The sequence below is a fragment of the Pseudomonas sp. DW-iso3 genome, assembly GCF_058725305.1.
The window spans coordinates 59,126-166,562 of the sequence record NZ_JBZXDZ010000005.1 but is presented as its reverse complement, the minus strand read 5'-3'; the positions used below and the strand labels follow the sequence as shown (position 1 = coordinate 166,562).

Sequence of the window (107,437 nt, the reverse complement as noted above, 5' to 3'; positions counted from 1 at the left end):
CGGCACCGGTAAACACGAAGAGATTGATCGCCGGATTGTCTTCGCAAAAAAAATCATACGGGACCAGGCCGTCGACCATTTTCCTACCGGGTACAAAGCCCTTTTTATGCACCTGAAACATTGTCACCTCCGCTCAATCACTGGCGACCAGTCTAATGAGGGGCGACGTACAGGGCGGTCAAGTCAATGTAATGTCGTGTAAAGATCGCGCACTGTGGAGGTTGATCTCCACGGTCAGCCCGCCCCCCGACTCGTTGCGCGCCTCGATATGGCCGCCATGCATCTGCACCGCCCTCGCCGCAATGGCCAAGCCCAGGCCAAAGCCGACAGTGGCATCACCCACACCGCGTTCGAACGGCTGGAAGATGGTGCTCAGTCGGTCAGGCGCCACTCCAGGCCCAAGGTCGCTGATGCGTACGCTCAAGCGATTAGCTTCGCGATTGACCTGCGCCGACACCTGCACGGTCGTTCCCGGACGGGTATAGCGTACGGCGTTGCGAATCACGTTTTCAAAACAGCGGTACAGCAACTCACCGCTGACACAGGCGATAAACGGCGGGCAAGCCTGCAGGTGAACGCGACAGTCCTTGATATCCGCTTCGAATTGCGCATCGTCGACAATCATCGCCAGCAATTCCACGATATCCACCGGCTCGCGCTCGATGCTTTCAGGGCGGCCCTGCAGGCGGGCCAGGGTCAGCAACGCCTCGATCAGCGTGTCCATGCGTTCGCACTCGCGCTCGATGCGCTCGAGCATTTCCAGGCGTGCGGCGTCCTGGCGCAACAGGCCGATGGCCGCTTGCATGCGCGTCAATGGCGAGCGCAGTTCATGGGAGATGTCGTGCAGCAGATGGTGTTGGGCTTGCACCAACACCTTCAACTGGTTGGCCATGCGGTCACAGTCTTCGGCCAGGTCGACGATTTCATCGCGGCGCTTGCCCATGGAGGGCTTGACCCGGGTTTCGAAACGCCCCTGGGCCACATCGCTCATCGCCCGGCGCAAGTGCGCCAGCGGCCAGGCCAGGTAGTACGCCATGTACCCGCTGAACAGCGCACTCATCAGCGTGCCGATGATCAGCGGGACCTGTTGCCAGGGCCTGCCGCCGTCCTCACCGGGGGCGTGACTCGAGCGCAGTGAAAGCGCCAGGCCTTCCTTGCTGGTCACCGCGCGCTCAAAGGCCGGCTCCGCAACCGCAGACCCAGCCAGTAACTGGCCGGTGCGGTCATAGATGCCGATAACTTCGTCCGGCGGACGCTCCCATACCGCCAGGAACTGGCCAGCGGCCTGGACACCAAATTGTTCCAGCAGCTTTTGCTCACTTGCGAGGATGGCGCCCACATGCGGGTCGCCCGGGCGGAAGCGGCTCAGCTCCAGCACACCGACCCCGACCAGGAACGTCAAGGTGGTCGCCAGCCAGAACGCCAGGAACAGTTTCCAGAACAGCAGGCTGGGCTTGGTCATTCGGCAATCAACAGGTAGCCCAGGCCACGCACGCTCTGGATCCAGGCCTTGGCGTCCGGGCGCGGCCCCAGCTTCTGCCGGATGCTGCTGATATGCACGTCGATGCGCCGGTCATAGCGGGTCAGCGGGCAACCCAGGGCATTGAGCGATAGATCCTTTTTGCTCACCACTTGGCCGGCGCAGCGGGCCAGTTCTTCGAGCAGGCTGAACTCGGTGCTGGTCACGCCCAGTTCTGCACCATTCCACACGGCCTGGCGCTTGCCGGGCCATAACATCAGCGAACCAGTCTTGATCACCTCGGTGGTGGGCTGACCGACTGCCTGCACCCTGCGCATGATGGCGCGCAGGCGCGCCACCAACTCGCCTGGGGAGCTGGGTTTGGGCACGTAGTCATCAGCACCGAGCTCCAGGCCAGTGATGCGGTCGATGTTGTCGCCACGGGCGGTGAGCAACACTACCGGGACTTGGCTGACGGCACGGATACGCCGCAGTACCTCAATGCCCGAACGCTGCGGCAACATCACATCCAGCACTACGATGCTGTAGCGACCCGACAGCGCCTCGGCCTCACCCGCCTCGCCCGTATGCACGGCCGTGGCCTCGAAGCCTTCGCACTCCAGGTATTGGCGCAGCATTTCAGTCAATTCCTGGTCATCGTCGACTAACAGTACGGAGATCATGACGGGCTCGTCCGGGGGTGGACGCGCATTATCAGCCTTGCTGCCGGAATCCGGGCCAACCTTTACCTAACTTGACATTCAGTTAACCGCACCAAACGCCGCGCACTCTTATGCTGGCTCTTCACCGGTCGGCGAGTGAACCAAGCGCGCCGGCGCTGCTCGTCGATGTGTTCTGGAAAAGATCTTGATGAATTTTTCGCGCCTGCTCTGCTCGGTTGCGCTGCTGCTCAATGCCTCACTGGCACTCGCCCAAGGCTTCAAAATCTCGGATATTCGAATCAATGGCCTGCAACGGGTTTCGGCAGGCAGCGTTTTCGGTGCATTGCCGCTGAACGTTGGCGATGAAGCCGATGACCGGCGCCTGGTGGATTCCACCCGAGCATTGTTCAAGACCGGTTACTTCCAGGACATCCAGTTGAGCCGCGAAGGCGACTTGCTGATTATCAACGTCGTCGAGCGCCCTTCGGTTGCCAGTATCGAGTTCGAGGGCAACAAAGCGATCGCCACCGATGACCTGATGAAAGGCATGAAGCAATCAGGTCTGAGCGAAGGCGAGATATTCCAGCGCGCCACCCTGGAGGGCTTGCGCAATGAACTGCAGCGCCAGTACGTGGCCCAGGGCCGCTATTCGGCGTCGGTCGACACCGAGGTCGTGCCCCAACCGCGCAACCGCGTGGGCCTGAAGATCAAGATCGACGAAGGCGAAGTGGCATCGATCCAGCACATCAATGTGGTCGGCAATACGGTATTCGCCGACGCCGCCTTGCTCGACCAATTCACGCTAAAGACCAGCAACTGGCTGTCCTTTTTCAGGAACGACGATAAATACGCACGGGAGAAACTCTCCGGCGACCTTGAACGCCTACGCTCCTTTTACCTGGACCGCGGCTACATCAACATGGATATCGCCTCGACGCAGGTCTCCATGACCCCGGACAAAAAGCACGTGTACATCACCGTGAATATCCAGGAAGGCCAGAAATACACGGTGCGCGACGTGAAGTTGAGTGGCGAGCTGAAAGTCCCGCAGGATCAGGTGCAGGCGTTGTTACTGGTGAAAAAAGGCCAAGTGTTTTCGCGCAAATTGATGACCACCACGTCGGACCTGATCACCCGCCGCCTGGGCAACGACGGTTACACGTTCGCCAACGTCAGCGGTACGCCGCAGGTGCATGAAGCGGATCACACGGTCGATATCACCTTCAGCGTCGAGCCCGGCAAGCGGGCTTACGTCAACCGCATCAACTTCCGGGGCAATACCAAGACCGATGATAAGGTGCTGCGTCGCGAAATGCGCCAGATGGAGGGCGGCTGGGCCTCGACCTACTTGATCGACCAGTCCAAGGTGCGCCTGGAGCGGCTGGGGTACTTCAAGGAAGTGAACGTCGAGACGCCAGCGGTGACCGGGCTGGATGACCAGCTGGATGTGAACTACGCCGTGCAAGAGCAAGCATCCGGCTCGATCACGGCCAGCGTCGGCTTCGCCCAAAGTTCTGGGCTGATCCTCGGCGGGTCAATTACCCAGAACAACTTTCTCGGCACCGGCAATTCTGCCAGCCTGGGGCTGACCCGGTCGTCCTACCAGAGCAAGTACAACATCGGCTTCACCGATCCCTACTTCACTCGTGATGGGGTGAGCCTGGGTTACAACGCGTTCTATAACAAGACCGACTACAACAAATACTACGATGACGGAGTGTCCTATTACGCCATTAACAGTTATGGCCTGGGCGCCAGCCTCGGCTACCCGATCAATGAGACGTCGCGCCTGAGTTTCGGCTTGACCGCCCAACACGACAGTATCGAACCGGGCACCTACAGCGCCGACGAGATCTACGACTTCATCGAGCGCGAAGGCAAACAGTTCACCAACTTCAAAGCCAACCTGGGCTGGTCGGAATCGACCTTGAACAAAGGCGTGCTGGCGACGCGTGGGCACGCACAAAACCTCAACCTGACGGTGACGGTGCCCGGCAGCGACCTGAGTTTCTACAAAATCGATTACACGGGGCAAACCTTCCTACCGGTCAGCAATAACACCGCCCTGCGTTTGCATACCAAGCTCGGTTACGGCAACGGCTACGGTTCCACCGACGGCTTACCCTTCTACGAAAGCTATACGGCCGGCGGTGAAGGCACAGTGCGCGGCTTTGAGAGCGGCACGCTCGGCCCACGCAGCACGCCGGCGACCGGAACGTATGCCAGTGCCGGCCAGGCGTACTATTCGGACCGGGATACAGAGGCGCTGGGCGGCAATATCCTAATTACCGGCGGCGCGGAGTACTTGTTCCCCGTGCCGTTCATCAAGGACAACAAATCCGTGCGCACTTCACTGTTCTGGGATGTGGGCTCGGTGTATTCGGACAAGTGCTACCTGAGCACGACCCAAGGCTGCGGCGGCGTGGACCTGAGCCAGATGGCCAGTTCCGTGGGGGTGGGAGTGACCTGGTACAGCCCGCTGGGGCCGTTGAGTGTCAACCTGGCTTATCCGATTCGCACACCTGAGAACGCAGACAAGCAGGTCTTCCAGTTTTCCATGGGGCAGACGTTTTAAAGGGCCTGATCGACTTTTTCCACTATCAGTGGCGACGCTGAAGCACAATAGCGCCGAATCACTCAGGAGCAATGCTTCATGACTGTCGACTGGCTCAACTTCACACCCTGGTCGTCTCTGGCAGGCGGCGCACTGATTGGCCTGGCGGCCAGCGTGTTCGTCGTCAGCAACGGCCGTATCGCCGGCATCAGCGGCCTGATCGGCCATCTTCTGCAGCGAGAGGGCAAGGGCGTGAGTGAAACAGCACTGTTTCTGCTCGGCCTGCTCGTCGCCCCGCTGCTATGGGGTGCGTTCGCCACGCTACCGTTGATTGAATTCCAGAGCGGCTGGCCCGCATTGATCCTTGCCGGTTTCCTGGTAGGGGTGGGCACGCGGTACGGTTCAGGGTGCACCAGTGGCCATGGAGTGTGCGGCTTATCGCGACTTTCGCCACGCTCAATGGTCGCCACTGCCTGCTTCATGGCCAGCGGTTTCGTTACGGTGTTTGTGCTGCGTCATCTACTGGGAAGTTGAACATGATCAAGGTCACGGCATTCATCGCCGGGTTGCTGTTCGGTTTGGGCTTGCTTCTGGCGGGCATGGCCAACCCGACAAAAGTACTGGCGTTCCTGGATATAGCCGGCGCTTGGGATCCGTCCTTGGCACTGGTTATGATTGGCGCCATTGCCGTGGCGATTGTCCCGCTGACCTGGGCCCGCCGGCACTCCCGTTCACTGCTGGGCGTGCCCATGCAGTTGCCCGCCAAGCGCGGGCTGGACCGGCGCCTGGTGGGCGGCAGCCTGTTGTTCGGCATCGGTTGGGGTATTGCCGGGGTTTGTCCGGGTCCGGCCGTGGCCATTCTGCTGACAGGGCAGTGGCAGGTCATCCTGTTCACGGTGGCCATGCTGGGCGGCATGCTGTTGTTTACGGTACTGGAGAACCGGCGCAGGGGTTAAATCCGCTGAATGGGGACACACTACGATGGCTGCGCAAGCGCCATCATCCTGCGAATACCCCCTTCTCTATCCGTGGATAGGGTAAATCAACCGGCGTGACATGACGCTCTCAGTCAACTCTGACCGCTGTGTACAAGTAACAGCAACGCTCGAGAATTAAAGTTGAAGTGCCAGGGGAAGCTACCCCAGCTCACAACTCCAATAATAGAGCGACGTCAATGAGACTGACACCATCCTTGCCAGCGTGCCTGGCCCTCAGTTGCGTATCACTTGCCGCCTTTGCTGCCGAAGGCCCCCCACCGCCCTCCGTCAGCCAACCCAGCGGTATCAACCTGGGCGGCACCAGCTTCTTCGACGGGTTCGCCGGGCCACCGGGGCTGACGCATCAGACCTATTTGAAGTTCAGTACGTCCAGCAGCATTCGTGACAATGGTGGCAAGGACAACCGCAACTTCGATAACCAGAAGATCAATGTCATTACCCTGATCAACCAGTTCAGCTATTACTCACCGGACACCATCGGCGGCGGCGCACACCTGGGCTGGAGCCTGTTGGTCCCGGTGGTTTCCCTGGACGGCGACTTCGGCGACAACGGCGTCAAACTCAAGGACAACGGGGTCGGCCTGGGCGACGTCACTGTTGGCCCGCAAATCCAGTTCGATCCGCTCCTCAACGCCGAAGGCCGGCCGGTGTTCGTGCAACGCGTGGCCTTCGATACGATCCTGCCCACAGGTAAGTACGACAAACACAAGGACTTGAACCCCGGTTCCCATTACTTTTCCGTCAACCCCTACTGGGCCGCGACCTTGATGCCGGCACCGCGCTGGGAAGTGAGCTGGCGCTTGAATTACCTGTACAACTTCAAGAACGACGATCCCGCGAGCAGCTCGGCACAGTTCTTTGAAGGGCGCCCCGTGCGCGACACCCAATCAGGGCAATCGGCCTGGGCCAACTTTACGGCCTCCTACGAGGTGTACCCGAAAATCTCGGTCGGGATCAACGGCTATTACTTCCGGCAGATTTCCGATGACCGGGTCAACGGCGACCGCCTGAGCAACTCTCGCGAGAAAGTCCTTGGCATTGGCCCCGGTTTGTTCTGGAAGATCACTGAGGACAAGGCGTTCTGGCTCAATACCTATAAAGAAACCGGCGTAGAGAATCGCAGCAAGACCGATTACGCCGTGCAAGTTCGCTACGTTCATAAGTTTTGACTGAGGTGATGTGTGATGAATGCGCTCGACTCCATCGACAGCAAGCAATCACTGGGCGCTATTTGCCTGATGATGGTCATTTCCCTGGGAACGCTGCAGATCCAGCCGATTCTGGGCGGCGCGCTGATTGACCAACTGGGGGTGCCGCTCAATGCCATCGGCGTGATCTTCGCTGCCGAGCTAATCGCGATGGCCATCGCCTGCGGCGTATGTGCCCTGCTCATGGCCCGTGTCGACCGCCGCCGCTTTGCACGGGTGGCCTTGTTGATACTGGCCGTCGGCAACCTGATCAGCACTCAGGTTCACAGCCAGACGTGGCTGGTGGTCTTGCGGATCATCTGCGGCGCCAGCGGTGGCGCGGTCATGGCGGTGGTGTATGCGACCGCGGCACTGCGCCGGTCCAAAGATGCAACGTTTGCAGTGATCAATATCGGCAACTTGTTATGGGGCATGCTGCTGGTCACCTCGATGCCTCTGCTGCTGCAGGTATTTGGCGTGCGGGGTGCCTTTGGCCTGCTGGCCATCACCAGCCTGCTTGCCGCACTGGGTTGCGGGAGAATCCCCAGGCATTACCCGGACGCCCAACGCATCGCCCATGGCGCGGCCCGACCGTTCGGGGTGACCTCACTGCTGCTGATCGCGCTGTTTGCGCTGCTATTCTTCGGGCATTCCGCTCTATGGGTGTACCAGGAACGAATCGGTAAAAGCCTGGGCCTGGAACCTCAACAGATCGGGGCTATCCTCGGCGGCAGCATCCTGGCGGGTGCCCTGGGTGCAGGCCTTTCCGGGCTCATCGGACGGCGGCTTGGCCTACTGTTCCCGCAACTGTTGAGCTTCGGTGCTGCGTTAGTGGCGACCCTGATCATGGTGTATGGCGACAGTACCGTTGCCTTTGCCACCACGGCGTGCCTGATCCATATGGTGTGGTTTTTCAGCTTGCCCTATCTGCTTTCCATGGCCGCCGAACTGGATCCCTCCGGGCGCCTGGCGGGACTGGGCAACGCCGCGATATTCGTCGGGCAAGGGCTTGGCCCCTTTGGCGCCGCGCTGGTAGTGGGCGAAGGGCATTTCCGCGCGGTGGGCTGGCTGGCCGCCTGCGCTTATGGGCTGGCCTTGATCATCTCGTGCCTGGTGGTGGCTCGCTTCCGTCGCGGCGTTAAGCCCGGTGGGCAGGCCCTGTCAGCCCAATCCGCCTGAACGACGCCACCCAAACCGATCAATGAGATAACGCGATGAATACGCCATTCCCAAACACCCCGGAATTTTCCGGAGCGCTGTATGCGCCGAGCCGCGTCGAGGGCGACGTGTATGACCTTGAAATCGAAGGCGCCCTTCCGGAGGCGATCCGTGGGGCCTTTTACCAGGTGTCACCCGACCCGCAATACCCGCCCATGCTCGGCAACGATATTTTCTTCAATGGCGATGCCTTGGTCAGCGGCTTTTATTTTGCTGATGGCAAGGTCTCGCTGCGCCGCCGCTATGTGCTGACCGATCGCCTGGTCGCTCAGCGCCGTGAAGGGCGCTCGCTCAATGGTGTGTACCGCAACGTCTACACCAACGACCCGCTGGCGGCCAAAAACAACACCACCGCCAACACGTCTGTGATCCCGCACAACAACGTCCTGCTGGCTCTCAAGGAGGATGCCATGCCCTGGGCGTTGGACCCGCAGACCCTGGAGACTCTCGGCGAGTGGAATTTCGACGGGCAGATTGACTCTGCGACGTTCACTGCCCACCCCAAGCTCGACCCCGTCACGGGAAACCTGCTGGCCTTCAGTTACGAAGCCAAAGGCGACGGTACACCGGACATGGCCTATTTCGAGATATCGCCAGAGGGGAAGCTGCTGCATGAAATCTGGTTCCAGGCGCCCTACGCCGCGATGGTCCACGACTTCGCGGTCACCGAACGGTATGTGGTGTTCCCACTGATCCCGTTGACAGTGGACGTCGAACGCATGAAAAAAGGCGGCCAGCATTTCCAGTGGCAGCCCGAGTTGCCCCAGCTGTTTGCCGTGGTGCCCCGTTACGGCCATGCGCGCGACGTGCGCTGGTTCAAAGGACCTAAGGACGGCTTCCAGGGCCATACCCTGAATGCGTTCGATGAAGACGGCAAAGTGTATCTGGACATGCCGGTCACCGGCGGCAACATCTTCTACTTCTTCCCCCAGGCGGACGGTTTCGTACCGCCGCCAGAGACCCTGGCCGCCAGTCTGATGCGCTGGATATTCGACCTGAACAGTGCGCAGGATGAACTACAACCCCAGGCGCTGACGGACTATCCCTGCGAGTTTCCCCGCTGCGATGACCGCTACATCGGCCGCAAGTATGAACATGGATTCATGCTCGCCTTCGATCCAGAGCGCCCGTACAACCCGTCGAACGGGCCGATGCCATTCCAGTTTTTCAACCTGCTGGTTCACCTCAACCTCACGACCGGTGTCACCGATGCCTGGTTTCCCGGGGACAGCGGCTGTTTCCAGGAACCCATCTTCATTCCGCGCTCCGCGCAAGCCAAGGAAGGCGACGGCTACGTAGTCTGCCTGCTCAACCTGATTGCCGAAGGCCGCAGCGAACTGGTGGTGCTGGACGCCACCGCCATGGCCGCCGGCCCCCTCGCACGCATCAAAATCCCGTTCCGCATGCGCATGTCACTGCACGGCTGCTGGGCACCGCACTAAGTCGCGCCACCGCTCCCCCTCTCTCCATGCGACACGCCCGTGGCCCTCCACTTGCTGGAAGGGCGCGGGCTGCCCGGCGTTACAGGGCTGGATCCGATGATCGAACAGAAAACTCACGTTTATTTCGTAATGCAGGATTTATACAAAAATCCCACTTTACAGGATAAATGCTCAAGACTAGATTAAACCCATTGCTGCCATCTCCCGCTTCCTTTTCGAGAGGACACTTCATGAAACTTGCAAGCTTCATTGTTCACGGTCGCACGACCTACGGTGTGGTCGAAGGTGATCAACTGATTGACCTGGAATCGGTCAAATCAACCTTTGGCGCTGACCTCAAGCAAGCCATTGCCGCCAATCGCCTGGGGGAGCTGACACCGGCCGTGCTCGCGCCACTGCCCCGCGTGCCATTGGCCGACGTCACCTTCCTGCCGGTGATCGCCAATCCCGGGAAAGTGCTGTGCATCGGCATCAACTATGCCACCCACGTGCGGGAGACCGGGCGTGACATGCCGACCTATCCGATGATTTTCACGCGTTTCGCCGACAGCCAGGTCGCGCACCTGCAGCCGATCATTCGTCCAAAGGTGTCGCACAAACTGGATTTCGAAGGCGAACTCGCAGTGGTCATCGGCAAAACCGCAAGGCACGTCAACGCAGCGGACGCGCTGGACTACGTGGCCGGTTATGCCTGCTACAACGATGGCAGTGTGCGCGACTGGCAGAAGCACACCCTCCAGTTCGTGCCCGGCAAGAACTTCCCCCAAACCGGTGGATTCGGCCCTTGGATGGTGACCCACGACGAGATCAACGACCCGCAGGAGCTGGAACTGACCACGCGCCTGAACGGCGAAGTGATGCAACACACCCGCACCAGCGACATGATTTTCGACGTGCGCCAGTTGATCGAGTACTGCTCCACGTTCACCGAACTGGCCCCCGGCGACGTGATTGTCAGCGGCACCACTGGTGGCGTCGGTGCCTTCCGTGAACCGCCGGTGTGGATGAAGCCCGGCGACACCGTCGAAGTCGAGATAACCGGCATCGGCCGCCTGCGCAACAGCATCGCCGACGAGCAGTGAGTCATGAATCTACTTGAATCAGAACGCCCGTCGGAGCTGGAAGCCGATAGCAAAGGCTCCAGCCTGGAACGCATGCTGCGGGTGCTGGACCTGTTCACCGAGGCCAGCCCGATCTGGGCGGTGGACGAAATGGGCGCCGCACTGGGTTACACCCGCTCGACCATTTACCGCTACGTACGCGAACTGGCCGAGGCGAGCCTGTTGTTTCAGGTCGAAGCCGGACGCTATGCACTGGGCGCACGGATCATCACCTGGGACCGCCAGCTGCGCCTGAGCGACCCTCTGGTGCGCGCGGCACAGTCGCTGGAACAGGCTCTGCCACGCTGGAGCGAGCAACAGGTATGGCTGATCTGTCGGCTGTTCAAGGACCAGGTGGTATGTATCCACCAGCATGGCGAGTTGTTCAGTGAGGTCAGCTACTCCCGGGGTTCGCCCAGGCCGTTGTTCCTCGGCGCGACATCGAAAGCGATCCTCGCCAACATGACCTCGCGCCAGCACCGCCAGCTGTTCCTGGAAAACCCGGATGAAGTGCGCGCCAGCCACCTGGGCCAAACCTGGGAACAGTTCCGCCGCGCGCTGCAGCAACTGCGTCGCCAGGGCTATGTCGCCAGTGCGGCGGAAATCGATCCCGGCGTCTACGGCCTCGCGGCACCGATTTTCGACAGCGACGGCAAGGTGCTGGGCAGCATCAGTTGCGTGCGTCCGATCCAGGAGCGTGACAACACCCAGGAAGCGCAACAAGGGGAACAGATGCTGACCCTCGCACAGACACTCTCGCAACGCATGGCGGCCCTGACTCAACGCCCCGCGCAGCCGGACTGAAACCTTTGGAAGGGAATAACAATGACAACCCTCAACAGCTTCAGCACTCAAGTCCTGATCATCGGCGCCGGCCCCACCGGACTGACTCTGGCCAACCTGCTTGGCCAGGGTCAGGTGGATACCCTGATCATCGACCGCAAGGCCGGCACCGTGACCGAGCCCCGCGCTGTCTCGATCGACGATGAATCCCTGCGCACCATGCAGGCGATCGGGCTGGATGCCGCCGTGCTACACGATGTGGTGCCGGGCTACGGCGTGCATTACTTCACCCGCCCGGGCGGGCGTTGCTTTGGCAAGGTCGAGCCCACCGGCAAGGTGTATGGTTTTCCCAAACGCAATGCCTTTCGCCAGCCACTGTTCGAACACACGCTGAAGACCGGCCTTGAGCGCTTTGCGAGCGTGACTGCACGCTTCAATCACGAACTGCTGGAGTTCACTCAAGACGCGCACGGTGTGCGTGCCTTGATCAAGGACACCGATGGCCAATTGCTCGACGTCAAGGCCAACTACCTGGTCGCCTGCGACGGCGGCCGCAGCCCGGTGCGCAAGCAACTGGGAATCGAGATGGTCGGGTCGAGCTTCTCCTCGCGCTGGCTGGTGGTCGATACCGACCAGGACGACGACCCGTTCTGGCAGACCCGCGTGTACTGTGACGCCTGGCGCCCGGTGGTGGAAGTACCCGGTCCGCACCGTACGCGGCGTTTCGAATTCATGCTCCGGCCGGACGAAACCGAGGAGCAGGTGCTCAGCCCGCAAAGCCTGCACGTGCTGTTGCGTCCGTTCAAGGGCGATGCACCGGTTTCGATCGTGCGCAAGACGGTCTACACCTTTCATGCCCGCGTTGCAGAGCGCTGGCAGGTGGGCCGCGTATTGCTCGCCGGTGATGCCGCGCACCTGACCCCGCCCTACGCCGGACAGGGGATGAACAGCGGCGTTCGCGATGCTCATAATCTGGGCTGGAAGTTGATCGGCGTACTCAACGGCAAATTGGCCGCGACCGCCTTGCAGTCCTACGAAAGCGAGCGGCGCGGGCATGCCTGGGCCTTGATCAAGTTGGCCCTGAACCTGGGCGTGGTCATGGCGCCGGCTACCGTGCTGCGGGCTCGCCTGATCAGTGCGGCATTCGCGTTGGTCGGCCTGGTGCCGCCGCTGCGCGACTATTTCCTGCAGATGCGCTTCAAGCCAAAACCACGCTTTACCCAAGGCCTGGTGCTGCCCGACGGCAAGGCCGGAAAGCTGGCCTGTGGGCAAATGTTTCCTCAGCCGCTGCTGACCGACGCCCAAGGCCACGCCCAGTTGCTGGACGCGAGCATCGGTGCCGGCTTTGCCCTGATTCAATATGGCGACCCTGCTCGCCAGCGTCTTGATGAACTGCGCCACGGTCTTTGGGATCACCTGGAGGCCAAGCGCATCCTGATCCTGCCTGCGCACTTCCAGGCTCTGCCATCGCTGCCTGGCTGCACCGTACTTCAAGACCATGAGGATGCGCTCAAGGACCTGCTGGGCGACAGCCACACGTTTGTGTTGCTGCGCCCCGATCGCTATGTCGCCGCCCTCTTCGACAAGACCACCCAAGACCAGGCTGCCGCCGCCTTGCAGGCGCTGTTCGGCATCCCCTCGACAAGCGCCTATGCGGATCAACCGGCCATGGCCCCCGTCTACCCCTGAACCTTCAGCCACCGAGGTGTTTATGCAAACCTTGCAGACTTCTACCCCCGCACGCCTGTGTTACCTGCACCTGGCGAGCAAAGCGCCCCAGCAACAAGTTGATTTCTATCGGCGCCTGCTGGACATGAACTGCCTGGCGCAGGCAGACGGCAGTTGGCTGCTCCAAGGCCCGCAACGGGCCATGCTAATCTCGCCCGCCGACCACAGCGGCCTGCTCGCGGCCGCGTACGACCTGGGCAGCCAAGCGCGCTTGAGTGAACTGCGCACGCGCCTGGTGAGCAAGGGCTGTAGCGTCGAAGCGCTCGACTCGCCACTGCTGGAAGCCGGCGCCTTTCAAATCCGCGACCCCCAGGGCCGGCAAACCGTGTTTGGCGTGTCTCTTGGCGCCGTCGCCACCGACCGCAAGGGCATGCCGGGCCGCCTGCAGCATGTGGTGTTCCAGACCACAGAGCTGGAAGCGATGATCGACTTCTACGTCAACACGGTGGGGTTCACGGTCTCGGACAATGTTGTCGATGAGCAGAGCAGCCAGCTCACGACCTGCTTCCTGCGTTCAGACGACGAGCACCACTCGCTGGCGTTTTTCCGCGGTTCGAAAAACGAATGGGATCATCACTGTTACGAAACCAACGAGTGGAATGACATTCGCGACTGGGGCGACCGTTTCGCCAAGGAGCGGATTACATTGTTCTTTGGCCCAGGTCGCCACGGTCCGGGCAATAACCTGTTCTTCATGGTGGTCGATGCCGATCGCAATCGCCTGGAGTTCTCGGCGGAGCTGGAAATCACCGAAGCCAGCCGCGCGCCAGGCGTCTGGCCCCAAGAGGAATACACCCTCAACTCCTGGGGACGCGCCTGGATACGCAGCTGAAAAGACACACTTCAAAGGGTCTGCCCTCACCTACCCTCAATCAACGCGGCTACCTGCCTAAGGTAAGACAATGACAATTCCAACCTTCGCGACCTACGCCATCAGAGGCGACCAATACATCAACGGCACCTGGCGCACAGGTCGTTCGACACGACGCCTGGATGACCGTAACCCGTTCAACGGCGAACGCTTGCTGGAGATGCCACTGGCCTCGGTGGCTGACCTGGATGACGCCTACCAGGCGGCCCAGCGCGCACAGACCGACTGGGCAGCGCTGCACCCGACCCAGCGCAGTGCGCAGCTGGAAAAACTCGCTCAGGTCATCCAGGACCGCAGCGAAGAAATCATCGACTGGCTGATCCGTGAGTCCGGCAGTACCCGTATCAAGGCGGGGATGGAATGGCAGTTCACCCTCAACCTGGTTCGCGAGTGCGCAACGCTGCCGATGCAGGTTGAGGGGCGAATCCTGAGCAGTTACAAGCCTGGCGAACAGAGCTTCGTGTTTCGCGAGCCGCTGGGCGTGGTCGGTGTCATCAGCCCCTGGAACTTTCCACTGTACCTGAGCATGCGCTCGGTGGTGCCGGCCCTGGCGCTGGGCAATACCGTGGTGCTCAAGCCCGCCAGTGACACGGCGGTCACCGGAGGCCTGCTGATTGCGCACCTGTTCGAAGAAGCCGGGTTCCCCGCGGGTGCGCTGAATGTGGTGGTCGGCGCGGGCTCGGAGATTGGTGATGCATTCGTCGAGCACCCGATACCAAGCCTGATCTCCTTCACCGGTTCCACCGACGTGGGCCGCAATGTCGGACGCATCGCCACCGGCGGCAAGCACATCAAGCGCGTGGCGCTGGAATTGGGCGGCAACGCACCGCTGGTGGTCCTGGACGATGCGGACATCGAGATCGCGGCGCATGCCGCCGTGGTCGGGCGCTTCCTGCATCAGGGCCAGATCTGCATGAGCGTCAACCGCGTCATTGTCGATCGTTCGCTGTATGCCGACTTCGCGGCGCTGGTGGTGGAGCGCGTGCGCAACCTCAAGACCGGTGACCCGGCCAAGCCCGATACGGTGATCGGGCCGGTGGTCAACCAGAGTCAGCTCGATGGCCTGCTGGGGAAGATCGACGCAGCCGAGCGTGCCGGTCTCAAGCAACTGTGTGGTGGCCAGGCGCAAGGGCTCGTGCTGCCAGCCCATGTCTTCGGCGAAGTGGGCCCCGAGCAGGCATTGGCCCGCGATGAAACCTTCGGCCCGTTATTGCCATTGATGATTGCACACAATCAGGCCCACGCCCTGGAGTTGGCCAATGCAAGCGAGTACGGTCTATCCAGTGCCGTGTTCACCCGGGACATGGCGCGCGGCCTGAGTTTTGCGCGTGGCATCGTGGCGGGCATGACCCATATCAACGACATCACCGTCGACGACCAACCCAATGCACCGTTCGGTGGCGAGAAGAACTCCGGCCTAGGGCGCTTCAACGGTCACTATGCCTTGGATGAGTTTACCCGGGCCCATTGGGTCACCTGGCAAGCGGGGAGCCATCGCTACCCGTTCTGATCGCATGCCAGAATCGGGCAAGGCGCCCTCCTTGCCCCTTCAGCCATAACAAAAAGACAGAAGGCGAAACCAATGAACAACCTAGCCTGTGTGTCCACCGATCAGGTCGTTCGCTCTGACCGGCTGATGAAGTGGAAAGAGTTCATGAGCGATCACCTGGGCCGCACGCCTGAGTATATAAAGCGCCTGGAAGCCACCCATATCGACCCGTTGCACAACGGTAACTTCCAGGGGCGGCTGGAATATGGCGACCTGGGCCAGCTGCGTTTCTGCCGCATGACCGCCAGTGCCCATCGCTATTCACGCCACTTGAGCAAAGCACTCGATGTCGTCGACACGCCGCGCATGTTGATCCTGCAAGTTGCCGGTGTCAGCCACTTCGAGCAAGGACAGCAAAGCAGTACCGTCGCACCGGACGAAATGCTCCTGGTCGATTGTGGCAAGCCCTTCAGCGTTACCAGTACCCAGGGTTGCGAACACTTTATCCTGCTGTTCCAAGGCGCCGCCGGCCAACTGACACAGACCGGCGACATGCACTTGAGTGGCCGCAACGGGCTGGGGCGCATGCTGATGCACCTGATCAGCGACGCTTACCATCAATACCCCTTGCTCAACAGCCAGTCGGCCGGGCTGATCGGCGACAGCATCGCCGGGTTGCTCAACAATGCCTTGAAGAACAAGCAAGATGAAAAGCAACTGGACCACGACTTCCGGTTCTTCAAACAGAATCGCCTCAAGGCCTATATTGAGCGCCACCTGGCGGACCGCGACCTCAGCATTGAGCGCATCGCCAATGCTGAACAGTGCTCGGTGCGCAGCTTGCACCGGGCCTTTCAGGATGAATTGGGCTGCAGCGTCAGCGAGTATATCTGGCAGCGTCGGTTGTCCCGATGCGCCGAGGACCTGCGCAACCGCGAACAGGCCCATCGCTCACTCACCGAGATCGCCTATGCCTGGGGCTATGGCAGCAGTTCACATTTCAGCCGGCACTTCAAATCGACATTCGGTATGTCACCACGACTGTTCCGGGAAACGGCCAGCGACAACCGCACTCAATCGCCAGCCGTTTGAGCGCAAAGCCTCTCAATTGCGGCGCAAAAGGGTATTCGGCGCAACGCCAAAGGCCTTGCGAAAGGCATGGCTGAAGTGGGAGAAGTCGGAAAACCCGAAGTCCAGCGCCGCCTGGGACACGCTGCGCACCTGACCGCGCTCGATCGCTTCACGGCTCGCATTCAGGCGCTCTTTCCAGATCTCGGCAACGGGGGTCTTCTGGTATCGCGCGAACGCGCGCGTGACAGTTCGCGTGGACACATTATGAGCCTGCGCGATGACGTCAATGGATAGGTCCGGCTCGGTCAAGTGCCGTTGGATGTACTGCATGATACGACCGTAGAGGTCGAGTTCCTGATGGGTTGTCTTCAGGTCCTGGAGTTCCAGGCTTATCACCAGCAGGTCGATCAATGCGCCGGAATAACGATTCGAGATGTGCTCATCCTGCAACGACATCGGCGAGCTCGCGGCCTGACGCAACATTTCACGCAAGGGCACGACGCCGGGGCGGCGGTCGTCGAGGACCATCGCCGTGTAATCGGCGATTCGTGGCAGACGCTCAATCAGTAAGGCTCGCGGAATACGGACCAAGTGGTTTTCGGTACCACCGAAACTGAATCGAAACGCCTGTGTTGCGTCATAAAGAAACAGATTTCCAGCTGCCAGGCTGGCTTTTCTTCCTCCTTGCTCAATTTGCCCATGGCCATTTCGGGAGAAGCCCAACCATAAATCTTCAGCCGGGCCGCTGCGCAGGTGACGCTCTGAGCGCTCCCAGTAATGCAGCGGCGAAGACAGCGAACAGATGTCCAGGTCGCCGAGCGTATTGATCGCGAGCGCGCCATCAAAACTGCTCTGGGACAAGGGTTTGCTGTCTGCTGCCAGGCAATGGCGGCACACCACTTCCTTCCAGTAATCAAAGCGACGGGGGGCCGACACTGCAAGGGTCGAATACTGCGTGCTCGGGTTCATGTCACTGACCTCGACATCAATGCAAAAGGCGCTCGATAAGGTGTAACTTGCGGTCAACTGTCCCCCATCAAAAGCAATTTGCAGGCCAAACACCGCTGCAGGCCGTCCAGTCACACTGCCGTGCGATGCCCCTCGCAACGCGCCTCAGGCCGCAGGCGGTTGCCTGTGCCGTTATCCCCATTTAGAGGCACAGCCCGTCACGCGGTCGGCCCAAGTGCACCAACGCGGACCACGGCGCAACGTCAGTTTCTGCAGTGTCTTTTCCAACCAAACGGTTGTCCCGTCGAACAAAGCGCCCCCTCGCCACCCAGCCTAATTTCCACCTCACAGCAGCTCATACCCCGCTGATGAGGCACGCCATGTATCGACACTATTCACAACGACGGGCTGATTCCTCCTGGTTTCTGCAGAGGCGCGACCTGGTCCCTGAAGAGTCGGCGTATTGGTTGATTGAATGGGGAGCCATGACGCTGCTGCACCGACGGCAAGTCGTCAAACGCGACCTGCCGCCGAAGCGCTGATGCCCACCCGTAGGCCTGAACGAAAATAACGAGGAGCTCACCATGGAATCTGCAATCGACACACATCTCAAATGCCCACGCACCCTGTCACGCCGGGTGCCCGACGAATATCAACCGCCGTTCCCGATGTGGGTCGCGCGCGCTGACGAGCAACTGGAACAAGTGGTGATGGCTTACCTCGGCGTGCAATATCGCGGCGACGCCCAGCGCGAGGCCGCGTTGCAGTCAATGCGCCACATCGTCGGCAGTTTCAGTCTGGCCGATGGCCCGCAGACCCATGACTTGACCCACCACACCGACAGCAGTGGGTTTGATAATTTGATTGTGGTCGGGTACTGGAAAGACCCTGCCGCCCACTGTCGCTGGTTGCGCTCACCCCAGGTAAATGACTGGTGGAATTCGCCGGATCGGCTCAGTGACGGCCTGGGCTATTTCCGCGAAATCACCGCCCCACGCGCCGAGCAGTTCGAAACCTTGTACGCCTTCCAGGAAAACTTGCCCGGTGTCGGCGCGGTCATGGATAGCACCAGTGGCGAGATCGAGGAACACGGTTACTGGGGCTCGATGCGCGACCGCTTCCCGATCTCTCAGACGGACTGGATGAAACCTACCAGTGAGCTGAAAGTGGTCGCGGGTGACCCTGCCAAGGGTGGGCGGGTCGTGGTCATGGGGCATGACAACCTCACGCTGATCCGTTCAGGCCAGGACTGGGCGGATGCCGAGGCGGACGAACGCTCGCTGTACCTGGATGAAATTTTGCCGACCTTGCAGGACGGCATGGACTTCCTGCGTGACAACGGCCAACCCCTGGGCTGCTACAGCAACAGGTTTGTGCGCAATATCGATATCGACGGTAACTTTCTCGACGTGAGCTACAACATCGGTCACTGGCGCTCGGTGGAAAAACTCGAACGCTGGGCAGAGTCGCACCCTACCCACCTGCGTATTTTCGTGACGTTCTTCCGTGTGGCCGCGGGTTTGAAAAAGTTACGGCTGTACCACGAAGTGTCGGTGTCAGACGCCAAGAGCCAGGTATTCGAGTACATCAACTGTCACTCGCAGACCGGCATGTTGCGCGACGCGCTGTCGCCAACCGCCTGAGTGCCGTCGGCACTTCTCCCCCATTTCCTACTTCCTTGCCACCCTCCCCGGGTGGCGTGGTTTCCTGTGCGAGGAATAAAAAAATGAACAAGATCCGCCTGCTGACACTTTCCACCCTGTTGCCCGCACTTCACGCGAACGCCGGTGAAGTAGCCCCTGGCGACTATGAGCAATACCCGGTCGGCGCGACCATCGGTGCGATTTATTACCAGCACTCCACCACGGACTCGGCTTACGCCAACGGGCACAAGGTCAGCTCCGACTACAGGTTGAGCTCAGACGTCGGCATTCTGCGTCTGCTCCACGTCTACGCACTCAGCGACACAGTCACCATCGACCCGCAATTCCTGCTGCCCTTCGGGCACGTCTCCAGTGGCGGTGACGCCTCGACGCTGGGCAGTACCCGCGGCGTCGGCGACTTGATCCTGACCGCGCCGGTCAAGTGGCGGCTCAACGAAGCCCGCGACACCCTCAGTATCGCCCCCTATCTGTATGTACCCACTGGCACTTATGACAAGGATGACGCGCTCAATATCGGTGAGAACCGCTGGAAGTTCGAACTGCAGAGCGCCTACGTCAAGCACTTCACAGAAAAATGGGCAATGGACTTGGTCGGCGGCGCAACCTGGTATGGCGACAACACCGACTATGGCGCAAATGCCGACCGTCTGAAGCAAGACGTTTCCTATGCAGCACAGATCATGGGGCGTTACATGCCTGACGCTACCACAGCGTTTGGTATCGGCTTCGGGCGCACCTGGGGAGGTGAGACCAACGTCGAGCACGTCAATCAGGATAACGAGTTGGGTACAACCAACTTCCGCCTGACAGCGACCAAATTCGTCACCCCCCAAGACCAGATCCAGCTGCAGTTGGGCAAGGATCTGTCAGTGGACAACGGCGCCAAGGAAGACTTCCGCATGAACCTGCGTTACGCCCGCGTATTTTGACGCAAGCGTCCACCGGACAGCGGCCCCAGCCCTCTGTTGCCTTGGCGCAGGGCTGTCCGGCTCAGCCAAGTCGCTGTCTTTTTCAACCAAGCCTTCGACTGGAGGCGCGGACTATCTTGAGCACCAGGCCCACTGACCTTGATGAGCATGCAGTGCTCTTCGGCCACAGACGATAAGGACAGCCCCACCATGGCAATCGTTCGCCCCACCCTTGAGCAGTTATTGGATATCGCCAGCCGCCTGCACATGCAGCTCAGCCCCGAGCATGCGCGGGAATACTTGCCGCTTATGCAGGCGAGCTTTGACGCCTACGACCTGATTGACGAGTTGCCCGATTTCATTCCACCGGTACGTTACGAACGCAGCTCGGGCTATCGTCCATCGGCTGCACACAACCCACTCAACGCCTGGTACGTGCGAACGGAAGTCAGCGGTGCCCGTGACGGCAAACTGGCGGGTAAAACGGTCGCACTCAAAGACAACATTTCACTGGCTGGCGTGCCCATGATGAATGGTGCCAAGCCACTGGAAGGCCACGTTCCATCGTTCGACGCCACTGTGGTCACTCGGTTACTGGACGCGGGCGCAACCATCCTCGGCAAGGCGACGTGCGAGCATTACTGCCTGTCAGGTGGCAGTCACACTTCCGATCCCGCACCGGTTCACAACCCTTATCGCCATGGGTTTGCCTCGGGTGGATCGTCTTCCGGCAGCGCGGCGCTGGTCGCCGCGGGCGAGGTCGACCTCGCAGTCGGCGGTGACCAGGGCGGATCGATCCGGATTCCTTCCGCATTCTGCGGCACTTACGGGATGAAACCTACGCACGGTCTGGTGCCTTACACCGGGATCATGGCCATCGAAGCGACCATCGATCATGCCGGCCCCATCACCGCCAATGTGAGAGACAACGCTTTGATGCTGGAGGTCATGGCCGGCGCGGACGGGCTTGATCCCCGGCAAGCCGCGCCCCAGGTCGACACGTACAGCGATTACCTGGCACGCGGTGTGAGCGGTCTGAAGATTGGCGTCCTGCGCGAAGGCTTCGAATTGGCCAACCAGGATCCACGCGTTGCGTCGTCGGTCCGCAATGCCATCGCACGGTTTTCGCAACTGGGCGCGCAGGTCGAGGAGGTGTCGGTGCCTGAGCACGCGATCGCCGGGGCGCTGTGGCACCCCATCGGCTGTGAGGGTCTGACGATGCAGATGATGCACGGCAATGGGGCGGGTTTTAACTGGAAAGGGCTGTATGACGTGGGCTTGCTGGACAAGCAAGCCGGATGGCGCGATCAGGCGGATGACCTGTCCGCCTCTCTCAAGCTGTGCATGTTCGTCGGCCAATACGGTGTCGAGCGCTACAACGGGCGTTTCTACGCCAAGGCGCAAAACCTCAGGCGCCTGGCTCGCTCGGCCTATGACGCGGCCTTGGCGCGCTATGACCTGCTGGTGATGCCTACCGTCCCGATCATTGCCCAGCCGCACCCGGAACCGGATTGCTCGATCACTGAGTACGTGGCGCGAGCACTGGAAATGATCGGCAATGCCTCCGCCCAGGACATCACGGGCCACCCGGCGATGTCGATCCCCTGCGGTCTGGTAGACGGTCTGCCTGTCGGGCTCATGTTGGTGGGCAAGCACTATGCCGAAGGCACGATTTATCAGGCTGCCGCAGCGTTCGAGGCGGCTGTCGACTGGAAAAACTGTTAGCCGGCCCCCCGCAGCGCAAAAAAGACCAAGCCGCCAGGCGCTGCCTAGACGCTCAATGATGAGGAATAAACCGATGACCACTCCTGAGAGAAACACATCAACCCCGGGCGAACGAGCACAAGCGTTACTGCAAGTGCTCAAGCAGAAGGACCTGATCCCCGACGGTTACATCGAGCACATGACGCAACTGATGGCCCACGAATGGAGCCCGGAAAATGGTGCGCGGGTTGTGGCCAAGGCCTGGGTAGACCCGCAGTTTCGTGAACTGTTGCTAAGGGATGGCACCGCAGCGTGTGCCCAGTTTGGCTACACCGGCCCGCAGGGTGAATACATTGTTGCCCTGGAAGACACGCCCACTCTGAAAAACGTGATTGTGTGCAGCCTCTGCTCCTGCACCAATTGGCCCGTCCTCGGCTTACCACCGGAGTGGTACAAGGGCTTCGAATTTCGTGCCCGGCTGGTGCGCGAAGGGCGCACTGTCCTGCGGGAATTGGGCACGCAACTGCCGGACGACGTCACCATCAAGGTGTGGGACACCAGCGCCGAAAGCCGCTATCTGGTGCTGCCTGTACGGCCGCAAGGGAGCGAGTCCATGGATGAAGAGGCGCTTCGAAAATTGATCACCAAGGATGTCCTTATCGGCGTGGCGCTACCGCACGTCGCGTAACCGGGGCGCTTTGTTTCTTTCACTTTTCAGAGGTATTCACAATGGATGGTTTTCACGATCTCGGTGGTTTTCAGGGCTTTGGCAAGGTCCCTCACACCATCAATAGTCTGGACTACAAACAGGTATTCAAGCAGGACTGGGAACACCTGGCCTACAGCTTGATGTTTATCGGTGCCGATCACTTGAAAAAGTTCAGCGTGGACGAAGTGCGCCACGCCGTCGAACGCCTGGATGTCCGCCAACATGTCGGCACCCAGTACTACGAACGCTATGTCATTGCGACCGCCACCCTGCTGGTCGAAACAGGCGTCATCACCCAGGCAGAACTCGATCAGGCCTTGGGCTCCCCCTTCAAGCTGGCGAACCCTGCTCATGCCGAAGGTCGCCCGGCGATCACCGGTCGACCGCATTTTGAGGTGGGCGACCGGGTCGTCGTGCGAGACGAGTACGTGGCCGGGCATACCCGCATGCCAGCCTATGTGCGTGGCAAGGCAGGCGTGGTGCTGCACCGCACATCGGAGCAGTGGCCGTTCCCGGACGCGATTGGCCATGGCGACGTGAGCGCGGCGCACCAGCCGACCTACCATGTCGAGTTTCGCGTAAAGGATCTCTGGGGTGATGCGGCAGACGATGGGCTGGTGGTGGTCGATCTTTTCGAAAGCTACCTGGACCACGCCGATGTCGCTCAAGCGGTGAAAGCATGATTGACGGCGCCCTGACAGGCCGACTGCCGGTGACGGTGCTTTCCGGCTTCCTCGGCGCCGGCAAAACCACCCTGCTCAACCATATCCTGCGCAATCGCGAAGGCCTCAGGGTGGCGGTCATCGTTAATGACATGAGCGAGGTCAACATTGATGCCCAGGAGGTGCAGCGCGATGTGTCACTGCACCGTGGCAGCGATGAGTTGATCGAGATGAGCAACGGCTGCATTTGCTGCACGCTGCGCGCCGATTTGCTTGAGCAGATCAGTGCCCTGGCGCGCCAGCAGCGTTTCGATTACCTGCTCATTGAGTCCACCGGGATCTCTGAGCCGATGCCGGTCGCGGAGACGTTCGCCTTCCTGGACGCCGAAGGCTTCAGCCTCAGCGAGTTGGCACGGCTCGATACCTTGGTGACAGTGGTCGATGGCAGCCGTTTCCAGGCGCTGCTTGAGTCACCGGACGCCGTGCCCCGCGACGACGCACAGGAGGACACGCCCCAGCGCCCTCTGGCCGACCTTCTGATCGAGCAAGTGGAGTATGCCAACGTCATTCTCGTCAACAAAATGGACTTGATCGATGAGCCTGGCTACCAGGCCTTGCACGGAATCCTCGCAGGCCTTAACCCGTCCGCGCGGATCGAGCCAATGACTCAGGGTAACGTTGAGCTATCCCACATCCTCGGCACCCATCTGTTTGATTTACCCAGCCTTGCGGCGTCGCCGGGCTGGATGAAGACAATGGAGGCCAGCGACGCACCGGCCTCCGAGTCGGATACCTATGGCGTGACGTCCTGGGTGTACCGCGAGCGCGCCCCTTTTCATCCGCAGCGATTGTTCGATTTCCTCCTGCGACCCTGGTGCAACGGGCGCCTGCTGCGCAGCAAAGGTTACTTTTGGCTGGCCAGCCGCCACCTTGAAATCGGCCTGCTGGTGCAAAGCGGCAAGCAGTTCCAGTGGGACTATGTCGGGCGCTGGTGGACCTTCATTGAGCCGTCGCAATGGCCGCGGGATGAATATCGGTTGCAAAGCATCATGGCCAAGTGGGACAGCATTGTCGGGGATTGCCGGCAGGAATGGGTCTTCATCGGCCAGGATCTGGATACCCATAGGTTGCAACACGAGCTCGACAACTGCCTGCTGAGTGCTCAGGAAATCGCCGCAGGCCCGTCGGCCTGGCAAACCCTGCCGGGAGCAACAGACTTTGACACCCGGGCCTTGTCGGCATGCCCGTCCCCCCTCTTGCAGGCGGATCCCCTTTGAACGAGGTAGAGGTGCTCCATGCTTTTTTTCAGCAGAACCACCCGTTGGGTACTGACGCCGCTCGCCGAGAGGCTGGAGCAGCCAGACCAGCCGAGCATGCCGTTATCATCGAACAACCCGTTATTGCGCCGCATTCTGTCAGGCGTCGATCAATTGCTACAGGAGCGGCGTGCCTTGGAGGAGCAAGCACGCGCACTGACATTGAAAGTCAGTCAATTGGACGAACGCCTGGCCTGCCGCGACAAGCATTTGCGTCATGTGGAGACGCGCTGGGCACTGATCACCCAGGGTGCAGATGAACTGTTCTGGACACTGGATCTGGCTGCAACCGCCGCCCCCGGGCCGGAGTGCGCAATGGAGTGGTCGGGGTCGGCGTCAATCCAGGCCCAAGGTATTGATCAGCTCGGCCGTTGGAGCGAACAGTTACACCCCGCTGACCGGCAACCGCACCTGGAAGCGCTTGCCCGGCATCTTGCCGATCGCAGTGGGCGGACGCCCTTTGCGCTTGATGTGCGCCTGAAGTCCGCATCAGGCAGTGACTATCGCTGGTGCAGGGTCAGCGGTAACGCGAGTCGTGATCCGCAAGGCGTACCTCTCGCCATCGGTGGAACCCTTCGTGACATTCACGAACAACACCTGCACAACGAGACACTTGAACTGGCGGCCACACGTTTCGACATTTCCCGGGAAATGCTGCACGACGGGCTCTGGGACATCGAGGTCGTGGCCGGCGACCCTGCGAACCCGAAAAATACCATCTGGTGGTCGTCGCAAATGCGCCGACTGCTGGGGTGCAGCACGGTTGAAGAGTTCCCCAACACCCTGGAAAGCTGGACCTCGCGCCTGCATCCCGACGACAGCGAACGGGCGATCGCAGCGTTTGTTGCCCACGTTGAAGACCGCAGCGGCAAAACACCGTTTGATGTGGATTACCGACTCAAACATAAAAGTGGCGCTTACCGCTGGTTCCGCGGCCGGGGGCAAACGCGCCGCGCATCGGACGGCTCCCCGCAGCGAGTGGTGGGTGCCATTACCGATATCCATGCCCACCATGAAGAAAGCACGATGCGTGAGGCGCAGGCGGAACAACATCGCGTGATGCAGGAAACGCTCAGCAAGTTGACGCACATTGTCGCCACCATCCAGGGCATTGCCAGCCAAACCAACCTGCTGGCCTTGAACGCCGCCATTGAGGCGGCGCGCGCAGGCGAGGCCGGGCGCGGGTTTGCCGTGGTCGCTGATGAAGTCCGCAAGCTGGCCACTCGGACCAGCCAGGCCACACAGCAAGCAGCCGAAATGATGGACAGCTAGCCACATCAAAGCGCGCGCACTGGGCGTGTGCACACCGAACATCTACCAACAATAACAATCAGGTACGTTATGCGTGATTACGACTCGGCAGTGACCTCTTTCAATTATCGACAACTGGCCGCCCAGGACTTGCACGGCGAGCTGACGGCCATGAACGCCTGCATCGAATGCTGCGACCGGCACGCCCTGGGTGATGCCGTGGCGTTGTACTGCGAAACGCCGGATGGCCGCGCCACGCACCACACGTTCAGCGAACTGCAGGCCCACGCTGCGCGCTTCGGCAACTTTTTGCGCGAGCAAGGGGTCAAGCCGGGAGAGCGTGTAGCGGGCCTGATGCCACGCACGGTTGAACTGTTGATTGCCATTTTGGGGACCTGGCGCATCGGCGCGGTCTACCAACCGCTCTTCACCGCATTCGGCCCCAAGGCAATCGAGCAGCGATTGGGTTGCTCCGAGGCGCGCTGGATTGTGACCGATGCCCATAATCGCCCCAAGTTGGACGACGTCATTGACTGCCCACGCATCATCGTGACCGGCGCAGGCCCACGCAACCCGGACGATTACGACTTCTGGACCGTTCTGGATCGCCAACAGGCCGATTGTGCACCCGAGTTGCTGGACGCCAGTGCGCCGTTCCTGCTGATGTGTACGTCAGGCACCACAGGGCCGGCCAAGCCGTTGGAGGTGCCCTTAAGCGCCATTCTGGCCTTCAAGGGCTATATGCGTGATTCGATTGACCTGCGAGAGGACGACCATTTCTGGAACCTCGCCGACCCCGGATGGGCCTATGGTTTGTATTACGCGGTGACCGGCCCGCTGGCATGTGGCCGTGCCACGCTGTTCTATGACGGCCCGTTCGCGGTGGACAGTACCTGCCGGATCATTGCCAAGTATGCGATCACCAACCTGGCCGGCTCGCCGACCGCCTACCGCCTGCTGATCGCGGCGGGGGCTGCGTTCGCCGACACCGTGCGTGGTCGCCTGCGTGTCATCAGCAGTGCCGGCGAGCCGCTGAACCCGCAGGTCATCCGTTGGTTTGCCGACGAACTCGGCGTGGTCATCCACGACCATTATGGCCAGACTGAAATCGGCATGGTGCTGTGCAACCACCACGGCCTGCGTCACCCGGTACGTGAGGGTTCAGCCGGTTATGCGGTTCCGGGGTACCGGATTGTCGTGCTGGATGATGCTCATCGGGAACTGCCACCGGGCCGGCCAGGCGTGCTGGCGGTGGATCGCGAGCGGTCGCCCCTGTGTTGGTTCGAGGGCTACTTCGGAATGCCCACCCAGGCTTTTGTCGACCGTTATTATTTGAGCGGCGATATCGTGGAGTTGAATGACGACGGCAGTATCAGCTTCGTGGGCCGTAACGACGACGTGATCACTACCTCCGGCTATCGCGTCGGACCTTTCGATGTGGAAAGTGCGCTGATCGAACACCCTGCGGTGGTTGAAGCCGCCGTGATTGGCAAACCGGACCCGCAACGCACCGAGTTGATCAAGGCGTTCGTCGTACTGAACAGTCAAAGCCTGCCAAGCACCGAGTTGGCGGAGGTCCTGCGCCTGCATGTCCGGCAACGCCTGGCCGCGCACGCGTACCCGAGGGAAATCGAGTTCGTCGAACACCTGCCCAAAACACCCAGTGGCAAATTGCAGCGGTTCATTCTGCGCAACCAGGAAATCGCGAAGCAGCAGGCGTTCGACACATGACCCAAGGCTACGGCCGTCGGGTGTGGCTGCGTGTGCGCAACACAGCGTGCGCACTGTGCTAAGCCGCTCTGAATTCCAGCGCAGAGCCCTGGAGTTGTTCCAGCAGCGCAGTTTCAGTCAGGTCAGCATGCGTGAACTGGCGGCGCATATCGGCATCACTCCGGGGGCGATTTATCACCATGTAGAAAGCAAGGAAGCACTGCTTTTCGAGTGGCTGATGGAGCTGTATCAGACGTTGTTGTCGCACGTTGAGCTGATCAAAAAACGAAGATTGACGCCCGCGCAACGTCTGACAAAACTGATCGAAGGCCACCTTCGATTGCATGAACACATGGCCGGGCAGTTTAAGTTGGCCGTCATGGACACCGGCTGCCTGAACGCGCCGATGGAAGAAAGTGTACGGCGATTGAGGGAGGCTTATGAGTCGGAAATACTGAGCTTGCTCGGGCAGCTATGCCATCAGCCTGGTGGCCCCTTGCGCGAAGGCGCACTGCAGGCAATCGTGCCCATGCTGAACAGCCTGCCTGCATGGCTGAGCCCCAGGATGGAGAAAGCCCAGCGTCGGGTCATCGCCCAGGCCATCGTCAATGCTGTCGTACAGGCGATAAAGGCCCTGCCTTGAACCAGGTAGCGCCTGGGCGCCTGATGATCAGGCCGTCGCCCTGATTCAAAGGTCCTCAGATGCTCAGGAGTTCGGCCACTGGAAACCGATGGGTGGTCTTCATTTCTCGCAGTGACAGGTTCGACCGGATACTCAATACACCCGGCAGCTTCCTCAGCACTTTTTCAACGAATCGGCTGTAGCTGTCCAAATCTCTCGCGACCACTTGAAGTAAAAAATCCGCCTCGCCCGTTGTGTTGTGACAACTGAGTACCTGCGGCGCCGACGCTATGATTTTCTCAAACTTTTCCGTGGCTTCTTCACTGTGATCACTGCAGGAAATCTGCACGAAAGCCATCACCCCCAGGCCCAGTTTTCTGCGATTCAGGATGGCTTGATACCCCTCGATCACGCCGCACTCCTCCAGGCGTTTCTGTTTACGCCAACACGATGCTTCACTGAGGGAAAGTTGCTCCGCCAACTTCACATTCGAGAGTCGCCCCTCTCGCTGCAGTCGCTCCGATATCGCAATATCCACCTTATCCAAACGCTCAAACATGGTTGATCCTTTCAATTATGTGCCGGATAACGGAGATTAATTTCATTTATCGCCCACTATCAACTGGAATCTGAAAAGCAATTTCAAGGCATTCGCACATAATGGATCAGCGTTGATTCGAGCCGCCCCGCGCAAGAAATCGAACGAATACAACGTCGTGTCTATCCGAGCAGAGGTGACTTTCATGAAAGCAGTTGTCTACGAAGCCTTTTCCCAACCGCCGCGCTTGATGAACGTCGAAGACCCGACGCCGGAGCGTCACGGCGTGGTCGTACAGGTGCGGGGCACCGGCGTCTGCCGCAGCGACTGGCACGGCTGGAAGGGGCATGATCCGGACATCCAACTGCCGCATGTTCCCGGGCATGAGCTTGCCGGCATCGTGACGGAAGTTGGCAGGGACATCACCCGGTGGAAGGTCGGCGACCGTGTAACGGTGCCCTTTGTCGGCGGGTGTGGCGCGTGTCCCGAGTGCAACAGCGGTAACCAGCAAGTCTGTAATACGCAGTTTCAACCGGGCTTCACTCATTGGGGGTCGTTTGCGGAATTCGTCGGTATACACCAGGCCGACCTGAACCTCGTCGCACTCCCGCAGAGCATGGACTTCGCCACCGCTGCGAGCCTGGGCTGCCGCTTCGCCACGTCATTCCGCGCCGTCGTTGACCAAGGCAAAGTCAGCGCCGGACAGTGGGTCGCGGTGCATGGCTGCGGAGGTGTGGGCCTGTCCGCCGTGATGATCGCCCAGGCCCTTGGCGCGAATGTCATTGCCATCGATATTTCGCCGGAAAAACTCGAACTGGCACGCGCGCTCGGCGCCGCTGCTACCGTGAACGCACACAGCGTGGCGGACGTAACAGAAGCCGTGCTGGAAATCACCCAGGGGGGCGCCCACGTATCGCTGGATGCATTGGGCCATCCCACCACCTGCTTCAACTCCATCAACAACCTGCGCCGTCGAGGCAAGCACGTCCAGGTAGGCCTGATGCTCGCCGACCACGCCCAGCCGGCGATCCCCATGAGCAAGGTCATCGCGCATGAGCTTGAGATCTACGGCAGCCACGGCATGCAAGCACATCGTTATGACGCCATGATCCAGATGATCTCCAGCGGAAAACTGGCGCCGGAAAAACTCGTGGGTAAAACCATCAGCCTGGAGCAGTCCATCGACGCGTTGATGAACATGGATCGCTTCGAGACCGCTGGCGTAACCGTCGTGACCGAATTTTAGATCGCACAGGGCGCAGCCGTACAACCGGCAGTGTTGGAGTAAGCGCAACGTTAGTGTTGCGTTCCAACTGGAGAGTGACGAACGATACTGATCTTCTGTGCCGAGCGGGTTGGGGAAGAGCACGCAGGGGCGCCGGTCAGAAGTCATCCTTTACGTTTGCGCCGTTGATCTTGAACGCTCGGTTTTGCAGATAGGCACTGCGAATAAACGTGTATTTATCGCCCGTCATGAGCTTTTCAGATGCCAGATATTGAGCACGCCCGTCGATCACGCCCACGCCGTACAGGCTATTACGCGTAGGCACGTCGCCCATGTAGCGAACCGGATTGGCGTAGGCATCGGGAGGGATGGCCGGCGCATCGCGCAGTGTGCTGGGCCCCAGGAACGGCAGTACCAGGTAAGGCCCGCTATTGACCCCCCAGTAACCGAGGGTTTGCCCGAAATCCTCGTCACTGCGCTGCAGCCCCATGGGGGTCGCGACGTCTATCAACCCCACCAGGCCAATCGTGCTGTTGAGCAAAAAGCGGCTTGTGTCGACGCCAGCGCTGTGGAACTTCACCTGGAGGACATCGTTAGCCAGGTTTTTGACCTCCCCGAGGTTGTTGAACACATTATGAATGCCGTCCTGGACAACACCGGGCGTGATGAGTTGATAGCCCTGGGCGAGGGGTTTCAGTGCATAGGTATCCAGTACGTCATTGAATGCGAAGATCGGTCGGTTAACACCTTCCCATGGGTCCGCGTCGGAATTCGCAAGACACAGCGGTGACATCATGATGAAACAGGCGCAGCCCAGCACCTGGACGCAACCGCTTAAAGTGGAACGAAAAGCACACATGTTGATTCCCCGTTGAATGAACTAGCCGATTTGATCCGCGCAAGCCGTTCCATCGCTGCGGTGATGTGTGCATGTGCCAACGCCGTTAATTCCAACCGCCACCCAGCACTTTGTACAACGTGATGCGGTTACTCTGCTCGGTCAGGCGCAGCGTGATCAGGTCCTGTTGTGCGCTGTAGAGCGAGCGTTGCGCATCCAGGGCTTCGAGGTAGCTTTGGGAGCCGCCCCGATACAAGGCATCCGAGAGTTCGAAGCTTTTGCGGCTGGCGTCGGTCAGCGCCTGTTGCGCGGCAATACGGCGATCCAGGGTGCTGCGCACCGCCAGTGCGTCGGCCACTTCGCGGAATGCGGTTTGCAGGGTTTGCTGATAGGTCTGCAACTGGATCTCGCGTTCGACCTTGGCCGAATCCAGGGTTGCGCGGTTACTGCCCCCGTCAAAAATCGGCACGCTGATGCTCGGGGCAAAGGTCCAGGCGCCGCTGCCGGACTTGAACAGGCCGGCCAATGCCGAGCTGGAAGAGCCGGCGTTGGCGGTCAGGCTGATGCTCGGGTAAAACGCCGCACGGGCCGCGCCAATATCGATGTTGGCGGACTTGAGCGTATGCTCGGCCGAGAGCACGTCCGGGCGTTGTTGCAACAGGCTGGAGGGCAGGCCTGCTGGAATATCCACCAGCACTGCCGCCGACTCCAGGCGCGTGCCCGGCAAGAGGGCCTCGGGCAGATCACTGCCCACCAACAGGCGCAAAGCATTGCGGTCCTGCAGGATCTGGCTCTCATAGGACGCTACATCGCCCCGTGCCGATTCGACGGTGGTCTGGGCTTGCGCCACCGACAACGCGGAAGAGCCACCCAAGGCGTAGCTGCGCTGGGTCAGGTCGTAGGTGGCCAACTGGCTGGTCAGGGTTTCCTGGGCCAGCAGCAGCCGTTCGTTGTCGGCGGCCAAGGTCAGCCAGGCGGTGGCAATTTCCGCCACCAGGCTGATTTGCGTGCTGCGCCGGGTTTCCGTCAACGCCAAGTAGTCTTCCAGCGCCTCATCGCGCAGGTTGCGAACCCTGCCAAACACGTCCAGTTCATAGCTGCTCAGCCCCAACTGAGCGCTGTAGTCGTGTGTGGTGACTGCCGTGCCGGTGTTGGACAACGACCCCGGCGTACGGCTATGGGTGCCGCTGACGCCCGCGTCGACGGTAGGAAACAGGTCAGCGCGCTTGATGCGGTACTGCGCCTGGGCCTTTTCAACGTTGAGGCTGGCCAGGCGCAGGTCGCGGTTATTGGCCAGCGCCAATTGCTGCAACTGCGCCAGGCGGCGGTCGGTAAAAAAATGCTGCCACTTGATATCAGCCCCAACCTTTCCTTTGGGCAGGTTGGCCGCCGGCAACCATTGCTCGGAGACGGGGGCCTCAGGGCGCTCGTACTGCGGCGCCAGGTTGACGCAGCCGCCCAGGGCCATGGCGGCCAGCAGAGGCCAGTGTGACTTGATCATGCATCACCTGTCGGGGCAGATTGATTAGCGCTGCGCACGCGGCCGAAACGACCGCGGATCAGCACGAAAAACAACGGTACAAAGAAGATCCCCAGCACTGTGGCGCTGAACATACCGCCCAGTACTCCCGTACCAATGGCCTGGCGTCCGGCGGAGCCTGCACCGGTGCTCAAGGCCAGCGGCAATACGCCGAACATGAAGGCCAGGGAGGTCATCAGGATCGGCCGCAGGCGTTGGCGCACCGCGACCAGCGTCGCGTCGATCACGCTGCTGCCCTGCTCTTGCAAGTGCTTGGCAAACTCAACGATCAGGATCGCGTTTTTTGCGGCCAGGCCCACGGTGGTCAACAGCCCGACCTGGAAATACACGTCGTTGCTCAGCCCGGCGACACGGGTCGCCAGCACTGCACCGATGACCCCCAGGGGCACGACCAGGATCACCGAAAACGGCACCGACCAACTCTCGTAGAGCGCGGCCAGGCACAGGAATACAAACAACACGGAAATGCCGTAGAGCAGCGGCGCCTGGGACCCGGACAAGCGCAGCTGATAGGACTGCCCGGTCCACTCGTAGCCAATACCCTGGGGCAACTGCCGGATAATGGCCTCCACGGCGGCCATCGCATCGCCGGAGCTCACCCCTGGCGCCGGATCGCCAACGATCTCCAGGGAGGCGTTACCGTTGTAGCGTTCCAGCAGCGGCGAGCCGTAGCCCCAGGTGCTGCTGGCAAAGGACGAGAACGGCACCATTTCATTGTTACTGTTGCGCACAAACCAATGATCAAGGTCCGCAGCCTGCATGCGCGAGGATGCCTGGCCCTGTACATAGACCTTTTTCACCCGGCCCTGGTTGAGAAAGTCGTTTACATAAGTGCCGCCTAAGGCCGTCGCAAGGGTGCTGTTGATATCGCTGGTACTCAGGCTCAGGGCCCCGGCCTTGCGGTCGTCAATGCTGACCTTGAGCTGCGGTGCATCGTCCAGGCCGTTGCTGCGCACGCCCAGCAAGCGGGCGTCTTTCCTGGCCAACTCAAGGAACTGTTCGCGGGCGGCCACCAACGCATCATGGCCCAGGCCACCGAGGTCCTTGAGCTGCAGGTCGAACCCCGAGCTCTGGCCCAGGCCACGCACGGTCGGCGGCTGCATGACGAACGCATCGGCATCGCCGATGCTGGACAGTGCCAGGGTCGCCCGCTGGGCAATCGCGGCTGCCCCCTGACCAGAGCCACCGCGTTCGGACCAATCCTTGAGGCGGATAAACGCCCGTGCGGTGTTCTGGCTGTTACCGCCCATGCCCAAGCCGCTGATGCTGATCATCGCTTCGACCTCGGGCTGTTGCAGGATGTAGTCCTCGAACTGCTTGATCACCGCCTGTGTGCGGCTGTCCGTCGCGCCGACCGGCAACTGGATCTGTGCCAGCAGAATCCCTTGGTCCTCGTCCGGCAGAAACGAAGTGGCCAGGCTGACATAACCCACCGCCATGACCACCAGCACCAGCCCATACAGCAGCAGGCTGCGCCCCCAACGCCGCAACACCACGCCCACCCAGCGCTCATAACCGGCGCTGGCGCGCTCGAAGGTGCGGTTGAACCAGCCAAAGAACCCATGCTGAGCGCCATGCCCCTTGCCATTGCGCGCTTTGAGCAACGTCGCGCACAGCGCGGGTGTCAGGGTCATCGCCACCAACACTGAGAGGACCATGGCCGAGACGATGGTCACGGAGAACTGCCGATAGATGATCCCGGTGGAACCACCGAAAAACGCCATAGGGATAAATACCGCACTCAGCACCAGGGTGATCCCGACCAGTGCGCCACTGATTTCACGCATCGATTGACGCGTAGCCGCCACGGGCGACAGCCCTTCGCCCATCAGCCGCTCCACGTTTTCCACCACCACGATGGCATCGTCTACAAGCAAGCCGATCGCCAGGACCATGGCAAACATGGTCAAGGTATTGATCGAGTAGCCGAACAGCGCCAACACGCCGAACGTGCCGAGCAGTACCACCGGCACGGTAATCGCCGGGATCAGCGTTGCACGCAGGCTCTGCAGGAACAGGAACATGATCAACACCACCAGCACGATGGCCTCGCCCAGGGCCTTGACCACCTCTTCGATGGACAGGCTGACAAAGGGCGTGGTGTCGTAGGCGATCACATTTTTCAGCTGCATTTCCGTCGGGTAGAAGGGCTCCATCTCCTTGAGCTTGGCCTTGACCGCCTTGCCGACGTTCAGCGCGTTGGCGCCGGCGGCCAACTGCACGCCCATGGCCGCCGCGGGCTTGCCGTTGAGGGCGGTGCTGATGTCGTAGCTTTCACTGCCCAGTTCCAGGGTCGCGACATCGCCCAGCAGTACCACGGCACCGTCGCTGTTGGACTTGACCACGACCTTGCGAAACTCGTCCACGGTCTGCAGTTTGCTGCGGGCGCTGATCGTAGCATTCAGTTGCTGCCCCTTGATCGCGGGCAAGGCGCCGAGCTGTCCAGCCGAGACTTCGGTGTTCTGCGCTTCCAGGGCGCTGCTGATGTCCGACGGCATCAACGCATATTTTTCCAGCAAGGCGGGGTCCAGCCAGATGCGCATGGCGTAGCCCGAGCCCAACGTCTGCACATCGCCCACGCCGTCTATTCGGCTGATGGAATCGAGCAAGGTGGTGGAAATGTAATCACCTATCTGAGTGCCGGTGACGCTGGGGTCGTCCGATGCCAGGGCGACAATCATCAAGAAGTCCGAACCGCCCTTGGTCACGGTCAGGCCTTCGCTTTGTACCGATTGCGGCAGCCTCGACTCGGCTTGTTGCAGCTTGTTCTGCACCTGCATTTGGGCGACGTCCGGGTCGGTGCCGGCAGTAAAGGTCAAACTGATGCTGGCACTGCCTGCCGAACTGCTGGTGGCTGACATATAGGTCAGGTTATCCAGGCCTTTCATTTGCTGTTCGATGACCTGGGTTACCGAGTCTTCGACGGTCTTGGCCGAGGCCCCGGTGTAGGTGGCAGAAATTTTCACCGTGGGTGGTGCAATATCCGGGTACTGCTCCAACGGCAACTGGCTGATGGACAGGCTGCCACCGAGCATGATCACGATGGCAATGACCCAGGCGAAAATCGGTCGATCAATAAAAAAGTGCGCCACGCTCAACCCTCCTTCGCGGGGGTGCGGGGTGTGGCCGCCTGAGCATTGGCGTCCTGCACTTGGACCGCGGCACCGGCACGGACTTTTTGTCCGCCTTCGACAATCAACTGGTCACCTGCCTGCAGGCCTGCCGTAACCCACCACTGATTCCCCACCGCCCGATCGATGGTCAGCTCACGTTGTTCGACCTTGCCGTCAACCACCAGCAACGCGGTGGTCACGCCACTGGCGCTGCGGTTCACAGCTTTTTGCGGAACCAGAATGGCTTGCTCGTTGCGAGCCTGTTCGAGCACCGCGCGGACATACATGCCCGGTAGCAGCAGGTGATCCGGGTTGGCGAACTCCGCACGCAGGGTGACCGTGCCCGTCCCCTCGTTGACACTGACACCACTGACCTTGAGCCGCCCCTGCTGGTTGTAGGCACTGCCATCGTCCAGCTTCAGGCTGACCCGTGCCTGGCCATCGCCGTTGGACTGCAATGCGCCGCTGGCCAGGTCACGCTTGAGCTTGAGCAATTCGGTGGTCGATTGGGTCACGTCCACATAGATCGGATCGAGTTGCTGCACCGTGGTCAAAGCGCTGTCCTGATTGGCCACCACCAGCGCCCCAGGGGTCACGGTCGAGGTTTCGATGCGCCCGCCGACCGGTGAGGTAATACGGGTGTAAGCCAGGTTGATCCGCGCGGTCTGAACGTCGGCCTCGGCGCCCTGCACGTCGGCGGCGGCCGTCAGCAAGGTCGCCTGGGCGTCTTCGTTATCTTGCTGGCTGATGGCATTGATCTTCACCAGTTCGGCGTCGCGCCTGGCGGTGGCCTGCGCCGATTTAAGCGTGGCGCGGTACTTGGCCAGGCTCGCCTCGGCCTGCGCCAGCGCGGCGGTGTAGGACGCTGCATCCAATTGGTACAACGCTTGCCCAACCTTGACATCCGCCCCCTCGACAAACAGTCGACGCTGGACGATACCGCCAACCTGAGGACGAATCTGCGCCACCATGAAGGCCTGGGTGCGCCCCGCCAGCTCAGTGGTCAGCACCTGGCTCTGGGGTTTTATGCTGATGACCGAGACTTTGGGGGTGACTGCCTCAGGAGGTGGCTCGCCACCGGAGCAGCCGCCCAGCATGGCCAGAACGATCAAGGACAGGAAAACTGCGGCGGTTACCAGGTATTTGGCGATTACTTTCGTGGACATAGCAGCCTCTGCGACACGGAATGGCTTGAGTCAGCGCCATCCTGCGAGGCAAATGTGCAGGAAAATTGAAGATTGCCCGGCCGGGTTGAATCTATCCCTCACTAGGGCCTAAATGGTCCCACCTATTTTTAACGGCCCATCTGCATGAAGTTGAGTATCTCCACCAAACTGTTTATTGCGGTACTGGCCGGTGTGTTGTTGGTCATCCTGAGCATGGGCCTGGCGACGAGCTGGAGTTTTGGACGCGGCTTTCTCGGGTACCTCAATGAGCAGGCACTGGAGCGCATGGCGCCCGTGCTGCCACGTCTGGCCAGTGCTTACGCGCGTGAGGGCAATTGGGAGTTCCTGCGTAACCAGCCGGATCGCTGGTTTGAGATCATGCGGCCCGAACTCGGCGCAGACCCGGCGAAGAACGACTTGCGCTCGCCCATGGCTTCGGACCTGACGGGCGCCCTGTTTCGGATCGCCCTGCTGGATAAATATAAAAAGCGCGTGAACGGCTACCCGGACATCGGCACGGACGCCCTGCTACGCCCGATTGTGGTGGCCGATGAAACCGTGGGCTGGCTGGCCGTGACACCGTTCCAGAGCGTGACCGAAGCCGGCGGCGAACGATTCCAGCAATACCAGTTACGCACCAGCCTGGTCATGGGCGCCTTCTCACTGCTGCTGGCGATGCTGATTGCCTGGTGGATCGCCCGCACGCTGCTGGAGCCGGTCAAGCGGGTGGCTGCGGCAACACATCGCCTGGCCAGCGGCGACTTCAGCAGCCGGGTGGCAGTGAGTTCCAATGACGAAGTCGGCCAATTGGCCCGTGACTTCAACCAACTCGCCTACACCCTGGAACGCAATGAGCAGATGCGCCGCGAATTCATGGCCGATGTGTCCCACGAACTGCGTACCCCGCTGTCGGTCTTGCGCGGCGAGCTGGAGGCTATCGAGGATGGCGTACGCACCCTCGACCCAGGCTCGATGCAGTCCTTGCAGGGCGAAGTGAGCATGCTCAGCAAGCTGGTGGATGACCTGTATGAACTGTCCCTGGCGGATGTCGGGGCGCTGACCTACCGCAAGAGCGCCTGCGCACTGGAGCCACTGCTGCGCGCCAGTGTGTCGATGTTCCAAGAGCGCTTGAATGCGCGCCACCTGCGCCTCGAACTGGATTTGCCAGCACCGCCCGTGGAACTGTTGGCCGATGCCGGTCGCTTGCAGCAACTGTTCTCCAATCTGTTGGAAAATGCGGTGCGCTACACCGACCCGAATGGGCTAATACGTATCCGCGTCGCCCTGGATCGCGCTGACGTATGCATCGACATCCTCGACTCCGGCCCTGGTGTGTCGGCCGAGCAATTGCCGCGCCTGTTCGAGCGCTTCTATCGCGGCGAATCCTCGCGCAACCGTGCCAGTGGCGGGGCCGGCCTGGGGCTCGCGATCTGCCACAGCATCGCCCTCGCCCACGGCGGCAGCCTCAGCGCCGCTCACTCCCCCCTCGGTGGCCTTTGGCTGAGCCTGCGCCTCCCACGGAATACCTGACCCATGAGCGAAGAACGCCCGATCCTGATCGTTGAAGACGAACCGAAACTGGCCGCATTGCTGCAGGATTACTTGGCCGCAGCGGGCTACCCGACCCTTTGCCTGGACAATGGCCTTCAGGTGGTACCGACCGTGCGCGCCCGCCCCCCTCGCCTGATTTTGCTCGACCTGATGCTGCCAGGGCGCGACGGCATGCAAGTGTGCCAGGACCTGCGCGGTTTCAGTGCCGTGCCGATCATCATGATCACCGCCCGCGTCGAAGAAGTGGACCGCCTGCTGGGCCTGGACCTGGGCGCCGACGACTACATCTGCAAGCCCTTCAGCCCCCGCGAGGTGGTTGCCAGGGTCAAGGCCATCCTGCGCCGTGGCCCCCAATTGCTGAGCAGCACCCCACCGCGACTGCTGATCGACGAAGCCCAGTACCGCGCATCACTCGACGGCGTCGCTTTGGACCTCACGCCTCTGGAGTTACGCCTGCTGAGCACTTTTGCACGCTCCGCCGGCCGGGTATTTTCCCGCGACCAACTGCTCGACAAGCTCTACTCCGACCACCGCGTGGTCACCGACCGTACAGTGGACAGTCATATCCGCAACCTACGGCGCAAGCTGGAGCAGGCGTGCCCAGGGGAAACACCCATCGAGTCATTGTACGGCGTGGGCTATCGGTTTCAGTTGTCCAACGCCTGAGGGCTTGAAGGGCCAAGGCTGATTCGAAGAGAAAGCCCAACCGACTGCCCCGCTGGCCGACGACAAAAAGACATGAATCGGTTGGAAATTTTCAGAGCAATTGCCAGAGCTGAAGGTGGCAACTCGACTGAGCAGAACACAGCCCTTGAGCCGAATACCAGCGACATCACCAGGCAGTTTCGCGCGGGCACAAAAAAGCCGATCTATCTGATCGGCTTAAGTGTCTGATTTTACTCAGGAATAATGGTCGGGACGGAGTGATTCGAACACTCGACCCCTAGCACCCCATGCACGCAGTACCTCTGTAAGACCTTGTTAAGTAGCTGTTTTTATTGGCGCTCGCTGCAACCGACTGCCCACAAGAGCTTACAAGTGCGTGAGAGTGTCACGCAAAAGTCACGCCCCCTCTCCGGCGTCCTGCCGACGAACACCACTCCCAAATCTGTAGAGTCTCGATTACTGTATACATATACAGCATTTGAGTTTACCCATCATGAACATCGACGAAGACACCTCTGAGTGGCTTGGCTGCCCTACGCCTCTGGAAATGTACCAACATCAATGCGCCCTGCTCGAGGATGAGCTCATCCAAACCCAAGCTTTACTGAGAAAGGCCCGGGCGAATATCGCAGGACTGGTCCAGATGAATGATCTGCTGGTCACCGGCAAGGCCGTGGCGGAGGCTGCGATCAAAAAAGCTCTCGAAAATATCGCACGGAACAACTTCGAGAACTCAGAGCTTTCCGGAAAAGTTCGAAGCCTGGAATTGGTTGCTCACCAACGCGACCAGCTGTTCAGGGAGAATCAGCGGCTTCTAGGCGAGATTCGTCAAACCCAGTCCCACAGTACCAGCTAGGCTTAGTTGACGCTTGGAGAGAAGGATCATGTGCGGACGACTGACGCAATACCGAGGGATCCATGACTTTGTTGCAGCTTTGAGCATGCCCAATGCCTTGGCGAACTCCGTGGGAGATCAACCAATTGAGCGCTACAACGTCGCACCGACTTCCGCAGTTGCGCTGTTGCACATGCAGGGCGACATGCTCCATGCGGATCCCGTTCGCTGGGGTTGGCGACCGCACTGGGCGAAAGATCGTGCGGCACCAATCAATGCACGCGTGGAGAAAGTCGCCCACGGCCCGTTCTTTCGGGCTATCTGGCCGCACCGGGCGATCACGCCAATCGATAACTGGTTTGAATGGGTGGATGAAGGCGGGGCAAAGAAGCAGCCCTACCTGATCCGCCGGCGGGATGGTGAACCTATATTCTGTGCCGCAATCGGTCAGCTACCGGATGCTGATGAAGGCCCAGGTGAGCATGACGGCTTCGTCATCATTACCGCCGACAGCGCTGGCGGCATGGTGGACATCCACGACCGGCGGCCCGTGGTGCTGACACCGGATCTTGCCCGGGAATGGTTGGACCCGGCCACGCCCAAGGAACGCGCCGAGCAGATGGTGCTGCACCAGGGCGAACCGGCCGAAGTTTTCGAATGGTTCAAGGTCGACACGGCCGTGGGCAATGTGCGTAACAAAGGCTCCGAACTAATCCGGCCCGTCAGCGCGCAATAGCCCTGACATACGCCTTGCATGCCCGCAGCGCAATCATGGCGTTATCCCCGTCGTTGGTGATGGCGATAATTCGTTGAGCATGTGCTGGAGCACATTGGCTATTGCGGGCTACGCGAGTAACGCTGACCATGCCGTGGGCAGTTTAGGCGCGCAGCTGTGAATCAATGACTCTTTCGAAGCGAGGAGCACTTGTTTTCGAAGTATCCTGCTCAACGTGATCATCTACAAATAGGATGCATGATGAAGTTCTTCGCCATATTGTTTTCGACTGCAATTGCTTTTTCAGTAACATTGTTGGCGTCAGCCGCTGAACCATCGCTGCGTCTGCAACGCGCTTCAGGTTTGTGGAAGGTTACGCCGTCCACCTCGCCATTTTCTTGGGAAATATGCGTCGACCATGAGAAAGACAGGCTTATAGATGACGACCTCTGGAGTGACTTCGAACAGGAGTGCAAAATCGAATCTAAAAGCGGTAACGTCGATAGCTACAGTTTCAAATCACGTTGCCCTGAGGCGATTATGGCCGGATCTTTCAAAGGTGACCTTGCGAAATCCTATGTACTGACGGCCGATACGTCGTTCGAGCTAAATGGAAAAATTGAAAGGCAACACACAGTGATCAATGGCAGCTTTCAGGGCGAGTGCCCGGCGGATATGGAGCCGGGCGTGAAAAAAATGCGCGGAGGAATGAAGATCAATTCTCCATACTCCAATAGATGAAAGGTTCGAAGCGTCATCGCTGACGGACATCGAATGCAACTGCCTCGATTGCCACGTATAACGCTCAATGGTGGCTGAGGTCAGTGCCCTCGCAGCTTCTAGGCGTTCGATATATCCTTCGGGATGATCTTGGGCTCGCTTTTGTGAGCGCTGGTCTGTTGGGGTGACTCCATCGTAAGCGAGTCTTCAGTCTTGGATTTTGGCGCTCTGTGTTTTCGTGGCAGTGCTTGAGTTAAGAGTACTGAACAAACTTTACGGATCGGCAAGGCAAAAGTAGTTAAAAATTTTTAGAGCCAGCCGGCGCGCGGCGCTTCGAGCTGGATAGTTAACTCAAGGAAGGAAATATGAATCGCTTATTGATCGCTACATTTTGCCTATTGCTCCTCTCTAGTTGCACAACAAGCGTCAGTTCTGGCGTGCGCGAGAAAGTGTGGTATTCCGAAGGAGAGAGACCAGCCACCGCCCCTTGGCACGTCTATTTGGTATTTACTGACGACGGTCATTTCATATATTGGCGCACTGTAGAAAAACCCGATGATGTACTCAAAAAAATTGACTCCTATATCAAAGGCACCGGTCTCGATATTGGTAGCCCGGTGCCATACACACGAACTGGAAATGACTTAAACGCGGTTTCGCGAACCCCGTTCCTAAGTAGAACGGGTGAGACGGTCTACACTGATGTCCGCACCTTTAAAGGGCGCTTTGTCGGCGACGCTTTAGAAATAGATTTCGAAAGAATCACTGTCTGGCCTCCTCGTCCTACATTTTCTGAAGGCGTCAGACGATGGTCGTTGAAAAGACTTAGCTCCTTTCAAAATAAGTGAAAAGCCGAGTGTGATGGCTTTTCTTGTCAATATTAGGACTACCAGAGAGGCATCAACGACATCCACTACTTCTATGGAATGAGTCCCACAGCGGAAGTCGTTCAAGATTATGGAAGCACTCTGGCAAAAAAGTGTAGTCCGCCCAGCCTCAGAGCTAATTGACAAGCTCTGGAGGCTGCGGACAGATGCCGCTCATAGCCCATGTGCTGCCGCCACTCAGTCGACGGAGTCCTATTCTGCTTTTCCTAAATGAACTGAGATCATGCTAATTTTCTCGACCACGAATGTAGGTCATCGATTGATAGCTCCGCTCACAGGCCAGCCCAGCTATTCGGGCTCGGTCATACGCAGCAGCCAATTCTCCCGCTCTTTTGTCAGCCCGCTGGAGCAGGTCGGAGAGCACCATTGCGGCGCGGGTGGCTGACGCGCCTCGCTGGGCAACTCCGGAATCGCCGGGGCAGGCACTGGCGGCAAGCTTGCCTGCGTCGACGTGCAACCGGTCACCAGCAGCATCAGCGGCACCAGCATCAACATCTGCAGCTTTGTTCTGTTCTCGCGCATTGCTTGCCTCCTTGTTCACGGACGCCTGGCGGCGCTGTTCTTCGGCGCGGGCATCGTTGCCCGCTTTGGTGACGGCGATAGCCTGGGCCTTGCCGATGTCTGCCAGCCTTGTGCCATAGCGCCAGTCCTGCACCTGCCAGGCAGCGCCGAAACCGATGGCCACCGCCACCAGCAGCGCGAGCAGCTTCTGCACCGGCGTCATGCCAGCACCTTTTTCGCCCGCTCCCACAACTGCAAGCGATCTTCCAGGCCGTTGAGACCACCATTAATGCGGCGGGTGATCTTCGTGAAGTCACCCTGATCCGCCAGCGTGTTCAGCCCTTTGGTGGACCAGAACCAGGCCGCAGACATCGCCGCGTGCCGGGGCAGCTCGAGCAGTTCCGGGTTGCTGATGAGGTCCAGGCCCAGCGCCTCGCCGCAGGCAGCGTAATTCGCCCGCCCGGTGATCTGGATCAGTCCGCGCCCTCGGTATTTCGAGCCGTCACCCTTGACGGTATTTCCCAGATCGGCACGGCCTTCGTACGTGAGCTGCTGCGCAGTGGGCCCCCAAATCTCGCGCACGTAGCGCAGTTGGCCGGATTCGTGCCCAACCTGGGCGATGAATGCAGCTGCGCGCGCGGTGCCCACGATGCCATAGCGGTTCATAGCCGTGTTCAGGGCAGGAACAAAAACGCCGGCTTGGTGGCCGGCGTTAGGGAGGATCTGCAGCAACTGCTGCTCAGTGATCGGCATGCTTTTCTCCAGGCACAAAAAAACCGCTCAAGGCGGCTGGTGTGTTCTTTACCGGCTCAGGCTGGCTGAACTGGTCGCTTGCTCATGTCGGGGAAGTCAGGGTTGTCCGCTGTCCACTTGCGCAGGGCGCGCCAGTACAGCTTCCAGTCTTCTATGGAGCCAACGATGTCTTCCTCGCCAAAGTCGATTGCTGTAACCGTCTGCTGGGCGATCGGCATTTGCTCTTCACGCCAAGCGTTTTCCACCACCCTCAACCTTGCGATCAGCGTCTCCTGGGTAATTGCCCATGTGCCATCGGCCTGAGCCGTGTAGTCCATGCTGTTATCGCCTTGGGGTCTCTCCCCTTCCATTTCGATCCAGCCTTCATCAGGGCCTTTGTCCGTCTCGTCGCCCTCGAAGAAGTTCGAGCCTACCCTTGCGTAAAATCGAATCATTAGATCGCCCCCTTAAGTTTCCAGACCTTTACGCGCACTGGTGCGGTGGTCAGAACTGCACCTGTATAGCCATGCCCACCTCCGGTAGAAGCGCTGGGCAATGCAACGCCACTCGCACCAGCCTGGCAGATGATCTTGTCCGCCGGCAGGATCTGCTGTGCATATGCGCCATAGGATGCGCCCCCGCTACCCGCATTACCGTCAAGCCTGGGTTCTGACCAGATGCCCCCAATTAGGACCTCCAAAATGGTCATCACATGAAACCCAGGAAATGGGTTGTCTGAGGTAAATCTAGATGCCGAAACAATGTTTCCTGGAGCAGATGCAGTGCCACCATTGGGATAGATAATTGCAAAATCGGCGGCCGCCGAGTCAAGCTTGAGATCAACCTTCCTATCAATAAACGCAACAAATCCAGAGAGGTTTCCGCCAGCCCAAATACTGGAAATAATATCCCCGGAAGTTGTTATAGAAACGCCAGCACTTAGAGTCACACCCGCACCAGTGACCAGCACGCCAGCCTTAGTGATGGTTACAGCCGGACCTGCGCCAGACTGTCCATACCCTGGGGAAAGTTTCAGAGCGCCTGACGGCTCACAATAAACCGCACCTCGATTTCCGCCCGCTTTATCACTGAACCAGAGAAACGCATTCTCTGTGTCCGCAGTAGCCCTGATATTCACTCCGCCGCCATTGGTAGTAAGAACACCACCAAAAAGAGTTCCACCAAGCGCGCCTATCTGAATTCGGGTCAAACCTTGAGCATCATCAATCAGCCGCACACTGTTATCAGCTGAGTAAACAAACCTTACATTCGCCGTAGAGTTTGGATCTGTGACATCTTCTCGGCGAAGAGTTAGGCCACCAGAAGATCCAACCTGAACAGCGCCCTTAAAGCGAGGCACCACTCCGGAAACCGAGTCAACCGCGGCGAGGAAGGCATTGGCGTTGCCAAGCTTATCGGCCTCGGTCTTCGCCCGGTCGGCTTGTGTCAGCGCATTGGCCGCAGAGGTAGCGGCATTGGTCGCAGAGGTGGCCGCTGCGTTCTTGGATACCGTTGCAGATGTCGCGGCGCCGGTGGCGGTGGTGGAAGACGTAGAGGCACTGGTTTCGGATGCTTTGGAATTGGTCTCAGATGTCTTGGCGTTGGTCTCTGAAAACTTTGCCGCAGCGGCCGAGGCCTGCGCATTGGCCACCTCCTGATCCAGGTCTTTAAACTGGTCGGTGATGGCGCGCAGCCGATCAGCTGACTCTTTGACGTAGCCCTGCATCGGGGCAATGGTGTACACCCCTGCAGCGACTGTCGCCCCTTGGTAATTCGGGGCTATGGAAATCGCCGTATTGCTCGCGATGTTGGTGATCTCGTACCACCGGCCGTCCGGCCCACGGAAAGCATCACCCACTCGCGCGTTTGCTATAAATGCCGTGCCGGTGCCAATTACCGCGTTACTGTCGGCCGCAACGGCAACAGTTCCTGTTTTATACCAGGCCATTTAAGCCTCCTAAGAAATTGGCTTTGCAAACATTAACGGCAGGAAGAAACTTGAACCGTTAAAATCCCCAATGTTTTGCAGCTGAGCAACGACACGATTGTTTGCGTAATCCCAGAAACAAGAAAGAAGCGAGAAGGTGCTTCCGCCCGGTATATTCATCGCAATATTATTGATCAGCATGTAGTTTCCGGTATTCAAAGGAACAGCGGCATAGAACGTGGAAATCCATCGCCCTACAGAAGGATTCGATGCGCCCCCATAAGCCCAGCCAGCAACTACATCCGTAAACTGTGCACAAGGCGTTCCATTGTCGAATAGTTGTTTTGCGTCTCCGCCCCACAACCTGAGACCATATTTGGCAGTTGGTGCGGACTCATAGGCCGCAACAAAAAACGACCCAGACCCTCCGCTTGCCCCGTTGATGAACCCCGTCCAGTTTCCGGGAGAGCCCTTAAGGCTCACCCATTGGAAGCCCCCGGTTGAAGGTCTGACAAAAATTAACGGTGGTTCTTGCGACGTGATCACCGATGGAAAATCACCGCCAGCCGGCCCATAGATCCCTTTGTGTATAACAACCAGCCGTGCAAACTCAGAGTCAAGCGTTACAACATCTGAGTTATTATTAAATGTTAGTCCATGTGACATTATCTATACCTGAATACTAGAAGTCGCTGAACTGATATCCCAACTCTGCCGGTTGGCATATTTCTATTTCTAAACCAAACCTGAACTCCGTCCGTAAGCATCTGTACATCGAACTGAGACAAACTTGCGTCTTGGCCGGATGGGTCCCCTGAGTACTGCCCATTAGGCAAACATATCCCGATATGAGTAGAGGGTTTCACTCCGGGGATGGATACAAAAGTACTACTGCCCACCGTGCCGATAAGGGCTGAATAAACAACCCTCACGGTGAATGAGTTCTCATCCAATTCAAGGAGGCCAGTAGGCCCCCATATCCTGATTCCTCCGATCATGCTGTCAGATCCCCCAACTGCACCCGCTTGACGTTGTTTTCGTCGTACACCTTGATTGCACGATTGGTCATCGTCAGGCGACCACCACCAGGTGCCGGGCCGTTAAACTCCAAGTTTCCGGCTTTATCGAGGCGCCACCCTTGAACACCAGCGACATAGTTGTCGGACTGCAGCGCCTCTCCGATCTTCAGCATGGTGATGCTGCCGTCCTGGATGAAGGCTGAGCGCATGAAAACCTGACCGTTCACCACCGCGAATGGCGAAGAAAGAATCCCGTTGATGTTGTTCACCACAGCGAACCTGTCAGCGCTCACCAAGAACTGGCTCTGCAACTGACCATCCACGTTCTCGATGCCAAGCCCAATCCCCGCCGCGACGTACTGCCCGTTTTGGTTGAGCTGCATCTTCACCGACCACATGGTGGAGAGCTTGCCATCGGTGCTGGCCTGGGCCTGGCTTACCGTCTGGATATCAGCTGAGTTATCCCCGATCTGCACCCCAATCTGTTGGATGGCCTGGGCCGTGGCCTGGCGATCGTTGACCACAACGCTTTCCAAGTCGGTCACAGATCCGCTGACATCGCCCACCTCGGCGGCCAACTCAGTCGTACGCTGAACCATGGCCGCGTTCTTCGTGGCCTGGGTCTTCACCTCCTGCGCAAAGCTCGCCTTGGCGTTAAACCCCTGTAGCGCATCCGCGAGTTCGCCTTCGCCGGTGTCATCCCTGTACGCCGCCTGCAGCACCTGAAGACTTGATGCCTGGGCGGTGACCACGCCGTCCAACTCGGTGATATCGGCGGTGTTGGTGGATACCTGCTGTGCCAGTCCATTCGCAGTCTCTACCGACTGGCCAACATCAAGCCAGTAGGTAGCGTTGGGCGGCGGAGTATTGATGGGAACGCTCTTGACGGCCTGATAGATCCTCCCGCCCTCCACGACCATCTGACCTTTCAGGTAGGTGGCATCCTTGTCGTAACCCTTCAGACCGTCCAAGGCGTTGATCTGATCTTGCAGGCCTGGGATCTTGTCGATCGCGTCCAGGATGTCCGGACCAAGCTGAGTGCGCCCAACCTGGCCGGCGATCAAGTCCAGCACAGGATCGGCGTCTGCGCTCGCCATCCCCATTACACCGTTGCCAACCGGATAGAACGGCCCAACGTTGCCGGTCCGGTCCACCAGGCGCGCCCAGAAGAACAAGGTTGCGCCCGCCAGAAGCGACTGCATCCGGTAATCGGCCTGCGGGTAAGCCAGGTCGGCCAGCTTGGTTGCCGCCGCCAGGTCATTGGCCGGGCCATACCACAGCTCCGTGCGCTGGGTATCCTCGGCGCCAGCGGGGAAGCCCCACTTGATGCCGATGCCGAACAGTTCGCTGGTGGTGGTCAGGAACGAAACCGCCGGCGGCAAGCCTACCTTCCCTTCCAGGTTGGTCAGGTCGGAGTTCTTCCAGATCGACGAGATTTCGAAGGCGCTCACCGAACGCACGCGGGCCAGGTAGGCGCCCGAGTAAATGCCGGTGACATCCACGCTTGTAGTGCCCGTGCGCTGCAGTTTGATCCAGTTGCCACTGTCCTTGCGCCACTCCACGTCATAGGCGACCGCTCCGGTCACGGCGGGCCAGGATATGTTCATGGTGCTGATAGCGATGCCCTGGTTCACCGCGTAGCTCGACGTCAGCGTGACGCTCGCCGGCGCCGGAACGACGGTGATCGGCACAACGCTGATTGGGCGCTCTTCCAGGCGCGCGCCGGTGTCGATGTGCGCGAATTTGCTCGGGTCATACTGCACGGCCGAGATCTCGAACACGCCAGGCTCCGGCCGCGCCACGCTGACCACGCGATAAAGCGGGATAGCCAGGTCGTCAGCATCCAGCGCCCACACCAACTCGCGCTCAGGCGCAACCGAATAGGCCACGGTCACGGTGACCTGCCGGCCACTGACCAGTTGCACGGTGCGGCCCTCGCACTTACCGTCGGGCAGGTTGAGGATAAGCCGGTCGCCGGGCTTGGCCTGGGTGTCGCGGTCCAGTGTTATGACCTTGCCGCTCACCGCCGAGATTCGCCCGCCAACCGGCCGACCGGCCAGCAGTTCGTCGGCGATCGGGATCACGTACCCTGGAAGCGGGATGCGCCCGTCGAGGCCGACCTTGAAGTTGACGGCGCGGTCCTTCGAGTTCGTGAGCAGCGCCCACTTACCGCGGCGCTGGCCCTCCGACTCGCGGGTGCAGGCGATTGCGCTTATCTCGAGCGGGTTATCGCCGTAGCGCCGCTGCAACTTGGCATCGGTCACAGCGGTGACATCGGTGTCGTAGTTGTTCAGAGGGTTGTCGTAGCTGACCAGCGCGCGGCTGTAACGGGTGCGCTCCGATGCGCTGGAATAAGTGAACTTGCCATCGATGACGTTCGCACGGGTGTAGGCGAAGTCGAAGTCGGTGGCGCGCGGCATGTCCGACAGCGTGAATACTTGGCCCTGGGCCCAGTAGGTCATGCCGCGGTAAATCGCCGAGATATCGCGCAGTAGCGACCAGGCGTCAGCCTTGCTCTGCAGGTTCAAGTTACAGAGGAAGCGCGGTTCCATACCGCCCTTACCGTCCGGCACCGGCTGGTCGCAATACTGCGAGATGCGGTACAGCTCCCACTTGTCCACCATCCACGGCTTGATGCGACGGCCCAGGCCGAAACGGTCGTTCGTAGTGATGCCGTAAGTGTGCCAAACAGGATTGTCGGTCCAGGCCTCTTTGAATGTTCCGTCCCAGACGCCCGTATAGGTGCGCGACCTGGTGTCGTAGTTGCTCGGCACCTGCCATTTCCGACCATCGCATTCGATCGTCACCGCCGGGATGCTGCGGAACTGCTCAGCAGAAAACTCGATGTAAAGCAGCGCGGTGTTCGTGTATCGAATCTTCGCGTCGATCACCTCAGTGAATCCGGCAATCTGCATGGTGTCGGAAATTTTGTTGTTGTTCTGGTTGGCCGTCAGTCGAGTGATGCGCAGCAGCCACCCGGTTGTCGCGCGCGGCAAATTGATGCGGCGGGTCCGCTCGTACAGGCTGGTGGTCTTGCCAGACACGGCCTCGTTCAAAACCTCCTGATACGTGCCCCCGTCCGTTGCCAGCTCGACCTTGTACCCGATCGTGTAACCGTTGATGTTGCCGCCGGAGTCGACCGATTGGAGCGCAGGCCAAGCAAAGCGCACACGGACAGCCGAGAGCTGAATATTGGTGATCGCTCGAACCCACGGCGTGCCGCTGCGCAACTCGGTGCTGATGGTTGTTTCGTTCTCGACCGATGGGATGCCCTGGATGTAGGACTGGTCCACAGCCCCGCTGCGCCACTCCCACTTCACGTTTGGGAAGTTCATATTCCCCTGCGGGTCTTGCAGCGGCGTGTTGTCGAGAAAGATGTCCTTGGCGGTCGGAGCGCCTTCAAACTCGCCCTCACCTACCGCAATAAGCATTTTCGCAATGGCGACGGAACGCAGGCTGTCTGGTGCCTCGGTTGGAGTTTTAGGCTTCTCGGAACCGCCCTTGGCGCCATAAACATCGATCTTGCGTGCTGCGCCCATGCTTTTCTCCAGGCATAAAAAAACCGCCTCTTGGGCGGCTTCAATTTTCGAGTGTTGGCTACATCTGGTCTTCGGCGTAAATAGCGGCACTGATGATCGCTCCACCCCAGCGCCGGCGGCCGGCACACAGCGACACAGGATTGCCGGAGGCCGTTGTGTTCTTGGCGCTACCGAAGGCGTAGCCGGGCGTATTTTCTGGCGCTGCACTGGTCTTCAGGCCGCTCGCCTGGGGGCTGAGCATCTGGATTACGCCGCCGGCGACCATCCCAATACCGCCAGCGATCAAGGCGGCACCTATAGGAGAGGCAAGACCAAATGACATCCCGCTAACAATAACCCCGGCGACAATCATGACTGCTCCAACTATTGTCTGGAGCAGGCCGGCGCGCTTGCTGCCGGTAATCACTGGAGCGATACGGATATCGCCCGAACCGCCATAACCTAACTCTTTCTCTTCAAGGTTTTTGCTTCCTCGAAATACTGCGAACTCGATACCTCTCGATTTCGCATTGGAGATAAACCGCTCAAAGCCTGGGATCTGCACGCAAAGCGCCTTGATAGCCTCAGCAGGAGTTCGTACGGAAAGTCGAAACGAGCGTCCGAACCGGCGAAGCTGCCCGTACAGCAAAATCGTAGTCATTGGTTGATATTCGATAGCGAGTGCGGCCATTACTTTTCTCCAGATGTAAAAAAACCACCCGTAGGTGGCTATTTTTGTACGGGGGTCTGCTTAAATGCAGGCTCTGGCGGAATCCTTCCATCCGCTTGTACCGACCCAATCCATAGGGAGGAATACCTTGACTAGGGAGCCGCCGCGCGATTGATCAACGACTGCAAGCGCAACCACCCCAGAAAAAGCTGTCGATGCGGAAATCTTGTACCCAGTCTCCGTTTCAATAGAGCTCGTTGACGGATTGAACTCCTGCCATTTTGGTCCAAGGCACCGAGCATACTGCTGTGGCGTCTTCTGCGACTGCGCAGAAAATGACGGCGCCCCCTGCTGCATCCCGGATGTCGAGCACCCTGCCAGCGCAATCAAGGCCAGCGCCCCTATGAAGAATTTCATATCGTTCCCTTCTATCCAGAAATCAGGCTCATCATTTCCAAGCTTTTAACAAGCTTGCTACAAGACATGACGTGGAGCTTGGCTTCTTCTCGCGAGAATCCTTTCGAAAGTTTGTAATCCGCAGTCACTCGAACCATTTTCTGCTTCTGTAACAAGCGTGAAATATTGAATTCTCCCGAGTACATGCCCTTGTACCTATCAATTATTTTTTCGTGACAGCCCTTTTTACTTGCGTTTGGCTGAGGACAGCGCAATTTATCGGCAAGATCAAAAGCCTGATGATACGCAGCGTAATAGCTGCGGCTTGCGGCAGCCCTTAGTCCGGCCTCTTCGTCGCTCGTCGCTAAGAGATGCTCGGAATAACTCAGCAACTCAAGATTAGATAACGACACGATAGGCTCCGTACTCGATATGCTCATCGCCCCTTGAGAACGGCTTGACTCCTATCGATAAAATATCATCAACGGGCCCATTAAACTTTTTCGCGACCTCGCTGGTAATTTCCCAGTCTAAATTGAGTAGGTCATCCATCGGCGCATCGACAATGAAACGAAAGAGAATGCCCTCACCAGGCATTGCAAACAGGTCATATGCAATGAGCCGGTGCTTAGCGAATGCACAAACGATGTCAGCTGCAAAACTCAATCGCTGAGTCACCTCGATTTCATCGACATTTGCCTCTTTGAGGATCTCACTCGCTTCATTTGACTGGAATTCCGGATTGCTGAATCCGATGGGCATCTTTGACGCTACTTCGTACATGCCCACCTCTTCACACAATCCATAAAGAGCGCCCTGCGAAGAAGCGGGGGCGCCCTCATAATCAATTTTTTCCAGTTCTGATCTGGCGTCTATGAAGCGGCCAAACATGATCAAGATGTGGGCCCTTGATACGGCAACCACTAAGTCATCGAGTCCGCATTGATGCGCTCTACCCAAAAACCCTAAGGCAGATGTTAGTCGCCCCCTGAGCCCCTCAACGTAGGCTAGCTCATGGAGGACTGCACCTCGCTCATGCTGAGCTATCGATCCCTTGGAGGACTCGGCCTGAAGATCCTTAGCGAGTCGGCGCGCTTCAACCTCGTCCAAAAGAAATGAATTGTGGAAGCTGGCTTCCAAATCTCTGCGCCGTCGAAACAGGTGGTTCAACAACGACTCGGCTTGCGGCTGCGGGCTCATCCATTCCCCCCCCTAGGTTAAGCTGCAACCTTAGCATCATGGAAGGGCTTGGCGAAACGCCAACACCAAAGCCCCGCATGGGCGGGGTTCTTCGAGTTCGTGGGAGGCTAGGCCGCGTCGAGGCCGAGCGTCATCTGGAGCTGATCGCGCCAGTAATCAACGTCATGTACAAGTTTCGGTTTTTTCCACCGAAACTTTGAAAGCTCTTTTCCGCTGAGGCTGGCAATGCTCTGAGCGTCGTTTAGGGCTTTGCATGCCCGGTCAAATTGTTGCTTTTCGTTGAGCTCGCCACGAAGCAGCGCGTCGATATGTAGATCAGCCCAGACCGCGAAGTCATCATCCAGCCAACGGGCAAATGCAACCGCAAGCTTTGGATGAAGCCAGGTACCGGCGCGACCACGAACCCGTGACGCCTCGACCATTTTGAAGTCCGAATTGCGGACATCAAACCCGAGGTGGCGAGAAAGCGCAGCCATATAGCTTTTCGTGCTGGCCAGCTCTAGCCACTTGATTGGCTTCTTCCCATAACGCGCCGCCACCTCAGTGGCATTGATCCAGCCGTCACTATTAAAGCTGACGGCCTGCCCCTCGTAGTGGAACGGAATAATTCCTGTATTCATGCCGCCACCTCCGCACACATCGCGCTCGGAGCGCCAGGGTTGAAGCCGTCCAATGGCATCGGGCTTTTCTCGCTGACCGAGTGGCGCTTGCCCTCGACCAGCATCAGCCAGTTTTCTTCGGTCTTGCGAATCAACTGGCCGGAGCGACCGACCAGATTTGGCCGCTCAGGCGAGAGGATCAGCGCGCGACCGCCAGCTTTAAGGGTGAAGTTCATGCCACCGCGCTCCGCGCAGCTTGGTAAAGCGAACGGCGACGCAAATTCTCGGTAGCCAGCGCGACGAACTCGAACATCTCAGCCGTCGAAACCGGCATATCCCCGTCGACGAGCATGGCCTTCATGAACTGCTGCCGGGTCAAAACGAACGCGCCCATTGGCACCGGCGTGATCTGCGCATTGCCTTTTGGATCAGCACTGAGGAGATAGCGCTCACACTGGCCAATCTTCTCCGGGATCAAGCTCGACTGACGAGGGATGTACTCGCCCTCAAGCGAGTAGCTACCAATGAAGTTGCATGCTTGTTCAAATTGCCCAGCAGGAATCAACTCAGTGCGAGGAACGTTAAAGCGAGTGTGAAGGCGGTTGTGCATGGTCAGCGCGAAGCTCTGCTGCATATTTGTAGGCACCACTTTTGCCTTGTCGCGAATCAGCCCCTTAATGACATTCAGCTCGCTCATGCCGATCAGCTCGTCCATGAGGGTTGTCATCTTGCCGTGATCCTCGTAGCGACCAGTGCGACGAATATCTGGCAGAACCTCACCGGCAATCCACATTTGAAATGGAAGAGCCTTGGGCTTGTCCGAGCGACCGAGAAAGAAATACAAGCCTTGTTCGGAAAGCATCAGCATTTGCTGGGTTCCGCCAGGGGTGTGCAACCGATGCACACCCTTCCATAAGCCAGGAACATGTGCCGCAGCTCTGGCTGGCTTATAGCTGTCGGTGTAATCCAAAGAGCGCAAGATATCTTGCATCGAAAACCAGGGATCGCCACTAACCAGTAGCGTGCGCACCCGCTGCTTGCCGAAATTGAACGGGATGACATTGGATACAGCTGTGCTAACATCGCTCATGACGATTTCTTCCTGGTAGTTGATCTCGTTAACCAAAGCCCCGTCGCCTGCCAGCGTTGGGGTTTTTTTATGCCTGCTGCTTTTCATGGTCCTGTTCCTGCTCAAGAGATTTTCTAAGCCGGAATACGATTTCTCCGCTGAGACTGCGGCCGTTTTCAACTGCCCTCATCTCAAGCTTCTCTCGCATTTCGCACAGCATCCGCACAGCGGTAGTAATTTTCAGGGCTTTCATGACGACTCATTATTTGCGTTTTGTGAGTTTAATGCCTTTTGTGACTTCGTCAAACAATTTTTGCTTTTTGTGCGTTTGCTGTACGCTTCTAGAGACTTACAAGGGGATAAACATGTCGACTGATTTTGCCAACCAGCTAATCTCACTGAGAGGTGGAAAAAATCTTACGCAGCAACAACTTGCGGACGCCGTTGGCATTACCCCCTCACAGATATCTCGCTACGAATCTGGCCAGGCAAAGCCCAGAAGAACCGTTCTTTTCAAGCTTGCCACAGCCCTCGGCGTGACCGCTGAGCAGCTGTCCGGAGGCGGCACCACGGACGAAGGCCGGGAAATCACCTTGATGCTGACCGGCCCAGAAGAGAAGGCAATTGAAGACTTTGCTGCCAAAGAAGGAATCTCCTTTGATCAAGCTGTGAATCAGATTATTGCGGCCGGGATGAAGGACCGCATGGACAAGAGCCCTGACCTGATGGCGCAGTTGGAGGCCGAGATGCCTGGCGGATATGCCAAGCTCCTTGAGATGCTGGGCAAGAAAACTTAGCCGACGAATTTTTTTCGTCGGTTAGAGGGCTATTGCCACTGTAAACACCCCGACCCAAGCCCGGCCTGCCGGGCTTTTAGTACCGGATGTCCGTAGAAAGCCTCCCTTTCTCATATACGACTATCAAGAGCGACGTCTCACCATGGATGAATGGACTACCAATCCTCAATTTTGGATTAGCAGCGCTGTATCGGCTGTCACTGGCTTTCTACTCCAGTATTTATACCGGCTTGGGCACAGCAGGATTCAGCCCCTACTCATTGGAGCAAGAGGTCGTATTCGATCTTTTTTCCGAGGCCGAAAGCTTAAAGACTTGAAACGTATTAAGGCGGCCAGGTTCGACTCCGTCAGAGTCAATCGAGAGATTGTTCTGAGCTACGCCATGCTGTCACTTTTCATTTTGAGCATTGTGGCATGCGTTGTGAGTTTCGGGTTTGCACCCGCTGAAGCGCATAAGAGCCATGTCCTGGCCATCCTATACGGCTCGCTCACCGGGATCCCACTTCTGATTTTTGAGTTCGCTTGGCTGGTTACATCAACCCGCGTAGACGAGATGCTGAAGTATCGACGTCGCATCAAACGACGTGGTCGCCGCCTCTGCTAATTTGCAACCCTGCGCCTCACCCAGCGTTTCATCTCTGCCTCATACACAAAGCCCCATTCTATAGGGTATAGAATGGGGCTTTGTGTATGCCGGATTCAGCCTTCCAACATAGGAGATCAGCGTGCCCGAACCCACCCTCACCTTCAAGTGCCTCGGCCACACCAAGCGGGATGACGGCTCTATTGAGCGCTACCTCTTGGAAGTGACCGATGATCGCAGCGGTAAGACTACAACGATCTCTATCGTGGCTAAGCAATTTCCCCAATAGATCAGACATCAATAAACGTCATCAACAATATCAGCAACCATACGCAAAAAGGAAATGGGCAATTATGACCTTAGTAATTTCATCCTATAACTTCACGGAAGATCTAGGTTTTTCTCGAATTAAAGACTCAAAAAAAGACCTGAAAATACCAAGCGGAACTTTCGTAATTGCAGACAGTGTAATTACACACCCTGATTTTAAAGGCTCACGACTAGCAACATCATTTCGCAAAACGTATGAAATTGATGTAAAGGTTTACCGGCCTTATTTTAGACCTCATGGGGTTCTTGGGGATTTTGATCAGCTCGCAACGACTCAAACATGCCTAGTCTCCATGGCTGGAAGCACACTGGTTGCCCAGCATGCCTTAAACCTAATTTCCAACCACCTAGGGAACATGCATTACGTCTTCGATATACATGACAAGAAGTACAAAATAATACGCTCATGTGAGAAAAACCCTATGCTCACTCAAGGCTACGTTGAGTGGGATGAAAGCATGTTTTCTGATGATGACATTCAGGGTCTACTAAGCGCTGATCTAATTCATAAAACCGTTCTATTCTCAATAGACCACATAGTAAATTCAGTTGCACGAGCCCGCTTAGGTGATACCAGCAAGATCAGCACAGAGTTTCTACTCAACGTACAATGCCCCGCAACAAAAGAACATACAATCTATAAATACACCATGAACCAAGGGGGCCCTAAGGGCATCGAAATAATTCACAGCAAGATCGATAGAGGGGACATTGGCGTAATTGGCATGCGCGACTTGTTTTATGAGCGCGCAAAAGATATTTATAGAAGTTGCCTAGAAAAACAATCAGACCCACAGCCAGCCTTAATCGATCTAATGAAAGCAGCTATATCTGAAGTCCACAGCGCTGGAAGTTTCGAGATAGACTACCCCATATCTATTAAAAAAATCGGTCGTCGTAAAATAGAAAAAATTGTGATTCCGGCGCCTAATCTAGAGAATTAGGATGCCATTGAGTAATTAAATTATCGAAGAGGGCCTACAGGGAACAGATGAATCCCCAGCTCTGGATTAACAATCGCACACTACGCGCCGAAATTTATTTCAAAAACAAAAAGCCCAGCGCGAAAACCTATGATTGGCAGATGCAAAAGCCCAGCGCGGGGCTGGGCATAAGCCATGTAACTAAGGAGCCCTTGACGTGCATGGCAGCTCGCTGACAAAACCCGCCTTCACTGGCTTGACTGTTCTATATGCCGTTGCTAATGCCGCGATCGCTTCAGCAGTCTCCTTGATTGCTGGAGTTGACTCCGTGGAGGCCTTAGAAATTGTGCCATTAGTATTTAAATCAACGGAAAACTTTGAAGTCTCAAAAATACCTGCATCGTAATATATATAGTTTGCGGTACTCGAAACCACAAGCTTCCGCTCCTCAACCTCCACAGGAGTGCAGTCTTGTCCACTGGGCTTTCCAGCTACTCTTATGGCTTTGCCATCCGCATCAAGAATGCGGTCATAGAAATAACGATCGGTTACTTCCTTCATCGTGTAAAACGGGACGCCTTTACAGATGTTATCGCTACAAGAAGTATGAGTGATAACTTTACCTGAGCACCCAGCCAAAACTGCTATCACCGAGAGAATTAGTACCCGTTCCATACCCTCACCCTCCCCTATATGGCTTATTGCCACAACAAGATCGTAGCGGGTGTGAGCGGAAGCGCCATGTTTTCCCTATCCATGCACCCACCTGTCCGGGCATCCAGCGTGGATGGAATGCCAGTAACTGGGCTCAGTGCCGCCGTAGTAGCTTTGTGCCTCCAGCAAGCCATGCGAGGGAATGAAAATGGCACAGGTAACTGCGAACACGGCGTTACACATTACCCAGATCGGCAAAACTCTTCTGGGTGGAGGCCCGGAGTGGAGCAACGCTTATGGAATCGGTGCCACCGTACCTGCTTCCGGTATTTACCGATGCACCGGATGCGGTGACGAGATCACCTCCAACAAAGACGACAAATTCCCCCCTCAAAACCGACACCAGCACGTCAACCAGGCGGTTCCCGTGCAGTGGCAGTTGATCGTCAAAACTCAAACGAAAGCGTAAGGGATTCCCCGGTCCTTCGCCTGCAAGCCCAAGGACTGGGGGTTGCGACAATATCGGCGCGTTTATGACCTGGAGGTCAAAATGAGTAACGGGCAAACACGCTTCCCTTACCTGCTTATAACCAAGCATCAAGAAGTCGGAATGCACTGTGGTGTCGTATCAATAGATGGTAAGTACGTTAGAAGCGATGACGGTCTCCACTCCTTCTGGACTGACAAAAGTTTCGATGAGTTATTTGAAGAGTTCAGCAAGCCTGAAAAGGAATTTGCACTGATACGTGTCGACAACTCCCAGTACATCTTCGCTGGAGGTCAACTGGCGAGCGTGATGGATCATATTAGCTAGGGCAAGAGCCTCCACCCGACCACAAGACCTTGCCTCCCACGACCTCTATTCTGGAGCCTTCGGCCATTCGATAAGGGCCGCTGAGTAGGTACTCAGCGCGCCCATCCTGAACATCCAACTCGACGGGTTCACGATCAGGTGGGCTGCTCAGGCGACAGCGCCAAGTAATGGTGGGTTGATAAGGGTCATCGTCATCCTTACTCCAGGTGAAGCTCATGCCTTTAGGGCCAGATGCCAACTGCGCTGTAAGGCCAGGCTTACCATCGTAGCGACGGCTGTAGCCTTCTTCGCTCTGGCACTTGCCGGAGAATTTCATGCGATTGATCTCGATACCGCCATCGAGAATGGCGACTTCGGCTTCAGCGCCGCAGATACAACCGCCAGTAATAGTGAAAAGGTCGTGAATGGTCAGCGTGTAGCGTTGAGTTGATTGCATGCCCTACTCCGGCGGCCCTGCCGCGTCATGATTGTTTTGCATCTGTGTGCCTGAGGATCAGGCGAGTTCTGTCATGCCAGGGGCCGCCGAAGACTATGATTTCCGACGGCCTGCCGTACAGGTGGTGCAGCAGGAAGGGGCCAGGGCCGAACGCGCCCGACTCTTCGCCAGGTAGCGCCGTATCTGTGCCGAGGTAGATTCCTGCATGGTTCGGGTGAACCGTCCGACCGACGTGCATGACGATCAAGTCACCACGCTGCGGCTGGTCCACCCGCACGAAGCCAGCGGCCTCGTAATGCTGCTCGTACAGGCTGGCGTTCTCCGCACTCTCCCACCAGCCGTCGGTGCGCTGGAAGGCTTCGAACTCAATCCCCCACTCCCGCTGATACCAGTCGGCGCAGACTTGCCAGCAATCCCATGCCCCGTGCACAAACGGGCGCTTGAGCAGCGGCGTGCCGCCCGTTGGCGTGATCGTGCGCATGTCGCCCTCGGGCCACGACAAAATGTGCCAGGGCAAGGCCGTGGCCTCGCACATGGCCAAGTCATGGGGTGACGGCCTGCTGGTGGCGTCCGGATGCGAGTGAACGATGCCGATCACTTCGCCCAAGTCCTCCGCCGCGGCGTAGTCCTCGGGTTCGAGCCGAAACTCTTCGTTTGGCTCCGTGGAGATGTTCGTGCACGGGAAGTACTTCTGCTTGCGCCCGATGGACAACAACAGACCGCAGCACTCGCGCGGATATTCCGCCGCCGCGTGCGCCTGTATGGCCGCGATGATGTGCTTACGCATAATCAGCTCCGGGCTATGAGGGACACGGCGGGGAATCCACCGAAGGACAGTTCATTGTTCTCGCCGAAGCGCTGCTTGCAGGACGACAGGCACCCCTTGCACTGGTCCAGTGCTGGGTCATCCGTGGGGTTGTCCTCGTCGTCGAACATGGCCGCGCCGGTGTATCCGCAGTCCGGCCCCCGGTAACCATTGGTCATGGCCCAGTGGCAGAACGTTGTCATCTGCCGGCCGGGCAAACCGTGGTTATCAATCTCGCCCGGGGAAGACAGCTCCCACACCACCGCCTCACCGTCCTCGCTGGTTTTCTGGTCGATGTACCAGATTTCCAGTGCTTCCTGGGTCGGGTCTGCGGTCGGGTTACCTTCGGGGAAGTTCGGCGCGTCCAGGTACTGGGCCAGCGTCTCGCGAACCGTCAGCTTGAACTTGAGCATGTCCTCGAAGGCTAGGCAAAGCGCTGTGACACGCCCGTTGACGTTGCCGGCGGCGAACGTCGGTCGAGACGCGGTGCCATCGCTGCTGGAGGAAATACCCTCAATCTGCACCGGCCAGGCCGCGTATTCCTCGCCCTGCCACCAGATGGACTTGGCTGGCAGATCCTCTTCCGAGTGCTCGTAGGCCAGCAGCTCTTCGGGCGTGTGCGGAATCGCGTGCCCGTGGAAACGCAGGTAATCGGCGCCGTACTCGGTCCCGTCGATTTCAAACAGGCGAATCTCGCCGCCGGGCTCCAGTTTCTGGATGTCCGTGATCAGTGCCATGGGCGGTTATCTCAGGGGTGAAAGGTTTGCTGAAAATTGGCGTTGATGGCGTAGACCTGTCCGCCGCGGTGAACGGGCTTGTAGCCGTTGCACTTGTAGAGGCCAAGCTCCCCGAGGGGCGGAGTCCAGAGAAAAGCCTTTGCCCCCTTGTGCCGATCAAGGAACGCCTTAATCAACATCACCCGAGGCTTGGCGCCGGTGAAGACGAGCGGCCAGGACTGGGACTGGTTGTTGAGGCCGTCCTCGACTGACTGCTCGTAACCGTCGCCGAACTGCTTGGTGCGGACGCGCTGGGCAACATCCCCTTCCGCGCCCTTCTCCGTTTCCCAGATGAATCGTTCGATGGCCATCAGCGCCCCTTGATTGCTTTGTTGATGACGCCGCCCTGGCGCATGTCCTTGGTCCGCAGCTCCTGATACTTCTGCTCGACGAACGTCGCCAGCTCTTTGCCGAACAGGTCGTAGCCGGGATCATTGGATGAGGACGACGCGTTGCCGTCGCCGTCGATGTGCACCTCGACATTGATCTGCGTGCCGCCAGCCCCACCGCCGCCCATGGCCATAACCCCAAGCTTGCCGCTCGACGTCCGGGTCAACGGCATGATTGCTTCCTCACCAGCTTCGCCCATGACGCCGGTCTTGCCGTTGGCCATGCCGAACGCCGTGGGCTTGCTGACGATGGAGTTGGTGAACGCGCCGCCGTCGGCGAACATCTGCACACCGCCCGACCATGCGCCGCCCTTGGCTTGCGGAAAGTAGGTGTTTGAATAGCCAGCCTGGGATGCACCGAGGTTCGACGACGCGGCACCAGCAGACCCGGCCGCCATTCCATTGCCACCTCCGGCAGCGCTACCACCGAGGTAGCTCGCTGCCGCCCCCACCAAACTGCCCAGCAATGCCGAACTCGCCTGACGCGTAGCAATGCGCGCCATATCCGCCAGAATCGACTTAGTGAAGTCAGCAAACGACAGCTTTCCGGTCATGGCGAAGTTGACGATCGAGTCCTCCATGGAACTGAAGGCGTTACTGAACAGACTTTTGGTCTGGCCGGCAATGTTCTGCGCCGAATCCAGGTAATTGTCCCAGGCCGCCGTGGCGCCCTTCGTCCAATCGCCCTGGGCATTCTCCACATCCGCGTAGTTCTGCCGGATCTGGTCGGTAGCCGCCTTGTTAGCGTCCGCGAGCGCCTGCGATTTACGCTTGAACTCTTCCTCCGACATGTTCCGCGATGGGTCGGACTTCTGGTTGGCCAACTCCAGCGACTGCTGCGCAAACCGGTCTTGCTGGCTGTTCAGTTCGCCGCTGAGCGCGTTCTGGCGATCGCCCTGCCCTACGCCAATAACTGCACGTTGGCCGGCAAGCTCCAGGGCCCGCTGTTGCTGCCCCAGCGCCTGCACGTACGTGCTGATCGCCCGCTCCTGTTTGGCAAGGCGCCCGGTCTCGTTGGTAGCGAGCACTTCGAGCTGACTGTCAGCATCCTTCTGCGCCTTTACCATCCCTGCTCGCGCGTCGGCGATCTTTTGGTCCAGCTGGATGCTTTGCGCGGCCGAGGTAGTTTTCTTGCCCTTCGCTGCCTCCAGCGCAGCAATCTCGGCCTTGTAGGCTGCCGTCGTTTGGTCGAGCTGGTTGCCGATCAACGCCTGGCGCCGCAGCAGATAGTCTTCCTCGGATAGCAGGCCTGCCTTCTGCGCCGCTTCCAGTTCCTTCTGGTAGTTTTTGTAGGTGTCGGTGATCGCCGCCAAGTCGTTTTTGGCGTTGTTGAAGCTGGTCAGATCAACTTGGGTGCCGGCGGTTTTCGAGTCCTTGAACTTGTCGCGGGTCTGTTTTTCTAAAGCCGCTTCCTCCGCGGCGGTGAACGTGTAGCCTGCCTGTCGCGCAGAAGCGATACGCCTTTGATTTTCCTCAAGCGCTTTGATCAGCTTCGTGGACTTTGATGCCGTCGCGTCGAGGTTGCTTTGCAGCGTTTCATAGGCCTTCGTGCCCTCACGAATATCCTGCGTTTGGAACATTTCACGCCGGGCCTTCGCCTGATCATCCACTTCCTTCTGCAACAAGGACGTGATGTCGCTCTGGGCTCCGGCCTCGCCGCCACTGAGCATCATCATGTCCGGGTTGTCGCCCAGGATCATCGGGTTAGATTTAGCGTTACGTAGCGTATTCAGACGGTCGGCGAGCTTTTCGAACTTCTCGTCGAAGGTATCTTCGCGCCCGATATCAAGCACTGCGTCCCAGGCACCTTTGGCGGCCCCCTTAACTGCATTCCATGCGCTTTCGACCGTGCCCAGGTTGCCGATGATGGTGCCAGCACGCTCGATCAGCGCATCTGCGTATGCCCCCTCTGCCACCTGCTGGGCGCCCAGCGTATCGCCCTGCTCCTGCAAGGCCCGAATCTGGGTGTACACAGCGGCTGTGAGGAAGTTGTACTTGTCATTAAGCGCAACGACCGACTTTACCGGGTCATCAGCCAGCTTAGTAAATTCCTGAACGGTTTCAGATGCCGCTTTGCCGGTGGCTTTCTCGAACGAGAGGGCTGCAATAGCAATCTGTTCGAAGCTACCGCTGACGATCTTCCCGGAGCCCGCCAACTGCGCCAGAACCGCCGCTGCCGAACCAGTAGTGCCAATGGTAGTGCTGACCTGCTTCGCCATGGCCGCAAGCGATGACGAGGTTGTGCCAGCGGCATTCCCAGTGGTTACCAGGGACTCACGGAATTTGTCCTGCTCCTCGCTACCCTTGTAATAGCCAACGGCCAGGCCGCCCACGGCTGCGGTGGCCAGGGCCATCGGACCCAGAATGGCAAGCAGACCAGCGGCGCCTGCTCCCGCCCCGGCGCCCAACTGAGCAACGGCACGCACACCGCTACCCCAGTCACCCGAGGAAAGGGCATTGCCCAGCTGTACGACGTTTTCCTGCGCCTGGCGGGTGCCGAGGCGCAGCTTGTCGAAACCGGTGGTGGTCTTTTCGAGCTTGGCGTAGTCCTTGTCGATCTTGCTCAAGGCATTGTTGTACTGATCCTGGCTGATACGGCCGGCATCCAGGTGCTTGCCCAGTTGCTCGACCTGGTTGTCCAGCTTTGCCAGAGCAGCGCGGGCCGGGTCAATCGCCCCTAGCAAGCTGTTCAAGGCCTTCTGCTCATCCATAGCGGACTTGGCCAGAGCCACCTGCTGCTTATCGAGCTGAGCGGATATCTTCGCCGCCTCGGCCTCGCCATAGGCACCAGTCTTGGTCAGCTTGGCGAGAGCATCACGCTGCTTTGCAAGGTCCTGGGTGGTCTTGGCGCTGGTGGACAGCGACTTTTCCAGGGCCTGCATTTCGTTCATCAGCGAAACGGCAGACTGCTCGGTCCGGCCGCCAGCCTTCGCCATTTCATCCAGGCTCGTTTTCGCCTGGATTGCATCGGCCGAGTCGATCTTGACGCCGAGTTCTGCAATGTTCATCGACTCACCTTGAATAAGTGCCCGTGGTTACGGGCTGTTTTCCCTTTCCTCCGCCATAACGCGCAGGGCTTCGCCTTCCAGCACCTGAAGGTCAGGGAAGATTTCAACGAGTTTCTTTTTCTTGATGCCGAGGAAACCGGCCACGTCGCGGATACAGGTGTAGTCGAGGCCGATTGCGCCACCGGCGCCCGCCCGCCACTGAGTCGACATCCGGTTGAACAGGAAGAACGCCGGCCAGTTGCAGGGCCAGACCTCGGTCACCTCTTCAAGGTCACCCGGGGTGAGCCCGAACAGGCACATCAACTCAGCAGGTGCCGCCGGCGCGTAGAGTGCGCGGGCGGCGTCCGTCAGTTTCCCAAGCGGGCCTGATTGAATGCGCTCTGGTAGGCATTCACGACCGCCTCAGCGGCGCCCTGGCAGGACGTCACCAGCGCACGAATGCTCTTGTCGTCGAACTTGTCGTCGAAGCCCCAGCCGACCACCAGGTCCTTGATTTGCTGCGACTGCTGCTCAGTGTCAGCGGCAACGATTTCGGAAAGCGTCGGGCTTTCGCCCAAGGCGGTCCGAGCTTCATCGCGTTTCAGGTTCCACTCATCAAACAGAGCAGCAAGACCCGGGCGATCCCGATACTTGAAGGTGAACTCGATTTTCTCGGGCTCACCCCCAACGATAGGGATCGACACGAAGGCCTTGAACGTCGGATTTTGGGCGATTCTGATCTTTGCCATGGATTAAGCCACCGCAGTCAGGTAACGGGTCGGTTCGCCCTGCAGCGCCAGGTTGACGGTGCGGGTCAGCAAGTTGCTGCGGGACACAGTCGGCTGGTTGGAGAAGGAGGTGAAGGCGCCGTAGAACAGCGTGTCGTTCCCCGGCAGGTTCAGGCGCGCAGCCTGAATGGTCTGGCTGGCATCCGCTGCACGCAGGATGGCGTTGAACGCCTGGCCCGGGTCATCCGCAATGGTCAGCGCCAAGCTGGCCGCCGCTTTGTCGGTTGGCATCTGGCGGCCCTGCTTGTCTTCCAGGAACACCACGTCCAGATAGTTCTGGGTGCCACCCGCGAAAGCCACATCGGTGATTTGCGGAATCTGTACCCAGGTCAGCACCTTCTTCAGCGAGCCGATGCCGGAGCCGGCCGGGTAGACCTGCACGTCGGTGGTATCGATGCCTTCGAGGGTGACGGCGGTGGCAGTGGCAGCTTTCACACGCACAACCCGATTACCCAGGCGAGTCCAGCCAGATGTGACGATCACGATGTCGCCAGCCGACAGTGTGCCGCCAGTCACAGTGGCCACGGCCTCAGCCGCGTTGCTCAGCGCCGAAAACGGGATGTCCGGGCCATAGGTAGCACCGTGCTGGAAGGTGCCGCCGTCTGGAATTTTGTAGCCCATGGGTATTTCCTCTTTGCAGATATGAAAAAACCCGCTCAATAGCGGGTTCGTGGGTTTGCCCAATGGGCGGGATCAGTTCGTGTCGGCTCGGTACAAGAACGCGACTGGAACGGTATAAGTCGAATCGCCTGTGATGCCGGGCCCAGGGTCAACTGGCGACATGGTCACCACGGTGACCGCGCCCTTGGTGTCCCTGGCATATAGCGGGAACAGATCCGTTAGTTCTGCTGCGATTGGATTCGTCTTGGCCTTGCCGGTACCGGACGGTGCGATGATGCTCACCTGGAAAACTCCGGTGAACAGCCGGTGATCGCCGCCGAGCGCATTGCTCACGGTATCGCCCGGAATTGTGAAAGCACGCAGATACGTCTCGCCTGCCGCTGGCGTGTAGGCCGTGTTCTCGAACACGATTTTCAACTTCTCCGACCTAGCAGCGTTCCAGGCGATGAGCTTGGCCTCGTAGATTGAAGCGATAATTGCGTGACTCATACCTGGTTATTCCTGATGGCCTCCTGCACGATCTGCTGAAAGCGAGCCATGGTTACCCGGACCATGCCGCCGGGGGCCTGGGTGGAATGGCCGAACTCCAGCGGGATCGCGTAGGGCAAGTTGTTGATGATGTAGGCCATCTGGCCGGCAGTGAAGTCGCTCATTGCAGCCACCAGTGCGGCAGTGGTTTCGGCGCCGCTCGGGTCTACCTCGTCGAAGGTGACGTTCTCGACCATGCCAAGCGATATGTGCCAGTTCGCCCGGAACCGGCCGCCGACATAGCCTTCAGGCGCCTTGATGTCCATGCCGTCGTTGAGCTTGCGGCCCTTCTTCAGCCGCCCGCCCTTCGTGAGGTTCGCCGGGTCGCTGCGCAGTGCGCTGTTGTGATCGTCGACGGCCTTGTTGTACTGGGTCGCGACAGCGTTCTGTGCCCAGATCTCCGGGTTACCCACGGGAGACATGCGAATCAGGCTGCTGCCGACCTCGATGATGATCTCGCGCACACTGGCGTCGATGGTTTCACTGGTCTGCGCGGCGAACTCAGCCAGGCTCAGGGCGAAGCTACCGGACCTGCCGGCGCCTGCCCGGCTCATGATCGCACCTGCAATTCATAAAGGATCGGCGTGCCCGCCGGGTTGATCTCTTTCAGGGGCGGCACGATTGACCATGTCCGGCCCTGGACGACCACCTTGTCGAGCAGGCCCGGCACCCAGGACAAGCCCTGCGCGGCGATCTTGAGCTTCTTGTCGCCCTGCTTGATGAGACTATTGTTTTGGAATTCTTGGCCGGTGAAGTCGAGCAGGATACCTTGAGCGGTTTGCTCAACGGTTGCGCCAGGTGCCTCGCCGCCTGTCTCAGGGTCATACTCCCCCGGCTGCGTCTTGCTGATGGTCACGGGTTGGCCGAACTCTGTGATCATCTCCAGAGCCATCACGGCCATTTCGTCGTAGAAGGCCATGGGGGCTCCGGATGTGAAAAGCCCAGCGCGATGGCTGGGCTTTTTGCTTTTGGACTCAAGTCAAAAGTGGGACATTTTCGACACATAAGCTTTGAGCGCTTCATCCGCAACTTGAACCGCACGCTTGGCGACTTCAAGATCCTGCGAGCTTCCAGAGAGCCCTGCGATAGCAGCTAGATAAGCCTGAGTCCAAAAAATTCGCTTTTCTTCTAAGTTCGGAGACATGTCATTACTTCCTGTAAATGGAAGCAGAACACTAGCACTACGCTCTCACAGCAAACAAGCCGCGCATTTGTAGGTAATCCGCAAACTGCGTGGCGCTCGGCCGGTCCGGCGCAGCAGGCAGCAACCGGTTACTGGTCGACGGGATCGCCGCATACTGCCGCGTCACCGCCCCCTCAACACGATCCAGCAGCACAGCGCCTTTGCGTTTCTCCACCGGGTCGATATCGTCCTGATGAATCTCAGCAGCCAAGGCCATTTGCCCATACTGAATCCGCGCCGGCAGGTAGTTGTTCGCCTTGATCTCCTGATCCAGCAGAACCTCCCGGCGCGGCCAGGACAAGGCCTGCTCGCTGCTGGTCTTGCGCCCCTTCCAGGTCATACCATCCATTGCCAAGGCGGCCCGACGCAGCAACGCTTCCTGCTCAGGACCGCCCGAAGGGATGACCGCGCCGAATTTCACGGCATACAGGGCCAGGTCCTCGGCGCTCGCGTAGCTTTCGGCGTCAGGCTTGCCGGTCCCATCCTCGATAATGAGTGTCATGTGTCAACTCGCTGGAATGGTTTGAAGATTGGCCGCCGGGTCGCAGGCAGCCAGCATTATCAGGCATTGGTCAGATCAGCGACGAGCTTTTCCAAGGATTCTTTCGACGCGTTGGCCCGGTAAGGCACCTTGGCGTCATCGAGCTTTGCTTTCAGCGATGCAATTTCACCAACATCATCACCAGGTGCGACAGCGGCCTTATTGAACGCTTCGATCTCGCCGCGCAGCGCATCGACCGTCAGCAACAGGCCGTCACGCTCGATGGTCAACTCACCTACCGAAGCATGGATGGTGCCCAGCACTTCAAACAAGCGCAGCGCCAGCTCACCAGACTCGGGACGGTGAATCTCGCCTGCTTCCAGACCGTCAATAAGGATCTGGATCGATCTATGTTCAGCACGCAAAGCTGCGATGGCTTCTACAAATTCGGCCTGGTCTGCCGCGCCAACAAGCTGCACCCGCTTGGCCTCCGTCACCGACACATCGATGCCGACTGCTTCGTACGCATTGACCACGCTCGGCCAATCTCCAATCACCAGCACGCTGGTCACACCGGCTTCGGGCTTATCGAAGTGTTCCGGATTGCGGTAACGCTTCTCCGGATCGAAGCCGTCGAGCTGGTTGCTGTAAGTCAGTTCCATGTGTTTCTCCAGGGCGGCCATCGCTGACCGCGCGTTGAGTTTGAGACTTAGTCGCCAGAGACAGGAGGCGTTGCAGTCAATTGGATCATCACGCCGGCGGTGACCTTGTTGCTGCCCGCGTGCTTGACCCAGTTGGCAGCGGAGCCGACTGCAGCCAGGGTTGGGTTGGAGCCACCAGTAGTGGCTTTCCAGCTGTAGCCAAGCACGTCGATGTTCACAGTGCCTTCAGCGCGATAGCCGATGCTCAGGTTTTCTTCGTCGTTCACTTCGTAGGAACGGAAGCCCGGAGCCTGAGATTCAGTGATGGTTACCGCGTTTGGCAGCAAGCCAAAGATCACGTCGGCCGGCGCGGTGTCGGTCACCAATACGGGCTTACCCAAGGTGCCCGGCAGGCCGCCGTAGATCACAACACCAGCTTCTTCGTAGATCTTGTTCGTGATGGCTTCGTCGACGATGTCGAAGTAAGCGCTGGAGTGCATGACCCATAGAGCGATCCGGCCGAACTTGTCGCCGAACTTGCGCATGCCGCGGGTCAGCGTCTTCTTGCCGTCGGTTTCGATGTTGGCCGAAACCACCATGTCAGCGTTGGAGCCGATGGCGGCGCGAAGACCAGCAGTTGCGTACTGGATGAAGCCTTCTAGGGTCGCGTCAGCAACGTCGGCACCGACGATCTGGGAGAACTCCTCGACCGGACGACCGCGGCGCTTGAACGCCTCTTCAGTGGTCTGGTACGGACCGTACTTCCAGGGAGCTTTGACGCCGACAGCTTCGCCGGCGCTGATCTTCTTGGCAGTTACCTTGCCGTCGGAGTTGACGTCGCGGTGCTCCAGGGAGCCGTTCAGTTTGTAGAGGGCGCGCTTGCGGAAGTCGCCTTCGATCAGCTCGTTGTCGAGCACCATCGCGCCGTTGGACGATGCGTTGAATACATCCAAGTTGTCCTGGACACGCTCCAGGTATGCAGTTTGCGCCTCATCGTTGTAGATGATTAGGTCGCTGTTAACGGTTGTAGCCATGGGTCAATCCCCTTACTTGGGCAATGCGAGATATGCGGTTTGGCCGTGCTTGCGCTGAAAATCGCGCTTCTGCTCGGAGGTCATTTCGGAGCGCTTGAATGCAGCCTTGCCGCCACCCCCGCCCGGGGCGAATGTCCCTGAAGCCCTTGGCCACAGATGAGGTGCGCTTTCGCGCAGAGATTCCGCCCATTCGAGCGGAGTCAAAGGGGTTTTGCCGTCTTTACCGAGGATGACCTGGCCGGATTCATCAACGGCGACTGCATCGCCATCTTCGTTAAGGGTGAACACGCCTTTGGCGCGCAGGATGATGTCGTCTGTTGCTTCCGGCAGAGCGCCGGCCTTCAATGCCGCACCACGCACCGAGTCACCCAGAACCTTGCCCTGGAACTTGGCAGCAAAGGATTCGGCCTTCTCGGCGCGCTCGCTGATGGCCTTCAGTTGCTTGTCGTAGTCACCGCGCAAACGCTCGGTGCGGCGATTGAACACCTCGTCCACTTTGCCCTCGGTCAGCAGCTTGGTTTCTTCGTCCTGGCCCGCGCGACTGAGCAGGCCTTTGACGGCGTCGATGTCGATGCCTTCAAACTGGGTTTCGAACTGGGTCAGCTTGGTGGAGGTGTCCTTCAGCTTTCCCAGCAGCTCTGTATTCTTGGTTTTCAGCCCCGTCACAGAGGCTTCAACGGCAGTCGCGATAGCGGCCTTGATTGCCGGGTTGTCCAGGTCGATTTCGTTTTCTTCTGCCACGTTGATGCACCCCTTGGGTATGTGTTGCCCACTTTGCAGGCATAAAAAAACCGCCGAAGCGGTGGGAATTTCAAAAATGGCCGTTAGGCTGTATGAGCTGCCCTAGAGAGCAGACCTCTTTAGCAACGGGAAAAAAGATGAGACGTGTATTTCGAATTAAGGCAAGCGACGACGCTATTGAAAAAAAACGGGCCTCCGAGGTCATATACGCAGCATTCATCACGGGTTTAGTCGCAGCAGCGGGAGCGGGACTCACATGGTTTGCCAGCAACGAATCAACTAAGCAGGCTGTAGCTCAGAGCTGTATCCAAAGAATCGACAATCAAGAAATGAAAATTAGAGAAAAAACCGAAGCCTTCCTGGGAAACATTGCAGATCTCATTAGTCGAGGGTCTAACAAGAAGCTCTCATTCGACGATTCGAGACCTGACGCAGAAAAAGTCATTCGCTCGGGATTTGAGTTAATTGCATATGCACCACCGGAAATGGGGCACTCAGCGCTAAAGGTGACAATTGCAGTCCAAGCGATGCTGAATGTAGAGAGCAAGTCAGATGTTGATCTGGTTGCACAGCAGAGCCAAAACGCAATGACCGAGTGGCCGAACCAATTCTTCAAGCTCATGGACGAATTCCGGGACCAGAAGGCTAAATGCCAACAGTGAAGCACTTATAAAAGCGACGCTCGCTCGAAAGCCAGCGGCTCCAGCCCCTTCATCTGCGCCAACGTAAGAGGCGCGAAATTTCGATCAAGCTGCAGCTCCGCAAAACGCTCAACACTCAGTCCACCCTCGCGGAACAGCTTTGCCCGCACCGGCCCGATTGCCACATCCTGAAACGACGCCGGCTGTTGCTGGAGCCAGTGGTAGTAATCCAGGCTTGCACTGACCTGCTTTCCGCCGTCAGCACCTACCGAGGCACGCGTTGCGCCCTTGGCGAACATCGCGCTGAGCTTGGTCAACAGAATGAAGGTGGTGCGGCAGTTAGGGTGGAAAGGCGGTCTTGGGCCGGAATCTACCGGAAACTTGCGTTTGTCCATCGAGCGGCACAACTGGCTGGTCTTGCTATCCAGCGTGGCCACCATCTGGATCTCTTGCACGATGTCCGTGTTGGCCTTCGCGAGCTCCATCCGCGCCTGGGACGAAACATGCTGAATCGCGGTATGCACGACCGTGCCGGCATTGCGGTTGGTGGTAGCCAGGATGCCGTCTTTGTACCCTGCCGCCTTGGTGCCGCGAATGTTGCGGATGATCTGGAAGTTCGTCTGCCCTTCGAAGAAGCCTTGCCTGATAGTACCAGTGACACGCTCACGCTCGGCGGCCGTCCAACCCTTGATGAAGGTCTTGAGCAGCTTCCCGCCACCGGTGCCGCGCACGCTAAGCGGGTTCGTCAGCACTGCACTCCGAATTGCCGCAGCTGTAGGAGCCACCACATCAAGCGTAACGCCCACTGGGGCCGACTTGGCCAAGCTTGTCGCTTCGAACTGCGCTTCGTAATTGGCGATGTCGATCAAGTCGAGGTTTAGCTGTGCGCTGTAGCGGTCGAAAATGCCCAGCAGCAGGCTATCCACTTCCTTGAGCAGCGCCTCCAGGCGCTTGACGTTGTACTCGGTCAAATCCGACTGGGTCAGCCGGTCGCGAATGGAACGGTCAATTTCCTTGAGGAAGGGAGCGAACTTGCCCACCTCCCCCGCCTTCAGCTTTTCGAGGAAGACCGCGTGCCGGATCGTGGCATCAAGGATTGCTTGGTTTGCCGCCATTTGGTGTGTCCTCGTCGTCCAGGCCCAGGCCGTCGCCCTGCTCCTGCAATTCGCCGTCGATCTGCAAGTCAGTGCGCTCTGGCGCAATCAGTCCAAGCTTGCGGAGGTACGCCCGAAGATCTGCTTTCGCAAAGCCGCCGTTCTGCCACAAGCCAACCAAGGCGGTGATCATCTGCGGATCAGCCGTCAACTCGACGAACTCCTGATTCACCTGGTAGGCAACCTTCTTGTCAGCGATGCCCATGTAGGCACAGCACCACATGATTGCTCGGGTGTAAGCCTCGCTGACGTTTGCCACGCAGCCTGCCAGAACCGAAGTGGACGCTGATTGATCACCGCGCGCCTCGGTTGCCGTCTTGGAGGACAGAGACGCAACGACCATGCGGGCGCCAAGCTCGATCATCATTTGGTTCTTGTCGGCCATGGCCTCCTTAACAAGCGTGTTCGGCAGTGGCTGCGCGTAGCCGAACTGGCCACCAGACGGCAGCATCATCGGCGCCCTGGAGCCGACATAGACGCCGTTCTTCTCCATCCAGTCGCGCCATTGCTCGTCCAAGCCAGAGATCCACGGCTGAGCCTGTCCACACCAGAAGACGCTGTCTTCGTAGTCGGCACTGTTCCGGTAATGCCCAAGGTTGATCATGGCAATGTCGTAGAGCGGCGACTCATCAATGCTTGGGTCGTTGTTCTGCGCGCCGACGAAGGTGAATGGGATCTCCTTGAGGCGCCCCGTGACGCCTTCCGGCCTGAACTCTTCGATGACCGCCAGCGGTCCGCCACCTTTCGGACCGGACCTACGCCAGACGCGGCACACAAAACCGTCATCCTCCAGCGCCAGTTCCCGGTACTGCTCAGCCATCTTGTAGCCGAAGCCATCAGGAATTTCCGGAGACTCGCGCAGCACTACCAGCGTCAATACGCTATGGCCGTTCACCATACCGGTACGCCAGTTGATGATGTCCTCGGCGCAGTAGGAAAGAATCACCGAGTGACCGCCGATGCCGTCGTCCTGGTGATAGTCGACGTACAGACCGTGGCGACCAGCCTCAAGCACCTTTTCAAGCGCGCCCTGTGAGTGCTGGTAGATGCTCACCCCGGAACCGTTTGCATTGTCCTGCAGGTACTCCAACTTCTTGGGTACAGTGAGCGTCGGATCTTTATGAAAGGCCAGGCCTAGCAGCCCGTTACGGGTGTGCCCGGTGGCGTTCTTGAACACCGCCCTCTCGCGGTAAGCACGGTTCCGGTCTTCGTTCTCCGGAGACTTGTCGTGTGCATTGATGTACGGCAGCCGATCGACAACCCGGTGCTGGCCCGCGCAGACGTCGCGAACGGTTGCCCAGCGGTCCAGCACTGCCGTGTATTCCGCCCGCTTGAAGGAGACGTCGTTGCTCATCGGGCGTATCCCATTTTGATAGCGGTGACCGGTTTGATGATCGGGTACTCGCGGTGGATGAAGTAGCCGCCGGCGTCGTTTGCGTGATCGATGCCAGCAGTCTTGTCTGGCTCCCCGTTCGCGCCCCACACCTGCTGCTCCAGGCCGTCGGCGTAGGTCGGACAGGTGAATGGATTGATCAGGTAGCGGCGCTCGCCCTGCGCATTGCAGAAGACGGCGTTCATTGCGTTGATTCGGTCCTTCACCGGCGGGTTTGCCGCTGGAGCGATTACCGCGAACCCGGCCTGCCTTAGCATGGCCAGGTCGGTGATGCTGGCGTTCACAGACTTGCGAGAATCGCCCGAGGCGTCCGGGTAGATCCTGATCTCGCACGTCTTCTTGAAGTCGTTGCCGTCGTGCTGCCAGTAGCGCTCTTTGATCCGGCGGATCATGTCGGGCGTGTCGTAGCCGTCAATCAGCTCATCCACTGCCCTGGGCAGCCCCTGGTCGCGTTTGACGTGCGTGATCGCCGCCATCTTGCCGACGTTGAAGTCCATGCCGATGAACAGCGGCTCGCCGGGCTGCACAGTATCGAAGCACCCATTGAGCTTGCGGTCGTATGCCGTGTATATCGTGCCGGACGTCAGGTTGACGAACTGGCCCTTGAGGTAGGCCATGATCAACTGCGGCGGATACGACTCCATCAGGGATGCGATGTAGTCATCCGGTAAGTTCAGCTCGTTGTCGAACGTGCTGGCCTGGACCAGGCCGTACATCTCTTTGAGCGAAGGCTTGTCCCGCAACTGCTTCACGAACTGCAGGAAGACGAACTTGAAGCCCTCCGGTGTCGTGGTGACGTCCACCCCGTTCTTCAGCCCTGGCAGGTTGTAACGCATCCGGGCAATGATCTTGCGCCAGGCTTGCTGTGCCTTGAGGGCTGTCAGCACGTCCAGCTCATCCACCAGCGCATGGCCGATCTTGAAGCCGACAATCGTCTGTGGTTTCTCCATCGACCGACAGATCACAGTGCCGCGATACTGCCGGCCGCTGTAGATGTGAACCTCGTGGTTCGCCTGGTTGATCTTGGTTTTCAGCCCCCAGTCGTAGGCCACCTCATCCATGGTCGGATAGAAGATGTCCCGGATCTGCGGGTAAGTTGGTGCGAAGTAGCCAGCGTTAACGCTGGGCCACTCCATGAAGTGCTTGCTGAGTGCCGAACAGCCCACCCAGGTTTTACCTGAGCCGAACCCGGCAACGAACGCACGGAATTTGTGGGGCAGCGTTAGGAACTGAGCCTGCGGAACGTTAAGGCTCGGCATTCGGTTTCCTCGCATCCACTACGTCGACCTGGATGCGGGTCGGGATCACCGGTTCATCGCCCACGTCTTCCTTGCGCGCCCGGTTGACGTAGATGTCGCCGGTTTCTTTCGCGGCCTGCTCAAGGATCTGCATGGCAAGGCCGATGTTCTTCATCGTCTCAGCCTTCTCCACAAAGCGGTTCATCGCGCGCAAGCGAAAGGCGCGGTTGGCAATGGGTATGTCTTCAGTTTCTTCGCGGAAACGTTTTCTGGTCTGCTCGAAGAGGGTCTTCCATCTGTCCGCGAGCTTCTTGCCTGAAACCTTCGTCGGGTCGTGGGATTCGACCTGCTGGCGGGTGATGCTCAAACTGAATTCTTTATGGACCGCCTCAACCACCTGAGAAGGCGTATCGAAGCAAGCGAGAGCCTGTACTACAAAGGTCTTCACCTCACTGCTTAGAGCTGCCATAGGCGTTCATCCGTCCAAACCTGTCCAAAATCAGGCCGACTTGAGCAGACAGGTTCCGCAGGCCCTCGCAATGTTCAATTTCCCCACCTCGGCAGGACTGTTTGCAGCATCAGATGTGCGCCCACGACTTGCGGCGAACCACATCAAGGGCCGTTCTCTTATGGATGCCGTAGAGCTCAGCAAGAGTTTCAACATCAACGCCTGATGTTGAGTGAAGCGCGCGCATTTCCAGCACCTCACCCTCTTTCAGTTTGGCTTGTCCGTTAGACTCGCCCTTTGCCGTCTGCAACCCATGCTCATAGGAATGGTGTTGATTGTCCGAAGACGTAACCCATTCCAAGTTGAAGACGGCTGCGTTTCCCCTGTCGGCGTCAATATGATTAACCTCAGCGCCATGAAACGGCGGCTCACCCAGAAATACGATCGCTACGAGCCGATGAACAAGCTCAGTGCGTCTGCCTCCCGGGTAGCAGAGATCGACACTCAGGTATGGTCGAGCCTTACTGCGGCCAAGTGTCTTTAAGATTGTGCCTGCCTTCGCGCACGTCCTGGTCGTGAGGCGCTTGATTCGACCCAGGTTGCTTACCGCGTAGTCCGGGTAGTTTTGAATCGTCTTCCACTGCTCTTCCACTACACAGCCCTCATCAAGCAGGTACCGCAAGCACTCGCTATAGAGGCGCGGTTAACGGATGGTGTTTGTTTGGCCGCTTCGACCATTCGGGCAACATCGCTATCTGGCGCGCCAACGCCATATCGCTCAACGATGGCAACGAACTCGTTGACGTCGTGGCCGCGCATCTCCAGCTTCGGCGCCCCGTCCTTCGTGAAGGCTGGCTGGCCGTACTTATCGTTGGCATGTGCAATGTGATAAAGCTCATGCTCAATCAAGGCACAGAAGTCGGCGTCGTTGCACTGGGCGCAGTAGTCAGCAGCAAGCGTGATGATGAAGACCGGCACGTCGCCGAACCAATCACGCATCTGTTGCTCCATCCGAGCCTTCTGCCAGCCGCCGGCGCGGAACGCTACCTGTTCGGCCTGCCCCAGGACTGTACGGCCTTGCTTCTCGAATGCTGACGATGCCCACATGAACCGGATGTCTGCATCCAGTAGGTGGGCATGGTCTTCGTTGTGAATGCTACCGGTGTCGGCAAGGATCTCGGCTTGGAGCCATTCCCATACTTGAGGGGCGGGAGCCAGTCGAATGCCGAAATCGGATAGTTCGGATAGCTCCAGCATTGCCGTTGGAGGGTATGGCCTGCGCATGGTCATACCCCGGTGCTGTGCTTTGAAAATCTCGCTAGAGGTCAGCGAGAAAAGATAAGGTGTAAATCAAAAATCATAGGATTGAGCGGAATGTACGCCATAACCATCCAGTAGCGATCCCAGCATCACAACGCCTGCGGTTACATATCTAAACTTCGATTTGATACCTTGGGTGCGTTTTTTCATCTTCTTCCCTCCAGGGGCTTTAGTAGGTGATGTGTTTCTTTTGTTTTCGCTAGGGGAAATCGAATCCCCTACCTGGTTTTCACATTTGCTGACGTTGGTCTGGTTAATGGTTACTGGGGCGTAGTTCCCGATCACCGTTGTAACAGGTGCCGCGGTGCAGGTCGTGCTCTGCCAGGCTCGCTCACTCCTATGATTTCTGTGATGGCGATAGTACATCACCGAATGACAAAAACTAAACATTCAACGCGTTTACCCTTGAAAAAAATAACTTTTTTTCTGTCATTCGCGCCGTCGCGCTATGCGCCTGCCCGTATAGCAACGCCACAACTAGATCCCGAGGAAGTCCTGCTGCTTTCGCAGCGTAGATTGCCTGGGCGATCGTCCCTATTGGTGTCCTGGCTCAACGAGAGCGCATAGCGCAGGCAGGTGACGTTGCTCAAATACAAAACCTCGCGCCACGATTTGGCGCATTCGAAAACTTGGCGCGGATGAGCCGGGTATACTCCGCTGACTTTGATTTTTTCGAGACTTCAAACCCATGCACGGACGCCTGTTTATCTCTGCGCTACTTCTCGCGGGACCAGCACTGGCTTCAGGGCCCTCCCGCTACAGCTACGACGAAGCCCCAACTGACGGCTACATGTATGCCGTTAGGTATCAGCAAGCCAAACTGGCTTGTGAATCGCTGCCTGATGACCTTGAAGCGGACTATGCGAAAGCCATGCGCCTTACCAAAGAAGCGAATACCGAATTTGAGCGATCTTACGCCAAAGGTTTAACGGCAAATCTCAGGTCGCGCAAACCCGCAACGCCCGAAGATCAGCAGTTGGAGTGTGATCAAAGTCAGCATGCTTTGCGTGTGACGGTAAGCCTCGCCCGCCAGTGGTTTCCAGGGGGATGGTAGGCCCTCGCATTACTTGGCTCTGCGCTCGACACCGCCAGGTGCCTTGTGACAGTTCAGGCAGTGCTCGCAGTTCAGCGTCCGGCACAGCCAGACCTTCACCCGTTGCCAGTACGTGACCATGAAGATGTGCCGTGCACCGGCCAGGGCCAGGGCGACATGCAACGTCAGGCCGGCAGTGGTCGGGCCGAAGAAGATGTTCTGGCTGCGTACCATCACAACGAAACCGGTGATGGCAATCGTCGAGTAGATCAGCTTCCCGAGGATGCCGTCCCTCACCTTCCCGCTCAGTACGCACCATGCAGCCCAGAGCGCGATAAGTCCGCAGGCGATGGAGTTGATCAGTTCAAGATTCATGGTGGATTGCCTCCCCCGAACCGCTGGCGAATGAGCGCCCAGAGGTCAGCGGATTTAATAGCTCGATTGATGGCCGCCAAGAGCGAGCCGCCGAAGGCACCCAGCAGGAAGCCGATACCGGCGACGATCTTCGGCTCAGTCACGCCCAGGTAGGTGCTGACCATGCTCGTAAGATAGATCGAGCAGGCCATGCCGGTGACGAGGAAAATCACCCAGGCACGCCAGTCGTTGAGGTCATCCTTGTGCCACCAGCTGGCGATTACGGCGCCGACGAGGCCCGCGATCAGTAATTCGTACCTGTCGATCTTGTCGAGCAGGCGCTGTAGATACTCCATGCGCTCGACTCCGTGGGGCATGATGGAAATAGGTCAGCCCCGGCGGCACTCCCTGCTCAGTGCGAAGGGTGTGGCGGGGCCGAAAACAAAAAAACGTTGATTGATTTCGAGGCCCTGAATATGAAAACGTTAGCCCGCCAACCGGCATACTGCGTTGTGGCATTGGCTCGATTCAGGCAGGTAATTACAAGGATGATGCTATGACGAAAAGAAACATCAAACTTCTATCATTAACCTTATTGGTTTGCGTCGCGACAATCGCAAACGCGGAGTCGCCAGATGCCTCACCCGAGGCCGAAACGCTGTATTTCAAGGCACTCCCTTACCTTGATAAAATTGACGAAATTGATAACGAAATTTTCAATATTCGGGATCAATTACCCAATGAGGAAAAGTTTCCCGAAAAGAAAAAAGAAGAACTCATAAATAAACTACGCACTCTAGTGGCGGAGGCCGTCCCCCTACTCAAGCGCTCAGCCGCTGATGGAAATCCAGCCGCACAATACCGGCTCGCTCGGCTCGCTATAGGCATTGAACCCAGAGAGCAAGCTGTAGGTCAGGTCTGCTCTTTATTGAAATCTAGCCTGACACAAGGGTTCGCCCCAGCAGGTATGCAGATGATCAGCTACTGCTTCGACGATGTAAAAACAGCCGAGTTTCGATCTTTGATTGACGCCTTACCTGAAAATACAACTTCGCAAAGCAAGTACTATCCGCAGCCAATGCTTATGCCTAGCTGCGATAGGGATAGTGATTCCAGGAGAAAAAATGCAATTGCATCTCTCAATGAAAAAGCTATTCGAGCCGAGCTTTACATGAGTCTATCAACTCAAATTTCAGGTCAGAACCTTAAGCAGGAAAAGATCCGCTATCTTCAAAAAGCAGCTAACTATGGATGCAGACGCGCTATAGAGCGCCTAAAACTGATGGATGACGTTCGGGACGTCAATGTTGTTCCGTAGGGCTGCATTACCGGCTTATCAGTGTCCAGGACTTCCCGAGGGCTGTCCTGGCCACAAGTGAAACTCAGGCAATAAAAAACCCGGCGCGATGGCCAGGTTTCTTGGATCAGCGAGTAAGTTGCCGAAGGCAAAACTCTAACAGTGGCGAAATCATGCCATGAGCCGCACGGGAACGCAATAGGCCCTCATGCGGCCTCGCGCATTTCGTAAATTACCGCTGCCACAGGGCTGAGTGCTCGCCGGTCCAGATCCTCGCAGCACTCGAAAATCAGCTGGAGCACACCACCCCAATCTCTCTCCCAGTTGCACGATTCGAGGCGCACTTCGTAGACCTGCCACATCCACGCCCGAAACTTCTCTGCGCTGGCCAGCGGGTCTTCGTTCGACGACTGCCCACCCTGGTGCATATGCCGGTACCGGCGCATCACGCCCTTCACTACGAACTCCAGCTTTCCGCGCTTGGCCGCTGTCATCCTTGGCGACTTGCCGACCACCATCAGAAACACCACCTCTTCCGCCGCTTCTCGAATATCGTCGCACTGCTCGGCGGCGTACATGAAGTCACCGAATACACGGATCTGCGGGTGAAGCCTCGCGATAGCAGACTGGATATGCCCGGCCAGTGCACCGTGTACCGCGTGATTGGTCGTTGGACCTCGCTCGGTCTTCTGCACCACCACACCCAGCTGCACAACGTCAGAGGTCTGGCCGGGGGCCGGGTTGTACTTGCAGTCATGCCACGCCTGGCGCGCTGAGTTGATCTTCATGCTGCCTGCCCCTTTTTCAGTTCTTTGGTCATTGCCCGGTACTTGGCCTTGATGGCCTTGATCTCTTCCACGGTGTATTTGCAAGGAGGGTGCAGCCCCTCAAGCCAGGCCACCTTCTCGGCGCCGATGCGCTGAACCAGGCGAATGCGGTACTCCACGGCGTTGCCGGAGAGGTTGCGATTGCACTTCACGCACTGGCGGTGAATGTTCAGCGGCTCGAAGCGCAGCTCAGGGCAGGCGCCGACGGATCGGTAGTGCCCGGCATCCCACCGGCTGCCGGTCATGAGGTCGTTGTCGTTCGGCGTCGAGTCGCAGCTGATGCACGGTAGGTGAGCGTCACGCAGGCGCACGTACTCGTTCACAGCGGCCTGGGCTTCACGCAGGTGGTCCGCCCTGCTCTTCAGCTTCTCCTTGCGGACCTTGATCTCGGCGCGCTCGATCTGGTCCAGGGCCTTGCGAGCCTTCGGCGCGTGGCGCGGCCCGTCGACGAGTGCGCACTTCGGACTGCATACGGCCTGGCCCAGGCGCGCAGGCACGAATGAGGCCCTGCACGTTGCGACACGGCACCTCTTTGGCTTGGGCGGCTTGCGCTCAATCGTCATGCAGCCTCCTTGAATGCTTCGAACTCGGCCATTTCGGTCAGGCGCTCTTCTGTGAGCGTTGGCCAGTCATGCAGCACCAGGTACGCGCAGCACTGCCGCCAGAAATCTTGGAATGTCTCCTCCCCCATCGAGTCGTAGGAAAGGCTGCGGGGGATCTTGCGGGTGAGCTGGCCCAGGCCAGGGATGTCGAACAATTCCTCGTCGCAGTACACGCCCGACTCCAACTGCAAGGCCTTGATCGCATCATGCGATTGCTTCCCGGAAAACCGATCGATGTTCTGGCTCAGCACCCGGCCCAGGCCGTGGACCAAGCCGTTGAACCGTGGGTTGCGTGGCTGCTTGAGGTCGGCGCGGATCTTCGTGTTGATCCGGAAATCCCGCTCGCGAAGGATCGACCGGTCTGCGTCGGAGGACGGCACGAACGCTGCCACCTCCTTGCCGGTGGCAGGATCTACCAGGCGGCGCAGCACCAAGTACACGGGCATTGGGCGGGGCTTGGCTGGCTTTGTCATGGCTTCACCCTCACTCCTGCAGCCGTCACCCAGCGGCGAACGTAAAGCTCGCAGCCACTCGTTAAGCAGACACCGTTGGCAAACCCGGTGTGTGTTTTCGGCATGCCACAGCCGCAGTTGCATTTCGGCTTACGGCCTGGGCGCTTGGGCCGCAACTCCATGTACCGGATGTGTTCAGCCAAACCGCCGACTTGACCCCACCCGGAAGTGCCGCCACGCATTGCGGCAGATCGAGCCGCCGGCGAGAGTTTATTCAAGTCAGTCATGACTGCTCTCCCTTGCCCATGGCGGTGTCGAGCAGCGCGTCTAGGTCTTCACCGGTCATCCCGGTTGCATGGGGGCCAATCCATTCCACGACCTCGATGTATCCGCTACGGGACTGACGCAGCCATTCATACCGCCCTGAACTTTTGCGCAGCGCCTCGTTTTCGGCCAGCAGCTCCAGCGCCACCTCGCCCACAGTTTTCTCCCCCAGGAACTCATCCAGCGCCTCGGTGTTGCGCTTCCAGTCGGCGCAGTCAGCCCGGTATGACGCGGCTTCGGCCCAGAGCAGTTTCTGAAGTTTTTGTTTGTCGATGGTCATGCTCGTTGCTCCGCGGTCTTCTTGCCGAACTTGGCCATCAGCTGGGCGCGGGCAGACATGCCATCGGAAGGGATGCCCTGCTGAAGGATTCGCGCCTGGGTCTGCTGGTCGGCCAGTTCGTTGGCCAGCTCGAATTCGGTCTTCTGGCTGTCATGGCCGATGCCGGTGGCGATCTGGCCGTCAAGCGGCTGCATGGCCTGGGCGCGGCGGAGGATGATTTCGTAGTTTCGGTCGAACCTGGCGCGCAGGCCCTTGTCTTCTTGTCGGGCACCGCGCAGATCGAAAAGACCGGTAGCCTCGGCGGCCAGCTTCACCGCTTCATGGCTGTACGTGGTCATCAGCGCCTCGATCCAGGCGTCCGCAACGGAAGGCATGCCGAAATCTTCAGGCCCCGGCACGCACATCGCGATGAACTCTCCAACGCTCGGCGCGAAAGGCTTCTTGAGCTTGCGGCACTTCTGGATGCCGAACTCGATCTGCTCCAGGGTGCGTATGCCCGCGTCGGCGAATTCCTTGATCCACTCGGCCTTTGCAGCGTCCAGTGCTTCGGTGGACGGCCACGCCTGGCGCCATGCAGGGAATATCCCGCGTAGCCGGCGGAACAAGTCGTTAACTACCTCGACCGTCTGCGGCGTGATGTCGAGCGCCTGGACATGGCTTTCAGCAGGCAGGTTGCCCATGGTCGCCATCAGTTGGTTGACTGGCTTCATGGGCGAGCCACAAGGCCGTCAGCCCACGCGTTGCTGTTGAAATCCGGTTCGCCAGACTGAGCGCGCGGCGTGAACTGGTGGACGTTGCTACCGGCCGGCGACGGATCAGGCACTTCGTCTTCCCAGCGCTTGCCGTTGATCCACGTCGATGGGTGCGGGATGAATCGGCCGTCGTCCTTGAGCCAGTCTGTCGTGAGGCACTGTGCCCCCAGGGCCTGAACCAAAGAATCGAAAAGCTCGTTGGTCAGCTTGAGCTTGTCCCACGCCTTGCGTGCAGCTTCCTTGCCCACCTTGCGCGGGTACAGGGCCCAGAACTGCGCGAACGACTCAGCGTGATCTACCTCATCATCGCCATAAGGCTTTTGTTCTTTATCTTCTCTTCTCTTCTCTTCTCTGGTCCGCAATTTGTCCGCATCACTAGCGGACACGTTGCGGACATTCTTTGCCTTTCTGTCGTTTCGCTTGCGCTCGTTATCGTTGGCGCGGCGCTTGGCGCTGGCCCCGTTATGCTCCTCAAAGCGAGGCATTACGAGGCTTCCGTCGTCTTGGATGCCCGCCCATTCCACGTCAATCATGGCCTGGGTAAAGCCTGGCCACCCCACCACAGCATCCATTGCGTCCACGGTGTAACCGACCAACACCCCATCATCACAATGGGTGTCGAAGATGCTCCAAGCGATGTGCAGTCCGCCAATGATCCGCAACCTGTCCGCTTTCAATGCGGACACCATGCGGAACACTTTCGGATGCGTCTGAAGGTCTATTCGCATTTTGATCCAGTCCCCGGCCATTACGCGGCCCTCTGTGCTTTGTCGTGGGTGAACAGGCCGTCCCAGGTCTTCTTCATGGGTAGTTCGCCGGCCAGGTACAGGTCGTACAGGCGCGCGGCACCCTTCTTCAGCAGGATTGGCGTGTAGGAGATGAAGGGATCTTTGCCGTGAGGGGTGACCTCAACCTGGTGTTCGGTCATGTACTTGTCGCGGGCGTACGAGCCAACACGGTGGCGGGTGCCGGACTTGCTCTCGTTGTAGAGCCAACTCCGTGCTTCCAGGTAATTCCCCACCTGCATTACGTTGACGCCATTGAGGCCCTTGCAGAACTGGGTGTGGGTCATGCCTTCCTTGAACAGGTTTTCAAGCGAATGGATCTTTGTGGCTTGTTGGTGATTCTCGACGCGCAGAACCGCAGTCTGCTCGATCTGATCGGCGTATAGCCTCAAAGCCTCTGCGTAGGACGGCATTGCAACAGGCTTGGCGGCCTGAGCATCCTCCAACTCATGAAGTCGGCAGATGACCTTGTGGCGAAGCGGAATGCTATAGCCAGTCACCAGGGTTTCTGTAAGTTCGCGATCCAGATGAAAACAAGGCATTGAGCGCCCGGAGCCGTCCATATAGGTGCCCCCAAATTTGGGGTCAGTGATTTTCAGCTCTGAGAGCATGTTGCGGATGTCACGCATGACGTGGTCATGACGCTTGCCCGTCAAATCTGCAATCTCACGGGACGACATCGTTGTGCGCGCCACGTTTTCAGATTGCGAAAAACGTGGCGCGAGATTGTTGGGGGTATTGATCGATTCAGTGTGTTGGTGCATGATTCGCTCCAGTTGTTTACCGCTGTTGAAAAAGCCGACCTCGTACGTCGGCTTTTTTGTGCCTGGAATTCAGGCGATGGATTTCAGTACAGGCTTGCCGTTGATCAATGCCTCAGCCTTGCGGCGCAACTCCCCCGCCTTCGCTTCAACCTGACGGCACTGCTTGGCGAAGGCCGGCAAGTGCGGCAGGTCTTGCTCGCACATCACTTGGTCGTCAAACACTTCGCTGCCGGTGTCAATCACATCACCCAGAGCGCGGATCAAAGCACCGAAGCTTTTGTTCGCACATTGTTCGCTGGTCATCTGCCGGGCGCCGGTCAAGCCGTGTCGGCTCGCCAGCTCGTTCAGGCAGTGATCGCGGTATTCAGGCTCAAGGGCGTTGACCCACGACTCTTCTAGCCATGACGGCATTTCCTGATCGCCGTTCAGCCAGCGCTGTACACGCTTGAGCCAGCGGCCGGTCGCCTTCACGAACTCACTCACGTCGCCGGTCAGTTGGGGCGAATTGAAATCAGGGACGACCTTCTCTTTGGCGCGATCAGGGATCGACAGGTACAGCTCGCGGCTTAGCGCCTGGGCGAAGTCGTCCTGGCTCAGGCCGGTGCGTGCGATCTGGTTTGCTGCGTGGGCGACCAGCACCTGATCACGGGTTTGTACGGTGTGTCTGGAACTGGACATTTGCATGGGGACTGCTCTCTTCTAATCTGGCTTCAATGGAACGGCGGACAGGGATGTCAGGCGGCGCCGCGAAGGACTTTGTGCGCCAAGTCGAGAAGATCAGGGCGAAGACCAGCGATGGTGATCTCGCCACCAGAAGCGTCCTGAAGGCGTTCAGCCAAATCCGCCGACGCTTTGCGGTGACCGCCTGCTAGCTGCCACAGGTGGCCTACCGTTGTCTTAGCAGCGGCAGCCACTGACTGGCGCCGTTCGTTTGAAGCGCTGGCGAGCCAGTCACGCAGATGGTCATTCATGGGATTTCTCCTTAAACATAAGAGAAATTTAGCTTATGGCTAATATATCAGCAAGGAATATTTAGCTTTGAGCACATTTAGCATTGAGCTAAACACTGGCATTCTTGCCCGCATGGACATTTATGCGATTCGAAAGCAGAAACTGATAAGCCTTATAGGAACCCAGCGGAAAGGCGCGTGCGCCGAGCGCTGGGGGATGGCGCCTGCGCACTTGAGTCAGGTTTTGTCGGATAAAACCGCAAAGAACCTGGGTGACGATGTCGCCCGCAGGATCGAGGCAATCGAAAAGTTGCCCAGGGGGTGGTTCGACTCAATCTCAGTCGATGAGTCGGCAGCTCTTAATTCTGCGGGGCCTGAAGGATCTCCAACGAGTGAGGGGGCGGGGCTGAGCGCAGTGGACCAGGTGAAGCAGATGCTTTCTAAGGTAAAGGGGCTCAGCAGCACCGCTCGCGACAGGATCATTGCGGCAGCTGACGAAACGAACAACGTGATTACTGTCGACTTTTCCCGTCCCGGCCAGGTCGGTGACGAAGTGTGGATTGCGCACTACGACGTGCGCGCAGCGATGGGCGGCGGACAGATCCCGCACGAATATCCGGAAATGCTCCAGGACATCAGGGTCAGCCCAAAGCACCTGCGTGACCTCGGCGTCACGTTCAAAGAGCACTTCCACCTGAAGATGATCACTGGGTGGGGTCAGTCGATGGCCCCAACCATCAAGGATCGCGACCCGCTACTGGTCGACATCACTATCCGGGAGTTCACGGGTGATGGCATTTACCTCTTCTCCCACGATGAGATGCTGTACGTGAAGCGCCTGCAAAAGAAAGGCAAGGATCGCTTCAAGATGATTTCGGACAACAAGCACCACGATCCCGAGGATATTCGTGTTGACGACACCCATATCCTTGCCCGGGTGCTCTATGTGTGGAACGGACAACCGGTATAGCGCCAGCGCCCTGACCTACTGCAATCCGCAGCTGCGCCGTGACCTGATGCTGTTGAGCCAAATGCTTAAGCCTTAGGTTTCATGGAGAAGTAATGGGACACTCCGCTGATTACCAAACCGAGCTGTACGTTAAACAGCTCGAGCAAATGGCGCAGACCCTTTGTGATCAGGGCGAGAAATTTAGAAAGGGTGGCTTGGAGGCGTTGGTAGTATCGACTTTCGAGCGGGCGGAACAGCTGAGACGCGCTATTGCCCACCTAAGAAAGGTTCTGGAGAAATAGATATGTCCCTCACCAAGCCAAACCAGCAACTGCGCCGCGACCTTAAGGCTATTGCCTTAAATCTTGAGCAGTCCTGTGTCGATCTGGGGAGGCTGGCCCACCGGCTCAGCGATGCAGACGCCATAGCCCTAACGGGGTTGGTGGGCACGCTCTATGAGGAAGCCGACAGGCTGGTGGGATATGCGGATGAGGTGAAGGCGGGGCAAATAATCCGGAGCAAGCCCGAGTAGGCTCATGGTCTTACGCGGCAACCTAAATCAAACTATGCGAGCTGAGTAGCGCTCGTATGCACAAGGGAATGTGAATGAATGCCTTACGGCTCGCGACACTGATATTTGCGGCGCTTTTTATCTCCGGCTGCTACAGCACGCCAAAAGAAAAAACTGAGTACGAAAAACAGATCGACGCAGTACCGATGCCCGTGACGGAAGCTGAGCGTCTAGAGCAATGCCGTACCTTCAAGCTAGCCGCAGATCGCCAGCAGGCTGAGGATTTCGTGCAATACGCACTGCGATCCAAGATGGGCGCCTCGGATTCGGAATATACCGAGACTCAAGCTCTTAGAAATCGCCTCAGAGCTATGAAGTGCCCTGGGTATGGCGGGTTTTCCTGATGCTGCAGCCCGGCTATTTGGGCGCAGCCGTGATGTGCGGAGGCTCATCCGAACGCATCGGGTCATCAGCCCAGGCATTGTTGTCTCTGCGATTTCGTGGCAGCGCTTGAGCAAATAGCGTCTAACCTGTTTTACCGGTCACAAACGAGCAAAAGGCAACAATATTTACGAATTGCTATCTACCATCCCAACGAGCAATAATTGAATGTTTCTTGCGAGCTCTGGGCCTATACTCAGACCAAGAACCGCTTGAACAAGACCAGAAACAGCTCGCATAGAAACGGAATCTCTAGGGAGCACTATGAATACTGCAGCACCATTACCTAGTCGACTTGGCAAGTCCCCGCTGGTTGAGGCGCTTTTTGAAATCAGATTCAAGACTGCGCACCCTGCCTCGAGCATCCTTCCTGGTTTTTTGTATACAAAGCTAGGTTGCAGCGAAATTATAAAGCTGCCGCACGCTGACATCCCTGATCAAATTCGGCATTCAAGTCCCGAGTTGATGTTTGTACCTCTTACCCGATTAAAATGGGAGAAGTATTATATAAACATCGGTGACAACAACATTGTTATCTCCAGCGGAAATCCTTACGGTGGCTGGAAAACCTTCAAGGGAGCGATACGACAAGTATTAGAGGATTCTAATATTCTGGGGATGATCGGTACCATCGATAGGTTTTCATTAAAATATTTAGATATCTTCGATATGCCTGGATTTTCCAAGCCAGGAGATGGGTTGTCATTTAATGTGGGGTTTCCTGGAATCAATAACGAACCTCGATCTACCCATCTACGCACTGAGATCCCACAGGGTAGCAAGCACCATATTGTCCAGTATTTTGGTGAAGCACAAGGCAATCTTCCGGGCGGCATTTTACGCAAAGGACAGATGCTAGACATTGACTCGATTCAAAATCTTGAAAGCATCCCTTTAAACGACATCCTTAATAAATTCGATACATATATGGATGAACTTCACTTGCCTAACAAAAGATTGTTTTTCAATCTTATCTCACCTGAAGGTCTGAGTGCACTGGAGCCATCATATGAGTGATGTATCTTTCGTCACACCGGGCAGAGCAACTTTCGCCCCAGCCTTAGCTTTGGCGTTCTGCTCCATGTCGGCAATTGCGGATACGCCATTAGTGAAAGAGCCTGCCAGTCTAGGGAGCGCTACTTATTTCACGAGCTCAGCCAACTCTAGCGCAGCCGGGGCATTCGTAATGATTTCTTCGCAAAGAGATGACTCCTTTGAAATAGAGATTTCAAGATTTTACGCGCAGCTTGCCAGTGAACAAGTAGAACTAGGTCCTGAATTTGAAAGCGTGCTAATTGCTAACATTTCGGATCTTTACGAGGATTGATAATGGAGCTTCAATCAATCAAGGATCAGATCCCGTACTACCTCACTCAAGAGGCGGCAAGCGGGCTTCTTGAAGAGTTAAAAAACTATAGTGACAAAACAGAATTTTATACATCGCGGTATCCTAGCGAACTTTTGCAGGGAGACGGCTGGCAAGGATTCACCCTGTTCGACTTCAATACGAACTCCGGAAGGTCCGTCAAAGCAATTGTACTTTCAAACAGCTGTGACATCTCTACTGAAAACGCAAGAGATGTATCTCCTAAAATAACATTCGTTCCGTTAATAAAATTTAGCAGGCTTCAGAAAATATTTGAAGATGCTGGTAAGAATCCCGCAGCAGTTGAGCAAAAAATGCTCGCTATTCGTGAGCAAAAAAACACATCATTTTTCTTTCTTCCTGCGCAAACATCTTTAACAGAGGATTATGTAGCGTGGCTCAGTGACGTGCACTCAATGCCTTCTGCTAATTTTATTGCAAACACCAGCAAAGCTAAAGTATTCACGTTAAACATGACCGGTTTCTATTTGTTCCTGTTCAAATTATCTATTCATTTTTGCCGTTTCCATGAAAATCTGGACCGGTCAGAAGAAATCACACGCTGACGCTTGACCTGTCAGCCAGATGGATTAGCAGTTTTCCCCCACTCTCGTTCGAGCCCGTTGCGTCGCCCAGCGCCGAGCTTCTTGTCTCAGCCCTTCGTCGTGTCACCATTGAGCTGGCAATCCGCGTGATTGCACAATGGCTGCGCTGAAGGATCGGCGACCCAAGATGTTACAGAGAGCCCGCCCCGTGCGGACTTTCTGCTTTTGCGACATCCTTTTCACCTGACATTTACAGGATAGGGGCCAAACTCACCCTACTCCTTTGAAGAATTCTCATTAGGCCCGCACATGAGCGAGCCATTTTTTTGCCCGCGGCTATGCTTTCCATTCACTCTACTGGAGACCAAGCAATGCCATCCCCCAAATACTCACTCCCTGACATCCTGGAACGGATCTACGAGAACCAACTCGCCCTAGAGGCTGCACTAATGGAGTTTACGCTGCTAGTCGAAGGACAAGGCAATGCTGAGGTCGGTGGCAACGTACGTGGCGCTTTGGAGACGATCGGCGAGAATGCCGGGCACATCAAACAGGGCTTAGCCAGGTTGAAAGCCCAAGGCCCGGATTGAGGCCCAACAATGGTGGCTGCACGCCACGAATGGTAAGGTGCGGGCTAAATTATGGGAGGGATCCAATGAAAGTTATAATCGCGGCCTTTCTCATATCGGCGGTTACGACCTCATCCGCCATTGCAGCAGACAAAGCATACGATTGCCCTCAAATGGATAAGATGGCTGAGTCTGTTATGAAGGCCCGCCAAAACGGTGTGCCCATGGCAAAAATGTACGAGGCGTCCGTGACCGATGACAGCTATACGTCAAGAGTCTTCAAAATGCTCATTGATGGTGCCTACAAAGAGAGCGCCTACTCATCTCCTGAGTACAAAGAGAAGGCGATCGTGAATTTCAGAGATACCATCTTCCAGGCCTGCCTTCAGCAACAGGAGCAAAAAGGCTAAGGATCCCAAGGCCCGCCTATCGCGGGCTTTTTCATCCTTCAGAAAGGCGCAGGCTCCTCTTCTAGCTCAAGCTCGTCCTCTACCCTGCCTGCAGTCTCCACTTCCTGCTGCTCCCACCTCACCGTCACGCTTCCGTCGTCATTGAGGGTAAGTTCCAGTTCGTCCGTCTCGGCGATTACGCTCAGTACCTCTTCCCACTCCCGATCCCCGTCCGTGTCCAGGCGATGTATGGTCACCCACCGCTGCGCCTGCGCCACGGGGTGGTTGATCATCGATGAGACGCGCAGCCCAAGCCGCTCCATGCCGCTCATTTCTTCCCGCCCTGCTGATGCCGTCTGCTTCTTTGCCATGTAATACCCTCCCAGTTAAATGCTGTATATACATACAGTTAATGAAAAAATCATAGCTCACCGCTAACTGGCGCGTAAAGCGCTGATGGACCTCATCCATCGGCCCGGCGAGACCTCGCAGATATTAATAATTTCGCCCACCGCTAAATATTTAGCTCGGAGCTATTAACGATATTTTAGCTTGAGGCTAAATTAACTCCATCGCAGCGACACACAGCCACTGCGAAGGGCCTCCGCCCGCCGCTCTTTGGTTATACCCCCTGCCGGATCAATACCGGCCCAGATTCAAAGGCAGCGATGAACCGGCCTAAACGGTTCAAAGGGTTGGCAACTGACCCGGGCGTGCAGCGTAAAGCGCCAAGAACAGTTATCCAGCGGGAGAACAAGCCGAGAGGCCCGCGGCTGGAAGAACATTTGATTCAAGCCGGTGACCGACGCCAGTAGCGGGTCACGGCGGAAGTTTTCACTGATGCACCCAACTGCAGTTCGGTCGGGTGCATTGGGAAAACAACCCATCAAGCACGGAGCCTCAAATGAGTGAACAAACCCTTCAAGCGCTGCTTGCCGAGCGCGTCACTGCATACGCCCAGTCAGACCGCCCGCGCGAGCTGATCGACGAGGGTATCGAGAAGCTGTTCAAAGAAGTTGTTAGCGACACCTTCCGCTCCTACGGCGATTTCGGCGGAGCCATCAAGGAGGCTGTCAAGGCTGCGTTGCCGGCCAACGTCTCAGACGTGTTCGACCTTCAGCGTTACAACGCAGTCGTCGCGAATGCGCTTCGTCAGCGGTGGGAAGCGGCCGGCCTGGGCGCAATCATCTTGGAGCAGGCCGACAACTCGATCACTGAGGTGCTTACCGGCGATGGCTTGATAGCTGGCGAGGTATCGCTGAAGGCCCTGCTCGACGAATTCATCGAGCATCACAAGGACAGCGCCGCAGAAGACCAATGGGAGCGCCCGGAAATCCGCGTTGAGGAAGGAGATGGCAGCTACTCACACAAAACACTTCACATCTACTTCGATCCGGAGCCAGAAGGCAGTTACCGGAGCAGCCACTACTCGTCATCCTCACGCAGCAACTACAGCCTGAAACATGCTCTGCACGTGAGCATCAAAGGCGAACGTGAAACCGGCGATCGGTGGAAACCAACCATCGCCTTCGGCGAGGTCTACAGCGCAAAGCTGGATGACAAAAAGTTAGCCATCAACATGCAGGTTTATTCGAAGTGGGAGCGCATGTTGGCAGCCCTGTACTTCGGCAACGCAATACTTTTGATCGATTGCGATACGGATGACCTGAGCTACGGGCTTTACGACTGAACAACCAGCGCCACGACAGCCCTGTCGTTAACTGCCCGATCCTCTCTATGAGAGCGCATCGGATATAGCTCGGCCCTCCTGTGATAGCAGGGTGGCCACCTTGTCCTGAGCCTGAGCGGATTTTGCCGCGGCGAAGACGGGCAACACTCGGAGGGATTCGAGCTATATCCGATGTGGATTCAGCGGATTTCAGGCAGCGAGATTACTTTCGCAGATAAGCAAACATGTGCTGTACATAATCGGCTTTCCCGAGAGGTACATCGTTATTGCGCAAGATGTTGTAAGCCGTGACCAGGTGGAAGTAAAACTGTGGAGTAGCCCAATTCACGGCGTATTCGCTGCCGGTCATATCGAAAGCCATGCCGTTTGGTAACTCGATAGCGATTTTACGCTCGGCCCCTTCCTCTATCTGAGCACGGTCCGCTGATTCAAGAACTACCAAAGTGCGTTCGATTAGCTCCTTCGCTGCCGCCATATTTTCCGGAGGGGTGAGCGAACTAACCGGCCGCTTTGTAAGCCGCTGCACCGCTTCCTGGGCTTGAGTGCAAGCGTACTGAATTTGCCGGGCTAGATCGTGCATATCCGGTGCTAGCCGGGCTCCAAGCAGAATCTGCGAGTCGTAACCACGCTCTAGAGCAGAAGCCTCGCCCTTAGACAAAAGTGACGATAAAGCTCGCAGCATTTGCGCGAAACACGGGATGGTAACTGTGTAGACCGACATGTCTTTTCCCTAAGTAGTCATTCATCGCGGGCAAAAAGGCTCTGCCTTTCTCCCGGGTAGCAGCCTGCATCCTAGCAGACTGTTGACGTTCTTCCGCCGGCATCCCGCGGCCCCCTTCCCCACCTCTATTACGTCAGCACTCCTCCCCCGCGCCCATCGGCAACCAGCGGGAGGTATGAGTGTTGACGAATACAGGTGAACAACCCGCCACTTTGGAGGCGACCATGAACGCAGCATTGAAGATATGCCAGGAGCGTTACGACGCTCAGTTGCCTCCAGAGGTCAGCGAGAGCGACGAGGTGACTGACTGGCTCGAGCATTCGGCGGAGCGCCTGGTGTGCGGCGTCGACATCAAGTGGAAGCGTCGCTACGGCCAGCCGCAGGTCGTGACGTTCGACCGGTTCTGCACGGTCCTGCAAGGCCACCTCAACCAGCGCCAGATCGACGGCCTGGATCAGCGCGACTCACTCGCCAGGCTGTTCCTGTCGTCGATCCTGGGCAGCCAGGCCGACTCGCGCGGCCACGCTGCTGACTTAATCGGCCAGCCCCGCCCCATCGAGGCCGCCGAGCGCATCGCCATTGACCTTCTCCGGCCCTACGCCGCCGACGCAGTAGCAGCGGAGCGGGAAGCGGAAGAAGACGACGTGGATGCGGATCTATGAGCCCTCACATCCTCATCGATGAAGCGCTTGAAGCCCTGGAGCATCCCGCCAGCGAGCCCGGCGCCCAGCGCATCGTCCTGAACATGATCACCAACATGCTCACCGGCAACGCAATCACCACCGAAGAGTTCAACCACTACTGCCAGCGCCTCCTGAAAATCACCAGGCAGCGCAAGGAGGCCGCATGAACAGCATGACCCTGGCTTTCACCCACAAGTCCTGGCTCGGCGCCTTGTCGCTTGCCTACGATGCTGGTATCGAAAACGTCCACGCCTGGAGCCGTCGTGCCTGTCTGTGCGGGGAGTGGACTGTCGCTTATGAGGTGAAAGCGTGAAGCTTGAGCGCTCGATACTCATCACCTTGGCGGCTCACGAATCGGTCTTGCAGCGGATCAAGTCGCTGACTGCCGATATCGGCCTTCACCTTAGTCGATGTGAGAACCGCTACGACCTGATCGGCCCTAAGCCTGTCAATGAGTTTCCCGAGCTTGGCGATCTGCCTTGGCCGAACGGAAGCGAAGAGCATTGGCGAATCCTGTACGACGAAAAAGACAGGCGCAAAACGCATATGTGGGAGGCGTTTAGAGGATGGTCAGAAGAGGAAGACCGAGGCCTAAACGACGAAGAGATAAGGGATTACCTGCTTAAGCAAGGGTGCGTCCACTGCACTCGGGCATGGTATTTCGTCAGAGAACGCAAGAAAGCCCGCCGCGACCTTGGCAACTTCCGCCGCTCACTTCGCGCCTTAGGCAAGTCAGCAATCAAAGCGTTGGACCCGCAGCCATGACCACCCACCAGCGGCACCGGCGCCGTGCCATCCGCGCTCTGTCGGCCATAGTTGGCCTGACCTTCCTCACCATCGTTTTCCTGGGCCCCGCCATCGGCGGCCTGATCACCCAATAACCAACACCTTCAATCGCTGCGAGCATCGCGGCAGGGAGTCACCGTGTCCGCACAACAGCAAGTCATCACCATCGACGACATCAGCGCCGACAACGCGCCGGCTATCTACGTAGCTGGAGGCCTGGGCCAGTTCTTCGACGCCGTGAAGGCCGAAGTCACCGGCGAGGTGCCGGATCTGACTACTGTGAAGGGTCGCGCTCGCATCGCTTCCCTGGCCGCAACGGTAAGCAAGTCAAAAAAGGCAGTCGAAACACCTGGCCGCGACTACCTGAAACGCCTCAAGGAAATGCCCAAGATGGTCGAGGCTGAACTGCGCGAGTTCGTCACCAAGATGGACAACCTGCGCGATTCCACCCGCCAGCCCCTGACGGATTGGGAAAACGCTGACCAGGCGCGCAAAGATAAGCACGTTGATGGTATCGACAGCATGAAGGACATGGCGCTGTTCGGCGCAACACCTCCTGCGTCCGTAGTTGCCCGGGTAATCGCCGACCTCGAAGCCATTGAAATCAACGATTCTTGGGAAGAGTTCCTAGCTGAAGCGGCCCAGGTGAAGGACCAGACCCTGGCGAAGTTGCGCACCCTGCACGCCGAGCGCACCCAGTACGAGGCCGAACAGGCCGAACTGACCCGCCTCCGTGCCGAGGCAGAAACTCAGGCCCAGCGCGACCGTGACGCAGAGATTGCCCGGGTAGCCGCAGAACAGGCAAGGCTCCAAGCCGAGCAGAAGGCCCAGTCCGAACGTGATGCCGCAGCGCGCCGTGAGCAAGAACTGCTGGACCAGGCCGCCGCCACTCAGCGCGCCGCCGCACAGGCCGCACTGGATGCAGAGGCCGCCGCCGAACGCCAGCGCCTGCAACTGGAGCTACAAGCCGAACAGTCCCGCGCTGCAGCGGCACAGGCCGAGACCAATCGAATCGCAGCTGAGCAGCGCGCCGAACAAGAACGCATCGCCGCGGTGCGCCGCCAGGAAGAAGCTGTAGAACAGGCGCGACTGGCGGAAATTGCGAGGCAGGCAGCGGAGGCTGAAGAAGCGCAGCGCCAGCAGAAGGCCCGCGAAGCCGACCAGGCTCACAAGGTGAAGATCATGGGCGCCGCCAAAGAGGCGCTGATGTCGATGAATATCACCGAGGAACTGGCCAAGGCCATTGTCCTGAAGATCGCACGCCGCGAAGTCCCAAACATCACCATCCACTTCTGAGGTAGCCAGCATGAGCGGCCAAATCATCGTTCCCGAACAGCGGCGCCAGGCTGTGGCACCGATCTCCACGGACAACAGCATCATGGCCGTCATCAGCCGTGCCGCCGCCGATCCGACCTGCGACATCGAGAAGATGGAGCGTCTGCTGGCCATGCACGAACGCATGCAAGCCAAAACCGCAGAGCAGGAATTCAACTATGCCATGGCCGAAATGCAGTGCAACATCCCCACGGTGTTCGAGGGGGCGGTAAACATTCACACCGGCAACTCTTACGCCACCCTGGACGACATAACCCACACCCTGAAGCCGATCATGCAGCAGCACGGATTTGCCATCACCTTCAAGGTGGAAAACGCGGACAAGGCAATCAAGGTCACCGGGATATTGATGCACCGGAGTGGTCACCGAGAGCAAACAACGATGAGCCTGCCGGTCGATATCGGCAAAGGGCGCAATGATGTCCAGGCGGTGGGCTCATCCACCACCTACGGAAAGCGCTACGTGATGTGTGCACTACTGAACATCACAACAGGCGATACCCGCGACGATGATGGTCAGTCGTCGGACGGCTCTGAAACAGAGGATATGCGCGCCCAGGTGGTCGCCGACATCCTTGAACGTGTCGGACAGACCACGACCCCCGATGAGTTGAAGGAAGTCTGGCAGGCCAGCCTGAAAGTTCTTCAGGCGTCTGGAGACACCAACGGCTATTCCACCGTGAAGACAGCGGTCACCGTCCACAAAGCCAAGCTGGAGGCGCCTCAATGATCATCGTAAATTGCACTCAGGGCTCGGCCGAGTGGCTACAGGCCCGCGCCGGCGTCATCACCGCAAGCATGTTCAGCACCGCCCGCTCGAAGGTGAATGGACTGACCGCACAGCAGAAGATCTACGTCGACGCCATGCTGGCCGGACGCAGCGAGGCGCGATCCCGAGAGCTGGCTGGATACAAGGCTGCGCCAAGGGCTGAAGTTGTGTTGCGCGCCCTAGATGGCGAAAAGGTCGGTGAGCCTTCAAACGCTGCCCTCTCTTACGCTTTTGAACTTGCAGTCGAACGAATCGGCGGCGCGCCGCTGGATGGCGGATTCGAAACCTGGCAAATGCGCCGAGGGCATGAGCTGGAGCCAGAGGCCCGGATGGAACATGAGATCCAGACCGGCCTCATCGTTACCCAAGTTGGCTTGGTCAAGACCGACGACGGCGTGTTTGGCGCCAGCGCGGACGGGTTCATCGGTGCCGACGGCGGCTCGGAATACAAATGCTTCCTGGCTCCCGACAAACTCCGTTCTTTCCACATTGACAATGACGCCAGCGAAGTCATTGACCAGGTGCAGGGTTGCATGTGGATCACTGACCGCAAGTGGTGGCACATCGGAATGTACTGCCCGCTGTTGAAGCCAGTGGGCCGCCAGCTCTGGTGGAAAGAGTTCAAGCGGGACAACGACTACATCGAAAGCCTTGAGGAAGACCTGTGGGAATTCAAGCTGCTGGTCGACGGGTACGAGGCGGCGCTCAGGAGTAAAGCAGCATGATCAGCAACCACCTCAGCCTGGTCGAGGCGCTGCGCCCGGCCTCGGATGAACTGGCTGCCCAGGTTGAGCAGTACCTGGCAGCCGGCGGCAAGATCGAAGTGGCCGAGCCAATCGGCTACAAGCCAAAGCCCATCACCTACAGCAACCAGATGCCTCCAGCGCCCAAGCCATTTGTTCGACGCCGGGTTGAAGCAGATTCCCTACCCCTCGACAAGGAGGACATCCGCACCCAGGCGCGGCTCAAGCTGGTTGAGCAGATACGTCAGCTTGGCGTCACGCACACCCAGACCGAAGTTGCGGCCGCCCTTGGTGTCAGTCGGCGACTCATCTACAACCACGCCGCCAGGTATGACATCACCTTCAAGACACCAACCCGAGGCGGCGCAAGAAACTTGGTGCGCAAGGAAATTGATGAGGCTCGGGACGCAAAATTCGCAGAACGGATCAAGGCATTCAAAGAGCTGGGGATAACTCGCCGCCAGTGTTGCGGGAAGCTGGCTATCGGCTCCAAAGCTTTTGACCGAATTATTGCTGCTCACGGCATCGACTATCCAAAGTCTCGCGCTGGCGGCAAACGATGCGCCGCATAGCCCGCATCCAGCAACGCAAACATCAAACCTGGCTCGCACTGCCGGCCAGCGGAATAGAAGAGGTAGGCCATGGCCATGGATCAGAAAGCGCGTTCTGCAAAAAGCGCGGCGAAACGGAAGGAGCTTGGCGAGGAAGAGCTTCGGCACCGGGTTCGGGCTGGCGAAAAGCAGATGCTCGCCGACCTGATGGAATGGACTGAAGACACTGAGCAAGCATCGGTAATGGCCGGAACCCTGCGCTACGTCCACTCACTCGGCCGCGACGGCGCACGGGAGGCGCTTCGTTCGCGCCACAAAATCGTCGTTAACGAAAACGTGGCGGCAGAACTCTACGCCATAGGCCAGCGCCAAGCATCACGGCTCGACGCCGAAGAAGAATAACCCACCCTACTCGCTGCATCCGGTAACCGGAGGGCGGCGCTTATCGAGAGGAGCTTTCGAAGCTACCTGGCAGAAAGGGCGATCCACCGCGACCCTTCTTTTTCTTTCGGGCTTTCCCTTTCTTCGCGCCTAGAGCTCGTTTCATCGCCGCCCTCGCAGCTTCGTCCGGCGTCAGCTCTATGCCATCCGCCTCAGCTTTTAACTTTACCGAGTCGAGCCCATTGATGAACCTTTGGGTTCGTTTATCGAATGCCATTTTCACCCCTGATCCGGCTCCATGCCGGTCACCCGTAATACCCCATATCAACGAAGACCTCCAGTCAACAAGCCGCCGTACTCTATTTTCCGAAGACCTTGAAAGGCAGGTCTCCGTAAGCCCACACCAATGTGCCTGCAATCACTAAGCAGAAAAGCACCAAATCTGACTTATTGAACTTAGGAAGGAATTTTTGTCGCAGCTCGTTCAGGCCAACCCAGCCAAACCCAGCCGGCGTAATTGACAGCCTTGCCCTGACTAACACGGCTTCCGCCAAAAGAGCAAAGACGGTGGTAACTGCTCCGCTTCTGCTGAACCACCCACCAAGATCAATTCCAGGTAATCGTGGATAGGGAACGACCAACGAAAGGACTGGCGCAAGAATCGACAATGCGATTAGAGCACACGCGATTTTTACGCTGCGCTGCAAATCTTCATCAGTTGGCTCTTTGAAAGACATCCCCTCATCCCCTACAAACCAAAAAATTGAATATACCGGCGAGGAGCCATCATGCCCATCACTTATGGAAGCGTGTGCAGCGGCATCGAAGCCGCGACACAGGCCTGGCACCCGCTGGGCATGCGCGCCGCCTGGTTCGCCGAGATTGAGCCGTTCCCTTCGGCGGTACTTGCCCACCACTACCCCAACGTTCCGAACCACGGCGACATGACCAAGCTGGCCGCAATGGTGCTGGCCGGCAAGATCCCCGCGCCGGACGCACTGGTCGGCGGCACGCCGTGCCAGGCCTTCTCGGTCGCCGGTATGCGCGAAGGCCTCACCGACCCGCGCGGCGCCCTCACCATCAAATACGTGGAGCTTGCAGATGCAGTTGACTATGTTCGCGCCGGCCAGCGAAAGCCCGCCAGCGTTATCGTCTGGGAAAACGTCCCCGGCGTCCTCAGCGACAAAGGGAACGCCTTCGGATGCTTTCTTGGCGCGCTTGCTGGGGAAGACTGCGAGCTGCAGCCTTCAGGGAAAAAATGGCAGGACGCTGGTTGTGTGTATGGACCCAAAAGAACAATCGCGTGGCGGGTCCTGGACGCCCAATATTTCGGCCTGGCCCAACGACGCCGTCGTGTGTTCGTTGTCGCAAGTGCTCGAGACGGGTTCGATCCCACCGAGGTACTTTTTGAGCGCGAAGGCGTGCGCCGGGATTCTGCGCCGCGCCGAGGCGAGAAAGCGGACTCTACCGCAGGCACTCTTACAAGCACTGACGGTGGCAGCGATGTCGACCACGCAATAGCAGGCCATCTGCAGTCAGTAGCTTTCGGCGGCGGCGCCAACTGCGAACAGACCGAGGTAGCAACAGCTCTCAGCGCACACCCTGGCGGGACAAGGATGGATGCTGAGACCGAGACATTCGTCGTTACGGCACCGCTCACGACAAACCAATACGGTGATCATGAGAGCCGGGAAAGTCTGTTGGTTGTGGCCGGCACGCTTCAGGCTGGGGGTAAGGCTGCGGGCAGTGCAACACAACAAGATGCCGAGTCGGGACTGTTGGTCGTGCACGGCACACAAGACCCCGGTGTCAGCGAAAGGCTCGCCTTTGCCCTGGGCAGGAACAACGGCCAGGAAAACGCGGTGCTGGCTTTCTCCTGCAAGGATCACGGCGCTGACGCCGGGGAGATCGCGCCGACCCTGCGCGCCATGAATCACTCAGGCAGCCACGCCAACGCCGGGGGCCAGGTGGCCGTCTGCATCACTGGAGACATCACTCACACTCTGAAAGCTGAAGGGTTCGATGGGAGTGAGGACGGAACAGGCCGTGGGCAGCCGATAGTCGCATGCCGCGACGTAGCCCAAACCTTGACCAGCAACTACGGCAAGCAAGTCGACAACACCGACTCATCCCTGGGCCCCAACGTTGTGTCCTCCACCAGTGATGTCCGTCGACTCACTCCCCGCGAGTGCGAACGCCTTCAGGGCTTCCCCGACGATTACACACGCATCCCCTGGCGCGGAAGGGTTTTGGGTTTGTGCCCGGACGGCCCCCGCTACAAGGCGATCGGCAACAGCAAGGCCGTCACCGTGGTTCGCTGGATCGGCCTGCGCATCCTCATGCAGATTCAGCCGTAGATCGCTGTTGATGATGTGATTGTTGGTGCTGGATCGGTAACACGGTTCACAGCCAGCCACTGCCGAGTTTTCTGCACATCAAACTTCTGGCCATTGTTTTCCATGGTCACAAACAAAGTGTCGGCTACGCGGTAACGCCCACAACCATCCGAACAGTTTCTTTCGTGAAAGTCGCCAATAGGCTGAACAGTTTCTGCATCCTCACCACAAATTAAGCAGGTCATTTTTCATGCTCCTTGTGAATGACCATTCAACTGTAGCTGATCTTTCACCAACCTCCACCGCCCGGGCATGGCCCGGCAAGGACTCCCCATGTCTACGGAAACGCGCAGATGTCGATAGGAGATCGGCTTAAACGTACAAAAGCCTGGTGACAATATCCGAATTGATTAATGGGGGGCAGGACTCATCCTGCTGATCAGCTATCCACCAGCGTGCCAGGTATATATCGAACTCCCAAGGATGCAGCTTAAGCAACTCAATTGCTGTGCCGGTAATCCGGTAGCGTCCACAGGCCGGGCACGAATACTCCTCAACGTCCGGTAGCACTATAGGCGCAACGTTATACCCGCATATATAGCAGCTCATGACTACCCTCCCCGGTAATCGCTGAACTTTAACCGCTCTCTGTCTTCCTTCCAACACCCGGGCTTGGCCCGCAAGGACTCCCCGTGAAACGAATTTACCTCAGCGGCCCCATGAGCGGCTTGCCCGGGCTGAACTTCCCAACCTTCCACAGAATGACCGCTAGCATGCGCGCCAGTGGCCACACAGTCACCAACCCCGCTGAGATCAACCCTGACGGCGGCACTTGGAACGACTGCATGCGCCGCGACATTGCCGCCCTGATGGACTGCGACACCGTGGCCACCCTGCCCGGCTGGGAGCATTCAAAGGGTGCACGCCTGGAAGTCCTGATCGCCGAACGCCTCGGCATGACGGTTGTGAATGCCCATGACCTGTGATCAGTAGAAAGTTACGACGCGGAATACATTCAAACTAGTCATTATTACAAGTAGGCTCTAATGGCTGAGTGCCTCTTGGTCTCTTTAATGATATATGCTCAGGATGATCTTCTGAGACACTGCCATTTAACTCATTGAATATTTTACCTATTCCGTTGGTGGAAATCATCACAGTAGCCAAAATCACTGTTAGTCGCTGACTTTTAGAATAAAAGACCTTCTTAACTTCATTCCGCTCATCCACCAGCCGCTCCTGAATCTCTTGCATACATTCTCCAATGCTGCAAACCAAATCAATTAACCGGGGATCAGGAAGCTCTAGAATATTTATATCACCGAAGCTTTTATTCAACCCCCTAACCAAATTATCACTTGATAAGTAGTTATCAGCATCGTAATTAATCAGCCCTTCACACACGCGAAAAGCCCTTGATGACAGAGCCAGGAGAGACCTAAGAGATACTATTATTTTTTGATGCTGCTGAACTTGCAATTGCCTTGATTGATTAGACGCGACCCAGACTGCAGCAAATATCGCTAAAACAGATCCAAATGCCTGAATCCAACTCGACGCATCCTTAACCGCATCGAAATATTTCAATACAACGAATAACGCCCACCCAATGGACCCAACTCCGAGAAAGGCCCACACACACCATACGCTTGCCAGCTTTATACCCTGTGATAATTCAATTTTTTTCACTGCGCAGGCTCCTTTGCTTCAACTTCGCACAGAGCTTGACCAATATTCAGCATAACGTCTATGCCTCCCCTCCCCCTTCAAAGTCAGCCCCTATAGCGGCAAGGACGAAGTCATGCCTGCTAGTACTGAATTTCCCAGAAGAAAGTCGCACACCCGGCAATGATGCCAAGCGAGACGGCGCCCAAAAAAAACGCAACCGCTAGACCAAAAGTCCAGTTGTATATGTGATTACGCGGAGGCGTCATTTCCAGCGATTTCGCAAATGACCGAACAATCAGGAACAGCACCCCGATTGAAAGCAGCACGGCGATTATCGCCGAGACGCTTTTAAACGCGATCTCAATAGCTGACGAGTTTGTGAAACCTCCCGCAGTAACCAGCCATGTAAATGAAACGCCAGTCAGCGTGGCAATCGAGCTAGCAATGCTCAGCGCTTCAGATCCCTTCACTAGAACATTCCTTTAGATATCAATTAGCCAGCAAGTATCTCACAGAGCTTCACCCAAAAAAATTCCAATCACCCATAGATCTATCTGGAGTTCTATTGCCATGATTATTGATGACGTAATGACCGACAAGATCACCCTGCACGGCCTGGGCTTTGTGCAGGTCCAGCTGGAAGGCAATCAGCGCCTGCATGTTTGGCACCCTGAACTGCCCCGGCGCGCCTGCTTTGTCCACTCTGCGATCCACGACCACCGCTTCAACTTCACCTCCCGCGTAATCGTCGGCACTCAGTTGAATCATTGCTTCAAGATGGAGCGATGCGACGACGGGGCCTACATGCTTTATCTGCATGAAGGCTCGCGCACTGCCGGCGGTGGGCGGCCATGGACACCAGACGGCCGGGCCAACCTGGTTATCGACGGTGAGTTCAAGGTAGCGGCGGGCAATGACTACAACACCATGGCCTACGACTACCACGCCACCACACCGGGCGGGGATGGTCGGGTAGCGACCATCATGGCGAAGCGCGGCGAGTACCCGGCCGGCGCCCACTCGACCTGCACTTTCGGCGTTCAGCCAGACACGGACTTCGATCGCTACCAGTGGTCACCGTCTCAGCTCTGGGAAATTGTTGCCGACGTGATCCTCGGCCAGCGGGTGACGCCATGATCGCCACCCTCCGGTTCGCCTACGTCTTCATCTACAAGGTGCCCGGTTAATGGCGTGCTACCGGATCTACGACAAGAACCGCAAGCCGATCGGGCATCTATGTGGCGACCTGGGCCCACACTGCGCTGAATGCGGTGAGGTTGGAACACAGCTTTGTGATTACCCAGTTGGCGATGTAAAGACCTGCGACAGGCCGGTCTGCGAGTTCCACGCCGCCGAGGTAGCGCCCAACGTCGACTACTGCCCAGCACACCATGCCGAATGGAAAGCCTTCCGCGATGCTGGTGGCGTGAAGCGCGAACTCGAAAACGTCGTCCCGTTCAAGGGCGCCTAACCCCAATCCCCCTACATGCCTGCCGGTGAGCGGCGGGCGAGGTACTCCTGCATGAAAGATTCGTCCGCGAAAGATGTCCTCGATGAAATGACGAAGGATGAACTGGTTGCCTGGATCAAGAACCAGAACTTCTTCCGCCCAAAACGAAGCGACGTTTTGTATCTGCGCTGGGAACGGCAATCCGCCGAAGTTCTCGACGAGATGCAAAAGGAAAACCGGGCGTTGGATGGTGTGGATTTCAAGGCGCGCGACCGGCTTGCAGCCCAACTCAATGAGTCGAAAGACCCTGAAGAGAAACTTCGGCTTCTCAAGCAAATCGAGCCTTACGACAAGGCTATGTCAGACCACATCAAACGCTCACAGGCCATCGACAGGAAAAGCAAAAGAGTCGACGCCCTCTACGAGCAAATCGACATAGAGCGCCAGAAAGAGAGCGGGCGCCGGACAGCATAACCCCACCTACCCCACCTTCTGCCGCCCAGCGCGGCAAGGACACCAAATGACCATTACCAAAATCATCAAAGGCCCAAACCGCTTTGGCGGTTATTGGTGGGTGATCGCGGAATGCAGCGGAATCAAGCAGCACATGTCCTTCCGCACAGAACAGCAGGCCCGCGCCGTCGCCCCGGGCCAGGACAGCGTGACTATCCACTGAACACTCTGCCGCCGCACGCAGAGTAGATCTTCACCATGAACATCATTAAGACGCTGCCCAGCATGGGCGGCAGGAGGAAGGTATGGGCGCTCAACAGCTGATCCCGCGCTTCATTCGAGCCAAAGAGGCTCCGGGTTATCTGGGCATGTGCCGGGCAATCTTCGACGAGACCGTCAGACCCTTCGTCAGCGAGTTCCCAATCGGCGGGCGTGGCGTCGGGTTCGATCGGCAAGAACTGGACGACTGGGCCACGGCATACGTCGAGGCCAAGGCGATTGATAAAAAAGGCGCAACGGAGCAACAATCGCCCCGCAGCGAGCGCCAGAAAGGAGATAAATCATGGCGCGAAAATCGATCACAGGCCTCTCCCAAAGGAAAGGTATCTGGCATATCGACAAGAAAATCAACGGAGAACGACTTTACGAAAGCACTGGAACTGGTGACCGGGAAGAAGCGGAGCGCTACCTGATCTATAGGTTGGAGCAAATCCGGCAACAGAAGGTGTATGGAGTAAAGAAGGTGAGGATCTGGCGGGAAGCGGCGACTCGCTTCCTGCTGGAGTTCAAAGACCAGCCGTCAATCAAGCTGTCGGCCCACCACCTTTCGCAGCTCGACCCATTCATTGGTGACATGCCGCTGACCCACATCGATGACCAGGCCCTGGTGCCGTTCATCAAAGACAGGCTGGCGACGAAGAAGCTGGAATGCGGGAAGGTAAAGAAAGGTGTCAGCAACAGAACGGTGAACATTTCGATAGAGCGCGTGGTTCGGGTTTTGTCGTTGTGTGCCAGGAAGTGGCGAGACGATGAGCGCAGGCCGTGGCTGGATAGCGTGCCGATGCTCACGAAGCTTGAAGAGAAGAAGTCGAGCCGCAAGCCGTACCCTATGTCATGGCCGGAGCAGTCGATTCTTTTCGGGGAGTTGCCGGCACACCTGCAAACGATGGCGCTGTTCAAAGTGAACACCGGCACGCGGGAGCAGGAGGTCTGCAAGTTGAGATGGGATTGGGAGATTGCAGTGCCGGAACTTGGTACCAGCGTATTTCTGATACCGGCAGACTTTGGTGGCCGGCATGAGCGCTCTGGCGTGAAAAATGGTGACGAAAGGTTGGTGGTGCTGAACAGCGTGGCCAGGTCGATTATTGAGAAGCAACGCGGCATCAGCAAGGAGTGGGTCTTCCCATACAACGGAACCGCGATGCACCGAATGAACGACTCAGCCTGGAAGAAGGCGCGGGTGAGAGCGGCGAAACTCTGGCAGGAGGAAAACCTTCGCCCCGCTCACCCTGGGTATGCATCCATCAGGATCCATGACCTCAAGCACACATTTGGCCGCCGGCTGCGCGCAGCAGGCGTAACCGAAGAAGATCGCAAGGCCCTACTGGGCCACAAGAACGGCAGCATCACCAGTCACTACTCGGGCGCTGAACTCGGGCATCTGATCGAAGCTGCGAACATGGTATCAGCAACCGATTCTCGCGGACCGGTCCTGACAATTTTGAAGAGGAAGCAGGCGTGAAAAATAGAGAAGTCACGCAAAAGTCACGCACATGAAAAAGGCCAATGCTGTGAACATTGGCCTAAGTCATTGAAATATATGGTCGGGACGGAGTGATTCGAACACTCGACCCCTAGCACCCCATGCTAGTGCGCTACCGGACTGCGCTACGCCCCGACTAGGCGTGTTACTGGGTTCGCTTCTTGACGAAGCGATCCGGAATATACCGCAAGCTTTTGAAATGTGGAAGTATTTTAAAAGCCGGAATTACTTTTTCAGAACCACCAGCACATCTTCGAGTTCGGCGATCATCTGGCGGATCATTTGTTTGTATTGGGTGGTGTCGTCTTTGGCTTCATCACCGGACATGCGTTGGCGCGCGCCGCTGATGGTGAACCCCTGATCGTACAGCAACGCACGGATCTGTCGGATCATCAGCACATCCTGGCGCTGATAATACCGACGGTTCCCGGTGCGTTTGACGGGGTTGAGTTGAGGAAACTCCTGCTCCCAATAGCGCAGTACGTGCGGTTTTACCGCACAGAGCTCGCTGACTTCACCAATGGTGAAGTAGCGTTTGCCTGGGATGACGGGTAGCTCGTCGTTATGACTTGGTTCCAGCATAAGCCTCAACTCGGGCCTTCAACTTCTGCCCTGGACGAAAGGTGACCACACGGCGAGCCGTGATCGGGATTTCTTCTCCCGTTTTTGGATTGCGGCCAGGCCGCTGGCGTTTGTCCCGCAGGTCAAAATTGCCGAAACCGGACAATTTGACCTGTTCGTTGTCTTCCAGAGCGTGTCTGATCTCTTCAAAAAACAGCTCGACCAATTCCTTGGCCTCGCGCTTGTTCAGACCCAACTCTTCGTACAGACGTTCCGCCATCTCAGCTTTCGTCAAAGCCCCCATACGTCACTTCCTTAACGTGGCGTTCAACCTTTGTTCGAGCGAGGTGAGGATATTTTGTGTCGTGGTATTCACCTCATCGTCATTAAGAGTGCGCGATGGATGCTGCCAGGTCAAGCCAACTGCAAGGCTTTTTCTATGCGGATCAATACCTTTACCCTGATAGACGTCAAATAGCCTGAGGTCTGTCAGCCATTCCCCTGCATTTTCACGGATTACCTCCAGAACGGCAGTGGCGGCCACTTCACGGTCGGCGATCAGGGCGAGGTCACGGCGCACTTCAGGGAAGCGCGACAACTCGCTGAATTTAGGCATCTTGCCAGAGGCCACTTCAGCCAGAACCAGCTCAAACACGAAGACCGGACGGTCGAGACCGAGGGTTTTCGACAGCTCAGGGTGAATGGCACCGACGAAGCCTACCAGGCGACCTTCGCGCTCGATGCGCGCAGTCTGGCCAGGGTGCAATGCAGGATGGCTGCCCGGTACAAAGGTGAAGGCATCCAGAGCACCTGCAAAACCCAGCACCGCTTCGACGTCAGCCTTGACGTCGAAGAAGTCCACAGCATCGCGACCCTGTGCCCAACCTTCTGGCAGACGGCTGCCGCAAACCACGCCAGCCAGCATCGGCTCTTGCTTCAGGCCGTCCAACTGACCAACGAAGCGCAGGCCGCTTTCGAACATGCGCACACGGTCTTGCTGACGGTTCAGGTTGTGGGAAAGCGCTTTCACCAAACCTGGCCACAGGGACGAACGCATGGCCGCCATGTCGTTGGAGATCGGATTGGCCAACAGCAGCGGCTCGACGCCTGGGTTGAACAGCTCGAACTGCTTGGGATCGATGAAGCTGTAGGTCACCGCTTCCTGGTAGCCACGGGCAACCAGCAGACGACGCAACTCGGGCAAGTGCGCACGCGCCTCGGCCTTGGGTTGTGGCGCCAGGCGCGCTTGCGGGTAACGAACCGGCAGACGGTTGTAGCCGTAGAGGCGAGCCAATTCTTCGATCAGGTCAACTTCCAGACTGATATCGAAGCGATGGCTTGGCACTTCAACGGTCCACTGCCCTTCCCCGCCTGCGGAAATACCCAGGCCGAGGGCGGACAACAGTTGTTCGATTTCAGCCGGCTCGATCACCAGGCCAAGCATCTGCTCGACACTTTTGGCACGCAGGGTGATCGGCGCAACAGACGGCAGGTACTGCTCGTTCACGGTTTCGGTGATCGGGCCGGCTTCGCCACCGGTGATTTCCAGCAGCAGGCCAGTGGCGCGCTCCATGGCTTCACGCGCCAGCTTCCAGTCCACGCCGCGCTCATAGCGGTGCGATGCATCGGTGTGCAGGCCGTAGGAGCGGGCCTTGCCGGCGATGGCGATCTGGTCGAAGAACGCACTCTCAAGGAATATATCGCGAGTGGTCGCGGACACGCCGCTGTGCTCGCCCCCCATCACGCCGGCAATCGCCAGGGCGCGGGAGTGGTCTGCAATCACCAGGGTATCGGCACGCAGGCTGACTTCCTGACCATCGAGCAGCACCAGCTTCTCGCCTTCTTCGGCCAGGCGCACACGGATGCCGCCGTTGATTTCGGCAAGATCAAAAGCGTGCAGCGGCTGGCCCAGCTCCAGCATCACGTAGTTGGTGATATCGACGGCAGCGTCGATGCTGCGCACGTCGGCGCGACGCAAGCGCTCAACCATCCACAGCGGGGTTGGCTTGGACAGGTCGACGTTGCGGATCACACGGCCCAGGTAGCGCGGGCAAGCGTTGGGCGCCAGCACTTCGATCGGGCGTACTTCGTCGTGCACCGCAGGCACGGCAGCGACGACTGGGCGGGTGACCGGGGCGTTATACAGCGCTCCGACTTCACGGGCCAAGCCAGCCAGGGACAGGCAGTCACCGCGGTTCGGGGTCAGGTCGACCTCAATGCTGGCGTCTTCCAGCTCCAGGTAAACACGGATGTCCTGGCCCACTGGCGCATCGGCCGGCAGTTCCATCAGGCCATCGTTGCCCTCGCCTACCTGCAGCTCTGCCTGGGAGCACAGCATGCCGTTGGACTCGACGCCGCGCAGCTTGGCCTTCTTGATCTTGAAGTCGCCCGGCAGCTCGGCACCGATCATGGCGAACGGGATCTTCAGGCCCGGGCGCACATTGGGCGCTCCGCACACGACCTGGAAGGTTTCCGCGCCATTGCTGACCTGGCATACACGCAGCTTGTCGGCGTCAGGGTGCTGCTCGGTGCTCAGCACCTCACCCACCACCACGCCACTGAAGACACCGGCGGCCGGGGTAACGCTATCGACCTCAAGACCGGCCATCGACAGACGAGCAACCAGCTCGTCACGATCTACCTGCGGGCTTACCCAGCCACGCAGCCATTGTTCACTGAATTTCATCCTGCTCTCCTAAAGATTCGTTACGACTAGCGAAATTGCGCGAGGAACCGCAAGTCGTTGTCGAAGAACAGACGCAAGTCGTTCACGCCGTAACGCAGCATGGCCAGACGCTCAACGCCCATGCCGAAGGCAAAGCCCGAGAACTCTTCCGGATCGATGCCGGACATGCGCAGCACGTTAGGGTGAACCATGCCGCAGCCCATCACTTCCAGCCAGCCGGTCTGCTTGCAGACACGGCAGCCTTTACCGCTGCACATCACACATTCCATGTCGACTTCAGCGGATGGCTCGGTGAACGGGAAGAACGATGGACGGAACCGCACCGCCAGCTCCTTCTCGAAGAACACCCGCAGGAATTCTTCAATGGTGCCTTTGAGGTCGGCGAAGTTGATGTCGCGATCAACCAGCAGGCCTTCGACCTGGTGGAACATCGGCGAGTGGGTGATATCGGAGTCGCTGCGGTACACACGGCCTGGGCAGACAATG

128 protein-coding genes, 1 tRNA gene and 4 pseudogenes (2 of these 133 cut by a window edge) are annotated in these 107,437 nt (G+C 58.1%); 64 read left to right on the top strand and 69 right to left on the bottom strand.

Features of this window, described 5'->3' with window-relative positions; translation table 11 throughout:
- The 3 genes in view from AC4PS7_RS15845 to AC4PS7_RS15835 are tightly spaced (at most 57 nt apart) and all read right to left on the bottom strand, a layout consistent with a single transcriptional unit that may run on beyond the window.
- Positions 1-121, bottom strand: partial view of a hypothetical protein gene (locus AC4PS7_RS15845; protein ID WP_029529093.1) — the beginning only. Its footprint begins 320 nt before the window's first position; 121 of the gene's 441 nt are visible here — the first part of the coding sequence; it begins with the start codon at positions 119-121; its stop codon lies beyond the left edge, outside the window.
- 57 nt (positions 122-178) lie between these two features.
- A complete protein-coding gene (locus tag AC4PS7_RS15840) occupies positions 179-1,462 on the bottom strand; it encodes a HAMP domain-containing sensor histidine kinase (protein ID WP_205517849.1) in 1,284 nt (427 codons plus the stop codon).
- On the bottom strand, positions 1,459-2,142 hold the full coding sequence (locus tag AC4PS7_RS15835; RefSeq protein WP_021491094.1) for a response regulator transcription factor: 684 nt from the start codon (positions 2,140-2,142) through the stop codon (positions 1,459-1,461). The genes AC4PS7_RS15840 and AC4PS7_RS15835 overlap by 4 nt, the downstream gene beginning before the upstream one ends.
- Positions 2,143-2,329: 187 nt before the next feature.
- Here AC4PS7_RS15835 and bamA point away from each other — a divergent pair, with 187 nt between their 5' ends.
- The 12 genes from bamA (at position 2,330) to AC4PS7_RS15775 (ending at position 16,583) form a co-directional block, all read left to right on the top strand.
- Positions 2,330-4,696 carry an outer membrane protein assembly factor BamA gene (gene bamA, locus AC4PS7_RS15830; protein WP_021491095.1) on the top strand — a complete coding sequence of 789 codons (2,367 nt, stop codon included), beginning with the start codon at positions 2,330-2,332 and terminating at the stop codon, positions 4,694-4,696.
- A 78-nt stretch (positions 4,697-4,774) separates the two neighbouring features.
- Positions 4,775-5,209, top strand: coding sequence for a YeeE/YedE family protein (locus AC4PS7_RS15825; RefSeq protein ID WP_010209167.1), 435 nt, complete (start codon positions 4,775-4,777; stop codon positions 5,207-5,209).
- Positions 5,210-5,211: 2 nt separating this feature from the next.
- Positions 5,212-5,631 carry a DUF6691 family protein gene (locus AC4PS7_RS15820; protein WP_431479726.1) on the top strand — a complete coding sequence of 140 codons (420 nt, stop codon included), beginning with the start codon at positions 5,212-5,214 and terminating at the stop codon, positions 5,629-5,631.
- 218 nt (positions 5,632-5,849) lie between these two features.
- A complete protein-coding gene (locus AC4PS7_RS15815) occupies positions 5,850-6,842 on the top strand; it encodes a SphA family protein (RefSeq protein WP_042571774.1) in 993 nt (330 codons plus the stop codon).
- 15 nt (positions 6,843-6,857) lie between these two features.
- Entirely contained in the window at positions 6,858-8,039 is a 1,182-nt protein-coding gene (locus AC4PS7_RS15810) for an MFS transporter (RefSeq protein WP_010209164.1), read from the top strand.
- 35 nt (positions 8,040-8,074) lie between these two features.
- Positions 8,075-9,520 carry a carotenoid oxygenase family protein gene (locus tag AC4PS7_RS15805; RefSeq protein WP_010209163.1) on the top strand — a complete coding sequence of 482 codons (1,446 nt, stop codon included), beginning with the start codon at positions 8,075-8,077 and terminating at the stop codon, positions 9,518-9,520.
- A gap of 230 nt (positions 9,521-9,750) precedes the next feature.
- Positions 9,751-10,602: a fumarylacetoacetate hydrolase family protein gene (locus AC4PS7_RS15800; RefSeq protein WP_010209162.1), complete on the top strand. Its 852-nt coding sequence runs from the start codon at positions 9,751-9,753 to the stop codon at positions 10,600-10,602.
- A gap of 3 nt (positions 10,603-10,605) precedes the next feature.
- Complete coding sequence (locus AC4PS7_RS15795; protein ID WP_010209161.1) at positions 10,606-11,424, top strand: IclR family transcriptional regulator; 819 nt, start codon at positions 10,606-10,608, stop codon at positions 11,422-11,424.
- Positions 11,425-11,445: 21 nt separating this feature from the next.
- Entirely contained in the window at positions 11,446-13,092 is a 1,647-nt protein-coding gene (locus tag AC4PS7_RS15790) for a bifunctional 3-(3-hydroxy-phenyl)propionate/3-hydroxycinnamic acid hydroxylase (protein WP_492179609.1), read from the top strand.
- Positions 13,093-13,114: 22 nt separating this feature from the next.
- Positions 13,115-13,963, top strand: a complete 849-nt coding sequence (locus AC4PS7_RS15785) for a VOC family protein (protein WP_021491099.1) — start codon at positions 13,115-13,117, stop codon at positions 13,961-13,963.
- Between the two features lie 70 nt (positions 13,964-14,033).
- A complete protein-coding gene (locus AC4PS7_RS15780; protein WP_044287454.1) occupies positions 14,034-15,512 on the top strand; it encodes an aldehyde dehydrogenase family protein in 1,479 nt (492 codons plus the stop codon).
- A gap of 72 nt (positions 15,513-15,584) precedes the next feature.
- A complete protein-coding gene (locus AC4PS7_RS15775; protein ID WP_010209154.1) occupies positions 15,585-16,583 on the top strand; it encodes a helix-turn-helix domain-containing protein in 999 nt (332 codons plus the stop codon).
- A gap of 12 nt (positions 16,584-16,595) precedes the next feature.
- Here AC4PS7_RS15775 and AC4PS7_RS15770 read toward each other — a convergent pair whose 3' ends face one another.
- Positions 16,596-17,531, bottom strand: a complete 936-nt coding sequence (locus AC4PS7_RS15770; protein ID WP_042571987.1) for an AraC-like ligand-binding domain-containing protein — start codon at positions 17,529-17,531, stop codon at positions 16,596-16,598.
- A gap of 563 nt (positions 17,532-18,094) precedes the next feature.
- On the opposite strand from AC4PS7_RS15770, the gene oxdA reads away from it, so the two are divergent.
- From oxdA to AC4PS7_RS15720, 10 genes and pseudogenes are all read left to right on the top strand, one after another.
- Positions 18,095-19,153 carry an aliphatic aldoxime dehydratase gene (oxdA, locus tag AC4PS7_RS15765; RefSeq protein ID WP_010209150.1) on the top strand — a complete coding sequence of 353 codons (1,059 nt, stop codon included), beginning with the start codon at positions 18,095-18,097 and terminating at the stop codon, positions 19,151-19,153.
- Positions 19,154-19,236: 83 nt separating this feature from the next.
- Complete coding sequence (locus tag AC4PS7_RS15760; protein WP_021491102.1) at positions 19,237-20,103, top strand: transporter; 867 nt, start codon at positions 19,237-19,239, stop codon at positions 20,101-20,103.
- A gap of 189 nt (positions 20,104-20,292) precedes the next feature.
- On the top strand, positions 20,293-21,807 hold the full coding sequence (locus AC4PS7_RS15755) for an amidase (RefSeq protein ID WP_010209147.1): 1,515 nt from the start codon (positions 20,293-20,295) through the stop codon (positions 21,805-21,807).
- A 73-nt stretch (positions 21,808-21,880) separates the two neighbouring features.
- Entirely contained in the window at positions 21,881-22,474 is a 594-nt protein-coding gene (nthA, locus tag AC4PS7_RS15750; RefSeq protein WP_029529092.1) for a nitrile hydratase subunit alpha, read from the top strand.
- 41 nt (positions 22,475-22,515) lie between these two features.
- A complete protein-coding gene (nthB, locus tag AC4PS7_RS15745; RefSeq protein ID WP_010209144.1) occupies positions 22,516-23,178 on the top strand; it encodes a nitrile hydratase subunit beta in 663 nt (220 codons plus the stop codon).
- Complete coding sequence (locus tag AC4PS7_RS15740; RefSeq protein ID WP_042571781.1) at positions 23,175-24,434, top strand: GTP-binding protein; 1,260 nt, start codon at positions 23,175-23,177, stop codon at positions 24,432-24,434. The genes nthB and AC4PS7_RS15740 overlap by 4 nt, the downstream gene beginning before the upstream one ends.
- Before the next feature lie 18 nt (positions 24,435-24,452).
- Positions 24,453-25,451 (top strand): annotated as a pseudogene (locus tag AC4PS7_RS15735) (PAS domain-containing protein); the annotation flags it as partial.
- Positions 25,452-25,736 (top strand): annotated as a pseudogene (locus tag AC4PS7_RS15730) (methyl-accepting chemotaxis protein); the annotation flags it as partial. It lies immediately after the preceding pseudogene.
- Positions 25,737-25,814: 78 nt separating this feature from the next.
- Positions 25,815-27,455, top strand: a complete 1,641-nt coding sequence (locus tag AC4PS7_RS15725; protein WP_031290487.1) for an AMP-binding protein — start codon at positions 25,815-25,817, stop codon at positions 27,453-27,455.
- Between the two features lie 46 nt (positions 27,456-27,501).
- Positions 27,502-28,077 (top strand): TetR/AcrR family transcriptional regulator, encoded by a 576-nt coding sequence (locus AC4PS7_RS15720; protein WP_187517147.1) that lies wholly within the window; start codon positions 27,502-27,504, stop codon positions 28,075-28,077.
- A gap of 55 nt (positions 28,078-28,132) precedes the next feature.
- Here the strand turns inward: AC4PS7_RS15720 and AC4PS7_RS15715 are convergent, their stop codons facing one another.
- Positions 28,133-28,615: an Lrp/AsnC family transcriptional regulator gene (locus AC4PS7_RS15715; protein ID WP_021491108.1), complete on the bottom strand. Its 483-nt coding sequence runs from the start codon at positions 28,613-28,615 to the stop codon at positions 28,133-28,135.
- A 184-nt stretch (positions 28,616-28,799) separates the two neighbouring features.
- Here AC4PS7_RS15715 and AC4PS7_RS15710 point away from each other — a divergent pair, with 184 nt between their 5' ends.
- Positions 28,800-29,840 carry a zinc-dependent alcohol dehydrogenase family protein gene (locus AC4PS7_RS15710; RefSeq protein WP_492179608.1) on the top strand — a complete coding sequence of 347 codons (1,041 nt, stop codon included), beginning with the start codon at positions 28,800-28,802 and terminating at the stop codon, positions 29,838-29,840.
- 136 nt (positions 29,841-29,976) lie between these two features.
- On the opposite strand, the gene AC4PS7_RS15705 is transcribed toward AC4PS7_RS15710, so the two are convergent.
- The 4 genes from AC4PS7_RS15705 to AC4PS7_RS15690 form a co-directional block, all read right to left on the bottom strand.
- Positions 29,977-30,678, bottom strand: coding sequence for an MlaA family lipoprotein (locus AC4PS7_RS15705; RefSeq protein WP_492179607.1), 702 nt, complete (start codon positions 30,676-30,678; stop codon positions 29,977-29,979).
- Between the two features lie 85 nt (positions 30,679-30,763).
- On the bottom strand, positions 30,764-32,158 hold the full coding sequence (locus tag AC4PS7_RS15700) for an efflux transporter outer membrane subunit (protein WP_137205574.1): 1,395 nt from the start codon (positions 32,156-32,158) through the stop codon (positions 30,764-30,766).
- Positions 32,155-35,289 carry an efflux RND transporter permease subunit gene (locus AC4PS7_RS15695; RefSeq protein ID WP_137205575.1) on the bottom strand — a complete coding sequence of 1,045 codons (3,135 nt, stop codon included), beginning with the start codon at positions 35,287-35,289 and terminating at the stop codon, positions 32,155-32,157. The genes AC4PS7_RS15700 and AC4PS7_RS15695 overlap by 4 nt, the downstream gene beginning before the upstream one ends.
- A 2-nt stretch (positions 35,290-35,291) precedes the next feature.
- A complete protein-coding gene (locus tag AC4PS7_RS15690) occupies positions 35,292-36,476 on the bottom strand; it encodes an efflux RND transporter periplasmic adaptor subunit (RefSeq protein ID WP_021491113.1) in 1,185 nt (394 codons plus the stop codon).
- A gap of 144 nt (positions 36,477-36,620) precedes the next feature.
- Between AC4PS7_RS15690 and baeS the strand changes: the two genes are divergently transcribed.
- The 5 genes from baeS to AC4PS7_RS15665 all read left to right on the top strand — a co-directional run bounded on the left by baeS (position 36,621) and on the right by AC4PS7_RS15665 (position 40,264).
- The gene (baeS, locus tag AC4PS7_RS15685) at positions 36,621-38,006 is read left to right on the top strand and encodes a sensor histidine kinase efflux regulator BaeS (protein WP_045791837.1); all 1,386 of its coding nucleotides are present in this window, start codon (positions 36,621-36,623) and stop codon (positions 38,004-38,006) included.
- 3 nt (positions 38,007-38,009) lie between these two features.
- On the top strand, positions 38,010-38,693 hold the full coding sequence (locus AC4PS7_RS15680) for a response regulator (protein ID WP_042571788.1): 684 nt from the start codon (positions 38,010-38,012) through the stop codon (positions 38,691-38,693).
- A gap of 72 nt (positions 38,694-38,765) precedes the next feature.
- The gene (locus AC4PS7_RS15675) at positions 38,766-38,921 is read left to right on the top strand and encodes a hypothetical protein (RefSeq protein ID WP_158497765.1); all 156 of its coding nucleotides are present in this window, start codon (positions 38,766-38,768) and stop codon (positions 38,919-38,921) included.
- A gap of 265 nt (positions 38,922-39,186) precedes the next feature.
- A complete protein-coding gene (locus AC4PS7_RS15670; RefSeq protein ID WP_492179606.1) occupies positions 39,187-39,549 on the top strand; it encodes a hypothetical protein in 363 nt (120 codons plus the stop codon).
- Positions 39,550-39,577: 28 nt separating this feature from the next.
- Complete coding sequence (locus tag AC4PS7_RS15665; protein ID WP_198729841.1) at positions 39,578-40,264, top strand: SOS response-associated peptidase family protein; 687 nt, start codon at positions 39,578-39,580, stop codon at positions 40,262-40,264.
- Here the strand turns inward: AC4PS7_RS15665 and AC4PS7_RS15660 are convergent.
- Positions 40,251-40,355, bottom strand: a pseudogene (locus tag AC4PS7_RS15660) (lysis protein); the annotation flags it as partial. The gene AC4PS7_RS15665 and the pseudogene AC4PS7_RS15660 sit on opposite strands and share 14 nt — an antisense overlap.
- Positions 40,356-40,504: 149 nt before the next feature.
- Between AC4PS7_RS15660 and AC4PS7_RS15655 the strand changes: the two are divergent.
- Positions 40,505-40,984 (top strand): DUF3617 domain-containing protein, encoded by a 480-nt coding sequence (locus AC4PS7_RS15655; protein WP_156046222.1) that lies wholly within the window; start codon positions 40,505-40,507, stop codon positions 40,982-40,984.
- A gap of 344 nt (positions 40,985-41,328) precedes the next feature.
- Positions 41,329-41,811 carry a hypothetical protein gene (locus AC4PS7_RS15650; protein ID WP_492179605.1) on the top strand — a complete coding sequence of 161 codons (483 nt, stop codon included), beginning with the start codon at positions 41,329-41,331 and terminating at the stop codon, positions 41,809-41,811.
- A gap of 265 nt (positions 41,812-42,076) precedes the next feature.
- On the opposite strand, the gene AC4PS7_RS15645 is transcribed toward AC4PS7_RS15650, so the two are convergent.
- The 13 genes from AC4PS7_RS15645 to AC4PS7_RS15585 all read right to left on the bottom strand — a co-directional run bounded on the left by AC4PS7_RS15645 (position 42,077) and on the right by AC4PS7_RS15585 (position 53,734).
- The gene (locus AC4PS7_RS15645; protein WP_198729838.1) at positions 42,077-42,574 is read right to left on the bottom strand and encodes a DUF2514 family protein; all 498 of its coding nucleotides are present in this window, start codon (positions 42,572-42,574) and stop codon (positions 42,077-42,079) included.
- Positions 42,571-43,104, bottom strand: a complete 534-nt coding sequence (locus AC4PS7_RS15640; protein WP_460128266.1) for a glycoside hydrolase family 19 protein — start codon at positions 43,102-43,104, stop codon at positions 42,571-42,573. The genes AC4PS7_RS15645 and AC4PS7_RS15640 overlap by 4 nt, the downstream gene beginning before the upstream one ends.
- A gap of 56 nt (positions 43,105-43,160) precedes the next feature.
- The gene (locus tag AC4PS7_RS15635; protein WP_305375189.1) at positions 43,161-43,538 is read right to left on the bottom strand and encodes a hypothetical protein; all 378 of its coding nucleotides are present in this window, start codon (positions 43,536-43,538) and stop codon (positions 43,161-43,163) included.
- On the bottom strand, positions 43,538-45,031 hold the full coding sequence (locus AC4PS7_RS15630; RefSeq protein WP_492179604.1) for a hypothetical protein: 1,494 nt from the start codon (positions 45,029-45,031) through the stop codon (positions 43,538-43,540). The genes AC4PS7_RS15635 and AC4PS7_RS15630 overlap by 1 nt, the downstream gene beginning before the upstream one ends.
- A gap of 9 nt (positions 45,032-45,040) precedes the next feature.
- Positions 45,041-45,676 (bottom strand): hypothetical protein, encoded by a 636-nt coding sequence (locus AC4PS7_RS15625; protein WP_492179603.1) that lies wholly within the window; start codon positions 45,674-45,676, stop codon positions 45,041-45,043.
- A gap of 328 nt (positions 45,677-46,004) precedes the next feature.
- Positions 46,005-49,568 (bottom strand): TipJ family phage tail tip protein, encoded by a 3,564-nt coding sequence (locus AC4PS7_RS15620; protein WP_492179602.1) that lies wholly within the window; start codon positions 49,566-49,568, stop codon positions 46,005-46,007.
- Positions 49,569-49,626: 58 nt separating this feature from the next.
- Entirely contained in the window at positions 49,627-50,238 is a 612-nt protein-coding gene (locus AC4PS7_RS15615; RefSeq protein WP_492179601.1) for a tail assembly protein, read from the bottom strand.
- 407 nt (positions 50,239-50,645) lie between these two features.
- Complete coding sequence (locus AC4PS7_RS15610; RefSeq protein WP_492179600.1) at positions 50,646-51,026, bottom strand: hypothetical protein; 381 nt, start codon at positions 51,024-51,026, stop codon at positions 50,646-50,648.
- Positions 51,013-51,813, bottom strand: coding sequence for a hypothetical protein (locus AC4PS7_RS15605; RefSeq protein WP_492179599.1), 801 nt, complete (start codon positions 51,811-51,813; stop codon positions 51,013-51,015). The genes AC4PS7_RS15610 and AC4PS7_RS15605 overlap by 14 nt, the downstream gene beginning before the upstream one ends.
- Before the next feature lie 107 nt (positions 51,814-51,920).
- Positions 51,921-52,433 carry a KilA-N domain-containing protein gene (locus AC4PS7_RS15600; protein ID WP_492179598.1) on the bottom strand — a complete coding sequence of 171 codons (513 nt, stop codon included), beginning with the start codon at positions 52,431-52,433 and terminating at the stop codon, positions 51,921-51,923.
- Positions 52,430-52,648 carry a hypothetical protein gene (locus tag AC4PS7_RS15595; protein ID WP_492179597.1) on the bottom strand — a complete coding sequence of 73 codons (219 nt, stop codon included), beginning with the start codon at positions 52,646-52,648 and terminating at the stop codon, positions 52,430-52,432. Before AC4PS7_RS15595 ends, AC4PS7_RS15600 begins: the two co-directional genes overlap by 4 nt.
- Positions 52,645-53,589, bottom strand: coding sequence for a BRO-N domain-containing protein (locus AC4PS7_RS15590; RefSeq protein WP_492179596.1), 945 nt, complete (start codon positions 53,587-53,589; stop codon positions 52,645-52,647). Before AC4PS7_RS15590 ends, AC4PS7_RS15595 begins: the two co-directional genes overlap by 4 nt.
- Positions 53,570-53,734 (bottom strand): Arc family DNA-binding protein, encoded by a 165-nt coding sequence (locus AC4PS7_RS15585; RefSeq protein WP_492179595.1) that lies wholly within the window; start codon positions 53,732-53,734, stop codon positions 53,570-53,572. Before AC4PS7_RS15585 ends, AC4PS7_RS15590 begins: the two co-directional genes overlap by 20 nt.
- A 112-nt stretch (positions 53,735-53,846) precedes the next feature.
- On the opposite strand from AC4PS7_RS15585, the gene AC4PS7_RS15580 reads away from it, so the two are divergent.
- From AC4PS7_RS15580 to AC4PS7_RS15570, 3 genes are all read left to right on the top strand, one after another.
- On the top strand, positions 53,847-54,278 hold the full coding sequence (locus AC4PS7_RS15580; RefSeq protein ID WP_492179594.1) for a helix-turn-helix transcriptional regulator: 432 nt from the start codon (positions 53,847-53,849) through the stop codon (positions 54,276-54,278).
- Between the two features lie 725 nt (positions 54,279-55,003).
- Positions 55,004-55,150 (top strand): hypothetical protein, encoded by a 147-nt coding sequence (locus AC4PS7_RS15575; protein WP_492179593.1) that lies wholly within the window; start codon positions 55,004-55,006, stop codon positions 55,148-55,150.
- A gap of 64 nt (positions 55,151-55,214) precedes the next feature.
- Positions 55,215-56,135 (top strand): hypothetical protein, encoded by a 921-nt coding sequence (locus AC4PS7_RS15570; RefSeq protein WP_492179592.1) that lies wholly within the window; start codon positions 55,215-55,217, stop codon positions 56,133-56,135.
- A 180-nt stretch (positions 56,136-56,315) separates the two neighbouring features.
- Here AC4PS7_RS15570 and AC4PS7_RS15565 read toward each other — a convergent pair whose 3' ends face one another.
- Complete coding sequence (locus AC4PS7_RS15565) at positions 56,316-56,789, bottom strand: hypothetical protein (protein ID WP_492179591.1); 474 nt, start codon at positions 56,787-56,789, stop codon at positions 56,316-56,318.
- A gap of 187 nt (positions 56,790-56,976) precedes the next feature.
- On the opposite strand from AC4PS7_RS15565, the gene AC4PS7_RS15560 reads away from it, so the two are divergent.
- Together AC4PS7_RS15560 and AC4PS7_RS15555 are read left to right on the top strand one after the other, a co-directional pair.
- Positions 56,977-57,237, top strand: coding sequence for a protein L (locus tag AC4PS7_RS15560; protein WP_492179590.1), 261 nt, complete (start codon positions 56,977-56,979; stop codon positions 57,235-57,237).
- Positions 57,238-57,318: 81 nt separating this feature from the next.
- Positions 57,319-57,582, top strand: a complete 264-nt coding sequence (locus AC4PS7_RS15555; RefSeq protein ID WP_492179589.1) for a hypothetical protein — start codon at positions 57,319-57,321, stop codon at positions 57,580-57,582.
- Here AC4PS7_RS15555 and AC4PS7_RS15550 read toward each other — a convergent pair.
- The 16 genes from AC4PS7_RS15550 to AC4PS7_RS15475 form a co-directional block, all read right to left on the bottom strand.
- Entirely contained in the window at positions 57,575-58,018 is a 444-nt protein-coding gene (locus AC4PS7_RS15550) for a hypothetical protein (protein WP_492179588.1), read from the bottom strand. The two genes, AC4PS7_RS15555 and AC4PS7_RS15550, sit on opposite strands and share 8 nt — an antisense overlap.
- A 25-nt stretch (positions 58,019-58,043) precedes the next feature.
- The gene (locus AC4PS7_RS15545; RefSeq protein ID WP_492179587.1) at positions 58,044-58,805 is read right to left on the bottom strand and encodes a C40 family peptidase; all 762 of its coding nucleotides are present in this window, start codon (positions 58,803-58,805) and stop codon (positions 58,044-58,046) included.
- Positions 58,806-58,807: 2 nt separating this feature from the next.
- The gene (locus tag AC4PS7_RS15540) at positions 58,808-59,560 is read right to left on the bottom strand and encodes a phage minor tail protein L (protein ID WP_492179586.1); all 753 of its coding nucleotides are present in this window, start codon (positions 59,558-59,560) and stop codon (positions 58,808-58,810) included.
- An 11-nt stretch (positions 59,561-59,571) separates the two neighbouring features.
- On the bottom strand, positions 59,572-59,910 hold the full coding sequence (locus AC4PS7_RS15535; protein WP_183703351.1) for a phage tail protein: 339 nt from the start codon (positions 59,908-59,910) through the stop codon (positions 59,572-59,574).
- Entirely contained in the window at positions 59,910-62,996 is a 3,087-nt protein-coding gene (locus AC4PS7_RS15530) for a phage tail tape measure protein (RefSeq protein WP_492179585.1), read from the bottom strand. Before AC4PS7_RS15530 ends, AC4PS7_RS15535 begins: the two co-directional genes overlap by 1 nt.
- A gap of 27 nt (positions 62,997-63,023) precedes the next feature.
- Positions 63,024-63,296 (bottom strand): DUF1799 domain-containing protein, encoded by a 273-nt coding sequence (locus AC4PS7_RS15525; protein WP_492179584.1) that lies wholly within the window; start codon positions 63,294-63,296, stop codon positions 63,024-63,026.
- A gap of 47 nt (positions 63,297-63,343) precedes the next feature.
- The gene (locus AC4PS7_RS15520; protein WP_169366786.1) at positions 63,344-63,724 is read right to left on the bottom strand and encodes a phage tail assembly chaperone; all 381 of its coding nucleotides are present in this window, start codon (positions 63,722-63,724) and stop codon (positions 63,344-63,346) included.
- 3 nt (positions 63,725-63,727) lie between these two features.
- Positions 63,728-64,384, bottom strand: coding sequence for a phage tail protein (locus AC4PS7_RS15515; RefSeq protein ID WP_492179583.1), 657 nt, complete (start codon positions 64,382-64,384; stop codon positions 63,728-63,730).
- A 72-nt stretch (positions 64,385-64,456) separates the two neighbouring features.
- Positions 64,457-64,873, bottom strand: coding sequence for a phage tail terminator-like protein (locus AC4PS7_RS15510; protein WP_492179582.1), 417 nt, complete (start codon positions 64,871-64,873; stop codon positions 64,457-64,459).
- Complete coding sequence (locus AC4PS7_RS15505; protein WP_492179581.1) at positions 64,870-65,466, bottom strand: hypothetical protein; 597 nt, start codon at positions 65,464-65,466, stop codon at positions 64,870-64,872. The genes AC4PS7_RS15510 and AC4PS7_RS15505 overlap by 4 nt, the downstream gene beginning before the upstream one ends.
- Positions 65,463-65,831 carry a hypothetical protein gene (locus AC4PS7_RS15500; protein ID WP_010211419.1) on the bottom strand — a complete coding sequence of 123 codons (369 nt, stop codon included), beginning with the start codon at positions 65,829-65,831 and terminating at the stop codon, positions 65,463-65,465. Before AC4PS7_RS15500 ends, AC4PS7_RS15505 begins: the two co-directional genes overlap by 4 nt.
- Before the next feature lie 60 nt (positions 65,832-65,891).
- Positions 65,892-66,056: a hypothetical protein gene (locus AC4PS7_RS15495; RefSeq protein WP_156046218.1), complete on the bottom strand. Its 165-nt coding sequence runs from the start codon at positions 66,054-66,056 to the stop codon at positions 65,892-65,894.
- A 37-nt stretch (positions 66,057-66,093) separates the two neighbouring features.
- The gene (locus AC4PS7_RS15490) at positions 66,094-66,597 is read right to left on the bottom strand and encodes a DnaT-like ssDNA-binding protein (protein ID WP_010211420.1); all 504 of its coding nucleotides are present in this window, start codon (positions 66,595-66,597) and stop codon (positions 66,094-66,096) included.
- 59 nt (positions 66,598-66,656) lie between these two features.
- A complete protein-coding gene (locus AC4PS7_RS15485) occupies positions 66,657-67,238 on the bottom strand; it encodes a hypothetical protein (protein WP_032882871.1) in 582 nt (193 codons plus the stop codon).
- Between the two features lie 47 nt (positions 67,239-67,285).
- Positions 67,286-68,251: a major capsid protein gene (locus AC4PS7_RS15480; protein WP_010211422.1), complete on the bottom strand. Its 966-nt coding sequence runs from the start codon at positions 68,249-68,251 to the stop codon at positions 67,286-67,288.
- 12 nt (positions 68,252-68,263) lie between these two features.
- Complete coding sequence (locus AC4PS7_RS15475; RefSeq protein ID WP_010211423.1) at positions 68,264-68,992, bottom strand: hypothetical protein; 729 nt, start codon at positions 68,990-68,992, stop codon at positions 68,264-68,266.
- 137 nt (positions 68,993-69,129) lie between these two features.
- Between AC4PS7_RS15475 and AC4PS7_RS15470 the strand changes: the two genes are divergently transcribed.
- Positions 69,130-69,654 (top strand): hypothetical protein, encoded by a 525-nt coding sequence (locus AC4PS7_RS15470; protein ID WP_010211424.1) that lies wholly within the window; start codon positions 69,130-69,132, stop codon positions 69,652-69,654.
- A gap of 5 nt (positions 69,655-69,659) precedes the next feature.
- On the opposite strand, the gene AC4PS7_RS15465 is transcribed toward AC4PS7_RS15470, so the two are convergent.
- The 7 genes and pseudogenes from AC4PS7_RS15465 to AC4PS7_RS15435 all read right to left on the bottom strand — a co-directional run bounded on the left by AC4PS7_RS15465 (position 69,660) and on the right by AC4PS7_RS15435 (position 75,150).
- On the bottom strand, positions 69,660-70,748 hold the full coding sequence (locus AC4PS7_RS15465) for a phage minor head protein (RefSeq protein ID WP_492179580.1): 1,089 nt from the start codon (positions 70,746-70,748) through the stop codon (positions 69,660-69,662).
- Entirely contained in the window at positions 70,723-72,141 is a 1,419-nt protein-coding gene (locus AC4PS7_RS15460; RefSeq protein ID WP_492179579.1) for a DUF4055 domain-containing protein, read from the bottom strand. Before AC4PS7_RS15460 ends, AC4PS7_RS15465 begins: the two co-directional genes overlap by 26 nt.
- Positions 72,138-73,439: a terminase large subunit domain-containing protein gene (locus tag AC4PS7_RS15455; RefSeq protein ID WP_492179578.1), complete on the bottom strand. Its 1,302-nt coding sequence runs from the start codon at positions 73,437-73,439 to the stop codon at positions 72,138-72,140. Before AC4PS7_RS15455 ends, AC4PS7_RS15460 begins: the two co-directional genes overlap by 4 nt.
- The gene (locus tag AC4PS7_RS15450; protein WP_241912437.1) at positions 73,426-73,887 is read right to left on the bottom strand and encodes a DUF2280 domain-containing protein; all 462 of its coding nucleotides are present in this window, start codon (positions 73,885-73,887) and stop codon (positions 73,426-73,428) included. Before AC4PS7_RS15450 ends, AC4PS7_RS15455 begins: the two co-directional genes overlap by 14 nt.
- A 30-nt stretch (positions 73,888-73,917) precedes the next feature.
- Positions 73,918-73,998, bottom strand: a pseudogene (locus AC4PS7_RS15445) (putative metallopeptidase); the annotation flags it as partial.
- Positions 73,997-74,518, bottom strand: a complete 522-nt coding sequence (locus tag AC4PS7_RS15440) for an HNH endonuclease (protein ID WP_492179577.1) — start codon at positions 74,516-74,518, stop codon at positions 73,997-73,999. The gene AC4PS7_RS15440 and the pseudogene AC4PS7_RS15445, both read right to left, overlap by 2 nt.
- A complete protein-coding gene (locus tag AC4PS7_RS15435; RefSeq protein ID WP_492179576.1) occupies positions 74,518-75,150 on the bottom strand; it encodes a putative metallopeptidase in 633 nt (210 codons plus the stop codon). The genes AC4PS7_RS15440 and AC4PS7_RS15435 overlap by 1 nt, the downstream gene beginning before the upstream one ends.
- 724 nt (positions 75,151-75,874) lie before the next feature.
- Between AC4PS7_RS15435 and AC4PS7_RS15430 the strand changes: the two genes are divergently transcribed.
- Positions 75,875-76,240: a hypothetical protein gene (locus tag AC4PS7_RS15430; protein WP_492179575.1), complete on the top strand. Its 366-nt coding sequence runs from the start codon at positions 75,875-75,877 to the stop codon at positions 76,238-76,240.
- A gap of 9 nt (positions 76,241-76,249) precedes the next feature.
- On the opposite strand, the gene AC4PS7_RS15425 is transcribed toward AC4PS7_RS15430, so the two are convergent.
- Together AC4PS7_RS15425 and AC4PS7_RS15420 are read right to left on the bottom strand one after the other, a co-directional pair.
- The gene (locus AC4PS7_RS15425) at positions 76,250-76,594 is read right to left on the bottom strand and encodes a hypothetical protein (protein WP_492179574.1); all 345 of its coding nucleotides are present in this window, start codon (positions 76,592-76,594) and stop codon (positions 76,250-76,252) included.
- On the bottom strand, positions 76,591-76,929 hold the full coding sequence (locus AC4PS7_RS15420; RefSeq protein ID WP_101270788.1) for an MFS transporter: 339 nt from the start codon (positions 76,927-76,929) through the stop codon (positions 76,591-76,593). Before AC4PS7_RS15420 ends, AC4PS7_RS15425 begins: the two co-directional genes overlap by 4 nt.
- Positions 76,930-77,129: 200 nt before the next feature.
- Here AC4PS7_RS15420 and AC4PS7_RS15415 point away from each other — a divergent pair, with 200 nt between their 5' ends.
- Positions 77,130-77,891: a hypothetical protein gene (locus AC4PS7_RS15415; protein WP_492179573.1), complete on the top strand. Its 762-nt coding sequence runs from the start codon at positions 77,130-77,132 to the stop codon at positions 77,889-77,891.
- Between the two features lie 185 nt (positions 77,892-78,076).
- Here the strand turns inward: AC4PS7_RS15415 and AC4PS7_RS15410 are convergent, their stop codons facing one another.
- From AC4PS7_RS15410 to AC4PS7_RS15370, 9 genes are all read right to left on the bottom strand, one after another.
- Complete coding sequence (locus tag AC4PS7_RS15410) at positions 78,077-78,658, bottom strand: hypothetical protein (RefSeq protein ID WP_492179572.1); 582 nt, start codon at positions 78,656-78,658, stop codon at positions 78,077-78,079.
- Positions 78,655-79,260 carry a recombination protein NinG gene (locus tag AC4PS7_RS15405; protein WP_492179571.1) on the bottom strand — a complete coding sequence of 202 codons (606 nt, stop codon included), beginning with the start codon at positions 79,258-79,260 and terminating at the stop codon, positions 78,655-78,657. The genes AC4PS7_RS15410 and AC4PS7_RS15405 overlap by 4 nt, the downstream gene beginning before the upstream one ends.
- Positions 79,257-79,772, bottom strand: coding sequence for a hypothetical protein (locus AC4PS7_RS15400; RefSeq protein WP_187517084.1), 516 nt, complete (start codon positions 79,770-79,772; stop codon positions 79,257-79,259). Before AC4PS7_RS15400 ends, AC4PS7_RS15405 begins: the two co-directional genes overlap by 4 nt.
- 262 nt (positions 79,773-80,034) lie before the next feature.
- Positions 80,035-80,355 (bottom strand): hypothetical protein, encoded by a 321-nt coding sequence (locus AC4PS7_RS15395; RefSeq protein ID WP_010211443.1) that lies wholly within the window; start codon positions 80,353-80,355, stop codon positions 80,035-80,037.
- Positions 80,352-81,065 (bottom strand): replication protein P, encoded by a 714-nt coding sequence (locus tag AC4PS7_RS15390; RefSeq protein WP_492179570.1) that lies wholly within the window; start codon positions 81,063-81,065, stop codon positions 80,352-80,354. Before AC4PS7_RS15390 ends, AC4PS7_RS15395 begins: the two co-directional genes overlap by 4 nt.
- Entirely contained in the window at positions 81,062-81,856 is a 795-nt protein-coding gene (locus AC4PS7_RS15385) for an LvrA C-terminal domain-related protein (protein ID WP_492179569.1), read from the bottom strand. The genes AC4PS7_RS15390 and AC4PS7_RS15385 overlap by 4 nt, the downstream gene beginning before the upstream one ends.
- Positions 81,856-82,656: a Rha family transcriptional regulator gene (locus AC4PS7_RS15380; RefSeq protein ID WP_492179568.1), complete on the bottom strand. Its 801-nt coding sequence runs from the start codon at positions 82,654-82,656 to the stop codon at positions 81,856-81,858. Before AC4PS7_RS15380 ends, AC4PS7_RS15385 begins: the two co-directional genes overlap by 1 nt.
- A 69-nt stretch (positions 82,657-82,725) precedes the next feature.
- On the bottom strand, positions 82,726-83,340 hold the full coding sequence (locus AC4PS7_RS15375) for a DUF8585 domain-containing protein (RefSeq protein ID WP_492179567.1): 615 nt from the start codon (positions 83,338-83,340) through the stop codon (positions 82,726-82,728).
- A gap of 50 nt (positions 83,341-83,390) precedes the next feature.
- Positions 83,391-83,627, bottom strand: coding sequence for a helix-turn-helix domain-containing protein (locus tag AC4PS7_RS15370; protein WP_017479602.1), 237 nt, complete (start codon positions 83,625-83,627; stop codon positions 83,391-83,393).
- Between the two features lie 112 nt (positions 83,628-83,739).
- Between AC4PS7_RS15370 and AC4PS7_RS15365 the strand changes: the two genes are divergently transcribed.
- The 8 genes from AC4PS7_RS15365 (at position 83,740) to AC4PS7_RS15330 (ending at position 88,397) form a co-directional block, all read left to right on the top strand.
- Positions 83,740-84,576 carry a S24 family peptidase gene (locus tag AC4PS7_RS15365; protein ID WP_492179660.1) on the top strand — a complete coding sequence of 279 codons (837 nt, stop codon included), beginning with the start codon at positions 83,740-83,742 and terminating at the stop codon, positions 84,574-84,576.
- A gap of 283 nt (positions 84,577-84,859) precedes the next feature.
- Complete coding sequence (locus AC4PS7_RS15360) at positions 84,860-85,087, top strand: hypothetical protein (protein ID WP_492179566.1); 228 nt, start codon at positions 84,860-84,862, stop codon at positions 85,085-85,087.
- A 74-nt stretch (positions 85,088-85,161) separates the two neighbouring features.
- Complete coding sequence (locus AC4PS7_RS15355) at positions 85,162-85,470, top strand: hypothetical protein (protein ID WP_492179565.1); 309 nt, start codon at positions 85,162-85,164, stop codon at positions 85,468-85,470.
- A 301-nt stretch (positions 85,471-85,771) separates the two neighbouring features.
- The gene (locus AC4PS7_RS15350) at positions 85,772-86,524 is read left to right on the top strand and encodes a TIGR04255 family protein (RefSeq protein WP_492179564.1); all 753 of its coding nucleotides are present in this window, start codon (positions 85,772-85,774) and stop codon (positions 86,522-86,524) included.
- On the top strand, positions 86,517-86,834 hold the full coding sequence (locus AC4PS7_RS15345) for a hypothetical protein (protein ID WP_492179563.1): 318 nt from the start codon (positions 86,517-86,519) through the stop codon (positions 86,832-86,834). Before AC4PS7_RS15350 ends, AC4PS7_RS15345 begins: the two co-directional genes overlap by 8 nt.
- A 2-nt stretch (positions 86,835-86,836) precedes the next feature.
- Positions 86,837-87,439, top strand: a complete 603-nt coding sequence (locus tag AC4PS7_RS15340; RefSeq protein ID WP_492179562.1) for a hypothetical protein — start codon at positions 86,837-86,839, stop codon at positions 87,437-87,439.
- Positions 87,440-87,789: 350 nt separating this feature from the next.
- Positions 87,790-88,008 carry a hypothetical protein gene (locus tag AC4PS7_RS15335; RefSeq protein WP_492179561.1) on the top strand — a complete coding sequence of 73 codons (219 nt, stop codon included), beginning with the start codon at positions 87,790-87,792 and terminating at the stop codon, positions 88,006-88,008.
- A 65-nt stretch (positions 88,009-88,073) separates the two neighbouring features.
- Positions 88,074-88,397 carry a hypothetical protein gene (locus AC4PS7_RS15330; RefSeq protein ID WP_492179560.1) on the top strand — a complete coding sequence of 108 codons (324 nt, stop codon included), beginning with the start codon at positions 88,074-88,076 and terminating at the stop codon, positions 88,395-88,397.
- 38 nt (positions 88,398-88,435) lie between these two features.
- On the opposite strand, the gene AC4PS7_RS15325 is transcribed toward AC4PS7_RS15330, so the two are convergent.
- Positions 88,436-88,747, bottom strand: a complete 312-nt coding sequence (locus AC4PS7_RS15325) for a DUF1654 domain-containing protein (RefSeq protein WP_252959023.1) — start codon at positions 88,745-88,747, stop codon at positions 88,436-88,438.
- 533 nt (positions 88,748-89,280) lie between these two features.
- Here AC4PS7_RS15325 and AC4PS7_RS15320 point away from each other — a divergent pair.
- The gene (locus AC4PS7_RS15320) at positions 89,281-90,066 is read left to right on the top strand and encodes a hypothetical protein (protein ID WP_042570975.1); all 786 of its coding nucleotides are present in this window, start codon (positions 89,281-89,283) and stop codon (positions 90,064-90,066) included.
- A 202-nt stretch (positions 90,067-90,268) separates the two neighbouring features.
- On the opposite strand, the gene AC4PS7_RS15315 is transcribed toward AC4PS7_RS15320, so the two are convergent.
- The gene (locus tag AC4PS7_RS15315) at positions 90,269-90,787 is read right to left on the bottom strand and encodes a DUF1993 domain-containing protein (protein ID WP_042570976.1); all 519 of its coding nucleotides are present in this window, start codon (positions 90,785-90,787) and stop codon (positions 90,269-90,271) included.
- Positions 90,788-91,011: 224 nt separating this feature from the next.
- On the opposite strand from AC4PS7_RS15315, the gene AC4PS7_RS15310 reads away from it, so the two are divergent.
- From AC4PS7_RS15310 to AC4PS7_RS15270, 9 genes are all read left to right on the top strand, one after another.
- The gene (locus tag AC4PS7_RS15310; RefSeq protein WP_492179559.1) at positions 91,012-91,449 is read left to right on the top strand and encodes a hypothetical protein; all 438 of its coding nucleotides are present in this window, start codon (positions 91,012-91,014) and stop codon (positions 91,447-91,449) included.
- Complete coding sequence (locus AC4PS7_RS15305; protein WP_492179558.1) at positions 91,446-91,637, top strand: hypothetical protein; 192 nt, start codon at positions 91,446-91,448, stop codon at positions 91,635-91,637. The genes AC4PS7_RS15310 and AC4PS7_RS15305 overlap by 4 nt, the downstream gene beginning before the upstream one ends.
- Complete coding sequence (locus AC4PS7_RS15300; RefSeq protein WP_010566434.1) at positions 91,634-91,783, top strand: hypothetical protein; 150 nt, start codon at positions 91,634-91,636, stop codon at positions 91,781-91,783. The genes AC4PS7_RS15305 and AC4PS7_RS15300 overlap by 4 nt, the downstream gene beginning before the upstream one ends.
- The gene (locus AC4PS7_RS15295; protein WP_492179557.1) at positions 91,780-92,235 is read left to right on the top strand and encodes a hypothetical protein; all 456 of its coding nucleotides are present in this window, start codon (positions 91,780-91,782) and stop codon (positions 92,233-92,235) included. The genes AC4PS7_RS15300 and AC4PS7_RS15295 overlap by 4 nt, the downstream gene beginning before the upstream one ends.
- A gap of 159 nt (positions 92,236-92,394) precedes the next feature.
- On the top strand, positions 92,395-93,552 hold the full coding sequence (locus AC4PS7_RS15290; RefSeq protein ID WP_492179556.1) for a hypothetical protein: 1,158 nt from the start codon (positions 92,395-92,397) through the stop codon (positions 93,550-93,552).
- A gap of 10 nt (positions 93,553-93,562) precedes the next feature.
- Positions 93,563-94,321, top strand: coding sequence for an ERF family protein (locus AC4PS7_RS15285; RefSeq protein ID WP_492179555.1), 759 nt, complete (start codon positions 93,563-93,565; stop codon positions 94,319-94,321).
- Complete coding sequence (locus tag AC4PS7_RS15280; protein WP_492179554.1) at positions 94,318-95,085, top strand: lambda exonuclease family protein; 768 nt, start codon at positions 94,318-94,320, stop codon at positions 95,083-95,085. Before AC4PS7_RS15285 ends, AC4PS7_RS15280 begins: the two co-directional genes overlap by 4 nt.
- Positions 95,082-95,675 (top strand): hypothetical protein, encoded by a 594-nt coding sequence (locus tag AC4PS7_RS15275; protein WP_492179553.1) that lies wholly within the window; start codon positions 95,082-95,084, stop codon positions 95,673-95,675. The genes AC4PS7_RS15280 and AC4PS7_RS15275 overlap by 4 nt, the downstream gene beginning before the upstream one ends.
- Positions 95,676-95,744: 69 nt before the next feature.
- Positions 95,745-96,056, top strand: a complete 312-nt coding sequence (locus AC4PS7_RS15270) for a hypothetical protein (protein WP_350487739.1) — start codon at positions 95,745-95,747, stop codon at positions 96,054-96,056.
- A gap of 338 nt (positions 96,057-96,394) precedes the next feature.
- Here the strand turns inward: AC4PS7_RS15270 and AC4PS7_RS15265 are convergent, their stop codons facing one another.
- Positions 96,395-96,772: a hypothetical protein gene (locus AC4PS7_RS15265; protein ID WP_492179552.1), complete on the bottom strand. Its 378-nt coding sequence runs from the start codon at positions 96,770-96,772 to the stop codon at positions 96,395-96,397.
- 51 nt (positions 96,773-96,823) lie between these two features.
- On the opposite strand from AC4PS7_RS15265, the gene AC4PS7_RS15260 reads away from it, so the two are divergent.
- The gene (locus tag AC4PS7_RS15260; RefSeq protein WP_492179551.1) at positions 96,824-98,392 is read left to right on the top strand and encodes a DNA cytosine methyltransferase; all 1,569 of its coding nucleotides are present in this window, start codon (positions 96,824-96,826) and stop codon (positions 98,390-98,392) included.
- Here AC4PS7_RS15260 and AC4PS7_RS15255 read toward each other — a convergent pair.
- Complete coding sequence (locus AC4PS7_RS15255; RefSeq protein WP_492179550.1) at positions 98,383-98,616, bottom strand: hypothetical protein; 234 nt, start codon at positions 98,614-98,616, stop codon at positions 98,383-98,385. The genes AC4PS7_RS15260 and AC4PS7_RS15255 overlap by 10 nt on opposite strands.
- A gap of 447 nt (positions 98,617-99,063) precedes the next feature.
- Between AC4PS7_RS15255 and AC4PS7_RS15250 the strand changes: the two genes are divergently transcribed.
- Positions 99,064-99,357, top strand: a complete 294-nt coding sequence (locus AC4PS7_RS15250; protein WP_492179549.1) for a DUF4406 domain-containing protein — start codon at positions 99,064-99,066, stop codon at positions 99,355-99,357.
- Positions 99,358-99,391: 34 nt separating this feature from the next.
- On the opposite strand, the gene AC4PS7_RS15245 is transcribed toward AC4PS7_RS15250, so the two are convergent.
- Both AC4PS7_RS15245 and AC4PS7_RS15240 read right to left on the bottom strand, forming a co-directional pair.
- Positions 99,392-100,060, bottom strand: coding sequence for a hypothetical protein (locus AC4PS7_RS15245; protein WP_492179548.1), 669 nt, complete (start codon positions 100,058-100,060; stop codon positions 99,392-99,394).
- A gap of 119 nt (positions 100,061-100,179) precedes the next feature.
- Complete coding sequence (locus tag AC4PS7_RS15240) at positions 100,180-100,509, bottom strand: hypothetical protein (RefSeq protein ID WP_492179547.1); 330 nt, start codon at positions 100,507-100,509, stop codon at positions 100,180-100,182.
- Positions 100,510-100,609: 100 nt separating this feature from the next.
- On the opposite strand from AC4PS7_RS15240, the gene AC4PS7_RS15235 reads away from it, so the two are divergent.
- The 6 genes from AC4PS7_RS15235 (at position 100,610) to AC4PS7_RS15210 (ending at position 103,683) form a co-directional block, all read left to right on the top strand.
- A complete protein-coding gene (locus AC4PS7_RS15235) occupies positions 100,610-101,176 on the top strand; it encodes a hypothetical protein (protein WP_492179546.1) in 567 nt (188 codons plus the stop codon).
- Between the two features lie 49 nt (positions 101,177-101,225).
- A complete protein-coding gene (locus AC4PS7_RS15230) occupies positions 101,226-101,510 on the top strand; it encodes a hypothetical protein (protein WP_492179545.1) in 285 nt (94 codons plus the stop codon).
- Positions 101,511-101,561: 51 nt separating this feature from the next.
- On the top strand, positions 101,562-101,963 hold the full coding sequence (locus tag AC4PS7_RS15225; protein ID WP_492179544.1) for a hypothetical protein: 402 nt from the start codon (positions 101,562-101,564) through the stop codon (positions 101,961-101,963).
- Positions 101,964-102,009: 46 nt separating this feature from the next.
- A complete protein-coding gene (locus AC4PS7_RS15220; protein WP_158497711.1) occupies positions 102,010-102,165 on the top strand; it encodes a hypothetical protein in 156 nt (51 codons plus the stop codon).
- Between the two features lie 82 nt (positions 102,166-102,247).
- Positions 102,248-102,634: a hypothetical protein gene (locus AC4PS7_RS15215; RefSeq protein WP_223817938.1), complete on the top strand. Its 387-nt coding sequence runs from the start codon at positions 102,248-102,250 to the stop codon at positions 102,632-102,634.
- Entirely contained in the window at positions 102,520-103,683 is a 1,164-nt protein-coding gene (locus AC4PS7_RS15210) for a tyrosine-type recombinase/integrase (protein WP_258178602.1), read from the top strand. The genes AC4PS7_RS15215 and AC4PS7_RS15210 overlap by 115 nt, the downstream gene beginning before the upstream one ends.
- Before the next feature lie 79 nt (positions 103,684-103,762).
- Here the strand turns inward: AC4PS7_RS15210 and AC4PS7_RS15205 are convergent.
- The 5 genes from AC4PS7_RS15205 to pheS all read right to left on the bottom strand — a co-directional run.
- Positions 103,763-103,839 (bottom strand) — tRNA-Pro (locus tag AC4PS7_RS15205).
- A 90-nt stretch (positions 103,840-103,929) separates the two neighbouring features.
- Positions 103,930-104,286 (bottom strand): MerR family transcriptional regulator, encoded by a 357-nt coding sequence (locus tag AC4PS7_RS15200; protein ID WP_010209127.1) that lies wholly within the window; start codon positions 104,284-104,286, stop codon positions 103,930-103,932.
- Positions 104,267-104,569, bottom strand: a complete 303-nt coding sequence (ihfA, locus tag AC4PS7_RS15195) for an integration host factor subunit alpha (protein WP_002553164.1) — start codon at positions 104,567-104,569, stop codon at positions 104,267-104,269. Before ihfA ends, AC4PS7_RS15200 begins: the two co-directional genes overlap by 20 nt.
- A 3-nt stretch (positions 104,570-104,572) precedes the next feature.
- Positions 104,573-106,951, bottom strand: coding sequence for a phenylalanine--tRNA ligase subunit beta (gene pheT / locus AC4PS7_RS15190; protein WP_042571789.1), 2,379 nt, complete (start codon positions 106,949-106,951; stop codon positions 104,573-104,575).
- A gap of 26 nt (positions 106,952-106,977) precedes the next feature.
- Positions 106,978-107,437 carry the 3' portion of a phenylalanine--tRNA ligase subunit alpha gene (pheS, locus tag AC4PS7_RS15185; RefSeq protein ID WP_010209123.1) on the bottom strand. The gene runs 557 nt beyond the window's last position, so only the last 460 of its 1,017 coding nucleotides appear in the window; its start codon lies beyond the right edge, outside the window — the gene reads right to left on this strand; its stop codon occupies positions 106,978-106,980.

Excerpts from the sequence above, each read along its gene's own strand:
- AC4PS7_RS15840 (WP_205517849.1), bottom strand. The coding sequence starts at position 1,462 with ATGACCAAGCCCAGCCTGCTGTTCTGGAAACTGTTCCTGGCGTTCTGG.
- AC4PS7_RS15835 (WP_021491094.1), bottom strand. The coding sequence starts at position 2,142 with ATGATCTCCGTACTGTTAGTCGACGATGACCAGGAATTGACTGAAATG.
- bamA (WP_021491095.1), top strand. The coding sequence starts at position 2,330 with ATGAATTTTTCGCGCCTGCTCTGCTCGGTTGCGCTGCTGCTCAATGCC.
- AC4PS7_RS15825 (WP_010209167.1), top strand. The coding sequence starts at position 4,775 with ATGACTGTCGACTGGCTCAACTTCACACCCTGGTCGTCTCTGGCAGGC.
- AC4PS7_RS15820 (WP_431479726.1), top strand. The coding sequence starts at position 5,212 with ATGATCAAGGTCACGGCATTCATCGCCGGGTTGCTGTTCGGTTTGGGC.
- AC4PS7_RS15815 (WP_042571774.1), top strand. The coding sequence starts at position 5,850 with ATGAGACTGACACCATCCTTGCCAGCGTGCCTGGCCCTCAGTTGCGTA.
- AC4PS7_RS15810 (WP_010209164.1), top strand. The coding sequence starts at position 6,858 with ATGAATGCGCTCGACTCCATCGACAGCAAGCAATCACTGGGCGCTATT.
- AC4PS7_RS15805 (WP_010209163.1), top strand. The coding sequence starts at position 8,075 with ATGAATACGCCATTCCCAAACACCCCGGAATTTTCCGGAGCGCTGTAT.
- AC4PS7_RS15800 (WP_010209162.1), top strand. The coding sequence starts at position 9,751 with ATGAAACTTGCAAGCTTCATTGTTCACGGTCGCACGACCTACGGTGTG.
- AC4PS7_RS15795 (WP_010209161.1), top strand. The coding sequence starts at position 10,606 with ATGAATCTACTTGAATCAGAACGCCCGTCGGAGCTGGAAGCCGATAGC.
- AC4PS7_RS15790 (WP_492179609.1), top strand. The coding sequence starts at position 11,446 with ATGACAACCCTCAACAGCTTCAGCACTCAAGTCCTGATCATCGGCGCC.
- AC4PS7_RS15785 (WP_021491099.1), top strand. The coding sequence starts at position 13,115 with ATGCAAACCTTGCAGACTTCTACCCCCGCACGCCTGTGTTACCTGCAC.
- AC4PS7_RS15780 (WP_044287454.1), top strand. The coding sequence starts at position 14,034 with ATGACAATTCCAACCTTCGCGACCTACGCCATCAGAGGCGACCAATAC.
- AC4PS7_RS15775 (WP_010209154.1), top strand. The coding sequence starts at position 15,585 with ATGAACAACCTAGCCTGTGTGTCCACCGATCAGGTCGTTCGCTCTGAC.
- AC4PS7_RS15770 (WP_042571987.1), bottom strand. The coding sequence starts at position 17,531 with ATGAACCCGAGCACGCAGTATTCGACCCTTGCAGTGTCGGCCCCCCGT.
- oxdA (WP_010209150.1), top strand. The coding sequence starts at position 18,095 with ATGGAATCTGCAATCGACACACATCTCAAATGCCCACGCACCCTGTCA.
- AC4PS7_RS15760 (WP_021491102.1), top strand. The coding sequence starts at position 19,237 with ATGAACAAGATCCGCCTGCTGACACTTTCCACCCTGTTGCCCGCACTT.
- AC4PS7_RS15755 (WP_010209147.1), top strand. The coding sequence starts at position 20,293 with ATGGCAATCGTTCGCCCCACCCTTGAGCAGTTATTGGATATCGCCAGC.
- nthA (WP_029529092.1), top strand. The coding sequence starts at position 21,881 with ATGACCACTCCTGAGAGAAACACATCAACCCCGGGCGAACGAGCACAA.
- nthB (WP_010209144.1), top strand. The coding sequence starts at position 22,516 with ATGGATGGTTTTCACGATCTCGGTGGTTTTCAGGGCTTTGGCAAGGTC.
- AC4PS7_RS15740 (WP_042571781.1), top strand. The coding sequence starts at position 23,175 with ATGATTGACGGCGCCCTGACAGGCCGACTGCCGGTGACGGTGCTTTCC.
- AC4PS7_RS15725 (WP_031290487.1), top strand. The coding sequence starts at position 25,815 with ATGCGTGATTACGACTCGGCAGTGACCTCTTTCAATTATCGACAACTG.
- AC4PS7_RS15715 (WP_021491108.1), bottom strand. The coding sequence starts at position 28,615 with ATGTTTGAGCGTTTGGATAAGGTGGATATTGCGATATCGGAGCGACTG.
- AC4PS7_RS15710 (WP_492179608.1), top strand. The coding sequence starts at position 28,800 with ATGAAAGCAGTTGTCTACGAAGCCTTTTCCCAACCGCCGCGCTTGATG.
- AC4PS7_RS15705 (WP_492179607.1), bottom strand. The coding sequence starts at position 30,678 with ATGTGTGCTTTTCGTTCCACTTTAAGCGGTTGCGTCCAGGTGCTGGGC.
- AC4PS7_RS15700 (WP_137205574.1), bottom strand. The coding sequence starts at position 32,158 with ATGATCAAGTCACACTGGCCTCTGCTGGCCGCCATGGCCCTGGGCGGC.
- AC4PS7_RS15690 (WP_021491113.1), bottom strand. The coding sequence starts at position 36,476 with ATGTCCACGAAAGTAATCGCCAAATACCTGGTAACCGCCGCAGTTTTC.
- baeS (WP_045791837.1), top strand. The coding sequence starts at position 36,621 with ATGAAGTTGAGTATCTCCACCAAACTGTTTATTGCGGTACTGGCCGGT.
- AC4PS7_RS15680 (WP_042571788.1), top strand. The coding sequence starts at position 38,010 with ATGAGCGAAGAACGCCCGATCCTGATCGTTGAAGACGAACCGAAACTG.
- AC4PS7_RS15675 (WP_158497765.1), top strand. The coding sequence starts at position 38,766 with ATGAATCGGTTGGAAATTTTCAGAGCAATTGCCAGAGCTGAAGGTGGC.
- AC4PS7_RS15670 (WP_492179606.1), top strand. The coding sequence starts at position 39,187 with ATGAACATCGACGAAGACACCTCTGAGTGGCTTGGCTGCCCTACGCCT.
- AC4PS7_RS15665 (WP_198729841.1), top strand. The coding sequence starts at position 39,578 with ATGTGCGGACGACTGACGCAATACCGAGGGATCCATGACTTTGTTGCA.
- AC4PS7_RS15655 (WP_156046222.1), top strand. The coding sequence starts at position 40,505 with ATGAAGTTCTTCGCCATATTGTTTTCGACTGCAATTGCTTTTTCAGTA.
- AC4PS7_RS15650 (WP_492179605.1), top strand. The coding sequence starts at position 41,329 with ATGAATCGCTTATTGATCGCTACATTTTGCCTATTGCTCCTCTCTAGT.
- AC4PS7_RS15645 (WP_198729838.1), bottom strand. The coding sequence starts at position 42,574 with ATGACGCCGGTGCAGAAGCTGCTCGCGCTGCTGGTGGCGGTGGCCATC.
- AC4PS7_RS15640 (WP_460128266.1), bottom strand. The coding sequence starts at position 43,104 with ATGCCGATCACTGAGCAGCAGTTGCTGCAGATCCTCCCTAACGCCGGC.
- AC4PS7_RS15635 (WP_305375189.1), bottom strand. The coding sequence starts at position 43,538 with ATGATTCGATTTTACGCAAGGGTAGGCTCGAACTTCTTCGAGGGCGAC.
- AC4PS7_RS15630 (WP_492179604.1), bottom strand. The coding sequence starts at position 45,031 with ATGGCCTGGTATAAAACAGGAACTGTTGCCGTTGCGGCCGACAGTAAC.
- AC4PS7_RS15625 (WP_492179603.1), bottom strand. The coding sequence starts at position 45,676 with ATGTCACATGGACTAACATTTAATAATAACTCAGATGTTGTAACGCTT.
- AC4PS7_RS15620 (WP_492179602.1), bottom strand. The coding sequence starts at position 49,568 with ATGGGCGCAGCACGCAAGATCGATGTTTATGGCGCCAAGGGCGGTTCC.
- AC4PS7_RS15615 (WP_492179601.1), bottom strand. The coding sequence starts at position 50,238 with ATGGCCGCACTCGCTATCGAATATCAACCAATGACTACGATTTTGCTG.
- AC4PS7_RS15605 (WP_492179599.1), bottom strand. The coding sequence starts at position 51,813 with ATGAGCCCGCAGCCGCAAGCCGAGTCGTTGTTGAACCACCTGTTTCGA.
- AC4PS7_RS15600 (WP_492179598.1), bottom strand. The coding sequence starts at position 52,433 with ATGAATACAGGAATTATTCCGTTCCACTACGAGGGGCAGGCCGTCAGC.
- AC4PS7_RS15595 (WP_492179597.1), bottom strand. The coding sequence starts at position 52,648 with ATGAACTTCACCCTTAAAGCTGGCGGTCGCGCGCTGATCCTCTCGCCT.
- AC4PS7_RS15590 (WP_492179596.1), bottom strand. The coding sequence starts at position 53,589 with ATGAAAAGCAGCAGGCATAAAAAAACCCCAACGCTGGCAGGCGACGGG.
- AC4PS7_RS15585 (WP_492179595.1), bottom strand. The coding sequence starts at position 53,734 with ATGAAAGCCCTGAAAATTACTACCGCTGTGCGGATGCTGTGCGAAATG.
- AC4PS7_RS15580 (WP_492179594.1), top strand. The coding sequence starts at position 53,847 with ATGTCGACTGATTTTGCCAACCAGCTAATCTCACTGAGAGGTGGAAAA.
- AC4PS7_RS15570 (WP_492179592.1), top strand. The coding sequence starts at position 55,215 with ATGACCTTAGTAATTTCATCCTATAACTTCACGGAAGATCTAGGTTTT.
- AC4PS7_RS15565 (WP_492179591.1), bottom strand. The coding sequence starts at position 56,789 with ATGGAACGGGTACTAATTCTCTCGGTGATAGCAGTTTTGGCTGGGTGC.
- AC4PS7_RS15560 (WP_492179590.1), top strand. The coding sequence starts at position 56,977 with ATGGCACAGGTAACTGCGAACACGGCGTTACACATTACCCAGATCGGC.
- AC4PS7_RS15555 (WP_492179589.1), top strand. The coding sequence starts at position 57,319 with ATGAGTAACGGGCAAACACGCTTCCCTTACCTGCTTATAACCAAGCAT.
- AC4PS7_RS15550 (WP_492179588.1), bottom strand. The coding sequence starts at position 58,018 with ATGCAATCAACTCAACGCTACACGCTGACCATTCACGACCTTTTCACT.
- AC4PS7_RS15545 (WP_492179587.1), bottom strand. The coding sequence starts at position 58,805 with ATGCGTAAGCACATCATCGCGGCCATACAGGCGCACGCGGCGGCGGAA.
- AC4PS7_RS15540 (WP_492179586.1), bottom strand. The coding sequence starts at position 59,560 with ATGGCACTGATCACGGACATCCAGAAACTGGAGCCCGGCGGCGAGATT.
- AC4PS7_RS15535 (WP_183703351.1), bottom strand. The coding sequence starts at position 59,910 with ATGGCCATCGAACGATTCATCTGGGAAACGGAGAAGGGCGCGGAAGGG.
- AC4PS7_RS15530 (WP_492179585.1), bottom strand. The coding sequence starts at position 62,996 with ATGAACATTGCAGAACTCGGCGTCAAGATCGACTCGGCCGATGCAATC.
- AC4PS7_RS15525 (WP_492179584.1), bottom strand. The coding sequence starts at position 63,296 with ATGTGCCTGTTCGGGCTCACCCCGGGTGACCTTGAAGAGGTGACCGAG.
- AC4PS7_RS15520 (WP_169366786.1), bottom strand. The coding sequence starts at position 63,724 with ATGGCAAAGATCAGAATCGCCCAAAATCCGACGTTCAAGGCCTTCGTG.
- AC4PS7_RS15515 (WP_492179583.1), bottom strand. The coding sequence starts at position 64,384 with ATGGGCTACAAAATTCCAGACGGCGGCACCTTCCAGCACGGTGCTACC.
- AC4PS7_RS15510 (WP_492179582.1), bottom strand. The coding sequence starts at position 64,873 with ATGAGTCACGCAATTATCGCTTCAATCTACGAGGCCAAGCTCATCGCC.
- AC4PS7_RS15505 (WP_492179581.1), bottom strand. The coding sequence starts at position 65,466 with ATGAGCCGGGCAGGCGCCGGCAGGTCCGGTAGCTTCGCCCTGAGCCTG.
- AC4PS7_RS15500 (WP_010211419.1), bottom strand. The coding sequence starts at position 65,831 with ATGGCCTTCTACGACGAAATGGCCGTGATGGCTCTGGAGATGATCACA.
- AC4PS7_RS15495 (WP_156046218.1), bottom strand. The coding sequence starts at position 66,056 with ATGTCTCCGAACTTAGAAGAAAAGCGAATTTTTTGGACTCAGGCTTAT.
- AC4PS7_RS15490 (WP_010211420.1), bottom strand. The coding sequence starts at position 66,597 with ATGACACTCATTATCGAGGATGGGACCGGCAAGCCTGACGCCGAAAGC.
- AC4PS7_RS15485 (WP_032882871.1), bottom strand. The coding sequence starts at position 67,238 with ATGGAACTGACTTACAGCAACCAGCTCGACGGCTTCGATCCGGAGAAG.
- AC4PS7_RS15480 (WP_010211422.1), bottom strand. The coding sequence starts at position 68,251 with ATGGCTACAACCGTTAACAGCGACCTAATCATCTACAACGATGAGGCG.
- AC4PS7_RS15470 (WP_010211424.1), top strand. The coding sequence starts at position 69,130 with ATGAGACGTGTATTTCGAATTAAGGCAAGCGACGACGCTATTGAAAAA.
- AC4PS7_RS15465 (WP_492179580.1), bottom strand. The coding sequence starts at position 70,748 with ATGGCGGCAAACCAAGCAATCCTTGATGCCACGATCCGGCACGCGGTC.
- AC4PS7_RS15460 (WP_492179579.1), bottom strand. The coding sequence starts at position 72,141 with ATGAGCAACGACGTCTCCTTCAAGCGGGCGGAATACACGGCAGTGCTG.
- AC4PS7_RS15455 (WP_492179578.1), bottom strand. The coding sequence starts at position 73,439 with ATGCCGAGCCTTAACGTTCCGCAGGCTCAGTTCCTAACGCTGCCCCAC.
- AC4PS7_RS15450 (WP_241912437.1), bottom strand. The coding sequence starts at position 73,887 with ATGGCAGCTCTAAGCAGTGAGGTGAAGACCTTTGTAGTACAGGCTCTC.
- AC4PS7_RS15435 (WP_492179576.1), bottom strand. The coding sequence starts at position 75,150 with ATGCGCAGGCCATACCCTCCAACGGCAATGCTGGAGCTATCCGAACTA.
- AC4PS7_RS15430 (WP_492179575.1), top strand. The coding sequence starts at position 75,875 with ATGCACGGACGCCTGTTTATCTCTGCGCTACTTCTCGCGGGACCAGCA.
- AC4PS7_RS15425 (WP_492179574.1), bottom strand. The coding sequence starts at position 76,594 with ATGAATCTTGAACTGATCAACTCCATCGCCTGCGGACTTATCGCGCTC.
- AC4PS7_RS15420 (WP_101270788.1), bottom strand. The coding sequence starts at position 76,929 with ATGGAGTATCTACAGCGCCTGCTCGACAAGATCGACAGGTACGAATTA.
- AC4PS7_RS15415 (WP_492179573.1), top strand. The coding sequence starts at position 77,130 with ATGACGAAAAGAAACATCAAACTTCTATCATTAACCTTATTGGTTTGC.
- AC4PS7_RS15410 (WP_492179572.1), bottom strand. The coding sequence starts at position 78,658 with ATGAAGATCAACTCAGCGCGCCAGGCGTGGCATGACTGCAAGTACAAC.
- AC4PS7_RS15405 (WP_492179571.1), bottom strand. The coding sequence starts at position 79,260 with ATGACGATTGAGCGCAAGCCGCCCAAGCCAAAGAGGTGCCGTGTCGCA.
- AC4PS7_RS15400 (WP_187517084.1), bottom strand. The coding sequence starts at position 79,772 with ATGACAAAGCCAGCCAAGCCCCGCCCAATGCCCGTGTACTTGGTGCTG.
- AC4PS7_RS15395 (WP_010211443.1), bottom strand. The coding sequence starts at position 80,355 with ATGACCATCGACAAACAAAAACTTCAGAAACTGCTCTGGGCCGAAGCC.
- AC4PS7_RS15390 (WP_492179570.1), bottom strand. The coding sequence starts at position 81,065 with ATGAAGCCAGTCAACCAACTGATGGCGACCATGGGCAACCTGCCTGCT.
- AC4PS7_RS15385 (WP_492179569.1), bottom strand. The coding sequence starts at position 81,856 with ATGGCCGGGGACTGGATCAAAATGCGAATAGACCTTCAGACGCATCCG.
- AC4PS7_RS15380 (WP_492179568.1), bottom strand. The coding sequence starts at position 82,656 with ATGCACCAACACACTGAATCGATCAATACCCCCAACAATCTCGCGCCA.
- AC4PS7_RS15375 (WP_492179567.1), bottom strand. The coding sequence starts at position 83,340 with ATGCAAATGTCCAGTTCCAGACACACCGTACAAACCCGTGATCAGGTG.
- AC4PS7_RS15370 (WP_017479602.1), bottom strand. The coding sequence starts at position 83,627 with ATGAATGACCATCTGCGTGACTGGCTCGCCAGCGCTTCAAACGAACGG.
- AC4PS7_RS15365 (WP_492179660.1), top strand. The coding sequence starts at position 83,740 with ATGGACATTTATGCGATTCGAAAGCAGAAACTGATAAGCCTTATAGGA.
- AC4PS7_RS15360 (WP_492179566.1), top strand. The coding sequence starts at position 84,860 with ATGTCCCTCACCAAGCCAAACCAGCAACTGCGCCGCGACCTTAAGGCT.
- AC4PS7_RS15355 (WP_492179565.1), top strand. The coding sequence starts at position 85,162 with ATGAATGCCTTACGGCTCGCGACACTGATATTTGCGGCGCTTTTTATC.
- AC4PS7_RS15350 (WP_492179564.1), top strand. The coding sequence starts at position 85,772 with ATGAATACTGCAGCACCATTACCTAGTCGACTTGGCAAGTCCCCGCTG.
- AC4PS7_RS15345 (WP_492179563.1), top strand. The coding sequence starts at position 86,517 with ATGAGTGATGTATCTTTCGTCACACCGGGCAGAGCAACTTTCGCCCCA.
- AC4PS7_RS15340 (WP_492179562.1), top strand. The coding sequence starts at position 86,837 with ATGGAGCTTCAATCAATCAAGGATCAGATCCCGTACTACCTCACTCAA.
- AC4PS7_RS15335 (WP_492179561.1), top strand. The coding sequence starts at position 87,790 with ATGCCATCCCCCAAATACTCACTCCCTGACATCCTGGAACGGATCTAC.
- AC4PS7_RS15330 (WP_492179560.1), top strand. The coding sequence starts at position 88,074 with ATGAAAGTTATAATCGCGGCCTTTCTCATATCGGCGGTTACGACCTCA.
- AC4PS7_RS15325 (WP_252959023.1), bottom strand. The coding sequence starts at position 88,747 with ATGGCAAAGAAGCAGACGGCATCAGCAGGGCGGGAAGAAATGAGCGGC.
- AC4PS7_RS15320 (WP_042570975.1), top strand. The coding sequence starts at position 89,281 with ATGAGTGAACAAACCCTTCAAGCGCTGCTTGCCGAGCGCGTCACTGCA.
- AC4PS7_RS15315 (WP_042570976.1), bottom strand. The coding sequence starts at position 90,787 with ATGTCGGTCTACACAGTTACCATCCCGTGTTTCGCGCAAATGCTGCGA.
- AC4PS7_RS15310 (WP_492179559.1), top strand. The coding sequence starts at position 91,012 with ATGAACGCAGCATTGAAGATATGCCAGGAGCGTTACGACGCTCAGTTG.
- AC4PS7_RS15305 (WP_492179558.1), top strand. The coding sequence starts at position 91,446 with ATGAGCCCTCACATCCTCATCGATGAAGCGCTTGAAGCCCTGGAGCAT.
- AC4PS7_RS15300 (WP_010566434.1), top strand. The coding sequence starts at position 91,634 with ATGAACAGCATGACCCTGGCTTTCACCCACAAGTCCTGGCTCGGCGCC.
- AC4PS7_RS15285 (WP_492179555.1), top strand. The coding sequence starts at position 93,563 with ATGAGCGGCCAAATCATCGTTCCCGAACAGCGGCGCCAGGCTGTGGCA.
- AC4PS7_RS15280 (WP_492179554.1), top strand. The coding sequence starts at position 94,318 with ATGATCATCGTAAATTGCACTCAGGGCTCGGCCGAGTGGCTACAGGCC.
- AC4PS7_RS15275 (WP_492179553.1), top strand. The coding sequence starts at position 95,082 with ATGATCAGCAACCACCTCAGCCTGGTCGAGGCGCTGCGCCCGGCCTCG.
- AC4PS7_RS15270 (WP_350487739.1), top strand. The coding sequence starts at position 95,745 with ATGGCCATGGATCAGAAAGCGCGTTCTGCAAAAAGCGCGGCGAAACGG.
- AC4PS7_RS15265 (WP_492179552.1), bottom strand. The coding sequence starts at position 96,772 with ATGTCTTTCAAAGAGCCAACTGATGAAGATTTGCAGCGCAGCGTAAAA.
- AC4PS7_RS15260 (WP_492179551.1), top strand. The coding sequence starts at position 96,824 with ATGCCCATCACTTATGGAAGCGTGTGCAGCGGCATCGAAGCCGCGACA.
- AC4PS7_RS15255 (WP_492179550.1), bottom strand. The coding sequence starts at position 98,616 with ATGACCTGCTTAATTTGTGGTGAGGATGCAGAAACTGTTCAGCCTATT.
- AC4PS7_RS15235 (WP_492179546.1), top strand. The coding sequence starts at position 100,610 with ATGATTATTGATGACGTAATGACCGACAAGATCACCCTGCACGGCCTG.
- AC4PS7_RS15230 (WP_492179545.1), top strand. The coding sequence starts at position 101,226 with ATGGCGTGCTACCGGATCTACGACAAGAACCGCAAGCCGATCGGGCAT.
- AC4PS7_RS15225 (WP_492179544.1), top strand. The coding sequence starts at position 101,562 with ATGAAAGATTCGTCCGCGAAAGATGTCCTCGATGAAATGACGAAGGAT.
- AC4PS7_RS15220 (WP_158497711.1), top strand. The coding sequence starts at position 102,010 with ATGACCATTACCAAAATCATCAAAGGCCCAAACCGCTTTGGCGGTTAT.
- AC4PS7_RS15215 (WP_223817938.1), top strand. The coding sequence starts at position 102,248 with ATGGGCGCTCAACAGCTGATCCCGCGCTTCATTCGAGCCAAAGAGGCT.
- AC4PS7_RS15200 (WP_010209127.1), bottom strand. The coding sequence starts at position 104,286 with ATGCTGGAACCAAGTCATAACGACGAGCTACCCGTCATCCCAGGCAAA.
- ihfA (WP_002553164.1), bottom strand. The coding sequence starts at position 104,569 with ATGGGGGCTTTGACGAAAGCTGAGATGGCGGAACGTCTGTACGAAGAG.
- pheT (WP_042571789.1), bottom strand. The coding sequence starts at position 106,951 with ATGAAATTCAGTGAACAATGGCTGCGTGGCTGGGTAAGCCCGCAGGTA.